Origin of the sequence: Aeromonas sp. s11 (assembly GCF_040907945.1) — a bacterium.
Classification (GTDB): Bacteria; Pseudomonadota; Gammaproteobacteria; order Enterobacterales; family Aeromonadaceae; genus Aeromonas; species Aeromonas veronii.
Genome location: NZ_JBFOCU010000024.1, coordinates 1 through 114256, shown reverse-complemented (window position 1 = coordinate 114256; position 114256 = coordinate 1). Strand labels below are relative to the sequence as shown.

The following is a 114256-nucleotide window of genomic DNA, read 5'->3' as shown; positions in this document are numbered from 1 at the left end:
TGCAGGATCTCGTCCACCGACTCCTTGAACTTGGCGGGATGGGCGGTGCAGAGGAACACCCCCACTTCATCCTCGGCCAGCTGTTCACCCAACAGATCCCAGGCAATGGCGCCGTGGGGTTCGCACAGGTAATCCAGCTGGTGCAGCCGTTTCAGCGCATCACGGGTCTGGGCGTCGTCACGCATGCCTGACCCTAAGGTCTCCAGCGCCCAGCCTTTGCGACGGCAGAGCTCTTCTACCCGTGGCCAGTTGTTGGGGCGGCTGACATCCATGGCGTTAGACAGGGTGGCCACTGTCTGGTGCGGCTCCCACTGACCGGTTTTCAGGTAGCGCGGCACGGTGTCGTTGGCGTTGGTGGCGGCGATAAAGCGCTTCACCGGTAGCCCCATCGCCTTGGCAATCAGCCCCGCAGTGAGGTTGCCAAAGTTGCCGGACGGCACGCTGATGACCGCCTTGGCGCGATCGGCTTTCGGCAACTGGGCCACCGCTTCGAAGTAGTAGCAAACCTGCGCCAGCAGACGGCTGATATTGATGGAGTTGGCGGAGTTGAGGCCAATGGCCTTTTTCAGCGCCTCGTCGTCAAAGGCCTGTTTTACCAGCGCCTGACAGGCATCGAAGTCGCCGTCGATGGCGATGGTGCGGATATTGCCGCCGAGGGTGCAGAAGAGCTTCTCCTGCAAGGGGCTGATCTTGCCCTTGGGATAGAGGATCACCACCTCGATCCCCTCCAGCCCGTAGAAGGCGTGGGCCACGGCGGCGCCGGTGTCGCCGGAGGTGGCGGTGAGGATAGTAATCTTGTCGTTGGTTCTAAAAGCCGCGAGGCACTGGGCCATAAAGCGGCCGCCGAAATCCTTGAATGCCAGGGTCGGGCCGTGGAACAGCTCAAGGGCATAGGTGCCGTCTTTCAATTTGACCAGCGGCGCCGGGAAGGTGAAGGCGGCGTTAATCAGCTCGCTCACCTTGGCGGCGGGCACTTCGTCCCCCAGCAGGTGGCTCAGGATGCGGGCAGAGCGTTCGGCCAGCGGCAGATCGAGCAGGGCATCGACATCGGCCAGCGGTTCGAGTTGTTCGGGGAAGAAGAGCCCCTGTTCGCGACCCAAGCCCTGACGCACCGCCTGCGCGAAGCTCACCTGTTCGCTGTTGTCCTTGATGTTGTAGAGATTCATAGCTCGCTTCCTGTTACCCGTGCCCCGGCCATGTCCAGTTTACAGACCCGGGCAAATCCATCTTCGTTCTGCACGAAATGTGCTTCCATCCAATCCTTCATCCGCTCGGCCTGCGCCAGCTCCTTCATCACCACAAACACGGTGGGGCCGGAGCCGGAGATGCCGGTGGCCAGCGCCCCGTTCTGGGCCGCCTGCGCCCGTACCTCGGCAAAGCCTTCGATCAGCGCCGCGCGGTAGGGCTCGGCAATCACGTCTTTCAATACGCTGGCAGCCAATCCCTCCTGCCCTGTGTAGCTGGCGTGGACAAAGGCAGCCAGGCGGCGGCCATAGGTGAGGCAATCCTGACGGCGATATTGGGCCGGCAAGATGGCGCGGGCGGCAGCGGTAGATACTACCGTGCCCGGGTAGCAGACCACCCAGTACCACTGATCGAACACCGGAATGCCCTGACTGATAACGCCGTGCTCTTCCAGCACCAGCTGCATGCCGCCGAGATAACAGGGGGCCACGTTGTCGTAGTGAACGGAGCCGGAGATCTTGCCTTCCATCTCCCCCATCAGCAGCAGCATGTCGTGCTCGTCGAGCGGCCCGCCGTGGAAGGCGTTGAGCCCCTCAAGGGCCGCCACCACGCTGCAGGCGCTGGAACCCAGACCCGAGCCCACCGGCAGGTTCTTCTCCAGCACCATTTCGAGGGGCTGGAGTTTAAGGCCGCGCTTCTCCAGCGCCTCGCCATAGGCGACCCAGCAGTCATGGAGGATATTCTTTTTCGGATCGTCCGGCAGCTTATGGGCGTAGCGGCCCACAGAGGACAGCGCAAAAGGCACGTCAGCCGCTTTTACCTGCACCCGATCGCCGAGCAGAGAGCCATCCACGGGGGCGAGCGCCGCCCCTAGTACATCGAATCCCACGCTCAGGTTGGCGCTGGAGGCGGGTGCATAGGCGACCACACTTCTGTCATTACCCATGGCGCCTTCCGTCATATAGGGGGGGGACATGTCTGAACTCATGCTTATAGCTCCTGCTTCCAGTTCTGGGTGCGCAGCACGTCGGCAAAGACGCCCGCCGCAGTCACTTCGGTACCGGCGCCATAGCCGCGCAGCACCAGCGGGATCGGCTGGTAGTAGGTGGAGAAGAAGGCGAGCGCGTTCTCCCCGTCTTTGACCTTGAACAGCGGCTCGTCGGCACCGACCGCCTTGATGGCGACCTTGCACTTGCCACCCTCGATGGAGCCTACATAGCGCAGCACCTTGCCTTCACGCTGGGCCGCGGCGAACTGGTCGCGGAACCAGCCGTCAGCTTCAGGCAGGCGGGCCATAAAGGCTTCCACGTCGCCGCTCACATCAAATCCGGGCGGCAGCGCCTGCTCTACCTCGACATCGGAGAGCTCCAGCGCCATACCGGCTTCGCGAGCCAGAATGAGCAGCTTGCGCGCCACATCCATGCCGTTGAGATCGTCGCGGGGATCCGGCTCGGTAAAGCCGTTGCTGCGGGCGATTTGGGTCGCCTCGGAGAAGGCCATCCCCTCGTCCAGCTTGCCGAAGATAAAGGAGAGCGAACCGGACAGGATGCCGTCGAAGGCGCGCAGCTTGTCACCGGCCTTGATAAGGTTCTGCAGGTTCTCGATAACCGGCAGACCGGCGCCGACGTTGGTCTCGTACAGGAACTTGCGGCGAGTCTGGCGGGCAGTGCGACGCAGCGCCTTGTAGTAATCGAGCGAACCGGTGTTGGCCTTCTTGTTCGGAGTCACCACGTGGAAACCCGCGGCGAGGAAGTCGGCATACTGGACGGCTACTGCCTCGGAGGAGGTGCAATCGACGATCACCGGGTTGATGATGTGACTATCTTCCACCAGCTTTTTCACCCCTTCCAGCGAGAAGCTTTCCCGCGCTTCCACCAGCTGTTCGCGCCAGTTGGCGAGGTTCAGGCCATCCTTGTTGACCGCCATCTGGCGGCTGTTGGCGATGCCGACCACCCGCAGGCCAGTGCCCTGCTCGGCCAGTACCGGTTGCTGGCGGGCAATCTGATCCACCAGCGCGGCACCGACGCCGCCGACCCCGACCACAAAGAGATCGATAAACTGCTGGCTGCCAAAGAAGTTCTGGTGACACGCCTTGATGGCTTCCGCCACCTTGCGATCCCGCACCACCGCCGAAATGGAGCGCTCGCTGGAGCCCTGCGCGATGGCGACGATGTTGATGGAGGCTTGCGCCAGCGAGGTGAAGAAGCGGGCCGCCATCCCCTTGCTGGTGCGCATGCCGTCACCGATCAGGGAGATGATCGCCAGATCGCTGATGATATCCAGCGGCTCCAACAGCTGGTTTTTGAACTCCAGCTCGAACTCGCGCTCCAGTACCTTACGGGTCTTCTCACTGTCGTAGCTGTGGATACAGAAGCTGACGCTGTACTCGGAAGATGACTGGGTGATCAGCACGATACTGACCCCGGCGCGGGAGACAGCTGAGAAGATGCGACCGGCCATGCCGACCATCCCCTTCATGCCGGGGCCGGAGACATTGAACATGCACATGCCGGAGAGATCCGATATGGCCTTCACTTTCAGGTCATCGTCGCCGCTCTCCGGGCCGATCAGGGTGCCCGGCCCTTGCGGGTTGAAGCTGTTCTTGATGAGGCAGGGAATATGGAACTGGGCCACCGGCGCGATGGTTTTCGGGTGCAGCACCTTGGCGCCGAAGTAGGAGAGCTCCATCGCCTCCTTGTAGGAGAGGGTTTTCAGCAGGTAGGCATCCGGCACCAGACGGGGGTCGCAGCTGTAGCAGCCCTCGACGTCAGTCCAGATCTCGCAGCACTCGGCATCGACGCATGCCGCCAAGACGGCTGCGGAGTAGTCGGAGCCATTGCGACCCAGCAGCACGGTCTCGCCCTTGTCGCTGCCACCGGTAAAGCCCGGCATCAGGTAGAGGCAATCGCTACGCAGCCCCTTGGCGGCAAAGCGCAGGCGGGAGGCTTCAATATCGACATGGGCTTCCAGATAACCGCCGTCGGTGACCAGCAGCTCTTCCGGTACGATCAGCTCCAGATCCAGACCGCGCACCCGCAGCAGTTCGTGCATAAAGGCGATGGAGAGGTTCTCGCCACGGCTCAAAATGCGCGCCTGCACGTTGTCCGGGCAGAGGCCCAGCAGACGGATGCCCTGCATCAGCCGCTCCACCTGATCCAGCTCGGCGGTGAGGCGGGCCAGCAGCGCCTTGTCATCCAGCGCCGGATAGGCCGCCTTCAACCCGGCCAGCAGGCGGGAGAAGATGCCGTTCACTTCAAACAGGGTGGAACTGGCATCCATGCCGCGGCTGGTCTGCTCCACCAGCGCCACCAGATGATTGGTCACCTTGGCAGGTGCAGAGAGCACCAGGGCTACCTGAGATTGGCCGTGGGTGTTGACCGCGATATCGGCCACCCGTAAAAAACGCTCTGCATCGGCCAGTGAAGACCCGCCAAATTTCAACACTCTCATCGCTTTCTCTCCCTGTAAATCTATGAAATTCAATCTAAAAACCAATCCAACAAAAAGGCCCGTACTGGGTGGGTACGGGCCTTTTCTGATTTCTGTGCTTGTTCGTCAGCGCATCAACCGGCCCCAGTGCCACCTGTGGTGGTACCGGTAATAATGGTGGTGGTGATGACGTTGGTGAATAACTGCATGACGAACACTCGTTGACGAAGCTGGCTTTTAGCAATACCGCGGCGGGCGATGGGCTGTCAACTTAAACCTCTTTGCCAAGTTTGCGCGCAAGGTCTTTGCAGAGCAGGTGGAGCATGTTCAAATCCCGCTGCGGCAGCATGGGCACCCGGTCCATCACCCATTGATGCAGTTTTTCATCCTGCGAAACTCCGAGTTCACCAAGCAATTCTGCTGTTTTGCTTTTCAGCACCCGAACCTGCCCGGCGTTATCAAAATTTTCTGCTACTGCAGCGGCGCCGTCGGCGTTCAGCTCATCCATCAGCTGACTCATCTCGTAGGCGTAGAGCATGATCGCCTGCCCCAGATTAAGGGAGGGGTAGCTCACCTTGAGGGGCAGATAGCTGATGAGATCGACCTCGGCCAGCTGCTCGTTGGAGAGCCCCGACTCCTCGCAGCCAAAGACGATGGCGACCTTGCCGAGCGATGGCTTGCTGCGGATCTGCTCGCGGATCTCCCCCGGCGTGAGGTAGTGCTGGTAGCGACCGCGCTCACGGGCGGTGGTGGCAATCACCAGATCCATGTCGGCCAGCGCCTCGGGCAGGGTATCGAACGCCTCGGCCTGAGTCAGGATCTCCTGCGCGCCGTGGGCCACCCAGCTCGCCTCCTCCTCTTCGTGTACCCGGCTCGCCACCAGTCGCATGGCATCGAATCCCATGGTTTTCATGGCGCGGGCAGCCGCCCCCACGTTCGCAGGACGGGCAGGTGCCACCAGGACAAAATAGAGCTTCATCGGGTTTCCTCACAGGCCGGACGGCCTCTCAAACAGACAGCAAACAGTCGCTAAACCATCACTAAAACAGGGGCGCAATCTACCGTTTATCCCCGAAAATTGCCACTTGAACAGACGTTTGAATGTTGCGATAGTGGCCTGACGTGTGAACAAATTACACCCAATCCTTCGCGCTATCGGCCCGACAGATCACAAGGAAGAGAGAGATGCAGCAGCCATTGGAACAGGCCGTCGCCGAGACTATCTTGCAACGCTTCGAGTCGTTTTACAGCCGGTTTCTCGAGATAACCCAGGGCAGCAAGAGCCGCTTCGAGAACAGTGACTGGCTGGGGGTGCAGCTCGCCGGGCGCGAGCGTATTCGCCTCTATGACCACCATGTGGGGGCCACCGCCAGCTCCATCCGCCAGATGATGGGGGAGCACCACGCCACTCAGGAGCTGCTCAAGCGGGTCAAAAGCGCCTTCAGCGATCTGCTGCCCCGTTGTGACAACTTCGAGGTGGCGGAGTCCTTCTTCAACTCCGTCTATCGCCGGATCTTTCGCCATCGCAATATCCGCGACGAGAACCTCTATATCCACCCCTTTGTCAGCCGTGGCGAAAAACCGGACCTGAGCGCCCTGCTGCGCATCTATCGCACCGATCTGGCCCACTTGCCACAGACCCTGAGCCAGCTACTCGGCGATTACAGCTTCACCCTCCCCTACGAGGACAAGCAGCGGGATATTGTCGACATCCACCGCCATCTTGCGGAGAACGGCCCGCAAATCCTCCATGATGAGCCGTTTGCCATCGAGCTGCTCAAAGAGGTGTTCTACCGCAACAAGGGGGCCTATCTGGTGGGGCTGATCCGGGCCCGGGATCAGGTGTTCCCCTTTATCCTGCCCCTGCTCAGCACAGGCCACAGCATCTATGTGGACACGGTGATCTTCGAGCCGGATCTCGCCTCCATCGTGTTTGGCTTCGCCCGCGCCTACTTTATGGTTTATGCCCGCGAACCGGCACTGTTTGTCGCCTTCCTACGCCAGATCATGCCCCACAAGCCCGATTACGAGATCTACAACGCCATCGGCTGCCAGAAGCACGGCAAGACCGAGCTCTATCGCCACTACCGCCACCATCTGGCCCAGAGTCGGGATCAGTTCATCATCGCGCCGGGCATCAAGGGGATGGTGATGAGCGTGTTCACCCTCCCCTCCTACGATGTGGTGTTCAAGGTGATAAAAGACGAGTTCACCCCGCCCAAGGATGTGAGCCACGAGCAGGTGAAGGCAAAATACCGACTGGTTAAACAGCACGACCGGGTTGGCCGGATGGCCGATACCCAGGAGTTCACCAACTTCGAGTTTCCCCTCGATCGCATCTCGCCCGAGCTCCTTGCCGAGCTCAAGACGGTGGCGCCGTCGGCGCTCACCATCAGCGACGACAAACTGGTGATCAAGCACCTCTATACCGAGCGCAAGATGATCCCCCTCAACCTCTATCTGGACAAGGCGGACGAGCAGCAGACCCGCCTCGCGCTGGAGGAGTACGGCAACGCCATCAAGCAGCTGGCGGCGGCCAACATCTTCCCGGGGGACATGCTGTTCAAGAATTTTGGCGTCACCCGTCACGGCCGGGTGGTCTTCTACGACTACGACGAGATCTGCTACATGACGGAGTGCAACTTCCGCCAGATCCCGCCGCCTCGCTACCCCGAGGATGAGTGGAGCGCCGAGCCCTGGTATTCGGTGGCCCCCAACGACATCTTCCCGGAGGAGTTCGCCACCTTCCTGCTGCAAAAGCCGCAGGTGCGGGAGATCATGTTGCAGCTGCACAAGGAGATGTTCGACGCCAACTACTGGAAGATGCTGCAGAGCAACATCAAGATGGGGGTGTTCGAGGATGTCTACCCCTACCGGCGCAAGAAACGCTTCAAGTACCAGCGCGGCGGCTGATCCCGCAGCGCCCGCGCACATCGCAGCAACGAAAACGGGGTGGCCCAAGCCACCCCGTTTTGCTATCCGCTTTGCGCCTTAACTGCCGCGACGGCGGATCACCCCCTCCTGCATGGTGCTCGCCACCAGCACCCCGTCGCGGGTGAAGAACTGACCGCGTACCAGACCGCGACCGCTGCTGGCGCTCGGGCTGTCTACCACGTAGAGCAGCCAGTCGTCGAAGCGGAAATCCCGGTGGAACCACATGGAGTGGTCGATGGTGGCCACCTGCATATCCGGCTCCCAGTAGGACACCCCGTGGGGCTGCAGCGAGGTGAGCAGGAAGTTGAAGTCGGAGGCGTAGGCCAGCAGGTATTTGTGCACCCGCAGATCGTCCGGCATCTGACCGTTGGCCTTGAACCAGACGTGGCGCACCGGATCCTGCACCGTCGGCCGAATAGGGTCGACCAGGGTTACAGGGCGCATCTCGATGGGCTGCTCACAGAGGATCTTGTCCCGCAGGGAGGCCGGGATCAGGTTCTCGTAGGGGCGCACCAGCTCCAGCTCGCTCTTGAGCTCCTCCGGCGGGGTGATGCCGGTGGGCATCTGCGCCTGATGCTCGAAGCCATCGGCCGGCACCTGAAACGAGGCGTTGAGATAGAAGATGGGCTTGCCGCCCTGAATCGCCTTGACCCGGCGGGTGGAGACGGTCTGGCCGTCGCGGATATTCTCCACGTCATAGACGATGGGACGGGTCACATCCCCCGGACGCAGGAAGTAGGAGTGAAAACTGTGAACCTGACGACCGGTCTCGACCGTCTGCTTGGCAGCTGACAAGGCCTGCCCCATTACCTGTCCGCCAAACACGGCCCGCAGACCGAGATCCTGGCTCTGGCCCCGAAACAGGCCCTCCTCGATTTTTTCCAGCGCCAGCAACGCCAGCAGCTCATCAAGTACCTTGCTCATCGTTCACTCCTCTATCAGAGCCGCACAGGCTAACAAGCTCACCGGAGCAGAGCAACCGCAGCGGCGAGTCTGCGGGCAAGTAGAAGACAGAAATGCCCCTCAATTTCTCACCAGCCACCCTTTTACCAGCCAAGGGGCGCTGATACAAAAAAGCCCGCACCAGTTGGTGCGGGCCTTTGCTTGGCCGACTGCGCACTTGAACGGCACGCAGTTCGCAACGGGCTATCGGCTTATTTGCTGCCGGTACCTGAGTTGCGGGTAGAGGCTTGCGGCTTGCGACGGGCGGTGGTGGCGCGGGCGCGCGGCTCTTTGCCCTGCATCTCTTTGTGACGCTGCACGGCGCGACGGATCTGGGCGGCCTGCTTGTGACGGCTGGTTTTGCCATCCTGCTGCAGATCGACCTTGGATTCGGTCTCCGGCGGCAGGTTGACCAGACCGCGCAGGTAGTTCACTTCCGGCAGTTTCAGCTCTTGCCAGCCACCGCGCGGGATGCCGCGGTCCAGCTTGACGTCGCCGTAGCGGATACGCATCAGACGGCTCACCTGCACTTCCTGGGATTCCCACAGGCGGCGCACTTCACGGTTGCGACCTTCAGTCAGGGTGACGTTGAACCACTGGTTCAGACCCTCACCGCCAGCCGGTTTGATCTTGTTGAACTTGGCGGTGCCATCTTCCAGCTGTACGCCCTTGCGCAGACGCTGCAGCATGGCTTCGGTGATTTCGCCAAAGACACGTACCGCGTATTCCCGCTCCACTTCGTGGCTCGGGTGCATCAAACGGTTGGCCAGCTCACCGTCGGTGGTGAACAGCAACAGACCGGAGGTGTTGACGTCGAGGCGGCCGACCGCGATCCAGCGGGCACCTTCCATCTTGGGCAGACGATCAAACACGGTGGGACGACCTTCCGGATCGTGACGGGTACACATCTCCCCTTCCGGCTTGTGGTAAGCCAGTACGCGGCAGATCACTTCCTCTGCGGCACGGGTCTTGACCTGGTGACCATCCACCCGGATCACGGCGTTCACTTCGACGCGATCCCCCAGTGTGGCGACCTTGCCATCCACACTGACCCGACCTGCGGTGATCAGGGCCTCCATCTCACGACGGGAGCCGTGACCCGCGCGGGCCAACACTTTTTGCAGTTTTTCACTCATCGGGGTTACCTGATTGTTGATCGCTGCCCACTGGTAAAAGGGGCAACGGGGTTAACTGTAACAAACGCCGGTTGGAGCACTCGCCACAGTTGAAAAATGTATATCTCGGTGACATTGGCACACTTGGGCGCCATTCACCGGGCATCGCTCTCCCCGTCCACCGCAGAGGGCAACAGGGGTTGCAGCTCCGGATCCAGCTCGGGGAGCTGCTCCAGACTCTGCAGATTAAAGTAATCCAGAAACTCTCTGGTGGTGGTGAGCAGCTCGGGGCGACCCGCCACCTCTTTGTGGCCGATGCTGCGCACCCAGCCACGCTCTTTCAGGGTATTCACTATCTGGCTCGACACCGCCACTCCGCGGATCGCTTCGATCTCGGCCCGGGTGATGGGTTGGCGATAGGCGATCAGGGTCAGCGTCTCCATCACGGCGCGGGAATAGCGCGGCGCCCGCTCGCTCCAGAGCCGCGAGAGCTCTTCGGCATACTCCTGACGCGCCTGAAAGCGCCAGCCGGAGGCGACCTCTTTGAGCTCGACGCCTCGCGAGCTGTAATCTTGCCTGATCTCGGCCAACAGCAGCTGAACATAGCGACTGGTCACCGGATAATCCGCCAGCACGCTGCTTTTCAGTTCGCTGACATTGAGCGGGCGACCGGCCACAAACAGCGCCGCTTCGATCAGGGTCTTGAGTCGTTCAGTGGGCAGCGCCACGGTTGCCCTCCTCGCTCTGCTCGGCCAATGCGAAATGGATTGGTCCCAGCGGTTCTGCCTGCAGGATCCAGATCAGTTGCTCCTTGCACAGCTCCAGCAGGGCCAGAAACGTCACCAGTACCCCCATGCGCCCCTCTTCGGCGCGCAGCACCTGCTCAAGGCGCAGGGTCTGCCCCAGCGTGAGCATGGCAAGGATCTCCGCCATGCGCACCCGGGTCGGGATCTGTTCGCGGCGGATCTGGTGATGCTCAAAATGAGTCGCGCGTTTTACCACACTTTGCATGTAAAGGGCGAGCTCAACCAGCGAAACATCGGGCGCCAGTGGCTTGAGGGCGCCAAAATAGGGGGGCAGGGCAGCGGCGATATAAATCTCCCGCTCCACCCGTGGCAGCTCATTGACCCTCTCTGCACCTACCTTGTAACGCTCGTACTCCTGCAGGCGGCGGATCAGGGTCACCCGCGGGTCTTCCCCCTCCTCTTCATCCTCCAGCTCCGGCGCCTTGGGCAGCAGCAGGCGGGATTTGATCTCCGCCAACCAGGCCGCCATCAGCAGATATTCGGCTGCCAGCTCAAGGTTGAGCCCCTGCATCAGCTCCACGTACTCCATGTACTGGGCGGTGATCTGCAGGATCGGCAGGTTGAGGATATCGAGCTGCTGGCGCCGGATAAGGTAGAGCAGCAGATCCAGCGGCCCCTCGAAGGTATCGAGGAACACCTCCAGCGCATCGGGCGGGATGAACAAGTCCTGAGGCAGCTCGTGATAGGGCTGCCCCAGGACTTTCGCGATGGGTAGTGCGGCGCCAGTCCCCGTCTCGACGGAAGGGACTGTCACCGGTTCAGCGACATCACTCAAACGGAGTCGGGTCCCCGGCACCGCGACGACGCAATACCGGCTCGTCGTCAGAGAAATCGACCACGGTCGTGGGCTGCTCGCCCAGATAACCGCCGTTGACCACCAGATCGATCTGCTTGCCCAGCTTGTCGAAGATCTCTTCCGGATCGAACTCGGCCATCTCGGAGTCCGGCAGGATCAGTGTGGTGGAGAGCAGCGGCTCGCCGAGGGCTTCCAAGAGCGCCTGGGCAATCTTGTTGTCCGGCACCCGGATGCCGATGCTCTTCTTCTTCTCGTTCATCAGGCGGCGCGGCACCTCTTTGGTCGCCTTGAAGATGAAGGTGTAGGCGCCCGGGGTGTTGTTCTTGATCAGGCGAAACGCGCTGTTGTCGACCTTGGCGTAGGTGGAGATCTCGGAGAGATCGCGGCACACCAGGGTGAAGTCGTGGTTGGCATCGAGGCGACGGATGCGGCAGATGCGCTCCAGCGCGCCCTTGTCACCCATCTGGCAGCCCAGCGCATAGCCGGAGTCGGTCGGATAGACGATGACGCCACCGTTCTGGATGATCTGTACCGCCTGACCGATCAGACGGGCCTGGGGGTTTTCCGGATGTACGTAAAAATGCTGACTCATAGCTTGTTCTCGCAATGGGGGCAGCAATACCTGCCCGCTCGTATGGTCACGGGTCAAAGACCCATGACACTACCTTAACCTGTTTGTGGCTGCTTCGCTGGCGCCGTTACCGGCTCGCCAGCAGCTCTGCGTGTTGCTCGGTGGTGAGCCCAAAGTGACCGGGATAGGCCAGCCAGACGGGCATCCCCTCTTTGGGCAACCAGAGGTGGCGGCCCAGCTCGGTCCAGTTGGAGGGGAAGTGAAAATCCGATCCCACCGAGATATAGAGGTCGTGCTCCTTGGCCCACTGGCCCAGATTGGCCCGTTCCTGCGGGCTCTGCTGGGGCAATGAGACCTCCATGGCATCGCCACCGGCCGCCTTGAAGGCCACCAGCAGCCGCTTGATCCACTTGGCGGTGAGATCGTAACGGCTGGGGTGGGCCAGCACCGCCAGCCCACCGGCGGCGTGAATGGCAGCGATGGCTTCGCTCATCTCGGGCCACTCGGCCGGGGCATACCCTTTATTGCCACGGCTCAGGTACTTTTTGAATACCTTCTGCATGTTGTCGGCTACCCCGCGAGCCACCAGCACCCGGGCAAAGTGGGCACGGGTCACGGCGGCGTCACCGGCGAGCGCCTTGGCCTCTTCATAGGTGCCGGGGATGAGGCACTTCTCCAGACGACGCCCGATTTCCAGCGCGCGCGCCTCGCGACGGGCCAGCTGACCAGCCAGAAAGTCGGTCAGTTGCGGATTTTTTTCATCCACCCCCAGAGCCACGATATGAATTTCGTGGTGCTCCCAGCCGGTGGAGATCTCGACCCCGCTCACCAGTCGCAGCGGCAGTTGCTCGGCGTCGATGGTGCGGCGCACCTCATCAAGCCCGGCGAGGGTATCGTGGTCAGTAACTGCTAACACCTCAACCTGTTTTTCGGCGGCGCGGCGCACCAGTTCGGCTGGGCTCAGCACCCCATCGGAGGCAGTGGTATGGCAGTGAAGATCGAATCTCATCAGGTTATTCCGCTCTCGTGGTCAGGTCACCATTCATGGCAAATCGGTGAAAGAAGGCTAAAAAGCGACTTGACTTGGCCGCGGCTTTATCGTTTTCTGTAGGCACTTCATTGCAAACATCTTTTTACAGGACTTTATCATGCAAACGACTTCCATCCTGACCATCTGGTGGTGGCACACTCCCTGACATGCGGGCGTGTGGTCGTTGCTGTACCTGTAATCTGACAGCAAATTAAGAACCCAAAGAAAAAGCCCGCTGACCCCAGCGGGCTTTTTTATTATCCGGCAAATGGACCTGTGATGAAACCGAGAATTCAGACAAGCAAGCTGACCTGGCGATGGCGCCCCTGAACCAGCCACCCCGGACCAATTAAATTTCTAAGGAATTCAATGTCATGAACATCGGTAACACGCATCACACGCAAGGGAACGCACTATGACAGCCACACATCGCCTTCCTCTGGGTGAATTCGATACCCTCAAGCTCAACGCCCCCTATGTGGCCGATCCGCTGGCGCTCTATACCCGCCTCTGTCAGGGTCGCCCCAACAACCTGCTGCTGGAATCGGTGGAGATCGACTCCAAGGCGGGCAAGCAGAGCCTGCTGCTGGTAGACGCCTGCCTGCGCATCGAGTGCCGTGGTCGCACCGTGCGGGTGCGCAGCCTCAATGACAACGGAGCCCAGTTGCAAAGCCTGCTGGCCGAGCGGCTGCCTGCGGTGGTTGCCCGCTCGCTGGTAGATGGCGAATTGCAACTCGACTTCCCGGCCTCCGATCGGGGGCTGGACGAAGATTCCCGCCTCAAGGGGAGCAGCGTGCTGGACGTGCTGCGCACCCTGCAGCGGGAGCTCGATTGCCAGTTGGGTAAAGAAGCCCTCTTTATGGCGGGCAGCTTCGCCTACGACCTCATCGCCTCTTTTGAAGATCTGCCCGAAGTACCGGAGGGGAGCAACAACTGCCCCGACTACTGCTTCTATGTGGCCGAAACCCTGATCACCATCGACCATATCGAGCGCACCACTCAACTGCTGGCCTGCATCTTTGGCGGCGACAGCGACGAAAGCCAGGTTGAAGACAGATACACCCGCCTGACCGAACGGCTCACCGACTTCAAACAGATTTGCCAGCAACCTCTAAGCGCCGAGCTGACCACCCAGCCCCTGACCGGTGGCATGAGCGTGGACAAGAGCGACAAACAGTTCTGCGCCGAGGTAGAGAAGCTCAAGGGCTTTATCCGCCGTGGCGACATCTTTCAGGTGGTGCCGTCCCGCTGCTTCTCCCTGCCCTGCCCGAGCCCCCTGGCCGCCTATCGCCGCCTCAAACAGACCAACCCCAGCCCCTACATGTTCTACGTGCAGGATGAGGGCTTCACCCTGTTTGGCGCCTCGCCGGAGAGCGCGGTGAAATTCTGCGCCGCCAGCCGCGATGTGGAGATGTACCCCATCGCCGGTACCCGCCGCCGCGGCTTCAACCCGGATGGCAGCATCAACCGGGATCTCGATGGCCGCATCGAGCTGGAACTGCGTCAGGACGAGAAAGAGGTGGCCGAGCACCTGATGCTGGTAGATCTGGGCCGCAACGACATCGCCCGTATCTCGGCGCCCGGCACCCGCTACGTCAAGGAGCTGCTGAAAGTGGATCGCTACAGCCACGTGATGCATCTGGTCTCCAAGGTGGTGGGCACCTTGCGTTCCGACCTTGACGCCCTGCACGCCTATCAGGCCTGCATGAACATGGGCACCCTCACCGGCGCCCCCAAGATCCGCGCCAGCGAGCTTATTCGCATGGTGGAAGGCAAGCGCCGCGGCAGCTACGGCGGTGCGGTTGGTTACATCAACGGTGCCGGCGAGATGGATACCTGCATCGTCATCCGCTCCGCCTTTGTGAAAGATGGCGTGGCCCATGTGCAGGCCGGTGCCGGGGTGGTCTATGACTCCAAACCCCAAGCCGAAGCGGACGAAACACGCGCCAAGGCGGCCGCCGTGCTGGCCGCCATCGCTGCCAGCCATGGCACCTCTCTGCAAGCCCTGAGCGCCCAGCAGGAGCAACATAAGGACGTGAGCCAATGAGTACCGGATCAACAGCCACTAATATCTTCCTGCTCGATAACTTCGATTCATTTACTTACAACCTCGTTGATCAGTTCCGCTCCCTCGGTTATCCGGTGCGGATCTACCGCAACAGCCTGCCGGCCAGCCGCATCATGAGCGAGATCGCCGCCTACGAAGGGGACGCCGTGCTGGTGCTCTCGCCGGGCCCGGGCGCCCCCCACGAGGCGGGTTGCCTCATCGACCTCATCAAGCTGGCTCGTGGTCAGGTGCCCATCCTCGGCATCTGTCTCGGCCATCAGGCCCTGTGCGAAGCCTACGGCGGCACCGTCGGCGCGGCGGGCGAGATCGTCCACGGCAAGCGCTCGCTGATTGAGCACAATGGCCACGGCGCCTTCGCCGGTCTGCCGAGCCCACTGCCGGTGGCCCGCTACCACTCGCTGGTTGCCACCTATGTACCGGAAGAGCTGACGGTGATTGCCCACTATCAGGGGATGCCCATGGCCATCGAGCAGCAGGATGAGCGGGTGCTGGGCTTCCAGTTCCACCCGGAATCCATCATGACCTCGGAAGGGGCCCGCCTGCTGACTCAGGCGCTCGCCCATATCACCCGTCCAGAAAGCAGCGTGCGTTAAGGTAAGGAGACCAACATGCATCATCATCTCAACACCCTCTATCAGGGTCAGTCTCTGAGCCGTGAAAGTACCCGCGACGCCTTCGGCCAGGTGGTACGTGGCGAAGTGGATCCCATCGTGCTCGCCAGTTTATTGACCGCCCTCAAGATCAAGGGGGAGACCCCGGAGGAGATCGCCGGCGCCGCCGAAGCCCTCTTGGCAGAAGCACGCGACTTCCCGCGTCCGGATTATGAATTTTGCGACATCGTCGGCACCGGTGGCGATGGCCTCAACACCATCAACGTCTCCACCACCTCGGCGCTGGTCGCCGCCGCCTGCGGCCTGAAAGTGGCCAAGCACGGCAACCGCTCGGTCTCGAGCAAGTCGGGTTCGAGCGATCTGCTCGACAAGATGGGCATCAAGCTCGACATGAGCCCGGCGCAGGCGCGCCGCTGTCTGGACGAGCTCGGCATCTGCTTCCTGTTCGCCCCCCAGTATCACGCCGGGGTGCGCCACGCCATGCCGGTGCGTCAGGCCCTCAAGACCCGCACCCTGTTCAACGTGCTGGGGCCGCTTATCAACCCCGCTCGCCCCACCTATCAGCTGATGGGGGTCTATGCCCCCGAGCTGGTGCGCCCCATCGCAGAAACCCTGCTGGCACTGGGGCTGAAAACCGGTATGGTGGTGCACGGTGCCGGGCTGGATGAGATTGCCATCCACGGCCCGACCCAGGTGGCCCAGATCCGTGACGGCGAGATCCGCGAATTTCTGCTCACCCCGGCTGACTTTGGCCTGGAGACCTATCCGGTCAGTGCCATTCAGGGCGGGGAACCGGAAGAGAACCGCGCCATCACCGCCGCCATTCTGGAAGGGCGTGGCACCCAGGCCCACAACACCGCCATCGCCGCCAATGTGGCGCCGCTGCTGCTGATGGCGGGCAAGGCGACAGACCTCAAGAGCGCAGCGGCCGAGGTGCTGGCAGTGCTGGCGAGTGGCAAGGCAGCGGATCTGGCTGCCCGGCTGGCCACTTTGAGCCATCAGGAAGCGGGCCATCAGGAGGCATGATGTCAGCCACCACATTGCACAGCAGTCATTCAGAACGCCCGCAGGGCAAGAGCCAGTTTCGCAAGGATAACGAGATGTCAGACCTTATCGCCCCCCATGCTTTTCTGAGCATGGCCTCCATCAGCCAGACCATTCTCGGCAAGATCGTGGCGGCCAAACAGGAGTGGGTTGCCGCCCGCAAACTGGCCCAACCGCTGGATAGCTTCCAGAGCGAGCTGACCCCAAGCGATCGGGATTTCGTAGGCGCCCTCAAGGCGGGCTCCACCCGCTTTATTCTGGAGTGCAAGAAGGCCTCCCCCTCCAAGGGGTTGATCCGCGACGATTTCAGCCCGGAGGCCATCGCCGACATCTATGGCAAATACGCCACCGCCATCTCGGTGCTGACCGACGAGAAGTTCTTTCAGGGGGATTTCGCCTTTTTGCCGCGGGTGCGCAGCCGCGTATCGCAGCCGGTGCTCTGCAAGGATTTCATGATTGACCCCTATCAGGTCTATCTGGCCCGCCACTATCAGGCGGACGCCATCCTCTTGATGCTCTCGGTGCTCACCGACGAGGGCTATCGCGCCCTGTTCGCGGTGGCCAAAGAGCTGGGCCTTGGCGTGCTCACCGAGGTGAGCAACGAGGAGGAGCTGACCCGCGCCATCGCGCTGGGGGCACCGGTGATTGGCATCAATAACCGGGATCTGCGCGACTTGAGCGTCGATCTCAACCGCACCAAACAGCTGGCTAAAGATATTCCGAGCGATCGGGTGGTGATCAGCGAATCCGGCATCAACCACCGCGCTCAGGTAGCGGATCTGCGCCACCACGCCAAGGGCTTTCTGGTGGGCTCGTCATTGATGGCCGAGCCGGATCTGGAGGCGGCTGTGCGCAAGCTGGTACTGGGCCAGAACAAGGTGTGCGGCCTCACCCGCGCCGAGGACGCCGCCGCCGCCCATCAGGCGGGCGCGGTGTTCGGGGGTCTTATCTTTGTAGCGAAAAGCCCGCGCTATGTGGACATCCCCGCCGCCCGCGCCGTGATGGCGGGCGCACCGCTCTCCTACGTCGGGGTATTTCGCAACGCCCAGCCCGCCACCATCGCCAAGACGGTGGATGCGCTGGGACTCGCCGCGGTGCAACTGCACGGCGATGAAGATGCCGCCTATATCGAGGAACTGCGGCCGCTGCTGCCCGCTGGCTGCCAGATCTGGAAGGCCGTAGGCGTCTCTCTTGGCAAGGAAAGCGACGAGCCGCTGCCCGACCTCGACTACCCGGCGGATCGCCTGCTGCTGGATACCAAAGTAGGCAGCCAGAGCGGTGGCACCGGTCAGGCGTTCGACTGGGCCATGCTGGCCACACTCGACAAGAGCAAACTGATGCTGGCGGGGGGCCTCAACCCCGACAATGCCCTGCAAGCGGCACAAGTGGGCTGCCTCGGCCTTGATTTCAACTCCGGGGTAGAGAGTGCCCCGGGCCAGAAGGATGCGCACAAGATTGCAGCCGTCTTCGGCGCACTGCGCAACCTGTAACGCAACCCTTTTTGATATTTCGATTTAGCTAATACAAGGAAGAAGCCATGACCCTGCTCAACCCGTTTTTCGGCGAATTCGGCGGCATGTATGTGCCCCAAATCCTTATCCCGGCCCTGCTCCAGCTGGAAAAAGCCTTTGTCGACGCCAAGGATGATCCGGCCTTTATCGCCGAGTTTCAGTCCCTGCTGACCGAGTATGCCGGCCGGCCGACCCCGCTCACCCTGACCCGCAATCTGACCAAGGGTACCAAGACCCGCCTCTATCTGAAGCGTGAAGACCTGCTGCACGGCGGCGCCCACAAGACCAACCAGGTGCTGGGTCAAGCCCTGCTGGCCAAGCGGATGGGCAAGAGCGAGATCATCGCCGAGACCGGCGCCGGTCAGCATGGCGTGGCCACTGCACTGGCCTGCGCCCTGCTCGGCCTCAAGTGCCGGGTCTATATGGGCGCCAAGGATTGCGAGCGCCAGAAACCGAACGTATTTCGCATGAAGCTGATGGGCGCCACCGTCATTCCGGTGCACTCCGGCTCCAGCACCCTGAAAGATGCCTGCAACGAGGCGCTGCGCGACTGGGCTGCCAACTACGAGTCGGCCCACTACCTGCTCGGTACCGCCGCCGGCCCGCACCCCTTCCCCACCATCGTGCGGGAGTTCCAGAAGATGATCGGCGAAGAGGCCAAGGCCCAGTGCTTCGAGAAGGAGGAGCGGCTGCCCGATGCGGTGATCGCCTGTGTCGGCGGTGGGTCGAACGCCATCGGCATGTTTGCCGACTTTATCGATGAGCCGTCGGTGCGCCTCATCGGCGTCGAGCCGGGTGGTCACGGCATCGAGAGCGGCGAGCACGGTGCGCCACTCGGCCACGGCAGCAAGGGGGTCTTCTTTGGCATGCACTCCTACCTGATGCAGGACCATCAGGGCCAGATCCAGGAGTCCTACTCCGTCTCGGCGGGGCTCGACTTCCCCTCCGTCGGCCCGCAGCACGCCCATCTGGCCGCCATCGGCCGCGCCGAGTACCCCTCGGTGACCGACAAGGAGGCGCTGGACGCCTTCCAGGAGCTGGCCAAATCCGAAGGAATCATACCCGCGCTGGAGTCCTCCCACGCGCTGGCCCACGCCCTCAAGATGGCCCGCAGTGAACCGGAAAAAGAGCAGGTGCTCATCGTCAACCTCTCCGGCCGTGGCGACAAAGATATCTTCACCGTCGCTGACATTTTCGAGAAAGAAGGAACCTTGTCATGAACCGTTACGCACAACTCTTCTCCCGCCTGGACGCGGCCAATCAGGGCGCCTTTGTGCCGTTCGTGATGCTGGGTGACCCCACTCCTGAACTCTCTCTGGCCATCGTCGATGCGCTGGTCGCTGGGGGCGCCGATGCCCTCGAGCTCGGCATTCCCTTCTCCGATCCGGTAGCGGATGGCCCCACCATTCAGGGCGCCGCCCTGCGTGCCTTTGCCAGCCACACCACCCCGGACGACTGCTTCGAGCTGCTCGGCCGCATCCGCGCCAAGTACCCGCAGCTGCCCATTGGCCTGCTGGTTTACGCCAATCTGGTCTATGTGCGCAAAATTGACGGCTTCTACGAGAAGTGCCAGCAGGCGGGCGTGGATTCGGTGCTGGTCGCCGACGTGCCGGTGCAGATGTGCGCCCCCTACAAGGCGGCTGCCGACAAGTTCGGTATCGACAGCATCTTTATCGCCCCGCCCAATGGCGACGCCGAGACCCTGAAACAGGTGGCGGAGCTCGGCAATGGCTACACCTATCTGGTGAGCCGCGCCGGCGTGACCGGAGCCGAGACCAAGGCCGGCATGCCGGTGGAGGGGCTGATCAATACCCTGCGCGAGTTTAATGCCCCCCCCGCCCTGCTCGGCTTTGGCATCAGCGAACCGGCTCAGGTGCGTGGAGCGATTGCCGCAGGCGCCGCCGGTGCCATCTCCGGCTCCGCCGTGGTGAAGATCATCGAAACCCACCACCAGAACCCGGAACATATGCTCACTCGTCTGAAAGAGTTTGTGGAAGGGATGAAGGCCGCGACCCTGCGCTAAGCGTTCAGTCAAACGCCCACCCCCATGACAAGCAAGGGAGCCCAAGCGGGCTCCCTTTTGTTATCCACCATCCCTAGTTGGTGCCCCCCTTTTAGGTCTGATTAGCGAAGCGTAATCAGACGTTCGCGGAATTGATGATGATGCTATGGCGCGGCTTCGCCACGCAGGACACGAGGGCGCCGCCCTTGACAGAGTTTCGCCCGCCCTTCGGGCTCGGGCGAGTGACTTTGGAAAGACCCGCTCTCTTTAACAAATCACACCAAAAGTCTTCTCCCCCGCTTATTCGCCCGACTGACGTCGGGGACCTTCGGCTCATCCTCTTGTCCAACTGCACATGCCGATGGACAAGAGGACTCGCCTCAACGAACAAGAGGGGGATCAAAACTGTGCCAACCCGCAGCCCCGTCTAACAGCAGATATGCTCCCTCTCCCTTTGGGAGAGGGCTGGGGTGAGGGGATTGTGTATACCCAGCCAAACAAGATGCTCACTCAGCCCATGCCTTAATAACTAATTTATTGATCCAACACAGATTCCCGCCAAAACCAGCTTCTCAACGCACCACCCTCCCCCTTAAGATACCCGAATGACAATCAACCTCTCGAAAGAACGCCATGACAGCGATTGTTGCTATCTCGCGGGTTAAAAGCAGCGCACTGGGGGCTGAAACTCAGGGGCGGTAGCGTGGTTTTTGTAGATTGGTGCGGAGCGAAGCCCAACAAGCGAGCATGATTGCACCAACCAGATCGGGATAAACAAGGATGTGGCAAAACCGTAGAACAGATTTTCATATATATTCGCGGGAAACGTTGGGCTTCACTTTGTTCAGCACCAACCTACGAATTTTAGTACATCATACGAAATTTTGCTCTTGCTCATGATGCTCGGAATATAAGCCATCCCGGCTGGGAATGTTATTTTTATAAGAGGATTGAAAGTTGTCTGACCTAGAAAAAATGAAATTTATGAAACATTTCCCTTTTGATGGAGATATTACACTTCAGATTTTGAAAGGACATTTGCTTGCCGAAGAGTTAGTACGTGAAATTGTAAATTTACAACTTTCCCACCCCAACTCCTTGAGAGGCCATAATGGTTGTAAATTTGAATGTCATCAGATGATTTGCTTGGCAGAGGCAATTACTCCTGAAAGTAATGATATGGTTTGGCTGTGGGTTGCCTTAAAGAAACTGAATTCACTAAGAAATCACCTAGCCCACATTCTCGATGAGCAGCCTAAAGTAGATATGCGAGTTACAGATTTGATTGAACATCTACGAAAGAATGACGATAGTTTTCAAAAATTTATTCACGAATATGAAAAAGACATTAAAGATACACGATTAGTTCTTTGTATAATGAGTATATGCACCAATTTGGTTACTTTGAAGAGTATCATTGAGCAGCGTTAACTAGGGTTCTTTTAAAAACTATGAATATCTTAAAGAAAGATTTTGTCAACGAAGATACTGAATCCTACTGTGGAACTGGCCGTATACTTTCATCGGGTACAGCCTACTATATGCAAGATGCAAATGGTGTTATTCATTATGGTGGGCGACATTGTGCTGAAATGCATGGAAAAAATAACATCAAAGACGTACCGGACTTAACAAAGTCTCTAGTGTCTCTTGCAGGTACAGGTACAGGTACAGGTACAGGTACAGGTACAGGTACAGGTACAGCAAATAATGATCAAAAAAAATCATTAGCTATTGCTTATTTATTGCTACGTGAAGAATTACTTCATGACTTTAACTTAAATAACCGCCCTCTTTCATACGTGACTTTAAATAACTATTACCGTACATATCTACAGAATGGCAATTTATCAGACAATGACATAAAACACATATTAAATATAGAGTCATACTCAACAAAAAAAATCGATGAAAAATTATCACTAAAAAATTTATCAACATGTCATGCATATAATTTCATATTAAATCGGACATGTGCCTACCTAATAAAAAACAACAAGGAAGATGGAATTTCATTCGTTACATCATTAAAAAAACATTTGCGAAAAAATTGCTGTTTGACTCAAAATCAAATAGACGGTTTAAATCGTTGGATTCAATATCTCCCACATGACTTAAAAAATGCAAAGCTTAAAGATTTCGATTGAATAATTAGCAAAAAATCAAACCTACATAATTACAGTTTTGGCACTTATCTACATGGAATAATCTCAACAATGAACCATTACGAAAAAATATCGTACGAGAAAAGCTATGTTGCATTTATTGATGTTCTTGGTTTCAAAAATATGGTTTTCAATTCAGATGAAACTACCATAAATAAATACTTTGAAGTGGTAAACAATTCTCTTTCAGAGCTAAAAAATATACAATTAAAAAAGCCTATAAAATCAATCATAATAAGTGACTCTATAATTTTATCTGTCCCATTGCTCGGGGATATTGAGAGTGACTTAGATCGATTACTTCATTTATGTATTGCCATAGCTAAACTTCAACAAAACTTGGCAATAAACAACATTTGGGTAAGAGGTGCAATAACTACAGGAGATACATATTTTAATGAAGAAAAACATCAAGTTGTTGGTCCAGCGTTCGTCAATGCTTATCTTCTAGAAGAAAACTCAGCTATTTACCCAAGAGTAATTCTAGATAGTAAAATCATAAAAAATTTTTCATTTCAAAGTGCAACTTCATTTATTGAAAAAATGAATAAGATTGACGTGGGTGGCCTAAATTACTCTAATTGGTGTGATAATATTCTATACAACTGGACGAACCCAAACGGTAAACCAATCACTAGAATTAAACAAGACACGCCTTTATTCATAGATTACCTATCAAATATATCTCAGCAAAACGACCATAGTTGTTTAATAGAAATCATTGGACACCTAGAAAAAAATTTATATCAAAGTGTCTCGACTTATAGTAAATATCGCTGGGTAACAGATTACTTAATTTCTCTTTCTGATAGAGAACAAGAAAATGGTAACCCTTTTAGTAGCGAAGTACTTTATCGACTGACTAATTTATAAAATTCGCCTAACATACCCATCAATATGATGACCTTAGGTGGCATATAGGAGAACAAGGAATTCAACATGAAATTTGAAACTCAAGTAACCGGCAATATTGGTATGTACTACGCCTGTTACAGGCTTTCTTGTATGGGCTGGAATGTGATGCCAACCGCTAGGAACGCAAGAGGCGTTGACATAATTGCTTACAATAAAGAAGGTACTAATTTTATAGGAGTTCAAGTAAAGGCACTTTCAAAGCGTAACCCAGTGCCACTGGGAAACACCCTTGATAAAGTAATGGGTGATTTCTGGCTTGTCGTAAACAATGTTTCAAAAGAGCCAAATGTATTCGTGCTACGTCCAGAGGAAGTAAAGGCATTGGCTCACCGTGGTGAAAAAGATGGCCGCATATCTTACTGGCTGCAACCTACATCATACGACCAGCCCCAATTTAGAGAAGCTTGGCAACGTATTGGATTTGGTCAGGAAATCCCCTAACAAATCACTCAAACTCGTTACTATTACGATCAGCGTGGCCACCAACGGGTTCGCTAACGCTCACAATTTAGAGGTGGGGACAGGCGAAAGAGAATGCCAAAAGCCCCCGAACAAATAAAAATCAGCCCCCATTCCAATCCCACCACTATCGCCCCCTTCTCCATACCCTCCATCCCATCAACATCAGCATCAATACAACCCCCGACAGCCAGACCCAGTAGAGCTCGGAGAGGATCACCGCTTCACCTCGGGCGGTGAGATAAGCCTCCAACTTGAAGGGGGCAACCCGGATCACCTGCCAGGGGGCGAAGAAGCGCTCGTCACGCCACGGCCAGAGCCAGCCAACCCCCTTGCCGCCGGTGGTGAGGGAATCGAGCAGGCTATGGGAGAGCAGAGAGACCAGCAGAAATGACCAGACGGTAGCGGCGCTCGCCCGAAATTGGCGGTGAAACAACACAGCCAGCGTGGGCAGGGCAAAGGCGAACAACAGGGAGTGGGTAAAGCCGCGGTGGCCAAAGACATGGCCGTAGGCGACCCCCAGTTTAAAGGCGAGCACATCGGCATCGGGCAGCATGGCGATGGCGACACCGGCCAGCAGCAGGCGTGGAGGGATAATCCGGCTGCCAAGCCCCAGTCCAAGGCAGAGAGGTACGGCGGCGTGGGTAACTATGGTGGGCATAGAGTGAAGCTCCAACTGAAAACGTGAGCCTACCCTACCCCCGCTCGGTGAAGTGAAGGTGAAGTGCACTTTCTTTTGTTGTTGGATATCCCCCTCGAATCCTTCTCCATCAGCCATAAGAGGTGTCACTCAGAAAGTGATAAAAACGGCTGTTGCGCGCGTCCCCAAAGCCGGGGCTGAGCTTCTTTCCTTTGTTTCCTCTGTATTGGCTCGCTGTTAGCTAAACGCAGCTCCAATCAGCGTTGGCGCGTTAACTTGAAATGTTCATTTAACAGCGGCTGACATGCAGAACGGGATCGTGATAAGTAGTCTCTTCGGTTCATATCACAGGGATAGTGGCAGCGATGAATGTATCAAAAAGCCTCGTGCGGATTGCGAGCGTTATCAGCCTTTGGTTAATGACAGGATGCATGGCTGAGGCCGCCTCTGCACAACCGAAACAAGAGCCGTACGCGCTGATCTATAACGGGCCGGTTTCTGATGGGGATAGCACCAAAGCGATTGCGGATGTGGTCAAGCAGGTGGGGTTGCCAGTGAGGTATCTCTCCAATCTCGAGGCGCTGCCTGCAGAGCTCGATAATGCCAGGGTGTTTATCGTTGGCGGTACTGAGGACGATGTTGAGCCGCTCCTCAAGGCGTTTACCCCGCAAGCGCGTTCGGCGTTAAAAACCTATTTGCAGAATGGTGGCCGCTACCTCGGGATCTGTGGGGGTGCCTTTGTGGCATCCACCGGCTGGTCTGAAGAAGAGGGCTTTGTGCCGGCGCTGAGCCTTGTTCCTGCGACATCCGATGATTATGACGGCGACTTTAGCGCCAGGATCTTCCCGATCAGCTGGCTTGGTGAAGAGCGCCAGATGTATTACCAGGCCGGCCCGCAATTTACGCCGGTGCCAAGCCCCGAGCAGGTCAAGGTCATCGCCCATTTTCAAAACCATCATATTGCCGCGCTGATCAGCTCATACGGCAAAGGCAAGGTGGCGGTTTCCGGGCCACATCCCGAAGCCCCTGAATCGTGGAAAGCGAACGCGGTGAACGGCGACAAGATGGAGTCGAATATTCATTTAGCAGTTGGACTCGTTAACGAGTTGCTCTCCGAAGAGCCCGTCACCCATTCGAAGTAGGCGCGTCCCTACGCCCTGGATGTGACCCAATTGCTCGGCCCGGAAGTCAGGCCACCCAATCAGCCGCAATCCATAAAAAAAACCACCGACCTGCAAAAGGTCGGTGGTTTTTTTATCGGTGGTAGATAACGGGTAGCCGATACGAAGGGTTCGCTACCTCAACTTTCGCCCGGGAGCGAACACTACTCTTCCTGCTCCTCCGGTTGTCTCTCCTCACCCCGTATCTGTAGCAGCTCCTCGACCCTGGCTTGCCACTTGTCGTGGGCCTGTTTGCGCTCCTGCTGCATAAATGCTTCTCGCATGGTGTCGATTTTCTGGTCAAGTGTTTCCATCAGAGTGTCTCCTTGTGTGACCGCGTAAAGACTGGCTGACGGCGCGTTGGCCAACCTGCTCCCCTAATCTGACACCGCTAATGCCGTTACTGCCCAATCAAATAATCGATTGGAAATAGTAAAACCAATCTAAAAATTCTTTTTCGTGTTTGTTCCACCACGCCAGCGCAAGAGAAACAGGCCGTTCAGAACGGGATAATCCGGCACGCGGCCAACACATGATTGAGTGCAGTCGTCCCCCTTTTCAGGAGAATGGGGCGCCGTTGCCCCATCCGTCCGTTGAGGAGTAGCGGCAGATTTCCGGGATGTTGCTGTGCCCATGATCACACAGTCACAACTCTCGCCCTCCTCTCACCGCGCCCCCGCTTTTTATCATCTAGAGTTAGCGGGCAGTGCAAAGCTGCTGATTTATATACATTCGCCGCCAAGAGGGATCTTTTTTCATGACCGAGCATATCGATCTGCTACCTATCAACACGGATGATGAGCAGGACGCAGGCAACCGTTACCTCTACTACACCGAAGGGGATCTGGCCCGCATTCTCGCCAATCTGGAACAGCTGCGCCACGCGGTGTTTCCCGCCGCCATCGGAGAGAGCGAAACGGGCGCCGCCGTGCCCCACAACTTTCCGTCCGTCTGTCTGGTGGGGCTGGGACGCTGCGGCTCCAACATCGCGCAGGATGTGGCCTCGCTGGTCTACAACGCCCGCAGCTTTTATCTCAATGAGTTCAACAGTGAAGAGCAACGCAAGCGGGAGAAGGAGTTTGGCCCGGTGAGCTGGATCCGGCGCAATCTGCGGCTGCCAAACAACGGGGCCCGGCCGGTCTTTCTGATCGAGCCCATGGTGATGCTGGGGGATCTGGACAAGGACATCGATGGCCGTATCCGCCACTCCAATCGCAGCGGCGAAGGTGGCTCCTTGCGTGATTACGCCAAGATGCGGGTGATGGACTTGTCGGAGATCCACGCGGGTGGCGCGGGTAACGCCCCCATCCTTGGCCAGTATCTGGCCAAGATCATCCTCAACAAGAGCCCCCACTACTTCGCCAACTCCGAGTGGCAGGCCATTCATACCTATCTGGTGGACTCCTGCGGCATCAAGGCCAACCAGTCCCGCCTCTATTTCTACATCTTCAGTGCCGGGGGCGGCACCGGCTCCGGCATGGCCTCCGAGTTCGGGCTGGCCCAGCAGTACTCCTACATGAGCAAGACCTTTTCGCCCCCGTCAGAAGAGGAGGAGCACCTCTCCCTCGGGGAGCACTTCATGTTCGATCCCATCTTCACCAGCGGCATCTGCATCCTGCCCAATATCTGTGATCGGGGTATCGAGATCTCGGAAGCGCTGCACATCAACGCCGGGCGTTTGCTGTGCAAGTATCTGGCCGAGGAGTGGGACTTCTCCTATCACTTCGACAACGAGCAGGCTTGCGATGCCAGCATGCTCAAGCGGATCAGGCCCTGGAATGCCATGATGCTGATCTCCAACGACATCATGCGCTACGCCGAAGAGAGCGACGATGGCGAGATCCAGCATGTTGACGTCAACACCATGGAGAAGTACGCCAACCAATACATCTCACAGCAGATCTTCAACATTCTTACCGCTCAGGCCGTCACCACCGACTACGACGAGAACTACTTTCGCCGGGCGGGTATCGATATCAGCGAGACCATTCGGCTCGATGCCAACGACCTCTTTATGAGTCTGGCGGGGCCGGTGGCGGTGGCGTATGCCGAGTCCATCTCGCCCCCCGGCGGCCTGTTTGACAAGGAGGACGGGCTCAATGTGGACGATCTCTTCACCCGTTCCATCGAGCTGCCCCACTTCAACAAGATGACCCAGGCCATCGAGGGGATCAGTCTGCTGCCCATCGAGGCGGGCAACTATCGGGAGTATCTGGACGACTATGTAAAAAGTGGCCATGACCCGGCCCACCTCAACGAGCTGCACTTCTTCAAGAACTGCTCCTCCGTGGTGTCGATCATCTCCCTGCCCAAGGAGTACAAGCTCTCCTATATGGATCTCAACCGGCTCAAGTCTCACCTCAACGGGCTCTTCCCCAATACCACCCTCAAGCGCTATGCGCTGGTCATCGGGGCGTCGGCCAACATCTCCCTCACCACCCTGATCGTCAAGAGCCCCTGCCTGAGCGATGACTTCCTGACCCTGATCGTGGCCTTTATCAAGCGCTGCTTTGCCAAGGATCACTATCGCTTCGATGAGCATCTGGACAAGGCGGTGATCGAGATGATCTGCAATGAGGAGTGGAACGATGCGCTGCTCGACAGCATGCTCAACGAGTTCGAGAACCCGGCCAAGATCCTCGATACCAACTGGTACGCCATCAAGCCCATGTATGAGAAGAAATATCGGGAGCTTATCCGCGAGAAGGAGAAGTTCGTCTCCATCAACGATATTCGCCTCAGCCGCGAATCGGTGAAAAAGGCGCTGCTCTATCTGCGGGAGATCTATCGCCACCGGGTCAGCAAGACCCGAATCCTCTCCCTCAACCCACGGCTGGGGGAAGCGAACGCTCGCTAGCCCCCTGCCCATAAAGCAAAGCGCCCGCCCCACATGGGGCGGGCGCTTTTTTACTGGCGCAACCTGACTTTATCTCATCAGAGGGAGACAAAGATCCCGGCCAGGGTGGCGCTCATCAGGTTGGCGAGGGTCGCCGCCAGCACCGCCTTGAAGCCCATATTGGCCACATCGTGACGGCGCTCCGGCGCCATGGTGCCGATGGAGCCGAGCTGCACCGCAATGGAGCCCAGATTGGCAAAACCGCACAGCGCAAAGGTGATGATGATCTGGGTGTGGGCACTCAGGTCAGCCTTGATATTGGCAAAGTCCAGATAGGCGACGAACTCGTTCATGATCACCTTCTGACCAATCAGGGAGCCTGCCGCCATCATCTCGCTGGCCGGCACGCCAATCAGCCAGGCCACCGGGGCAAACAGATAACCCAGCAGCTGCTGCAGGGAGAGATCGGCCCAACCGAACCACTCGCCGACGGTGGTGAGACCGGCGTTGATCATGGTGATGACGCTGACAAAGGCGAGCAGGATGGTGCCGATGGCCACAGCGATTTTCATACCACCCATGGCGCCGCCCGCCAGTGCGTCGATGGCGTTGCTGTAGTCACTCTTGTCGAGGGTGATCTCGGTCTGATCGCTTACCTGTTGCTGCTCCGGCACCAGCAGTTTGGCCATCAGCAGACCACCCGGCGCAGCCATAAAGGAGGCGGCAATGAGGTATTTAAGATCCACACCCAGACCGGCGTAACCGCCCAGCACCGAGCCCGCCACCGAAGCCATGCCACAGGTCATCACCGCAAAGAGTTCAGAGCGGGTCATACCGGCGAGGAAGGGACGGATCAGCAGCGGCGACTCCCCTTGCGACAGGAAGATGTTGCCGGTGGCCACCAGGGATTCGGCGCGGCTGGTGCCGAGCAGACGATGAATGGCGCCGCCCAGTACCCGGATCACCCACTGCATGATGCCGAAGTGGTAGAGCACGGCGATCAGCGCGCTGATAAAGATCACCAGCGGCAGCACCCGCACGGCGAAGATAAAACCGTTGCTGGCGAGATCGCCAAACACGAAACGGATACCGCTGTCGGCAAAGCCGAGCAGGGCGGAGACGCCATTGCTCATGGCACCGAGCATGATTTGTCCGGGGGGGAAATAGAGCACCAGCGCAGCAAAACCGGTTTGCAGGGCGAGCGCCCCCAGCACGGTTCGCCAGCGGATGGCTCGGCGGTTTTCACTCGCCAGCCAGGCGATAAACATCAGGGCCAGCATACCGACCAGACTCAATAACAGTGTCATCTTGCACCTATGAAGAGAGGAGTTTCATATGGCAAGTCTGCAGACAGGCGTCGCGGGCGATCCGGCGGGAGAAGTGCCGACCCACGCGACACGCAGACCACAAACCTACAGGTTAGTGGCGGGTCCCATCCTGGGGTCATTCACGTTCCGGGTGACAGCATGTATCGGGTGACGCCAGCGCCGTCGCAGGGGGAGATGCGGCCGGGTGGCAGGTCGGGCGGCGATGGTACAGTGATCATCGTCACAGAAAAAGCGGTAAAACGATTGGCCGGAGTAACTTTTTCAACTTGTTCACACAACGAAACAGGGCCAGCGTGAAGCTGGCCCTGTTTCAATCCGTACTTGAGCGTTCAGATGATTACTTGAGGCGCTTGCCGCTCGCATCCACCACCTGCTCGCCATCCTCCTTGGCGAAGGCCCCTTTTTGCTGATCGGGCAGAATATCGAGCACCACTTCCGACGGACGGCACAGCTTGGTGCCAAGCGGCGTGACCACGATAGGCCGGTTGATGAGGATGGGGTGGGCCAGCATGGCATCGATCAGTTCATCATCGCTGAAACGATCTTCCGCCAGCCCAAGCGCCTCGTAAGGCGGCACGTTCTTGCGCAGCAGATCGCGCACCGGCATGGCCATGGCGGCGATCAGCGCCACCAGCTGGTCACGGGAGGGGGGCGTCTCCAGATAGTGGATGACAGTGGGTTCCACGCCGCTGTTGCGGATCAGCTCCAGGGTGTTGCGGGAGGTACCACACTCCGGGTTGTGATAGATGGTGATTGCACTCATTTGCGTGTCTCTCATTAATCAAGTGAATAGAAAATGGATAGCATCAGTTCGCGGCCAGCTGTTAGCGGCCATCAGTTAACGGCTCAGCCCCGCTTCGTACCAGGGTTTGCTGGCGTTAACCACCCGCACCACCAGCAGCATGACCGGCACCTCGATCAGCACGCCAACCACGGTGGCGAGCGCCGCGCCGGAGTGAAAGCCGAACAGGCTGATGGCGGCGGCCACCGCCAGCTCGAAGAAGTTGGAGGCGCCGATCAGGGCGGAAGGACAGGCAACCGAGTGCTTCTCCCCCACCTTGCGGTTGAGCCAGTAAGCCAGCCCGGAGTTGAATAGCACCTGGATCAGAATGGGCACCGCCAACAGGGCGATAACCAGCGGCTGCTCAATGATGGCGTTGCCCTGAAAGGCAAACAGCAGCACCAGAGTGAGCAGCAGGGCCGCCACCGACCAGGGCTGGATGCGGGTCATGACGCCGTCAAAATGGGCCTCTCCCTTTTTCAGCAAAGCCTTGCGCAGCAGCTGGGCGATGATGACCGGAATGACGATATAGAGCACCACCGAAGTGAGCAGGGTATCCCACGGCACTATGATGCTGGAGACCCCGAGCAGCAGCGCCACCAGCGGTGCGAAGGCAAACACCATGATGAGGTCGTTCACCGCCACCTGCGACAGGGTGAAGTAGGGATCGCCGTTGGTGAGGCGACTCCAGACAAACACCATGGCGGTGCAGGGGGCCGCCGCCAGCAGGATCAGCCCCGCTACGTAACTGTCGAGTTGATCCGCCGGCAGCCAGTCGGCAAACAGCACACGGATAAAGAGCCAGCCGAGGAAGGCCATGGAGAAGGGCTTGACCAGCCAGTTGATAAAGAGGGTGACCCCAATGCCCTTCATGTGGCCCTTCACCTGATGCAGGGCGCCAAAGTCGATCTTGAGCAGCATGGGGATGATCATCACCCAGATCAGCAGCCCCACCGGCAGGTTGACCTTGGCCACCTCCATGGCGCCGATCGCCTTGAAGAGATCCGGCAACCCCTGCCCGAGCCCAATCCCCACCAGAATGCAGAGGGCGACCCAGGCGGTCAGATAACGTTCAAAAAAGCCGATGGCAGGCACGGCCTTGGCATCACATGTTGCAGACATCACAGCTCCCGATGCGGCGCAATTTCGCATCTTCTATTGGTTCAAAACACGGGTTTATAACAAGTAACGGCATATTCAAGCCGCCCCGGCAGCAGGCCGGGGCGGCGACTCAATGGTGCTGGCAGAGGCGGCGCAGGGCATCCGGCCCCACCGGCTCCTCGGCGAGCAGCGGCACCACGGCGAAGCGGCTGGCATGTTGCTGCTCGACCGCCTCGATATGGGGCAACTGGCGCTCGGCCCGCTGTTGCAGCAGCGGCGAGCTGACCGCGGCTTGCTGCAAGCTGTGGTTGATGAGCCAGCCCCAGGGCTCGATGCCGGCCCGGCGCAAATCGGATTGCAGATTGGCCGCCTCCTGCACTGGCGTCGGCTCGGGCAGCGTCACAATCAACACCTTGGTCTGTTTGGGGTCCTGCAACTGCATCATGGGGGTGGTGAAGTGCAGCCCCTTGTTTCCCATCTGGCGAGCGATCTCCCTGTGGTAGGCGCCGGTGGCGTCGAGCAGCAGCAGGGTGTGGCCGGTGGGGGCGGTATCCATCACTACGAAGCGCTTGCCCGCCTCGTGAATGATGCGCGAGAAAGCCTGAAACACGGCAATCTCCTCGGTACAGGGGGAGCGCAAGTCCTCCTCCAGCAGTGCCCTCCCCTGCTCGTCCAGGGCCGCTCCCTTGGTGGCCAGCACCTGGGCGCGGTAACGCTCGGTCTCGGCGTGGGGGTCGATGCGGCTCACCTCCAGATGGGGCAGACTAGCTGCCAGCGTCTCGCTCAGGTGCGCGGCGGGATCCGAGGTGGTGAGGTGCACCGGCAGGCCGCGGCTCGCCAGCTCCACTGCCACAGCGGCCGCCAAGGTGGTCTTGCCCACCCCGCCCTTGCCCATCAGCATGATAAGGCCGTGACAATCGGCGGCCAGCTCGTCCACCAGCGAACTCAACTCGGGCTGGGCTTGCTTGACAGTGGACTGTATTGTCGAGAATTGAGCGGCTGTTCCCTCTGATTGCAGCAACAACCGCAAACTGTCGACCCCCACCAGATTGGTGGCCAGCAGCGGGATATGATCCTGCGCCAGCCCTTTTATCCCTTGCGGCATCTGGGCGAGAGCCTGTTGTTCGCGCTGCCAGAGCGCCATTGCCAGCGGATCTGCGGCAATGGCGCCTTCGGGGAAGAGGCCATTGATCACCAGTTGCTGGTTCAACAAGCCGATGGCGGCCAGCTCTTCGTGGGTGCGGGCCACTTCCCGCAGAGTGGATTGTTGGGCCCGCGCCACCAGCACCAACCGGGTGCGAGTGGCATCAGCCAGTGCGGCGACCGCCTCGGCATACTGGCTGCGCTGTTTCTCCAACCCCGCCAGCGGGCCGAGGCAGGAGGCATCCCCCTTGCCCTGCTCCAGAAATTCGCTCCAGGCGCCCGGCAGTTGCAGCAGCCGGATGGTGTGGCCGGTTGGCGCCGTATCAAAGACGATATGGTCATACTCGGCCAGCAGCGTTTGGTCAGTCAGCAGGGCGGTGAATTCGTCAAAGGCGGCGATCTCGGTGGTGCAGGCGCCAGAGAGCTGCTCCTCGATGCTGCGCACCACGCTCTCGGGCAACTTGCCGCGCACCGGCCCGACGATCCGCTCCCGATAGGCTTTGGCCGCCGCAGGGGGATCTATCTCCAGCGCCGACAAACCGGGCACAGCGGCGATGGTGGTGACGCGATTGCCGATCTCGGTGGCAAACACCTGCCCCACGTTGGAGGCAGGATCTGTGCTCACCAGCAGCACCCGCTTGCCAATATCACAGAGAGCCACCGCACTGGCGCAGGCCAGCGAGGTCTTGCCCACCCCGCCCTTGCCGGTGAAAAAGAGAAACGGCGGTGGATTGGTCAGAAAATGGTACATAGCCTCTCCCGAATGGTGCGTCGCGACTCAGCAGCAACCACTGCCGGAGCAGCAGCCGCCCTTGACGATCCCCTTGATGGCCGCTTGCGGCGCAGGCAACCCGGCATAACGGGCCAGCTCGCTGCGGTTCGGGTAACGGCCGGTCAACACCACCTGTCCCTCCACCAGCACCAGCGGCAACCCCTCCTCCCCGGCGTGGGTCAGAAAAGCGCTGACGGCAGGAGTCTCGGCAAACTGCATTGGCTGCTGGGCCAGATTGAAACGCTCGATGGCCACCCCCTGCTCCTTGGCCCAGGCAAGGTCGGCAGCGAAGGTGACCAGTGCCTGATCAACCTCGGTACCGCAGACACCGCTGGAGCAGCAGAGGGCGGGATCAAAAATCTGAATGGAGGACATGGCATTACTCCTTGTTGCAGCAGGGCTGCGCAGGCAGAACATGGGGGGAGCAGGCTGACTCGGCACGCATCACGCCGCACGCCTCGGGATGACCGGCGCAGCACTCCTCGGTAAGGTAGGCGATCACATCCAGCATCAGGGGAATATTGGCGCGGTAGCGCAGAAAGCGCCCCTCCTGCTCCACCGACAGCAGACCGGTGTTGAGCATCGCCTTGAGGTGAAACGAGAGGGTATTGGGGGCAATATCGAGCTCGCAGGCCAGTTCACCGGCGACCCGCCCCTCCAGCCCGGCCTTCACCAGCAGCCGCCATACATCGAGCCGGATGCCGGATGCCAGTGATTCAAAGACCTTGGTGGCCATCTCTTTGTTCATCTTCATTCCCCTTGGTGCGACCTTTCATTTCAACTATACAAGAGTTATTGAAATGATCAAGATACATACCGAAGCAAAGATACGAGGTTCTGGTATCAAACCGGGCTGACTGGAGAATCGACGAGTGAACAACCGTTGCGGACGAGCACACAGGGCTCATCGCAGATAAACAGACGCCCTCCAGAGGGAGGGCGTATCAGAGCGTTTGACCGGCAGCGCAGTCAAAGCTGTCTGGGCAATCAGACGAACGGCGTGCCTTATTTGGCGGCAGGCACGGCGTTGAAGGTGAGCAGGGCCGCCTTGTTGGCATCGCTCAGAGTCAGCTGGTTGCCGTTGATGGAGTAGGTTGCCACCTTCTCCAGCTTTTGCAGGAACTCGGTCTCTTTGTTCATGGCGTCGCCGATGCACATCATGCGAGTGGAGCCCATGGCGCCCAGCGTCAAGACACCGTCACCCTGCTTGGTGATACCGCCAAAATAACGGTTGCAGCCGCCCTTGCCCGCCACCTTGCCGTCGACCACTTGCAGGGTGAAGGTATCGCCGGTGGCGCCTTGCAGCTGCCAGCTGGATGCTTGCAGTTGAGCCATGCTGGAACCTGTTGCCATTGCGCAGCCTCCCAGTGCCAGCGCGGCCAGCAGAGTCAGTTTCTTGTTCATGGATTCACCTCTTAATGATTAGAGCCATCAATACGGCAGCTTGTTTATCATGGCTGACGCCCATGCCAAAGGATTTTATTGTGATCTCGCTTCACTTTACTACCAGCTGGCATGTGCCATGCTTAGGCTCAGTTCCGGACCCAGGGAGGGGAAACGAATGGTCAAATCACTCATCATCACACTGCTTGCAACCTGCGCCAGCATGGCCGCACAGGCCGCCGACTGGGCAGTGGTTCAGCCGCAATCCAACCCGTCTCTCTATGTCAAAAGTTACTCGGGTGTGCTGCTCAATGGCCATAGCCATCACAGCGACAGTTTTGATCTCTGGCTGGTCAATAGCGGCTATCAGTATCCGGTGGTGGATGATGTAACCCTCTTTATGGAAGCGGGCCCGGCGGTAGCGGATCAGAATCGCACATCCGGTTTCAATATGAGTTCGGGGATACGCTACCAGCTCTCTCCGGCATTCAATATCGGCAGCCAGATCAAGCATCTCGATCTCAACAAGGCCAGCACCCTGCTGGAGCTCAACTCCAGCCTGCTGCTGACCCCCAGACTCTCCCTCACCGCCAACTACGGCGTCAGCGCCATCACTGCCGATCAGGCACTGAGCCTGGGGGTCGGTTTCAACTTCTGAATCAGATCAGCGGCGTGGCACTTACCACTACGCCGTTGCGATCCGCATAGACGTAATCCCCTTCGTGGATGGTCACACCGGCAAAACTGACCACGGCCCCCAGCTCTCCCAATCCCCGCTTCTCGGTCTTGACCGGACAGGCCGCCAGCGCCTTGACCCCGAGTGCCAGTGTCGCCAGGGTGCCCACATCCCGCGCCGCGCCGTGGATCAGGATCCCCTCCCACCCCTGCTCCACCGCCTTGACCGCCAGTTGATCGCCCAGCAGCGCACGGCGCAGCGAGCCACCGCCGTCGATCACCATCACCTTGCCGTGACCGGGGCGGGTCACCAGATCCCGCACCAGACTGTTGTCTTCATAACAGGAGAGCGTTACGGCGCGACCATAAAAGAGGGCCTTGCCACCAAAATCCTGAAACACCGGGTCGGCCACTTGCAGCAAGTCGCCATGTTGATCGCAGAGGTCGGGCAGGAGATCCAGCATGATTTGATTCCTTTCAGATGCATGAAGGTGTTCATTCTTTCATCAGGCAAGGTTTCTGGCAATCCAGAAGGATTCAATATTGCCCAAGCAAACTGCTGACTTATCCATCAATACCGGTATCAGCCAGAGCTGGCCATCCTCCACCCAGTAGATGGCGTTCTGGCCAAAACGGGCAGCCAGCTGACGGGCTTGTGGCAGGGATAGCGCCACCGCCAGCGATGACTCCTGCCAGCGTTCGTCCAGGTCAGATCCCCAAAACGGCCCCACCACGGGCACCTGCAAATCCACGGTCAGATGGCGCCACATCGCCCGTTCCCGCCGCATATTGCGTCGTTGTGTGACCCACTGGCTGGCCGGATTCCAGGCTGTGATGATGGCAAAGGCAGACCAGCCTGGTGGCTCAAATGGCGCGATAAAGCAGATTTTCTTGTAGTTTTCCCACAAATTCATGTCAATCACATGTTACATTCCATTACATTTTGTAGGGGCGAAAACCCGGTTCAGGCCAAGTATGATGCAGCTGTACCAGGGTTTGACCTATATCAAATCAGAGTTAAAAAGTTGCTATCTGACGGCAAAGAGTGTTGTTATGCTCCTGTTAACTGATAAAATGCGGCCACTTTCGTAATGGACGACCTTTCCAGGCTCTGCTCGACCAGACTTGTCGGGAACCTATAAGTGGCACAGGGATACTTGCCGGTACTGATGCCTAATTCGCGATATTCCGACCTGACTCTCATACCCAGGATGACGTAATAAATTTTCAGGATCAGTCAGGAAATCGGTTTGAAACGCCAAAGAGTGTTAAATTTAAGATAATTAACTGATAAGAATCTGGGAATACTCATGCAAACACCACACATTCTGATCGTCGAAGACGAGCTGGTCACACGCAATACCCTGAAAAGCATTTTTGAAGCCGAAGGCTACATCGTGCTCGAAGCCAACAACGGCGACGAGATGCACCAGGCCCTCACTTCCCACACCATCAATCTGGTGATCATGGACATCAACCTGCCGGGCAAGAACGGCCTGCTGCTGGCCCGTGAACTGCGTGAGAACGACAACATCGCTCTGATGTTCCTGACCGGTCGTGACAACGAAGTGGACAAGATTCTGGGTCTGGAGATCGGCGCCGATGATTACATCACCAAGCCGTTCAACCCCCGTGAGCTGACCATCCGTGCCCGCAACCTGCTGAGCCGCACCATGAACGTGGCTGCCGGTGGCGAAGAGAAGAAGCTGGTTGAGCGCTACCTGTTCAACGGCTGGGCGCTGGATATCAACAGCCGCGCACTGGTCAGCCCGACTGGCGACATGTTCAAGCTGCCGCGCTCCGAGTTCCGCGCCATGCTGCACTTCTGCGAAAACCCGGGCCAGATCCAGACCCGTGCCGAGCTGCTGAAGAAGATGACCGGCCGTGAGCTCAAGCCCCACGACCGTACCGTCGATGTGACCATCCGTCGCATTCGCAAGCACTTCGAAAGCGTTAACGATACTCCGGAGATCATCGCCACCATCCACGGCGAAGGCTACCGTTTCTGTGGTGAGCTGGAGCAGGAATAAGCTCCCGCGACGCTGTTGATCTGAAAAGGCGCCTTGGGCGCCTTTTCTGTCTCTGCGGTTTGCCTTAAAAGCTGAGAAACCGTGAGCGTGACGTCGAACGGCGCACAAGACAGATGAAAAACAAAAAGCCCACTCGCAGGAGTGGGCTTTTCGCTTTGAAGCTGGAGCGGGCAGCGGGAATCGAACCCGCATCATCAGCTTGGAAGGCTGAGGTAATAGCCATTATACGATGCCCGCCTGGCATCTGAAATTTGGAGCGGGTGATGGGAATCGAACCCACGTATGCAGCTTGGGAAGCTACCGTTCTACCATTGAACTACACCCGCGTCAGGGCTCTTACTATATGCATTTTGCCGCCGAGCGCAATGGCGCCTTTGCCACTTTTTTCAATAAATCAATCTGTTCGGACAAGGATTGAACAGACGGTTGCTTTTTCAATCAAACATTTTCAACACAGATAATTTACAAGGTTGCCAAGGCCAAACGGCAAGGATAGTCTTGCGCCACTCGACGCGAGGATGGTGGTAATGGATAAAAAAACGCAAAAACGTCTTTATGGCTGGTTGCGCAAGCAATCGAGTCACGGTCGCAGCTGGATCACGATATCCATCGCTTTTGGCCTTGGCCAGGGCATTCTGATGGTGGCGCAAGCCTGGCTGCTGGCGACCCTGTTGCACGGCTTTATCATCGAAGGCTCAACGCCTGAACAATCCATCACGCTCTTTATTACCCTGCTGCTGGTGACGCTTGGCAAAGCGGCGCTGGCCTACGGCCGCGAAGTGGCCAGTTTCAAGGCGGGCAGCGCGGTGCGCCAGACCATCCGCCAACTGGTGCTCACGCGCTTGAGTCGTCTCGGCCCAGCCTATATACAGCGCCGTCCGGCCGGTAGCTGGGCCAGCCTGCTGCTGGAACAGATTGAAAACATGCAGGATTTCTTCTCCCGCTATCTGCCGCAGATGGCCATCGCCGTCTTTATTCCGGTGGTCATTCTGGTGGCTGTATTCCCGGTCAACTGGGCGGCAGGTCTGATCCTGCTCGGCACTGCGCCCCTCATCCCCATCTTTATGATCCTGGTGGGTGTGGGCGCCGCCGATGCCAACCGCCGCAATTTTCAGGCGCTGGCTCGTCTTTCCGGCCACTTCCTCGATCGCCTGAAGGGGCTGCGCACGCTGCAACTCTTTATGCGTACCCAGGCAGAAGGTGACGCCATTCGCGACGCCTCGGAAGATTTTCGCGAGCGCACCATGGAGGTGCTGCGCCTGGCATTTTTGAGCACCGCCGTGCTGGAGTTCTTCGCCGCCATTTCAGTCGCGCTGGTCGCCGTCTACTTCGGCTTCTCTTATATCGACCATCTGAACTTTGGTAGCTATGGGGTCAAGGTCACCCTCTTTACCGGTCTGTTCGTGCTGTTTCTCGCCCCCGAGTTCTACGCCCCGCTGCGAGAACTCGGCTCCCACTACCACGCCAAGGCGCAGGCTATCGGCGCTGCCGAGCAGCTGCTTGAATTCCTCGAAGCCGAGGTGAGCGAACCGGCTGCAGGCACGGCGCCGTTCCATGCCGACAGCCCGGTCAAGGTCGAAGCCAAAGGGCTTGAAGTGCTGAGCGCCGAAGGCAAGGTGCTGGTCGGCCCCATCGACTTCACCCTGGAAGCCGGTTCACGTACCGCCCTCATCGGCGTCAGCGGCGCAGGCAAGAGCTCGCTGGTCAACGCCCTGCTCGGCTTTGCCCCCTATCGCGGTGAGCTCAAGGTCAACGGGCAGGAGCTCGCCACCCTCGACATGAGCCAGTGGCGCCTGCAACTGGGCTGGCTCTCGCAAAACCCGCAGCTGTTCCACGCCTCATTGCGTGACAACCTGCTGCTGGCCAAACCAACGGCCAGCGATGCCGAGCTGGAAGATGCCCTGAAACGGGCACAGGCGTGGGAATTTGCCATGGAGAAGGGGCTCGACTATCCGGTCGGCGATCAGGCAGGCGGCCTCTCGGTCGGTCAGGCTCAGCGCCTCGCCCTGGCGCGAACCCTGCTCAAATCAACCCAGCTGATGGTGCTCGATGAACCGACCGCCAGTCTGGATCGCCACTCCGAACGCGCCATCATGACCACCCTCGAGCAGGCGATGGCTGGCCAGACCCTGCTGATGATCACCCACCGCCTCGACCAGCTTACCAAGATGGACAAGATAATGGTGCTGGCCCGCGGCCAGCTGGTGGAGCAAGGCAGCTTCCAGCAACTTAGTTCTGGGCAGGGGCCTTTTGCCCGCCTGCTCTCCCAACGTTCCGGAGGTTCTCTCGATGAGTGATCTGTTGCCGTTTCTGCGCCTCTATCGCCAACACTGGCTCAGCCTCACCATTGGTTTGCTGCTGGCGCTGGTGACCCTGGCCGCCGGTATGGGGCTGCTCTCCCTCTCCGGCTGGTTCCTCTCCGCCGCCGCCGTGGCGGGGATGACAGTTGCGACGACCCATGCCTTTAACTACATGACCCCTGCAGGCGGGGTGCGCTTCTTCTCCATCGTCCGCACAGCCGGTCGCTGGGGTGAGCGGGTGGTGAGCCACGATGCCACCTTCCGGGTGCTGACCCGGTTGCGGGTCTGGTTCTGGCAGAAACTCTCGCCGCTCTCCACCGGTACCCTGGCCGGTTTCCGTCAGGCGGATCTGCTCAACCGACTGGTGGCAGACATCGATGCGATGGATCACGTCTATCTGCGGCTAATCACCCCCATAGGCGCGGCCCTGCTCAGCACCGCCGGACTGGTCTTCTTCCTGTCGTTTTTCGACAGCCGTCTCGCCCTCACCCTGGGGGCCATTCTGCTGTTTGGCATGATCGCCCTGCCGCTGGTGTTCTACTTCCTCGGCCGTCGCCCCGGTCAGGCGCTGATTGCCGAAAAATCGACCCTGCGCACCCGGATGGTGGACTATCTGGATGGTCAGGCCGAACTGCAGATGTTTGCCGCCGCCCCCAAAGCGCTGGTTGAGCTGCAACAGGCCGAACAGGCGCTGCTAACCGCACAGGCCCGGATGGCCAAGGTGAGCGGGCTGGCCAACTTCTCGGTACAACTGCTGAGCGGCTGGACCCTGACCCTGATGCTCTGGCTGGCCGGTCATGGGGTAGCGGGCGCTGCGCCCGACCCCATTACCGCACTGATGGTCTTTGCCACCCTGGCAAGCTTCGAGGCACTGATGCCGCTGGCGGGGGCTTTCCAGCACCTCTCCACCAGCCTCACCTCGGCACGCCGCCTGAACGAGATCCTGCAAGAGGCAAAAGCCCCCGTGTGGGGCGACGAGCAGACCCACGCTACCGCTGGCGCGCTTCAGATCAATGACCTCTATTTTGGCTACCCCGGCAACCCTCAACCGGTGCTGCGTGGCTGCACCCTGCAGCTGCACGCCGGTGAGAAGCTGGCGCTGCTGGGCCAGACCGGCTGCGGCAAATCGACCCTGATGGGGCTTCTGACCCGGGAGTGGAGCCCGCAGGCTGGCAAGATCCTGCTCGATGGCAAGCCGCTCACCGACTACAGCGAAGGGGCGCTGCGCGCCTCCATCTCGGTGGTGAGCCAGCGGGTGCATCTGTTTGCCGATACCCTGAGGGGCAACCTCAAGCTGGCCGCCCCGACCGCCACTGACGAGCAGCTGATTGCGGTGCTGACCCAGGTCGGACTGGCCAATCTGCTGGAAGATGAGGCAGGCCTCGATGCCTGGCTCGGTGACGGCGGACGCCCCCTCTCCGGTGGTGAGCGTCGCCGTATCGGTATCGCCCGCGCCCTGCTGCACGATGCGCCGCTCTGGCTGCTGGACGAACCGACCGAAGGGCTCGACAGTCAGACCGAGCGGGAGATCATGGATCTGCTGTTCCGGCTCGGGGCTGATCGCACCTTGCTGCTCATCTCCCACCGCCTGCTGGGGATGGAGCAAATGGACCGGATTGCCCTGATGGAAGAGGGACAGATCCGCCTCTGCGCCCCTCACAACGAGCTGCTGGGGGATGATTACTACCGCAGCCTCTATCAGCGGCTGGCTCCTGTTTGATATCAGGCTGATGGGGGTCACACCCCGACAACCGGGCGCAAAACGGGGCTGGTCGCCGCAGGCGGCTGGCCCCTATAATGTTCCCCTCATTATTCAACAAGATGCCGACATGGAGCGCCTGCGCATTTCTACTGTCCTCATCACCGACACAAGATACGAGACGATGAAACGCCTGATCCTGATGATGCCCCTGATTGCCTCCGGCTGTGCCAACTACGCCTTCAACAGCAATCTGGATAAAGAGAACTTCGACGAATACTTCAAACCCGGTAGCGTGCGCATCTATGAACAGGATGAGCTGGCGGACCTCAACTACCTCTACCTCGGCACCATCGAGGGTGAATCCTGCCAGGCCGATGCCAACCAGCCGGTGCCCAACGCCGGTGAAGCGCGCACCCTGGCCCGCCGCCGCGCAGCCGACATGGGCGGCAACGGCGTCACCATCGACAAATGCGCCGAGTTCAGCGACACCCCGGGCTGCCTGAAACAGGTGATCTGCTACGGGCAGGCGCTGAAAGTGGCCGAAGAGAAGTAACCCGCTGTCATGGCCCTCGCTATCGTTCGCCTTGGCAGCCCGCGCCTGCCCGATGAGGGGCTGCGGATCGGCACGGTGCGCCGTCCACCCCGCGGCGTACCCAAGAGCGAATTTGCCAGCCAGCATTGGTACGATGTCTGGTTCCCCAATCTTGCCCCCAGCAGCGAGACCATGAAGCTGGGGCAGGCAGCCGAGACACCAGCCCAGTGGGCAGCGTTTGGCAAACAGTACAAGGCCGAGATGGCGCAACCTGCCGCCAGGCACGATCTGGCGCTGCTGGCCGCCCTCTCTCATACCACCAACCTCTCGGTCGGTGGGTTGCTACTGCGAGCAGGAGTCCCGCTGCCATCGCGCCATCTTGAAAGAGCTGCTGGTAGCCGCGGGGGCCGCCATCCGCTAACTCAGCGAGCGACAGCGATGGGATGGGAAATCGCGTCAGCCTGTATTCGGCAACCATCAGACATTGGATAGACAGAGAGGGCATCCCGCGGGATGCCCTCTCTCGTTGTATTCACACCTGCCGCGCCACGCTCGGTAGCAGCGGCTCGATGCACCTCTCCTATTGCAGACTTGGCTCCAGCAGCTGCTGCCGCAGCGAAGTCTCCTCGGCCAGAGTCATGGCATGTTCCGCCCCCCCGGCGGCAGGCTCGATGGCCAGCCAGTGGGCAAGGTCGGCGGCAGTCTCCTCCAGCGGCCGGAAGTTCAACCCGTGGACGATGGCCGCCTCGGCGCTTATAGAGCCGTAACCGGCAAACTCCGCCTGCGCGCAGGGCAGCAAGGTGGGATAGCTCTGCCAGGGCTCGATACCGGCTGCCATCAGGGTGGACCAGGGCTGCCACTCGGGCTGGATGGGGCTAGCGGGCTGCAACCGGGCGCTCAGCCGCTCCAGCCAGTCACTCAGGGTAATACCGGGTTTGAGCAGGTTGAATATGCCCCCCAACTGCTGCTCGGCCGCACGCAGCACAAACTCGGCACAGTCGCGCACATCGAGATACTGCAAGCGATCCTCGCCACTGCCCGGCAGCAACCAGGGCCCGCCCTGCTGCACCCGCTTAATCCACCAGGCCATGCGACCGGTGGGATCATGGGGGCCGCACAGCACGCCCGGGCGCAGGATGCAAAGCCGCTCGCCCCAGCGGGCGCGATACTCCTGCTCGCACAACACCTTGAGGGGGCCATAGTCAGTGGGCATTTCCCCTTCGGGGATAGGGTGCAACGGCGCAGACTCATCCATCCCGGGCATTGAGAAATCGCGATAGACGCTGATGGTGGAGATAAAGATGAGCCGTGCGCAGCACCCTAGCAAGGCCGCCGAGAGGCTCGCCGCCTGCTCGGGGCGATAGCAGCAGGTGTCGATGACGAGATCCCACTGCAACCCGGCCCCTTGCAGGGCGCTCAGGCTCTTGTCCCTGTCGCCGATGAGCTGCACCAGATCGCGCCAGTCCGGATGCTGGTGCAGGCCACGGTTGAACAGAGTCACTTCATGGCCCCAATCCAGCGCCAGCGCGGTGAGGTGGCGCCCCAAAAAGCCGGTGCCACCGATAATCAGCAGTTTCATCCCTCTCCCTCCCCCTTCGGCGCGAGTGCGCACATTTCATCCTGACACGCCAGTTGCCTCCACCCTACGCAACTTGGCGCGCGGGCACAGCCCCCGACTGGCCGGGATGGGACAGGGATCACGGCAGCGCCGTAGAAATTGGCGTAACGAGGCCAAGCCTGCGTTTTGGGGCCACCTGTGCTAAATTGCCGGGGTTTTCAGTCAGGATCCGCCATGAAGTTCGAAATCGACACCCTCGGGATCATCCGCTCTCCCTACAAGGAGAAGTTCGCCATCCCCCGCCAGCCCGGTCTGGTCAAATCAGCCCGCGCCCGCCTCGAGCTGCTCCCCCCTTACGATCAGCCGGATGTGCTGCGCGGCATCGAGCAGTTCTCCCATCTGTGGCTCAGCTTCGTGTTTCACCAGACCATGGCGCAGGGCTGGCACCCGACGGTGCGCCCGCCGCGCCTTGGCGGCAACGAACGGGTCGGCGTCTTTGCAACTCGCTCCACCTTCCGCCCCAATCCGCTTGGCCTCTCTGTGGTCGAACTGCACGGGGTCGGTCGCGAGCGGGGCAAGCTGTGGCTGGAGCTGGGAGCGGTGGATCTGCTCGATGGCACCCCCATCGTCGATATCAAACCCTACATTCCCTATGCCGACAGCCTGCCGGATGCCCGTGGTGGTTTTGCCCCCGACGCCCCCACCCCGCCGCTGGCGGTGAGCTTCAGTGCCGAGGCCGAGCAGCAGTTGCAACCCTGGCTCAAGGCCCATCCCGAGCTGCGCCAGCTGGTGAGCGAAGTGCTGGCACAAGATCCGCGCCCCGCCTACAAGAAGGGCAAGCCCGATGAGAAGGAGTACGGGGTGCGACTGTTTGACTGCAACGTCCGTTTTCGCATCAGCGAGCCGGATTGCGTGGTGCTGGCCATCGAGCCCGCCTGAACCTGGGCGGGCCGACATCACTGATGCTATTTCACGCCTTCTTCACGTCACAAGGGGCTTAATGAGCCTGTAAATTGTGTGGCATTGATCAGACTATCCACCCGGTTGCCAGTGATACCATGCAGACAGCAGAGGGCATCTCCTCTCTGACTGAGGCCAGCAGCAGGCTATCGATGTATGGCAAGCATGGTAGCTCTGCTATTGCCGCCAAAGGATCTGGCCTCGCCCCGACACGTTTGAGTGCGGGGATGCCACACGGATGTGACAGCACTTCGAAGGAACAAACCTATGCTGATGAACAGTGAACAACGTTATGGCACCCTGAATATCGGGCTGCACTGGCTGACCCTGTGGGCCATGATCGCCGTCTACGCCCTGATCGAATTTCGCGATATCTTCCCCAAGGGCGACCCGGGTCGGGATCTGATGAAGGAGTGGCACTTTATGCTGGGGCTGCTTATCTTCGCCCTGGTGTTTGTCAGACTGGCCCTGCGCTGGATGAGCCCGACGCCGCGTATCGTGCCCGAGCTCTCCCCGATCATGCACAAGCTGGCAAAACTGGCCCATCTCGCCCTCTACGGTTTTCTTATTCTGACCCCGCTGTTTGGCTGGCTGCTGCTAAGCGCCGCGGGCAAGCCCATCCCCTTCTTCGGGCTTGAGCTGCCTGCCCTGCTCTCCCCCAGTCCGGACCTCAAGGGGCTGATCAAGGAGGTACACGAGACCTTGGGCAATATCGGTTACGCCCTGATCGGCCTGCACACGGTGGCGGCCCTCTATCACCACCATATTCTCAAAGACAACACCCTCACCAATATGCTGCCACCGCGCCGCAGCTAACGGGGAACGTGGAAACGCAGAGGGGGCCATTGTGGCCCCCTCTCTGTTTTCCTGAACCATCGTCATCTGCACCGCTGGCAAACGGCATCACGCCTGCTTGGCCAGCTCCTCGGTCGGCTTGCCTTTCGGCTCGTGCGGCAGCTTTTTCACATTGCTCTTGTTCTCCGGCTGCTTGCTCCCGGACGAACTGTTTTCAGACAAGGCTTGCAACACGGGATCGGCCTTGCCGGCCACGGTGGGCTGGGACTGGCCAACAAAGTTGCCGCCCTTGCAGATGGAGAGACTGCCCCCCTTGAAGATCCCCTGCATCTTGCCGCTCTCCAGGATCTCCACCTCGGCGGAGGTACAGGTGCCTTCCAGCAGACCATTGATGATCACGTGGGGCGCACTCACCTCACCCTCAACGCTACCGCCCTGCATGATGCGCAGCACACCACCGATGAGCTGGATGGTGCCATTGATCTGACCGCGCACCTCCAGATCCCCCTCCACCTGCAACTCGCCCTTGAAGCGGGCACCGGCTGCAATCACAGTAGCGCCGGCCGACGCAGCAGCCGCACCACCTTTGTTTCTTCCAAACATCCGTACTCTCTCCACCAACCACACAAGCAGAACCAGCGGCATCGGCGCTACTGGCCACAAAAAACAGGGCGACCCCAGCACGTAGAGCAGCAAGGCTGCCCCCCAGCAGAGCCAGACAATATAGAGGAGGTCGCTGCGCTCACGCTGTTGCAGTCGCGCCAGCAGCCTCCCGGCCATCTCTCTCATCACATCAAACCTTTCGCAGCATGGCTGCCGACCAGCATGCCATCGACAACCCGGACCATGGTTAAACGACCAGTTGGCGCGAACTCTGAAGTCCCGCTGATTCAGTCCCGATACAGCCGGGATGCATTAGGATTCGAATTGACTCGAAGCGACATACACTTTCTAATTGACAGCCTGGATCCCTATGACCGCTCACATCATGAAAATTCTGTTGGTCGAAGACGACAAGCTGCTCAATCACCACCTCTCCTCTCTGCTGACCGAAGCCGACAATCAGGTCTACAGCACCGACCAGGCCGGGATTGCACTGCACTACGCCGCCGACTATCCCATTGATGTGGCCATCATCGACCTCGGTCTGCCCGATATGGACGGCCTGCAACTGATCCGGCAACTGCGTGAACGGCAGATCCCCTTCCCCATCATTGTGCTGACCGCCCGTGGCAACTGGCAGGACAAGGTCGAAGGACTGGAAGCGGGTGCTGATGACTATCTGGTCAAACCGTTCCAGAAAGATGAGCTGCTGGCCCGACTCAATGCGCTGGTGCGCCGCAGCGCCGGTTTTATCTCGCCCAAGGTGAAGGCCGGTGATTACGAGCTGGATCTCTCCCGCAAGGAGCTGACCATCGCCGGTGAAGTGGCGGTGCTCACCAGCTTTGAATACCTCATTCTGGAGTACCTGATGCGCAACGCTCGTCAGGTGGTCTCCAAGCAGCAACTGCTCGACCAGCTCTACGGCGACGGCGAGGGGGACCCCAACACCATCGAGGTGATGGTGAGCCGCCTGCGCAAGAAGCTGGATCCGGAGGGAACGATTCAACCCATCTCCACCATCCGGCGTCAGGGTTACATCTTCAACCTCTCCTGTAACTGATGCAGTTTCATCTGCCGCGCCCTATCAAGATGATCCGCAGCTCACTGCACATCAAACTGCTGCTCAGCTCGCTGCTGGTCATCGCGCTGATCATGGGGTTTGCCGTCTACGCCCTCTATCTTGGCCACGTCGAGGAGCAGACCCAGAAGGCCAGCGCCCGGATGCAGGAGAACCTGGCCAAGCTGTTTTCCTCCACCGAGCCGGATGACAAGGGGTCGAACGTCGAGCTGGGGCGGATATCCCGTGGGGCGGGGGATCGCAACCTCGATACCCTGATCTGCCGCGCCGATGGCGATCTGGTCTGGTCGAGCCTCCATATGCCGGAGGTGATCAAGGCCAAACAGACCATCTGCGGCGATCTGATGAAGTATCTGGGGGGGATGGATCTCGACTACTTCTTCAAGAAGCACACCATCAAGAACGGCGAGAGCTACTTCGTCTACAGCCTGCGGTTTATCCGCAATCCCGGCAGCGGCACCACCGCCTACTATGTGGTGATGATCGACTCGGCCAAACGTTATCACGAAGAGTCCCGCACCTACCTCTACCAGACCGCCAAACAGGCGCTGCTCGCCTATATGCTGCTGGCCGGGCTACTGCTGCTCACCACCTTCTGGAGCCTCAGCTCACTGCGCACCATCGCCCGTCAGATCGACGATATTCGGGCCGGAAAGCGCGATGACCTCTCGAGCGATTTTGAGCGGGAGCTGGCCCCGCTGACCGACTCCATCAACCAGCTGCTGGAGAACGAACGCCAGCAGACCCAGCGCTACCAGCACGCCCTCAACGATCTCGCCCACAGCCTGAAAACCCGGCTGGCGCTGATCCAGATCACCACCCGCGAAGTGAAGCTGGGGCGGGAGATCCACGACAACATCAACGAGCAGATCCTCACCATGGATCAGATGATCCAGTATCAGCTCAGACGGGCCGTGACTGGCCGCCAGCGCCTTGCCAGCAAGGGCACCGAGCCGGTGCCGCTGATTGAAAAACTGCTGGCCAGCCTGACCAAGGTCTATCGCCACAAGAAGCTGCAAACCCACTTCAAGTTCGACGATGACGCCCTCTTCCACGGCGAACAGGGCGACCTGATGGAGCTGATGGGCAACCTGCTCGACAACGCCTGCAAGTTTGCCATCAGCGAAGTGAAGGTGACGGTGCGCCGCCATCTCGAGCGGCTGCGTATCGAAGTGGAAGATGATGGCCCGGGAATCGATCCGGCCAAATCGGAACAGATCTTCCAGCGCGGCGTGCGGGCCGACAGCTCGCCGGGTCAGGGCATAGGTCTGGCGGTGGTGACCGAAATCGTCCACAGCTACGGCGGCCAGATCCGGGTCGATGAATCCCCCCTCGGCGGCGCCCGCTTTACTCTGGACTTGCCCTGACCGACATTGCCCTGCTCAGCCTCACCAGTGATGGCGCTATCACAAGGCCCCCGACATCGGGGGCCTTGTCGTTTCAGCACTTTGAGCGCCTTAATTTATTGATCCGGCACAGATTATCGCCCCTCAGCCCTTCCACAAACGGCCTCAATCGGTATCATGGTCGCGCGGTAGCGTTGGCTTGATTAACTTGGCGATACACCTTATTTACTTGTCGGTGCTGATACCCATGAAGCCCAACAGACAATAATTTATAAAAGACTTAGTTTAAGGATGGTAAACTCAATGGGTGAAAAAGAGATAAGTATTACAACTGATGGTCTTGTACTTAAAGGCGATATTGTTGATGCTGTTTCAGCACCTATTTCAACCATGTGCAAAACTGCAGACACGATATTGAAGGTTGTTGACAACCTTGTTGGTTTACCTGCAGATTTTTTAAATTTTCATTTAAAAATATTTCGAGATACTTATGCTGAAGGGTACGAAAAAATACCTCTTAAACAGCGTATAGAGCCAACACTTCGCCTTGGCTGCAACATATTAAAAAATGTAGCCTACTCTGCCGAAGAACCTGAAATTCAAAAACTATTCGCACAGCTTTTATTGTCCGCATCGGATACGCAATATGAATCTGATGTTCACCCAAGCTATGCTTCAGTGATTAGTGAAATGACGGCACTGGATGCAAAGGTGCTTTACACTGAGTTTGGTGATTTCTGTAAGCAAGAAATGCTTGATAGTTCCACAAAGGAAAAAGCATATTCTAGCCTTATTCGCCTGGGGTTAATAACATGGCAAGATCGAGATTACACTAATGAAGATCTAGTAAAGTTTGTGGGGAAAAAACATTACTCTGTCCCTCGTAGAGTTGAAGACTATCCAAGAGTAATGGTGGATTTAATAAATGACATTCAAACGCTGAAAAATACAATTATAAAAGACAAGCAAACATCAACAAGACTAGAGAGAAAAGAACTTACTTTAACAAAGTTTGGCGCAGACTTTATCAGGACAGTTTGCCGAAATGAATGCTAATAAAATATTCAACATGAAATAATGGCGCCTCTCAACCTTCAAGGTGAATAATGAGCAGAGTAATATTAAAAGGATTTATTATCGTCCCCCCCAACGATTTGGCTGCGGTCAAGGATGAGCTTGATAACCATATCCAGCTCACCCGAGCTGAAACAGGCTGCCTGATCTTTAAGGTGACTCAAGACCCTCTCAATCCCTGTCGATTCGATGTATACGAAGAGTTTTTTGATGAGGCTGCTTTTCAAGCCCATCAGGCCAGAGTCAAATCCTCCCGCTGGGGGAAAATAACCGTCAATGTCGAGCGACACTATATGGTAACAGGGATTGCATAAATCACAGCCTTGTCATTTTGGCCAAGGTGGCGAACCAGGAGTGGCGCAGAACTCTCCCCCCTCTCGCTACCGCGAATGCCCGATTACGCTGCGCTTATCGAGCCTACGTAATTGCGTTATTTCCACACTTTGAGGCCACGATGATCCGCCCATTATCTGCCACCGATCTGGATGCCGCCGTCGAGCTCTGGTATCAGGCATCGGTACAAGCCCACGACTTTATTCCCGCCGCCTTTTGGCATGAGCAACGGGCAGCGATGCGGGATATCTATCTGCCCGCCAGCAAGAGCTGGGTCTATGAGGAGGATGGACAGCTACTGGGCTTTATCTCCTGGTATCAGGGTACTGTGGCGGCGTTGTTTATCTCCCCTGACCAGCAGTCACACGAGCTGGGTCGCCGACTGCTCGATCACCTCAAGGCACACTATGACCGGCTCGAGTTGACGGTCTACGCCGAAAATGAGCAGGCGCGGCGCTTCTATTCCCGCAACGGTTTCAAAGAGGGTGAGCAGCAGTTGTGCGAGCATAGCGGCCACCCCGAGTTGGTGATGCATTGGCAACGGGGATAAGCGGAGCGCCAACATAGATGGCCGCCCGCCTTGGCCGGTATTGGGCCTCCTTGAATGCCATGGCGGCATTCTCTACAATGACCCACTTTTTATTCATTTCGGGTTATATCGATGAGCGATACCAGCATCAAACCGGCTCTGCCGGATCACCTATCCTGCAATCCCCGCAGCCCTCACTATGTGGCCGCCTGCTTCGAGCACCCGATCGGTATTCGCCTGAACGGCAAAGAGCGCACCGATGTCGAGGAGTACTGCATCAGCGAAGGTTGGGTGAAGATCCCCTCCCCCAAGGCGCTGGATCGCCGTGGTCAACCCATCCTGATCAAACTCAAAGGCACCGTTGAAGCCTTCTACAGCTAAACAGCGCGCTGCTGCTTGATAAACAACAAGGCCACCCTCTCGGTGGCCTTGTTGTTTCCGGTATTGGTGCTGGCGTCAGCGCTAGCTAAGCGGCAACCACCAGCCCACATTTCTCGCTGGGCAGCTCTTATACCCCCAAGCGGTCGCGCAGGGTGTACCAGGCGGCGCCCGCGGCGGTGAAGGGGATGCGGAACAGGCGGCCACCCGGGAAGGGGTAGTGCGGCAGTTTGGCAAAGGCATCGAAGCGCTCGGCCTGACCGCTCAGCACCTCCGAAAGCAGCTTGCCCGCCAGATGGGTACAGGTGACGCCGTGGCCGCTGTAGCCCTGCATGTAGTAGATGTTGGGGCCGATGCGACCAAACTGCGGCAGCCGCGACAGGGTGAGCAGGAAGTTGCCAGTCCAGGTGTACTCCACCTTGACGTCGGCCAGCTGCGGGAAGGTCTTGAGCATTTTGGGGATGATCAGCCGCTCGATATCCGCCGGATCCCGCGCCCCATAGACCACGCCGCCGCCATAGAGCAGCCGGTGATCGCCGGAGGTGCGGTAGTAGTCGAGCAGATAGTTGCAATCCTCCAGACAGTAGTTTTGCGGCAAGAGTGACCGGGCCCGCTCCTCTCCCAGCACCTCGGTGGCGATCACCTGGGTGCCGCAAGGCATGCTCTTGCTGGCCAGTTCCGGCACCAGATTGCCGAGGTAAGCGTTGCCCGCCACCACCACAAAGCACGCCTTCACCGCCCCCTTGGCGGTCTTGACCAGCGCCGGCTGGCCCGGTGTGATGCTGGTGACGGCGGATTGTTCGAAGATCTGCCCCCCCTGGATGCGGATGGCTTCAGCCTCCCCCAACGCCAGATTGAGGGGGTGGATATGGCCGCCGCTCTTGTCGAGCAGGGCGCCGACGTAGCGATCGCTCGCCACCACCTCGCGCACCCCCTTGGCATCGAGCAGCTCCAGCTGGTCGTTACCCCACTTCTGCCAGCGGGCGTATTGGGATTTGAGCTCGTGCAGCTGCTTCTCGGTCTCGGCGGCAAAGACGCCCCCCTCCTGCAGATCGCACTGGATGTTGTAGCGCTTGATCCGCTCGCGGATGATCTGTCCCCCCTCAAACAACATGGAACCGAGCAGTCTGGCCTGATCCGGCGGGCAGTTCGCTTCTATGGTGTCGATGTCACGGCTGTAGGAGTTGACGATCTGGCCGCCGTTGCGGCCGCTGGCGCCAAAGCCGACCCGGGCAGCCTCCAGCACCACCACCTTGTAGCCCTTCTCTACCAGATGCAAGGCGCTGGATAGGCCGGTATAGCCCGCCCCGATGACGCAGACATCGCACTCCAGCTGCTCGGTCAATGTCGGGTAGGGCGCGTGTTTATTAGCACTGGCTGCGTAGTAACTGTTTACATGTTCGGTCATGATCCCTGTTTCCTTACCGGTTCTGTTGCCAAACTACTGTCAGGATTAAAAGCTCGCCGGGGTGTGGGCGCTGACGATGCGACAGGTCTCCCCCGACGGATTGCTGAAACTGTGGGGCTCGCCGGTGTCGATCACATAGCTGTCGCCCGCCTCCAGCTGATAACTCTGGCCCGCCACCGTCAGGATCACCGACCCCTCCAGCACGGTGCCGACCTCCTCCCCCTGATGGGTCACCTGACCGCCGGTGTCGGTGCCGGGGGGATAGGTCTCCAGCATAAAGCCGAGCTGGCGGCGGTTGTTGCCGTTGTGCACCAGCTTGAGGGAGACCCCCTGACTGCCCAGCTCGATCAGCTGCTCAGCCTTGATCACCACTTCCGGAGTGCGGCTCTCCTCCTCGGCGAAGAAGCGCGACAGCGGCAGGCCGTAGATGGTGAGCAGCTTTTGCAGGGAGGCGACCGAGGGGCTCACCTTGTCCTGCTCGATCATGCAGATGGCGCCGTGGGTCAGGCCGCTCAGCTCGGCCGCTCGCCGCTGGGAGAGCCCCAGCTGATGGCGTACCGCCGCCAGCCGTTCCCCCATGGTGCGCGCCCCGGCGTCAGCCACACTCAACGGTCGAGCCACGCCCTCCCGGCTCTGTGGCCCGCTCATGACAGGCCCTCTGCTGCGCCATGTCTGCATCCTTGCATCATCAGCCTCTCCTGCTTGCGCGTGATCGCATCGGATCAGGCGCTGCCTGTTTACCCTGCTGGTTAAAATAGCCAACCAGCTTTCCCTTGCCGCTCACTATGTTACACAGCACAGCCGTTCATTATTTTGCACACCTGATTTACCATCCCCCAGTCGTCTGCCCACTTACAGCCTGCAAGCGAACGGAGGAAAGCGCGCTACACAGCACATTTTCTAGCATGGCGCGCCCCAGCAATTCAAATATATTTAACACTTGAAAAACATTTCAGCTCAAATTATGGTCTTCCTGTGCTTATTATTTTATACGGTAGCGGCGCAGGAAGGGTCGGCTCACTCCGGCAACCAGCTGCTCTGACCCACACTCGAGGCTTCTCATGTCAGGAACAACATCCCACTCCAGCTTGATCACATCCCGCGCCTATATAGATGGACAGTGGTGCGAGGCCGCCAGCGGCCGCACCTTCGAGGTCACCAACCCCGCCAGCGGGGCCGTCATTACCCAGGTGCCCGACATGGATGCCGAGGATACCCGCCGCGCCATCGCGGCCGCCCACGCGGCGCAACCCGCCTGGGCTGCGCTGACTGCCAAGGAGCGCAGCAACAAGCTCTACGCCTGGTTTGCCGCCATCACCGCCCACAGCGACGAGCTGGCCCGCATCATGACCTGCGAGCAGGGCAAGCCGCTGGCGGAAGCAAAGGGCGAGGTGGCCTATGGCGCCAGCTTTATCCAGTGGTTCGCCGAGGAGGGCAAGCGCGCCTATGGCCGCACCATCCCGGGCTTTAGCGGCGATCGCCGGTTGGCAACCATCAAGCAGCCGGTCGGGGTCGTCGCCGCCATCACCCCGTGGAATTTCCCCATTGCCATGATCACCCGCAAGGCGGGCCCGGCGCTGGCAGCCGGTTGCACTATCGTCATCAAGCCTGCCGCCGAGACCCCGCTCTGCGCGCTGGCACTGGCGCTGCTTGCCGAGCAGGCGGGCATCCCCGCCGGTGTCATCAATATCGTCACCAGCCATCAGGCGAGCGCGGTGGGCAACGAGCTGTGCAGCAATCCGGTGGTGCGCAAGCTCTCCTTCACCGGCTCCACCCGCATCGGCAAGCTGCTGATGCGCCAGTGCGCCGACACCATGAAGAAGCTGTCGCTGGAGCTGGGTGGCAACGCCCCCTTTATCGTCTTTGACGACGCCGACCTCGATGCCGCAGTGGCCGGGGCACTCGCCTCCAAATACCGCAACGCCGGGCAGACCTGCGTCTGCGCCAACCGCATTCTGGTGCAGGCCAGCGTCTATGACGCCTTCGCCGAGAAGCTGACTGCCGCCGTCGCCGCCTTCAAGGTGGGAGATGGCATGGCGGAGGGCACCCAGATCGGCCCGCTCATCAACCCCACCGCCGCCAGCAAGGTGGCCGAGCTGGTGCAGCAATCGGTCGCCGCCGGTGCCGAAGTGCTGCTGGGGGGCGAAGCCCACCCCGCCGGTCCCCTCTTCTACCAACCCACCATTTTGGGCAAGGTGGATAAAACCAACCCCATTCTGCAGGAGGAGATCTTCGGCCCGGTCGCCCCGCTAGTGCGCTTCGAGACGGAAGCCGAAGCCATCGCCATTGCCAACGACACCCCTTATGGCCTGGCCGCCTACTTCTATGGACGCGATATCGCACGGGTATGGCGCGTCGCCGAGCAGCTGGAGTACGGCATGGTCGGCATCAACGAGGGGATCATCTCGACCGAGCTGGCCCCCTTTGGCGGCATCAAGGAGTCGGGGTTGGGCCGGGAAGGGGCCGCCGAGGGGCTGGAGGAGTATCTGGAGACCAAATACCTCTGCTTTGGCGCCATTCGCTAGGGCAGCAACAGAGAGACAAGGCGCCGCCGATCTGGCCCGATGGGCTGGTCGGCGGTGATGGGCGCCAAAACGCCTGCCACATTTTCAGGGAATATCGGGGGCTGCGGCCCCTCAGGGAGGAAAGATGAGTCAGTCAGAATCAAACAAGGCGTGGCAAGCGCGCCGCGAAGCGGCCGTGGTCAACGGCGTCGGTACCCTGCTGCCGGTCTTTATCGACCGGGCGCAAAATGCCGAGCTGTGGGATGTGGAGGGCAACCGCTACATCGACTTTGCCTCCGGCATCGCCGTGCTCAATACCGGCCACAACCACCCGAAAGTGGTGGCGGCAGTGCGCGAGCAGCTGGAAAAATTCAGCCACACCTGCTTTCAGGTCACCCCCTACCCGGGCTATATCGAGCTTGCCGAAAAGCTCAACGCCCTGGTGCCCGGCCCGACGCCGAAGCGCACCCTGTTTCTCTCCACCGGCGCCGAAGCGGTCGAGAACGCCATCAAGATTGCCCGTGCCCACACCGGCCGCAGCGGCACCATCGCCTTCAAGGGGGGCTTTCATGGCCGCACCATGATGGGGATGGCGCTCACCGGCAAGGTGGTGCCCTACAAGACCGGCTTTGGCCCCTTCCCGGGCGAGGTCTACCACATCCCCTTCCCCGCCGATTATCTGGGGGTGAGTGAAGAGGATGCTCTGCACGCCCTCGAGCTCTGCTTCAGCGCCGATATCGAGCCGAGCCGGGTGGCAGCCATCATCATCGAGCCGGTGCAGGGCGAAGGGGGCTTCTATCCCGCCTCCCCGAGCTTTATGCAGAAGCTGCGCAGCGTCTGCGACCAGCACGGTATTTTGCTCATCTGCGACGAGATCCAGAGCGGTTTTTGCCGCACCGGCAAAACCTTCGCCACCGAATATGCCGGCATCGAGCCGGACATCATGACCCTGGCCAAGAGTCTGGCGGGGGGCTTCCCTCTCTCGGCGGTGGTGGGCAAGGCGGAGATCATGAACGCGGCCAAGCCGGGGGGCCTGGGTGGCACCTATGCCGGTTCCCCCATCGCCTGCGCCGCCGCGCTGGCGGTCTTGCAGGTGATCGACGAGGAGAAACTCAACCAGAAAGCGCTGGATCAGGGGGAGCAGATCAAGGCGGGGCTGGAACGCATAGCCGAGCGTTTTGACTGCATAGGTCAAATTCGCGGCCCCGGTGCCATGGTGGCCATGGAGCTGGTGAAACGCCGTGATGCCAGCCAGCCCGATCCCGACCTCACCAAACGACTGGTGGCCGAGGCGGGAAAACGCGGTCTGGTCCTGCTCTCATGCGGGGTGCGCGCAAATGTCATCCGTTTTCTCGCCCCCCTGACAGCCCCTGCGGCAGTGATTGACGAGGGGCTGCAACTCCTTGAAAAATCACTGGAGGCCGTGCAGGCCTGACCAGCAGGAAAGTGACCACTTACCTGTGCAAATAAATGCAATTTTGCCCCCTTTTTTTCTTGTCAAGGGGGCCCTGCAAATGCACAATGCGCCGCCACTGAAAGAACCGATGTAAAACAATGGCATCGGTTCTTTTTTAGACAGTGAACAAACCCATAAACGAGGCCGGATCACCCCCGGAAAAGATAGCGAGATTGGCAGCAGTCTCCCGACACCAAGTCTAGTGAGGAACAACATGGGGCATCTCAATGCTTTCCAACCGGCCACGGCCGGTGTGCGCCGCCCTGGCGCCCTTGATTCCCGGGCCTCTCTCCCGGTTTCGTTGATGGACCGTGCCACTCTGGCACTGCATGAGGAACATGCATAATGGCGGCCCAGCAGGTTGGTCTGAAAAAGACCCTCAAACTGTGGCAGGTCGTGGTTATGGGACTGGCGTACCTCACCCCCATGGCGGTGTTCGACACCTTCGGCATCGTTACCGAGATCACCGAAGGTCATGTGCCGACCGCCTACCTGTTTGCCCTCATCGGCATGCTGTTCACTGCCCTGAGCTACGGCCATCTGGTGCGCAAGTTCCCGTCAGCCGGCTCCGCCTATACCTATGCCCAGAAGGTGTTTCACCCCTATGTCGGCTTTATGGTGGGCTGGACCTCCCTGCTCGACTACATGTTTATGCCGATGATCAACATGCTGCTGGCCAAGATCTATCTGGAAGCCCTCTTCCCGAACGTAGAGCCCTGGACCTATATCTTCGGTCTGGCGGCGGTGATGACCGCCCTCAACCTGCGCGGCATCAAGCTGGTAGCCAACTTCAACAGCCTGATCGTGGTGATGCAGTTCAGCATCATCGCCATCTTCATCGGCCTGATCGCCTGGGGCGTGCACAACGGTGAAGGGCTGGGCACCGTGGCGAGCAGCCGTCCCTTCTTCTCGGAGCAGATCCAGGTGTCGCCGCTGCTGATGGGGGCCTCCATCCTCTGTCTGTCGTTCCTCGGCTTTGACGCCATCAGTACCCTGTCGGAAGAGACCCCGGACGCGGATCGGGTGATCCCCCGCGCCATCGTGCTGACGGCGCTGATTGGCGGCGTGCTGTTTGTCACCACCTCCTACTTCCTGCAACTCTACTTCCCGGACATCTCCCGCTTCCAGCATCCGGATGCGGTATTGCCGGAGATCGCCCTCTATGTCGGCGGCAAGCTGTTCCAGGCGGTGGTGCTGGTCTGCACCACAGTAGCGGTGCTGGCCTCGGGGCTCGCCTCCCACGCCGGTGTATCGCGCCTGCTCTACGTGATGGGTCGTGATCGCGCCCTGCCCGCCCGCTTCTTCGGCTACATCCATCCGAAGTGGCAGACCCCGGCGTTCAACGTGCTGCTGGTCGGCCTGCTGGCCCTCTCTGCGGTGTCGCTGGATCTGGAGATGGCGCTGGCGCTGATCAACTTCGGCGCCCTGGTGGCCTTCACCTTCGTCAACCTGGCGGTGATTGCCCACTTCTATGTGAAGCTGGGCCGCAACAAGTGTCTCAAGGATCACCTGATGTACCTGCTGTTGCCACTCTGTGGCGCCGCCTGCATCGGGGTGCTGTGGCTCAACCTCGAGCCCTCTTCCTTCGAGCTGGGGCTGATCTGGGCGGCGCTGGGGGCCATCTACCTGTTCCTGCGCCTCACCGTGTTCCGCATCCCGCTGCATACCGCCGACAAGGTGGAGATCGCCCAGTAACTACTGGCGCCCCTCCCCCCGATAGAGAACAAGGAGCCTGCGGGCTCCTTGTTGTTTTTGCGGCGCGCTGGTGGCCAGCTGCACGGGTTGCCAGAAACGCGGTTTGTGCAGGAAGTGTGACTGATTTCAAATAACTACCCAGCCGGACTGCTCGCCGGGCCATGGCCCGAGCCGCGTCGCCTCTTATCCTCAGTCATTAATATGAATGGATATGCAACCACTCTTTTTCCACTTCACCCCCTCCCATCCCCCGCCAGCCGATAAGCTCGCAGGACTCGAGCCCGGGGGAACACCGCCAAATATGATCAGGATCAATGTTGAGGCGCTATGCACCCTGCAGCCCCGATTTGCCGATTTTTCATACGCCATGACAGGGTTCTCTTCCCCCCCGAAAAAGGGGGAGCGGCTCGGGGACGGCTGCAGGGGGAGAGTGACCACTTACCTGCCCCATGCGTATGCAAAAAAATGCGTTAATCCGCCCTTTTTTGCTTGTCAAGGGGGCTGACCGAATGCACAATACGCCGCCAATAAAGGACCGATGTTCACTGCGACATCGGTTTTTGTATTTTTGAAGTGCAGTACAAACCCACCACAAGAGGCCGGAACGTTTCCGGAAGTGATATTCGAGATTGCCAAACAATCTCCCGACGTTGAGAGGATAACAATGGGGCGTTTTAATGCTTTCCTGCCGGTACAGCCCGGTATGCGCCTCCCCGGCGCCCTTGATGTACAGGCTTGCGAATCCATCGTATCCCTGCGCTCGTTGCAAGCACGTGCTGCGGCACTGATTGAGGAGAAAGCGTAATGGCATCGCAAAACGCCAAGCTGCTCAAGACCCTTACCCTGACACAAGTGATTGTGATGGGTCTGGCCTATCTGACCCCCATGGCTGTCTTCGACACCTTCGCCATCGTCGGTGACATCACCGATGGCCGGGTCGCCACCGCCTATCTGCTGGCTCTGGGTGGCATCCTGCTCACCGCTTTCAGCTACGGACATCTGGTACGCAAGTTCCCCTCTGCGGGCTCTGCCTATACCTATGCCCAGAAGGTGTTCAACCCCTACGTCGGTTTCATGGTCGGCTGGTCATCCCTGCTCGATTACATGTTCATGCCGATGATCAACATCCTGCTGGCCAAGATCTACCTGACCGCCATGTTCCCGGGCGTCGAGCCTTGGGTGTTCATCTTCGGTCTGGTGACCGTGATGACCTTCCTGAACCTGCGCGGCATCAATCTGGTGGCTAACTTCAACGGTCTGATCGTGGTGATCCAGCTGGCCATCATCACCCTCTTTATCGGCCTGATGGCGTGGGGCATCTACCACGGTGAAGGGGCTGGCACCCTGATGAGCAGCCGTCCGTTCCACTTCGAGTCAGCACAGCTGGTACCGCTCTTTACCGGTGCAACCATCCTCTGCTTCTCGTTCTTGGGCTTTGACGGTCTGAGTTCCCTCTCCGAAGAGACTCCGAATGCCGGCAAGGTGATCCCCAAGGCGATCGTGCTGACTGCCCTTATCGGCGGCATCATCTTCGTGGTGGTCTCTTACTGCCTGCAGCTCTACTTCCCGAGCCTTGCCCGCTTTCAGCATCCGGATGCAGTACTGCCGGAGATCGCCCTCTACGTTGGCGGCACCTTCTTCCAGTCCGTGGTGCTGGTCTGCACCACGGTCGCGGTACTGGCCTCCGGCATGGCGGCTCACGCCGGTGTGTCGCGCATCCTCTACGTGATGGGGCGTGATCGCATGATCCCGGAGCGGGTGTTTGGCTACATCCACCCGAAATACCGCACCCCAGCCATCAACGTGCTGATGGTGGGTGGTCTGGCCCTCTCCGCCGTCTCGTTTGATCTGGATACCGCGCTGGCGCTGGTCAACTTCGGCGCACTGGTGGCGTTCAGCTTCGTCAACCTGTCGGTGATCGGTCAGTTCTGGGTGCGCGAGAAGCGCAACAAGACCCTCAAGGATCACGTCATCTACCTGTTGATGCCGCTGCTCGGCGCCGCCACCATCGGTGCGCTGTGGATCAACCTGGAGCAGAGCTCGCTGGAGCTGGGCCTGATCTGGGCGGGCCTCGGCGCAACCTATCTGTTCCTGCGTCTGGCGGTGTTCCGCATCCCGTTCCGTCAGTACGAAGAGGCGGCTGACGCCTGATCCTTTGCGGATAACGGATAGACAGAAGGGGAGCCATGGCTCCCCTTTTTGCTGCCGGTCTCTTGCCGGTCACACGGGCTTGGGCCCGGTCTGCTTACTGCTTATCCAGTACGGCGGTCGCCGCAGCCTTGAGCGGATCGCGAGCGATGGTCTTGGCATCCTGCTCCGCCTTGTGCAGCTGCTGGTTTGCCTTGTCCATCTTCTGCTGCATACCGTTGCCGCTCTCCTTGAGGTCGGCACGCTTCTCGCCCAGCAGGTCGGTGCGGCCTTTTTGCACCTCAGCTTTCACCTTCTCTTTCTCCTGCTTCACCAGCTTGCTGGTATCACAGTTGCCCTTGACCCCCAGAGTGGCATTCACCGCTTCGTTTTTTAGGGCCTTGTCGAGGTTGCAGTCGGTTTTAAACAGGCTGGCCTGTGCCCCTGCCGAGAGCAGCCCCAGCGACAGAGAGAGGATCCATGCACGCATCATCTTGTTTACTCCTGCTTGCCAATAAAGGGGCGCAGTGTAGCGATCACGTCCCGGCTGGCAAGGCGGCAGTGCCTTCGTCCCCCCTTTTGCCACCCCTGAGCCAACCGGCTCGGTCAGCGCCTGTCGCCGCAGTTCGTCGTCATAAAAACATCATCGAAATGTCACGTTGTCATATTTCTGTCATTAACCATTGATTAAATGCGCGGGTCATCAACAACCCAAGACGGAACGACCGTCTCAAGAGGCTTTATGCAACACCATCACTCCTTGTCACAGCCGCCCGCGACCCGCGCCCTGTTCAACTGGATGAGTGTCATCGTACTGGTCTACCTGATCCTGGTTGCCGTGGGCGCCATTTCCCACGGTTTCAAAGATTTCTCCGGCGGCGCCGAGGGTGCAGCCCAGATCTTCGCCTTTGCCAACAACCCCTTTGTCGCCCTGCTGCTGGGTATTCTCGCTACCGCGCTGGTGCAATCCTCCAGCACCGTCACCTCGGTGATCGTCGGTCTGGTGGCTGGCGGCCTGCCCATCGGCATGGCCATCCCCATGGTCATGGGTGCCAACCTCGGCACCACCATCACCAACACCATCGTCTCCATGGGCCATGTGCGGGATCGCGCCGAGTTCCGCCGCGCTTTCGCCGCCGCCACCGTGCACGACTTCTTCAACCTGCTGGCGGTGTTCATCTTCCTGCCGCTGGAGCTGATGTTCGGCCTGCTGCAACACAGCGCCGAGTGGCTGGCCAACCTGCTGGTAGGCTCCGCCAACATGTCGATGAAGGGCATGGATTTCATGAAGCCGCTGACCGCACCGGCCCAGCAGCTGATTGACAGCGCCGTTGCCTTCCTGCCTGGCAAGGGTGCCGCCATCGCGACCATCATCATCGGTATCCTGCTGATCCTCGCCTGCGTCACGTATCTCGGCAAAGTGCTGCAACAGGTACTGGTTGGCCGTGCCAAAGAGGTGCTGCACAAGGCGCTGGGCCGTGGCCCGCTGACCGGCATCACCTCCGGTGCGCTGGTGACCATCATGGTGCAGTCCTCCTCCACCACCACCAGCCTGATGATCCCGCTGGCCGGCGGCGGTGTGTTCAGCACCCGTCAGCTCTACCCCTTCACACTGGGGGCCAATATCGGGACCACCATCACCGCCCTGCTGGCTGCCACTGCCATCAGTGGAGCCGGTGCCCAGCTGGCCCTGACCATCGCGCTGGTCCACGTGCTGTTCAACCTCTTTGCCGTGGTCATCATCTATGGCATCCCCTTCCTGCGTGACCTGCCGGTACGCGCCGCCGAGGGGCTGGCCCGGGTAGGCAGCGAGAACAAACTGCTGGCTCTGGGTTATGTGACGGGTCTCTTCTTCGCCCTGCCCGCCCTGATGATGGTGGCCGCCAAGTAAGCGCCGCCGTCATGGCAAGGGGCGAGTCACCGACTCGCCCCTTTTTGCGTCCAGCTCGCCGGGCTTTGCCTGCCCGCTCACATCCTCCCGCCCTGTGGCTCGCCATCAGGGGCGGTGCGCGATAAGATGACGCCCTCATTGCACTTTTTACATTTCATGGAACAGGAAAAACCGATGAAATTCATACTGATCGCGCTGCTCATCGCCGGTGTGGCCTACTACTTCTACTCCAGCAGCAACAACAAGAAGCTGGCGGCCGACAACGTGCGGATTGGCGCCGAGTTCCTCGCCAGCAACAAGGAGAAGCCGCTGGTGACCACCACCGCCTCCGGCCTGCAGTACGAAGTGCTGACCCCGGGCACCGGCACCGTTCACCCCACCGCCACCAGCAAGGTGAAGGTGCACTACGAGGGCAAACTGCTGGATGGCACCGTCTTTGACAGCTCGGTCGCCCGTGGCGAGCCCATCGAGTTTGGCCTCAATCAGGTGATCGCTGGCTGGACCGAAGGGGTGCAGCTGATGGTGGAAGGTGAGAAGACCCGTTTCTACATCCCTGCCAACCTCGCCTACGGCGACCGCGCCGCTGGCAAAATCCCGCCGGGATCAGTCCTGATCTTCGACGTGGAGCTGCTGGGTATCCAGTAAGCGCTCCGTCACGCTCCATCAACAACAAGGCCAGCATCATGCTGGCCTTGTTGCTATGGGAACCTCACTCCCCCTTGGCGATCCCTTCCCGGCGCGGATCCGCTGCGCCAAACCAGCCACCGCCATTGCGCTCAACCCCTTGCAGGCCGGAGGTTTGCTCGTTCAGTACCACCTCATGTCCCCTCGCCTTCAATCCCTCGACCACCGACATGGGGGTGCGTCCCGCTTCCAGCTCGGTGGGGCCGTTGCGGCTGCCAAAGTTGGGCAGGTTGATGGCCTGTTGCAGGTTCAGGCCCCAATCCTGAGTACCGAGCAGGGTCTTGCCCACGTAGTTGATGATGGCGGAGCCCCCCGGCGAGCCCAGCGTCATGGTCAGCTCGCCGCTTGGCTTGTCAAACACCAGCAGGGGTGACATGGAGGAGCGGGGCCGCTTGCCCGGCTCTACCCGGTTTGCCACCGGCAGACCGGCAGCATCCACCGAGGTGAAGGAGAAATCGGTGAGCTGGTTGTTGAGCAGGTAGCCGTTGACCATCTGACGCGATCCGAAACCATCCTCGATGGAGCTGGTCATGGAGATGGCCATCCCTGCCTTGTCGACGATCGAGACATGGCTGGTGGAGGGGAGTTCCGGGGTCGCATCCTTGCCCCGCGCCAGCGCCAGTGGCGGCGTACCGGGCTTGGCAATCCCCATGGAGAGCTGACCGACAAGCTTGCCGCGTTCGGCCAGATAGCCCTTGTCCAGCAGCCCCTGCACCGGCACGCTGACAAAATCGCTGTCGGCGACGTACTGGTTGCGATCGGCGAAGGCGAGACGCGCCGCTTCGCTGTAGAGGTGGATAGCCTCGCTGGAAGCAGCCAGTCCCCCCTCCTTCGTGGTGATCGGCTTGAGGGCCGCCATATCGCGGTTCTCCAGCATGCCGAAGATCTGGCCGAGCGCCAGGGTGCCGGACGAGGGAGTGGGAAAGCCGCAGATCTTGCTCTGGCGATAGTCAAAGCAGAGGCCATCCCGCACTTTGGCCTGATAGCTGGCCAGATCGGTGGCCGCCAGTACCCCGGGATTGGTGGGATGTTGGCGTACCTTGGCCACCATGGCATCCGCCAGCGGCCCCTGATAGAAGGCATCCGCCCCCTCTGTGGCCAGAGTGCGCAGCACCTTGGCCAGCGCCGGGTTGGTCAGCCGGGTGCCTGCCATTTTGGGGCTGCCATCCGCCTGATAGAAGTAGGCTCGCGCCTGCGGATCCCGTGCCAGATAGGGATCCTTGGCCAGCAATGTGGCCAGCCGTGGACTTATCACAAATCCTTGCTCTGCCAGCGTGATGGCGGGCTCGAACAACGCAGCCCAGGGCAGCTTGCCATAACGTTGATGGGCCAGTGCCAGAGCGCGCAGGGTGCCGGGAACGCCGACCGAGCGGCCTCCCACCACCCCGTCATAAAACGCCAGCGGCTTGCCATCTTGCATAAACAGCTGGTCGGTGGCGGCAGCCGGCGCCGTCTCGCGGCCATCCACCGCACTCACCTTGCGGCCATCCCACACCAGCAGCAGCGTCCCGCCACCGATCCCGGAGGATTGCGGCTCAACCAGCGTCAACACCAGCTGTACCGCAATGGCAGCATCGACGGCACTGCCACCGGCCTTGATGATCTGGTAGCCCGCATCCACCGCCAGCGGGTTGGCGGCCGCCACCATGAAGTCATGGCCCTGCCAGCCCTGCTTGTCGGTCCAGCCACTGGCGGCTTCCGGCGCGCTCAGGGTCTGGGCTGGCGGGGTGTAGTGAAAGCCGTTGTCACTGGCACAACCGGCCAGCAGGGCAAGGGCGATAGCGAGCCCCAGAGGTTTGCGCAACATGACACTCTCCTTGTCTGTTTTATGACCATAAAGAGGGACTATGTCACGATTGGCGCTGGTAGCTCAAGTTATTGAACAAGATCAATATCTTACTCATCTATCAATAATGGCTATCCGTAACAGACATAAAAAAACCGCCCGAAGGCGGCTTTTACGATGGGATGGCAGAGGCCAAACAGGCGCAAGTCCGGTTAGATGGACTGCTCTTCACCACCCAGGGCGGCAAACAGCGCCGGGATAAACTGGGACAGCTCGGCGGTGACCAGCGCGAAGTCCGCATCCAGACGGGCAGCCGGATCTTCGCTGGTGACGTCGTCGTTCTGCTCGCGCAGCTCTTCGCTGAATTTCAGACGCTTGATGGAGAGATCATCCCCCAGCACGAAGCTGACGGTCTCGCCCCAGTTAAGGGCCAGCTTGGTCACCAGCTTGTCGTTGGCCAGATGGTTCTTGATTTCATCCGTCATCAGATCCTGCTGCTTGCAGCGGATGATGCCGCCGTGCTCCATGGCACTGCGCAGCTCGGCTTCATCTTCCAGCGTGAAGGAGGCGGGCAGGTTGCCCTCGTTCAACCACTCGGTCATGGTGATCTCGGGTGGGTTCTTGAGGGCCACCGGCACCACCGGCAGGGAACCGATAGATTTGCGCAGCAGCGCCAGCAGATCGTCCGCCTTCTTGGCAGAACCTGCATCCACCACCATCAAATTGTCGGCCGGATTGATCCAGGCGAAGGTCTGGCTGGTACGACTAAAGGCACGGGGCAGCAGGGTATGGAGGATCTCCTCTTTCAACGCCTCCTTCTCTTTCTTCTTGAGGGCGCGTCCCTGTTCGAACTCGATCGCCTCTACCTTCTCGGCCAGCATCTCCTTGACCACGGTACCGGGCAGCATCTTCTCCTCTTTGCGGGCGCAGATGAGGATGTGGCCGGAAGCAGAGTGGGTCAGGGTTGAGCCGAATTTGCCAAGGGGCTTGACCCACCCGAAACGGGAGATGTCCTGACTGCCGCAAGGGGTGAAGGCACAGGCTTCCAGCTGGGTTTCCAGCTGATCCACGGTCAGGTCAAAGGGGCGGGTAAAGCGATAAATCTGCAGGTTTTTAAACCACATGGCGTCCTCGGTCTCTAGATTGTCCGGCGGGCATTGTACTAGAGAGGCGCTTTGTGATCAGCCAATCATTCTCGATAAATAAAGGGCGATCGACCTCACAGGGTCTCATTTATGTCACCAGTTTGTTCATCAAGTTCTCCTAGACTGCGAAAGTAAATTGTTAATAAGGATGAAGGTATGTTGCGGCCCAGTCGCCCGGAAGACATGGAAGAGATCGTCGAAATCTGGTTGCTGGCCTCCCTGCAGGCCCACGATTTCGTCGATGCCTCCTGCTGGTGGCAGGCCCAGGAGGATCTGCGTACCCGCTATCTCGATCGCGCCGCCATCTGGGTGTTCGAGGATCGCGGCGATCTGCTCGGTTTCATGGCGCTGGTGGACAACTATCTCGCCGCCCTGTTCGTGCGCCCCGATCGTCAGGGCCGCGGCGTCGGCCACGCCCTGCTGCAGGAGGCCAAGCGTCAGGGGGCGTCGCTCCACGCCCGGGTCTTCGTCGAGAACGATCAGGCGGTGCGTTTCTATCGCCGCCACGGCTTCGTTATCGAGGCCGAGGAGTCCGATCCCCTTACCGGCCACCCCCAATACCGGATGTGCTGCGAACCTGCCTGAATCGATGCCAGCCCCCTGTTTTACTTGAAAAAAGCACGGGGCATCCTCATCTTGTCTTCATCGGGTGCCACAGGCACCGTCCCTGCAACCGGGCTGCTTTCCAATGAAAATCCTCCATACCGCCGACTGGCACCTTGGCCATCAACTCCATGGTCACGACCGCCGTTTTGAACACGATGCCTTTCTCGACTGGCTGAGCGACACCCTCAAGGCGCGCGAGATCGACGCCCTGTTGGTAGCGGGCGATCTGTTTGATACCGCCAATCCCCCCGCCAGCGCCTGGCAACAGCTCTACCGTTTTCTGGCGCGGCTGCGCGCCGAGATGCCCCAACTCAACATGGTGCTGATCGGCGGCAACCACGACTCCCCCTCCAAGCTCGATGCCCCCCACGAGCTGCTGCGCGCCTTTGATCTGCATCTGGTGGGCAGCATCAGCCGCGACAGTGAGGGCAAGCTCGAGACCGACCGTCTGCTGGTACCGCTGCAAGACCGGGAGGGCAGCATTGCCGCCTGGTGCGCCGCCGTGCCGTTCCTGCGCAGCAGCGATCTGCGGGTGGAGCAGTTGGCAGAAGGACAAGACAGGCTGATCGAAGGGGTGCGTCAGGTCTACGCCGAGGTACTGGCCGAAGGGCGCGCTCGCTGCGGGGAGGATCTGCCGCTCATCGCCATGGGCCACGCCTATCTGGCGGCGGGCCAGCTCTCGGAGCTGTCAGAGCGGCGGGTGCTTGGCGGCAACCAGCACGCCCTGCCCGCCGAACTCTTTGCCGGTGCAGACTACACGGCGCTCGGCCACCTTCATCTGGCCCAGAGCCCGGCCGAGGGGGTGCACTACAGCGGCTCGCCGCTGCCGCTTTCGCTCGCCGAAGCCAACTACAACCATCAGGTGCTGGAAGTGACCTTTGCGGAGGGGAAACTGGCCGGGCTGGAGCGGATCCCGGTGCCCCGCGCGGTGGAGATGATCCGCCTGCCCCAGAACACCCTCGACGACGCGCTGAACGCCATCGCATCGCTCGAGCTGCCTGATTGTCCACAAGAGGCACAACCTTTCCTCGAAGTGCGGCTGCTGCTGCCCAAGCCCGAGGCCCGCATCCGCGAGCGCATTCTCGCCGCCATCGCAGATAAACCGGTGCGTCTGGCCCGCATCAGCACCCAATATCAGGGCACGGGGGAAGGGCTGGCCGATGGTCGCGAGCGGCGCAGGCTCGATGAGCTCTCCCCCACCGAGGTGTTTCGCCTCTGCTATCAGCGCCAGTTTGAAGGGGAGCCCGAGGCCGGGCTGGTCGCCTCGTTTGAAGAGATCCTGGAGCAGGTGAAGGAGTCAAACCAATGAAAATCTTGTCTCTGTCAGGTGAGAATCTGGCCAGTCTGACCGGCCCCTTCACCATCGACTTTACCAAGGGGGCCCTCGGCGCCGCCGGTCTGTTTGCCATCACCGGCAACACCGGCGCAGGCAAAAGCACCCTGCTCGACGCCATTTGTCTGGCCTTATACGACGAGATGCCGCGCTTTATCGCCAATCGCAAGAACGTGGCCGAAGTGGGCCGCATGGATGATGAAGAGAAGCTCAAGGCCAACGACGTGCGCGGTATCCTCAGTCGCGGCCACGCCAGCGGCTTTGCCGAGGTGCAGTTTCGTGGCTGCGATGGTCGCATCTGGCTGGCCCGCTGGGCAGTGCGCCGGGCGCGCAACCGCTCGGAGGGGCGTTTTCAGGCGCAGGAGCGAACCCTGACCGATGTGGAGTCAGGGCAAGTTTTCTCCGGCAGCAAGCGGGAGCTGCAGGATCGCATCGACGAGCTGGTGGGTCTCTCCTGGGAGCAGTTCCGCCGCGCGGTGATCCTGCCGCAGGGGGAGTTTGCCGCCTTCCTCAAATCGGACGCCAACGAGCGCTCCGCCCTGCTCGAACGGATGACAGGCACCGAGCTCTACTCCGCCATCTCCATCCAGACCTATGAACGGGCGCGGGAAGAGCAGCAGAAGCTGGCCACCATCGCCCAGCGCCTCGGCGACGTGGCGCTGATGGACGAAGTGACCCGCGAGCATTTGGTAAGCCAGCAGGTGAACCTCTCCACCACCCTCAAGCACGAGCAGCAACAGCAGCAGCTGATGCAGGACTTGCGCGACCTCAATAGCCGTATCGCCACCCAGCAGCAAGGTTGCAGCGAGGGGGAAGCCGCGCTGGAGGCCGCCATGCAGGCCCACGGCGCCGCGGCCCCCGAGCGCGAGGAGTTCGCTCGTGCCGAACAGGCCCAGGTGGCCCGAGCCGATCACGACGAGCTGGCCCGCCTCACCCTTGAGGTACAGCAGCAGGAGAAGGTGATCGCCGAGCTGGGGCCGGAGCTTGCCAAACTCGAGGAGCAGACCCAGCAGAGCGCGCTGACCGAACAGCAGTTGCTGGCGGAGAAGATCGCCGCCGAGCGGGAATGGGGTGCCCTGCAACCCGAACTCAAGCGGGCGCAGGAGCTCGATACCCGCATCAGGGAGAAAGTGCAGCAGTTGCAGAAGATCCAGCAGGAGGGGGCGCAGGAACGGGAAGTGCAACTCACGCTGGAGCAGGGCTGGCGCGAGCAGAGCCGACAGGTAGAACTGCTCAAGCAGCAGCACCAGCAGTGGGGCCTTTGGCTCGAAGAGCACAAGGAGCTGGCACCGGTGGCCCGTCAGTGGCAACCCCTGCTCACCGCCATGCAAGATTGGGCCGAGGATGCCGACAAGCTGCAACAGCTGCTCACCCTGCGGGATCACAAGCTGCGCGCCCTGCAACAATTGCAGCGCCAGCTGGAGCAAGGCCAGCAAGAGCGCGACTACTGGCAACATGAACAAGCTCGGCTGCAACAGCAACAGAACGAGCTGCAGGAGCAGCAGTGGGAGAGCCGCCTCGCCAAGGCGCAGGAGCAGTGGCAGCAGCAAACCGAACAGCTGGGTCAGCTGCGCCAGCTGCTGGAGCTGGCCGATTATGGCCGCAACCACGGCGAACAGCATGGCCGCTTGCAGCAGGAGATTGCCCAGCTGGAGCTAGCGCTGGGCAAGCTCGCCACCCTTGGCGAAGAGCTGGCCCCCGCCCGCGAGCGGCTCGCCCTGCAGCGGGATGAAGCGCGCCACGCGCTGGAGCAGTCCCGCGCCATCGCCAGCTTCGAGCAGTATCGCCATATCCTGAGCGATGGCGAACCTTGCCCGCTGTGCGGTTCCGGGGAGCACCCCTACAGCCAGAGCCAGCCACAGGTGGCCGGCATTCTCGGTCAACTGGCTGAGCGGGCCCGCAGTCTGGAGCTGGAGTGGGAACGGCTCAACCATCAATACATCCAGTGCGATAGCGAGCGTCAGGAGTTGGCCCGCCAGCTGGCGGTGCGTCAGCAGCACCTGCCGGAGCTGGAAACCCGCGCCGAGCAGCTGACCCAGCGCTGGCAACAGCTGGGGGGCGATACCCTGCTCGGCCATCCGCTGCCGCTGCGCCAAAGCCCCATTGAGTGGAACGAGCTGATGAGCACACTGCTTGGCCGTGGCCAGGCGCTGGAGCAGGGGTTGGCCCAGAGCCAGCAGCAGCTGCGTCAGGCCCAGCTTGGCCAACAACAGCTGCAAGGGGTGCGTCAACAACTGAGCCAACTGGCTGCCCAGCACCAGCAGTTTGACCAGCAGTGGCAAGAGGCCGATCGCCAGCGCATCGCGCTGGAAGGGGAAGTGAAGGGGATGGGCGAGCAGGAAGCGACCCTGCGCCAGCGCCTTGAGCAAGGCGCCCACCGCCTCGACGAGCAGATGGGCGGCCAACCGTGGCGCCAATGGCTCGGCAGCCAGCAGTGGCACGAGTGGCAGCGAGCCTGCGAAGCCTGGCTGCACGGCCAGAGCGAGTGGGAGCGGCTGGCCAGCGAGATCGCCAGCCTCACCCCCGCCCTGAGTGCGCAGGAGGCGCGCCTGCAGACCCAGCGCGAGCTGCTGCACAAACTCGAGCGGGACTACAAGGAGCACGAGCAGCAGCGGCAGGGGCTGCTCACCAGCCGCGCCACCTGTCTGAATGGCGAGGAGATCCCGCTGGTCGAGAGCCGCTGGCAACAGCGGCTGCAACAGCTCGCCAGCGAACTGGAGCTGATGCAAAGCAGCGCCCGCGTTCTGCGGGAGCGGCAGACCGAACTCAAGACCCGTCTCACCCATGTGGAGCAGGAAAAGCAGACCAGCAGCCGCCGCAAGCGGGAGGTGCTGGGGCGCTGGGCTGCCCACGCCAGTACCCTCGGCATCGCCGAATACGACCTGCGCCGTCTGCTCGCCATCAGCCCCGATGAACTCAAGGCTCGCCGCACTGCCCTGCAAGGGCTGGAGGATGCGGTTGGCGAGGCGCGCACCCGCCTTGCCGAGCGGCAACGGGCACTGGCACTGGAGGAGAGCAAGCGGGATCGCTATCGCGAGCATCACCCCGAGCTGGCTGCCCTGCCGGATGCAAAGCTGAGCGATCAACTGGCGGCACTCGATGCCCGTTGTCGCGCCCTTGAAGAGCAGCTGTTCGAGTGCAAGAGCAAGCTGGCACAGGCCGAAGCCGCCGCTCTCAAGGCCGGTAGCCTGCAACAGGAGCTGGCCGCCCAGCAGGCAGTGGCCGACCACTGGCAGCAGCTGTGCGATCTGATCGGGCAAGCCAACGGCGCCAAGTTCCGCACCTTCGCCCAGAGCCTTACCCTCGAGCGTCTGCTGCTGGAGGCCAACGCCCAGCTCGCCGAACTATCACCGCGCTACCGGCTGGAGCGAGTACCCGGCACCGATCTGGCGCTGCAAGTGGTGGATCTCGACATGGGGGATGAGGTGCGCTCGGTGGACTCTCTCTCCGGCGGCGAGAGTTTTCTGGTGTCGCTGGCGCTGGCGCTGGCCCTCTCCAGCCTCTCGTCACGCCAGACCCAGGTCGAGTCGCTCTTTATCGACGAAGGGTTTGGCACCCTGGATCCGGACAGTCTGGATCTGGCGCTCGCCAGCCTAGACTCCCTGCAGGCCGCCGGTCGCCAGATCGGGGTCATCTCCCACGTCCAGACGCTGGTGGAGCGGATCGGCGTGCAGATCAGGGTCGAAGCCCTCGGCGGCGGCGAGAGCCGGGTGGTGGTCCCCTGAGTAGCATCAGTTCCATCACCAATACCATCGGCTCCCCCCCACGCCGTAAACAACAAGACCCCGCCAATTGGCGGGGTCTTGTTGAGAGGTTATCAGCCGAAGCGGTAGGCGCCCATATAGAGGCTGCCGCCATCCCAGCTCTCGTGCAGCCGGGTGGGAGCTACACCATCGGCCGACCCCAACGCCACAAAGAGCGGGCGCAGATGATCATCGTGGGGATGAGACTCCACCGCTCCGGGGGCCTGCTGGCGATAGTCGAGCAGCGCCAGCCGATCCTCATCGGCCATCTTCTGCTCCAGCCAGTCGACAAACTGGCTGGCCCACTCAGGCACCGGCGAGCCTTCCGGTGCCAGCGCCCGCAGGTTGTGGGTAATGGCGCCAGAGGCGAGGATGCCAATCCCCTGACTGCGCAGCGCCCCCAATACCTCTCCCAACTGCCACAATTGGGCCGGGGTGAAGCTCGCGGGAATGGAGATCTGCACCAGCGGGATCTCGCTGTTTGGGTCGATCAGAGATAGGGGCGACCAGACTCCGTGATCCAGCTCGCGCCGCACCGGGGTGGCGGTCAGTCCGGCCAGTGCCAGCTGGTCGCTCACCCCTTGTTGCAGCCACTCGGGGCTGCTGGCAGGCCAGCGCATCCGGTAGAGGGGCTCGGGAAAACCGTAAAAGTCGTACATCAGCGCCGGTTTGGGCTCGACGTTAATCTGCAGCTCGCGGCTGAACCAGTGGGCGGAGATGACCACCAGCCCCTTGAGCTCACCCAGACGCAGGGTTCGCAGAAAGCGGGTGGCGGGTTGCTCACGCAGCACCAGATCCGGTGCGCCGTGAGAGATAAACCAGACGGGGGCGAGAGACATAAAGCGGACTCCAACAAAGTATCAGGGGGCGATACCGGAGGGGATATCGCTGTTGGAATCGATTATCCTCCCGCCATGAAAGGTGGACAATCCAGCAAGATAGATAAGAACTATCAACTAATGGTTGATAATTTCACGCCTTCACGACCGGTAAGCAGCAATAAATATCAAGGCTGCGGCGCATCCGGCTGCGGTCGGGCTGCACGAAGCGCCATCCGGGTCGCTGCACTGTGATCCTGCCACTCTCGCCACGCCAATCCCTCGGCGGCCGCCTCCCCTTTCACCGGATGGGAGAAGATCGCCAGCAGACCGGCATTATCAGGCCAGTAGCGGGCTGGCAGCGTCTGAACCAGCAGCAAGGCGGCGCCCAGCAAGAGCAGAGCCCATCCGGTTTCATGGCTGTTTTTCATCCCGGCCTCCTTCACCCGTGCGCCAATGAACTAACATTTTTGCGCAAGCCGGTGACAAGACGGTGACAGCGGACGGGTGGTCATTTTACAACATCTGAACCTCAACCCGGCCAAACAACCACAGATGGCAACATTTGTATCCCTTCAGCCCGAACCTGTGGCCGTATGCTCTAAAATGTGACTCACAGGAAAACGTTATCCCTGAAAAGAAAACGTTATCTGGTCAAAACGTTGTTTCTGGATCATAAAAAGATTCCAAAAACTGGTGTATATTGCTCGGCGGAAATTCCTTAACCATGAAGATTGACATGAAAAAGACCAAAATTGTCTGCACCATCGGTCCGAAGACCGAATCCAAAGAAATGCTGGCCAAAATGCTGGACGCCGGCATGAACGTCATGCGCCTGAACTTCTCCCACGGTGACTACGCCGAGCACGGCAGCCGCATCAGCAACCTGCGCGCTGTAATGGCCGAGACCGGCAAGCACGCAGCTATCCTGCTGGACACCAAGGGTCCGGAAATCCGTACCATGAAGCTGGAAGGCGGCAACGACGTCGCGCTGGTCGCTGGCCAGACTTTCACCTTCACTACCGACCAGACCGTGGTTGGCAACAAAGACAAAGTGGCCGTGACCTATGCAGGTTTCGCCAACGATCTGCGCGTCGGCAACCGCATCCTGGTTGATGACGGCCTGATCGGTCTGGACGTTATCGAAATCACCGAGCGCGAAGTTATCTGTAAAGTGCTGAACAACGGTGACCTGGGCGAGAACAAAGGCGTTAACCTGCCGGGCGTCTCCATCAAGCTGCCGGCCCTGGCCGAGAAAGACAAGCGCGACCTGATCTTTGGTTGCGAGCAAGGCGTTGATTTCGTTGCTGCTTCTTTCATCCGCAAGAAAGAAGACGTTCTGGAAATCCGTGAGCACCTGAAAGCCCACGGTGGCGAGAACATCCAGATCATCTCCAAGATCGAAAACCAGGAAGGTCTGGACAACTTCGACGAGATCCTGGCTGTTTCCGACGGCATCATGGTTGCTCGTGGCGACATGGGTGTAGAGATCCCGGTTGAAGAAGTTATCTTCGCCCAGAAGATGATCATCGCCAAGTGCAACAAAGCCCGCAAAGTGGTTATCACTGCCACCCAGATGCTGGACTCCATGATCAAGAACCCGCGTCCGACCCGCGCCGAAGCTGGTGACGTGGCCAACGCCATCCTGGACGGTACCGACGCAGTGATGCTGTCCGGTGAATCCGCCAAGGGTAAGTACCCGCTGGAAGCCGTGACCATCATGGCCACCATCTGCGAGCGTACCGATGCCGTGATGCCGTCCAACCTGTCTGCTGCCAACGACAGCAACAAGCTGCGCATCACCGAAGCCGTATGTAAAGGCGCCGTAGAGACCTCCGAGAAGCTGGACGCCCCGCTGATCGTGGTCGCTACCGAAGGCGGCAAGTCTGCCAAGGCCATTCGCAAGTACTTCCCGAAAGCCTGGATCCTGGCTATCACCACCAACAAGAAAACTGCTGCCCAGCTGGTTCTGACCAAGGGTGTGGTTGCCCACGTGGTTGACAGCATCGCCTCTACCGACGATTTCTATCGCATCGGTAAAGAAGCTGCACTGGAAATCGGCATGGGTCTGAAAGGTGACGTGGTTGTGATGGTCTCCGGTGCTCTGGTACCGAGCGGCACCACCAACACCGCATCTGTTCACGTTCTTTAATCAGAGCTGAACGAGTTGAAAACGGCGCCTGCGGGCGCCGTTTTTTTTGTCCCTCCCCCCTGCTTACCTGACAAGCCCGGTGTTAGAATCCACGCGAATTTAATCTATGCGGGAAATCTCCCGAATATCGCGTAATAACCCGGAAGTTATATGCCCTCAATACGTTTTAAAAGAGTCTCGGCTACCTTGTTGCCGCTGCTCTGTCTCCTCGCCAGCCTCTGCGTCCCGCAAGCCATGGCGCAAGATGTCCCCTCTCGCAACACAGTTCAGCGAGCGCTGGATGGTCTGGGTAAATCAGAAACCCTGACCGTCAGTCAGCAAGCGGATCAGAAGTTGCTGACCGAAACCCTCGCCCTGCTCGACAGCATCGACAAGGAAGAGGCAAAGGCCAAGACCCAGGCCCAGCGGATCCGCAACCTGCCCACCGAGCTCAGAGAGATCAGCGCCAAGCTCGATGCCCTGACCAAGGGCAAGAGTGCCGAGCAGATCAAGAGCGAATACGCCAGCATGAGTCTGGCAGAGCTCGACAGCCGTCAGCCGGAAGTGCTGGCCAACATGCAGGCGGCCCAGGAGGCCCTCGGCGCCATCGGCAGCCAGCTCACCAGCTTGCAGACCCTGCCGGAGCGCGCCCAGGCCAGCATGAGTCGCGCCTACCAGCGCAGTCAGGAGATCCGTACCCGCCTCAACGCCGGTGAAAGCGTCTCCAGCGCCGAGAAGATGAAGCTCGGTGCCGAACTGGCCCTGCTCGACCTGCAACTGGCCCACCTGCAAAAGGAGCTGGATAACCGTACCAGCATGCAGGATCTGGCGATCAAGCAGCGCGACTACCAGAGTGCCCGTCTCGCCAGCGAAGAGCAGAAACTGCAGCTGTTGCAGGATCAGAGCAGCGCCAAGCGCCTCGGCGACACCGAAAAAACCGCCGAGCAGACCGGTGAACTGGTGGCGACCGAAGACAGCCCGCTGGTGCAAAAAGAGCAGGAGCTCAACCACCAGCTCAGCCAGCAGCTGATCGGTGCCACCACCAGCCTCAACTCGCTGGTACAGAAAAACCTGCAAGCCAAGAGCTGGCTGGAGCGCGGCATCCAGACCGAGCGCAACCTCAATGAACAGGTGCAGATGCTCAAGGGCAATCTGCTGCTGTCGCGCATCCTCTATCAGCTCTATCAGCAGCTGGAGGCGGCCCCCACCATCGCCGTCAAAAATCTGGAAGAGCAGATTGCCGATCTGCATCTGGCCCAGTTTGAACTGAGCCAGCAGCGTGACCAGCTGTTCCAGAAGAACCTCTATCTGGACAATCTGATCGCCGGCAGCAAGGATCCGGTGAGCGAGGAGGACAAGGAGAGCCTTGCCAAGCTGCTCGACACCCGCATCAATCTGCTCGATCAGCTCAACCGCCAACTCGACAGCCAGCTCACCAACGCCATCAGCCTGCAGCTGACCCAGCAGCAGCTGGCTCGGGTCTATGCCTCTATCGAGTTTACCCTGCAGCAACACATCTTCTGGGTAAGCAGCAACAAGCCCATCGACAGCAAGTGGTTTATCAGCTGGCCCGCCCAGGCCTACAAACAGGCCTCCGACTGGGTATTGAAACCGGACTGGAAACGCTGGCGCGAAGAGCTGCTGGGGATCTCCCTGCTCGCCTTCCCGCTGCTGCTGATCGGCGGCCTGCTGGTCTGGAAACGTCCGGCGCTGGTTGAGCGCGAGAAGAAGATCACCAAGGACCTTGGCCGTTTCCGTCAGGACAGCCAGTGGCACACCCCGCGCGCCCTGCTCTATACCGTGCTGCAACGCCTGCCGGGCAGCATGTTCATTCTGGCTGGCGGTCTGCTGCTCACCTACTGCGGTCTGCTCAGTCCCAAGCTGATGTTCCAGATCACCCTGAACCTCGCCCTCGGTTATCTGGTGTTCAGCGTCTATCTGGCGGTGATGCGCCCGGGCGGTATCGCCGAGACCCACTTCCGGATCCCGAAAGCGGAGCTGCAGGCCAAGCGCAACAGCATGCGCTACATCTGGTTGCCACTGCTGCCGCTCATCATGCTCGCGACCAAGGCGGTGGTTGAACCCTCCACCCTGGGCAACGACGTGATCGGCCAGGCCATGACCCTGACCCTGCTGGGGCTGGCCGCCTATCTGGTGTTCCCCATCTCCCGCGCCCGCATCAAGGGCGAGGCGAGCATGCAGAAGTCGCTGATCGCCATCGCTCTGGCGCTGGCGCCGGTGGCGCTGATCGTGCTGGCCGTGCTCGGTTACTACTACACCGCGCTGAAGCTGACCGGTCGCCTGATCGAATCCTTCTACCTCATCATCATCTGGAGCCTGGTCTACCGCACCGCCCTGCGTGGTCTGGAGCTGGCTGCCCGTCGTCTGGCCTACCGTCGTGCGGTGGCCAAGCGTGAGCACAAATCTTCGGAAGATGCGGAAGGTGGCGAATCCATCGAAGAGCAGCCCATGGATCTGGAGGATGTCAGCCAGCAGTCCCTGCGTCTGACCCGTACCGTGCTGATGCTGATCTTCGGCGTCGCCTTCTACTGGCTCTGGTCCGATCTGGTGGCGGTCTTCTCCTACCTCGACAGCATGGTGCTGTGGCACCGCAGTGAAGGCACCGGCGCCAACGCCGTGCTGTTCCCCATCAGCCTGAGTGACGTGCTGATCGGCTTCCTGCTGCTCGGCGGTGCCTGGTCACTGGCGCGCAACCTGCCGGGCTTGCTGGAGGTGCTGGTGCTCTCCAAGCTCAACCTGGCTCAGGGGACCGCCTACGCCATCACCACCATGCTCAACTACGTGCTGATCGGCTTTGGCTCCCTCACCGCTCTCTCCATGATGGGCGTGCAGTGGGACAAGCTGCAGTGGGTAGCGGGTGGTCTGTCAGTCGGTATCGGTTTCGGCATGAAGGAAATTCTTTCCAACTTCGTCTCCGGCATCATCATCCTGTTCGAGCGTCCAGTGCGGATCGGTGACACCGTCACCATCGGCTCCTTCTCCGGTACCGTCTCGCGGATCCGTATTCGCGCCACCACCCTGACCGACTTCGACCGCAAAGAGGTGATCATCCCCAACCAGCAGCTGATGACCGAACGGCTCATCAACTGGTCGCTGAGTGACACCGTCACCCGGGTGATCGTACGGGTGGGCGTGGCGTATGGTTCGGATCTGGAACTGACCCGCACCCTGCTCAAACAGGCGGCCGACGAAAACAGCCGGGTGCTGAAAGACCCAGCCCCCATCGTCTACTTCCTCACCTTTGGCGCCAGTACTCTGGATCACGAGCTGCGCTTCTTCGTGAGCGAACTGGGAGACCGCAACCCGGCGGTGGACGAGTTGAACCGAAAGATCGACCAGCTGTTCCGCGAGAACGGCATCGAGATCGCCTTCAACCAGATGGATGTCTACATCAAGAACATGCAGGGCGAAGAGCAGAAGGTGGAGTCCAACTCCGCCGCTCTGCCGCCGCCCGCGGAAGATGGCAAGCAGCCAGCCTGATAGCGAACTGCACTGATCTGATGACAACAGCCGCTCACCCAGGTGAGCGGCTTTTTTATGCCAGTTTATGGCGATAGAGACAGTTATCCATTGCCAACATGGCTGGCCGCCGCACAACAGGCAGCCATCACCCTTGATAAAATATAAAGAGAAATAAAAGTCTAAAAACAAACACTTGCCCTACACCACTACTTACCGCATGGATGAAACCTGCGCCCTTCTCCCCTCACCGCGCCCCCCATACAGCGCTCGCTCCGGCTCCCGGATTTTTATAACTTTTTTTAATTTTATTTGAGTGTCCTCTTCATCCTGACCATTGCAAAGTGGCGCCATTCCAGCGCCGGGCCCTGTGACCACCGCCCGGCTGACACCGACTTGCTCATTTGATAATTGAAAGGATCCGAGAGATGAAACACCCCTTGATGGTAATGGGAATAGCCGTCTGTCTGGCATTGAGCGGCTGCCAGAATATGGATACCAAGAAAGTCCTGATAGGTGCAGCTGCGCTGGGTGCCATCGGCGCCGCTGGCTATTACGCCGGGAAAAAGCACAGCGATAACAAACACGAGCATGATGGTCAGCATAACGATAGCGATGACCAGCATATGGCCACCAGCAAGATGCCCCGTTACTGCTCGGGGGAAGCAGCCAGCAAATTCCATGTCTCCCCGCGCGATATCACCACCGAGTCGGCAGAAGAGAGTGGCCACAGATACAAGGTCTATGGCCAGTACGAGACCGATGATGATCTGGTCGACTTTACCTGCACCTTCAATCACGACGGTCGCTTCCTCTCGGTCGTTCGCAGCTGATTGGCCAGTGGTTACAGCCAATCACCACAGGCTCCCCATACAGGACACTCACGATGAAACAGCAACGCAGCATGATCGCCAGCCTCATTGCGCTGGCCCTGCTTGGCCTAGCCCCATGCGCCGGTGCCGCCAGCGGCCACTCCGGGGTGGATCTGGCCAGCATGGATAACAGCGTGCGCGCGGCGGACGATCTGTTTCGCCACGTCAACGGCAACTGGCTGGCCCAGACCCAAATACCGGATGACATGCCGGGGCAGACCATCGGCAATCTGTTGGCGGACAAGTCGCTGGAGGATCGCAAGGTGTTGCTGGAGGAGCTGCTCAAGCGCCCGCAACAAGCCGGAACCCCTCGCCAGCAGATCGCCGATCTCTACGCCAGCTATCTGGATCAGGCCGGACGGGATGCCAAAGGGCTGACCCCTATTCAGCCACTGCGCGACGAGATCATGGCCATCCATGATGGCGCCTCGCTGGCCACCTACTTTGCCCGGGTCAGCAAGCTGGGCGGCGGCGCTCCCTTTGGTATCGGGTTCATGGCCGACAAGAAGCAGCCTGACAGCTACGGGATCTACCTGCAGCAATCCGGTCTCGGTCTGCCTGATCGGGACTACTACCTGAAAGCAGATGCCGCCAGCAAGGCTCTGCGGGCCAGCTACGAGCAGTTCATTACCGCCCTGCTCAACCATGCCGGCGTCGAGGGGGCGAGCGAACAGGCCCATCGCATTCTGGCGCTGGAGACCCGGCTCGCCAGCCTGCAGTGGGACAGAGTCAAGCGGCGGGATGACAACCTCACCTACAACAAACTGCCCATCGCCCGCCTCAGTCAGTTGCTGCCCACGCTGGATTGGCAACGCTACCTGATAGAGGCCGGTATCGCCGGGGAAACGGAGATCATCGTCAGTGAGCCGGACTATCTGGAGAGGCTGGCCGCCGTGATGCAGGAGACAAGCATCGCGCAGTGGCAATCCTACTGCCTGTTCCATCTGCTACGTACTTATGCGCCCTATCTCGACAGCCAGAGCAATGCCCTGCACTTCGCTTTCTACGGCACGACCCTGAGCGGCATCCCCCGGCAGCGGGAGCCCTGGAAGCAGGCCATGGAGGTGCTGGACGACTATCTGGGTCAGGCGGTGGGCAAACTCTACGTGGAGCGCTACTTTCCGGCCGAGGCTAAGGAACAGATGGCGACCATGGTGCGCAATCTGATCGCCGCCTATCGCCAGGAGATCGGTGGGCTCGACTGGATGTCTGCCCCGACCAAACAGCAGGCGCTGGCGAAACTGGCCAAGGTACGGGTCAAGATCGGCTATCCCGACCAGTGGCAGGATTACAGCACAATCGAGATCCATCCCGATGATCTGGTCGGCAATGCCCAGCGCGCGGCCAGGGTGCGTTACAACGAGCACCTTGCCCGCCTCCATCAACCGGTGGATCGGGAGGAGTGGTTCGACAATCCGCAGACGGTGAACGCCTACTACAACCCGAACAACAACGAGATCGTCTTCCCGGCAGCCATACTGCAACCACCCTACTTCGATCTGAAGGCGGATGATGCGGTCAACTATGGCGCCATCGGCGCGGTCATCGGTCACGAGTTGAGCCATGGTTTCGATGATCAGGGGGCCAAATTCGATGGCAACGGTGCCTTGCACAACTGGTGGGCTCCGGCCGATCTCAAGGAGTTCACCGCCAGAGCGCAAAAACTGGCCAAACAGTACGACCGTTTCGAGCCCATCAAGGGGGAGCATGTCAACGGCCAGCTGACACTTGGCGAGAACATCGGCGATCTCGGCGGCTTGACCATCGCCCACAAGGCGTACCAGCTCGCCCTGGGCAACCGCCTGCCAGCGGTGCTTGATGGCTTTACCGGCGAGCAGCGATTCTTTATCGGCTGGGCACAGGTGTGGAAAGGGAAGTACCGGCCCGAGCTCGCAGCCGTCCTGCTCAAGACAGATCCCCACTCGCCGCTGGAGTACCGGGTCAACGGCGTCGTCGCTAATATGCCGGCCTTCTACAGCGCCTTTGCTATCAAGCCGGGAGACAAGCTCTATCTGCCACCTTCCGAGCGTGTGAAGATTTGGTGACCACCAGCAGGGGCCCTGGCCCGAAAAGCTCCAGCAGATGGACCACCTCCACCTGAGCTGAAGATGACCGACACAGGGAGTGTCTGTTTTACCCTGTCTGGTTTTTCCCGACCCACATGTGCCTGACCATGTGGGTTTTTTTGACCCTTTTGCCCCGCCGCTTCTCCTCAGCCTGCCCAGCTTTCACCCGATACGGCCACGGCAAACAACCCCGCCATTTTCTCGCCTTTGCCTTTGTCTGAAAAACCGGCGGCGAAACCGCTATAAATCGGTTTACCACCACACTGGTCTGACCTATGGTAAAGCATGTAAAAGATGCATCGTGGAGCCGCTTTTCCTATGAATGACCGAGAACTGCAACAGATCCTGTTTCGCTCCTTCGATGTGATCCCGCTGCCTATTCTGGTGTCAGAATCCATTGCCCGTCACGATGGCTGCTCACCCGACATGATCCCGCAGCGGCGCCACCGCTTCCTGAATAAAGCCTTCATTGAGCAGCTGGGCTACAACCTTGACGATCTGCCGGACATGGCTTCCTGGTTTCAGGTCGCCTACCCGGATGAAGGGTATCGCCGCACCATCATCGACTCCTGGCACTCCCAGGTGGAACAGAGCTTGTCGCAAGGGCTGGAGGTTGCCGAGATGCCTGCGCTGATCCGCTGCAAGAGCGGTCAGTCGCGCTGGTTTATCGTCACTGCCCAGCTGGGAGCCGATGCCATCCCGGATGGCCATATCGTCACCTTTCGCGATATTCACGACCTGCAGTGCATGGTGGAAGAGGTGAGCCGCCTCTCCTGCACCGATCCGCTCACCGAACTGACCAACCGGCGTGGCGCCCAGCAACAGCTGCAGGCCCTTTGGTTGCAAGGTGAGCCCCTCTCGGTGGTGTTGGGAGATATCGACCATTTCAAACAGGTCAATGACCGCTACGGCCACCCTGCGGGTGATGCCGCGCTCTGCGCCGTCGCCCACGCCATGGCGAGCCAGCTGTTGCCGGGGGAGAGTCTGGCCCGTTGGGGCGGAGAGGAGTTTCTGCTGATCCTGCCTGGTTGCGATATTGAACAGGCAGCACGGCGCGCCGAACAGCTGCGCCAGCATGTCAGTACCACCCGCTTGCCATGGCAGGGGAAGCAGCTCTCCCTCACCATCAGTCTGGGGTGTGCCAGCATGAAGGGGCAGGAGGGCATCGACTATCTGCTGATGATGGCAGACCGGGCCCTTTATCAGGCCAAGGATCAGGGCCGTAACCGGGTTGTCATCTCGACGGAATAGAGTGATCACCAGAAAGGAAAGCCGACTCGCGGCCATAAAAAAACCGAAGCACAAGGCTTCGGTTTTTTACTGCGCAACTGGCGTGAGCCAGCCGGGCATTACTTCTTGATACGGATAACCGGGGTCTCGCCCACAGTCACAGCACCAGTCATTTTGATCAGCTCTTTGATCTCGTCCATGTTGGAGATGACAACCGGAGTCAGGGTAGACTTGGCTTTCGCTTCCAGAACGGCCAGATCGAACTCGATGATGGTGTCGCCGCGCTTGACCTGCTGGCCTTCCTGAGCGATACGCTTGAAGCCTTCGCCTTTCAGTTCAACGGTGTCGATACCGAAGTGAACGAACAGCTCGATACCGGAGTCGGATTCCAGAGAGAACGCGTGGTTGGTCTCGAAAATCTTGCCGATGGTACCATCGCACGGCGCAACCATCTTGTTGCCAGCCGGCTTGATGGCGATACCGTCACCAACGATCTTCTCGGCGAAGACAACGTCAGGCACATCTTCGATCGGCACGATTTCGCCAGACAGCGGAGCAAAGATTTCGATGCCGCCGGTGTCAGAGCTATCGTCGGAAACCAGTTTCTTCAGTTTATCAAACAGACCCATATAAAGCTCCTAGAGATGATTTGTCGCTGTTTGCAGCCGATCTTAGCAGACTGCTTTCTGCTTAATAAAGTTATCTACGCATGCTTCGATTTCAGCGGCGGTGGCAAAGCTCAGTGCTTGATCAGCCATTGCCTTCACATCTTCGAAGTTGGTGTTGCGGATAAGCTTCTTGATACGCGGTACAGAGATGGCGCTCATGGAGAACTCATCCAGACCCATACCCAGCAGCAGCAGGGTAGCGCGCTCGTCACCAGCCAGTTCACCACACATACCGGTCCACTTGCCTTCGGCGTGGGACGCATCGATAACCATCTTGATCAGGGTCAGGACGGAGGGTGACAGCGGGTTGTACATGGCGGAGATCATCTCGTTACCACGATCGACAGCCAGGGTGTACTGGGTCAGGTCGTTGGTACCGATACTGAAGAAATCCACTTCCTTGGCCAGATGATGAGCCATCACGGCAGCGGCCGGGGTCTCGATCATGATACCCACTTCGATGGATTCATCAAAGGCTTTGCCTTCGGCACGCAGTTCGGCTTTCAGCGTCTCTACGGTGGCTTTCAGGCTACGGAACTCTTCGACAGAGATGATCATCGGGAACATGATGCGCAGTTTGCCGAAGGCAGAGGCGCGCAGAATGGCCCGCAGCTGAGCGTGCATGATGTCTTCGCGGTCGAAGAAAATACGCACGGCACGCCAGCCCAGGAAGGGGTTCATCTCTTTCGGGAAATTCATGTAGGGCAGCTCTTTGTCGCCGCCAATGTCCATGGTACGCACGATGATCGGCTGATCCGGCATCGCTTCGGCCACTTCTTTGTAGGCTTTGAACTGCTCTTCTTCGGTCGGCAGCGCGTCACGGTCCATGAACAGGAACTCGGTACGGTACAGACCCACGCCTTCGGCGCCATTGCGGATGGCACCTTCGGTATCCTTGACGGTACCGATGTTGGCGCACACTTCGACCTGGTGACCATCCAGCGTGATGGCAGGCAGATCTTTCAGCTTGGCCAGCTCATCTTTCTCGGCCTGGAACTGAGCCTGGAACTTCTTGGCTTCGGTCAGCTGTTCAGCGGTCGGATTGATGATGATCTGGTTGTTGATCGCATCCAGCACCAGCATGTCACCGTTCTTGACGCGCTCGGTGATGTCGTTGGTGCCTACCACGGCCGGCAGCTCCAGGGAGCGGGCCATGATGGAGGTGTGAGAGGTACGGCCACCGATGTCGGTAACGAAACCCAGCACATATTTCAGGTTGATCTGAGCGGTTTCAGACGGGGTCAGGTCTTTGGCAACCAGAATCACCTCTTCGTCGATGGTGCTCAGGTTGACAACGGCGATGCCCAGTACGTTCTTGACCAGACGGGTACCGATGTCACGGAAGTCGGTAGCGCGTTCGCGCAGATAAGGGTCATCCAGCTCGGCCATCATCTTGGCGTACTGTTCGATCACCTCATAGATGGCTTTGTCAGCGGAAGCCTTGTTCTCTTTGATGAAGGATTTGATATCCCCTTCCAGCTCCTCATCTTCGAGCAGCATGATGTGGCCTTCGAAGATGGCCTCTTTTTCCTCACCGAAGGTGCGACCGGCCATCTCTTTGATGGCTTCCAGCTGGGTAGCTGACTTGGTACGAGCTTCGAGGAAACGGTTGATCTCGGCATCAATCTGGTCAGCAGAGATTTTGCCCTGATTGATAACGATTTCATCTTCTTTCAGAAGAAGCGCCTTACCGAATGCGATACCGGGGGACGCAAGAATGCCAGATATCATAATCCTTCCTATTAAAACGACTGTGGGGGAGGAATCTAAAGCTGGATTACTCCAGCTCGTCCATCAGGGCAACCAGCTTCTCAACAGCTTGCTGAGCATCCGGGCCGTCAGCCTGGATAGTTACGTTGGTACCCTTGGTCAGGCCCAGGGTCTGCAGCTTGAACAGGCTCTTGGCGCTGGCGGACTTGCCACCGGAGACCACAGTGATCTCGCTTTGGAATTCTTTGGCTTCTTTCACGAACTGAGCTGCCGGACGGGTGTGCAGGCCGTTTTCAGCAGTAATAACAACAGACTTCTCGTACATGGTTTCACCCCATATTATTGATATTTTTTGGTGGATTGGTCGTTTTTGAAGCAACCTGACCCACCGTGTCAGTATGGATATGTTGTAAAGTAACGAAAGCAGACCCGCAATGGTTTAATCCAGGTCAAGTTTCTGTGCAGTAATCGGCGCGCTGGTTGGCAATTTTCAGTTATTGGGCTACAAGCCGCATCAGGACTGGCCTGAAATTATTTTATAACGAAAAATAACACTTTGTTACTTTGTGATACCCAGCCAGCAAACACCGCGTGACGCCGCACAGGATATGAGATTTAGAGCGGAATGTCTGCTTTTTTTCTCACTCCGGAACTTGTTATTTTACCCCAAAAAATAAGGATCAAGTGACACTAACAGGGGTTGAGTCTAGCCCATAAAGAAGCGGCGCTCCTGGGAGCGCCGCTGTTTTGAAAGATTCCGATCAGTTACTGCTGCAGCTCCTGCTCGCTGAACACCCCTGCAAACAGGGCGCTGGAGAGGTAACGCTCCGCCGCACTCGGCAGGATGACCACTATGGTTTTGCCCGCAAATTCCGGCAGTTCGGCAAGACGGCTGGCAGCCACCACCGCAGCACCGGAGCTGATACCGGCCAGGATCCCCTCCTCCTCCATCAGGCGACGGGCCATCTCGATGGCTTCATCGCTGGTCACCTTCTCCACCCGATCGATGAGGGAGAGGTCCAGGTTGCCAGGGATAAAGCCGGCGCCGATCCCCTGGATCTTGTGGGGGCCGGGTTTAATCTCTTCCCCGGCCAGCTTCTGGCTGATGACCGGCGACTCGGCCGGTTCGACCGCAACAGAGACCACCGCCTTGCCTTTCGTCTGCTTCAGATAGCGGGAGACACCGGTAATGGTACCGCCGGTACCGACCCCGGCCACGAACACATCCACCTCGCCGTCAGTGGCATCCCAAATCTCTGGGCCGGTGGTCTTTTCGTGGATCTCTGGGTTGGCCGGGTTTTCAAACTGTTGCAACAACACATACTTGCCCGGCTCGGATTCGAGGATCTCGTTGGCCTTGGCAATGGCACCCTTCATGCCGAGCGGCCCTTCGGTCAGCACCAGATTGGCACCGAGCGCCTTGAGCAGCTTGCGGCGCTCCAGGCTCATGGTGGCCGGCATGGTCAGGGTGATGGGATAGCCGCGAGCCGCCGCGACAAAGGCCAGAGCAATACCCGTGTTGCCGCTGGTGGGCTCGATGATCTCCTTACCCTTGGTCAGGATGCCGCGCTTCTCGGCATCCCAGATCAGGTTGGCGCCGATCCGGCACTTGACGCTGAAGCTGGGGTTGCGGCTCTCGATCTTGGCCAGCACGCGGCCTTTGGTAACACGGTTGAGACGAACCAGCGGGGTGTGACCGATAGTCTGGCTGTTGTCCTCAAAAATTTTGCTCATGGCGCTATCCCTGTGTTTGTTACGACGATGAAACAAGATTACCCTGTGGTTTCTGAATGAGAAGTGACTATTCGTTATAACCATATGGTATTACAACATATAGAGCTTATTCTCTCTGGCCCCTGACTCCGGGCGCCAATCGTCAAAGGAACCGACGTTATGGGATTTTCAGGAAGCAGCCAGTATCTCGCCTCCGATGCATTGAAGATGGCGGTCAATGCCGCCATCACCCTCGAAAAACCGCTGCTAATCAAAGGGGAGCCGGGCACCGGCAAGACGGTGCTGGCAGAAGCGGTCGCCGACCATCTCGGCACCGACCTCATTGCCTGGCATATCAAGTCCACCACCAAGGCCCAACAGGGACTCTACGAATATGATGCGGTGGCCCGGCTGCGCGACTCCCAGCTCGGCGACCCCAGAGTGGCCGATATCAGCCACTACATTCGTAAAGGCAAACTGTGGCAGGCCTTCAGCGCCGAGCAGCGACCTGTGCTGCTGATCGACGAGATCGACAAAGCCGACATCGAATTCCCCAACGATCTGCTGCTGGAGCTGGACCGGATGGAGTTCGACGTCTACGAGACCGGCGAGCGAGTCAAGGCGCGCCAGCGTCCGGTGGTCATCATCACCTCCAACAACGAAAAAGAGCTGCCGGATGCCTTCCTGCGCCGCTGTTTCTTCCACTACATCCGCTTCCCCGACAAGGCCGAGATGCAGGCCATCGTCAAGCTCCACTACCCCGACCTCAAGGAGAGCCTGCTTGCCGAGGCAATGGATCTCTTCTTCGAGCTGCGCGAGGTAGAGGGACTGCGTAAGAAACCCTCCACCTCAGAGCTGCTGGACTGGATCCGCCTGCTCTTGGCCGATGATATCGCCCCCGAGGCGATGCGTGCCCGCGAGCCCGGCAAGCTAGTGCCCGCGCTATATGGCGCCCTGCTCAAGACCGAGCAGGATCTGCATCTCTTCGAGAAGCTCGCCTTTTTGGCCCGGCGCGGCAGCTGACCCATGCTGATCGACTTTTTTACCCACCTGCGCCGCCACAAGCTCCCCTGCAGCCTGCGCGAGCTGCTGGACTTGCACGCCGCACTGGCAGCCCGGTTGGTCGCTGTCGATATGGACGAGTTCTACCAGCTCTCCCGCTGCCTGCTGGTAAAAGACGAGGCCCACTACGATCGCTTCGATCGCGCCTTCGCCGAATATTACGAAGGGCTGGAAGCCACTCCCCTGCTGCCAGAGAGCCTGCCCGAGGAGTGGCTGCGCAAGGAGTTCGAACGGCTGTTGAGCCCAGAGGAGAAGGCGTTGCTCAAATCCCTCGGCGGACTCGACAAGCTGCTTGAAACCCTCAGCCAGCGCTTAAGCGAGCAGAAAGAACGCCACGCCGGTGGCAACAAGTGGGTGGGGACTGGTGGCAGCAGCCCGTTTGGCCACGGCGGTTTTCACCCCGAGGGGGTGCGCATGGGTGGAGAGGGGCAGCACGGTAAGGCGGTCAAGGTGTGGGAGGCCCGACATTATCGCAACTTCAGCGATGACTCGCCGCTCGGCCAGCGCGCCATCCAGCTGGCACTGCGCAAACTCAGGCGCTGGGTGCGCAAGGGCAACCCGGACGAGCTGGATCTCGACGACACCATAAAAAGCTCTGCCCGCCAAGGGTGGCTCGATGTGAAGCTGCGACCCGAGCGCCACAACGGGGTGAAGTTGTTGGTCTTTTTCGATGTCGGAGGCTCCATGGATGCCCACGTGGCCGAGGTGCAGCGCCTCTTCTCCGCCTTGCGCCACGAGTTCAAGCATCTGGAGTACTTCTATTTTCACAACTGCCTCTACGACTTCGTCTGGAAGGATAACGAGCGCCGCGTTGAGGAGCGGTTCGATACCCTGCGGCTGCTGCGCACCTATGGCAGCGACTACCGGGTGATCCTGGTGGGGGATGCCACCATGGGCCCCTACGAGATCACCTGGCCGGGCGGCAGTGTCGAGCAGTGGAACGAGGAGTCGGGTCAGGTGTGGCTTACCCGATTGCAGCAGCACTTTCCCAAACTGGTGTGGATCAACCCGACCCCGCGGCGGGAGTGGCTCTGGCATCCCTCCATCAAGCTGATGAATGACGTGGTTGACGGACGGATGCATCCGCTGACCCTGGCGGGTCTCGCTGCGGCGATCGACCAGTTGTAACCCTCTCTACCCTATAAACCGACAAGCCGGGAACGCACCCGGCGAGGAGCAAAGATGACCTCTATCGTGATCAGTGGCTCAGGCCTCTATACCCCACCCTTTGCCGTCAGCAATGAAGAGCTGGTGGCCGCCTTCAACCAGTATGTGGATCTCTACAACGAGGAGAACGCCTCCGCCATCGACGCCGGCCAACTTCCCGCCAAACAGCACTCCAGCTGCGAGTTCATCGAGAAGGCCTCCGGCATCAAGAGTCGTTATCTGGTGAGCCGCGAGGGGGTGCTCAACCCCGACATCATGCAGCCGCTGCTGGCGGAGCGGCCCGATGAGATGCCCTCCATCATGGTGGAGATGGCAGTGGCCGCCGCCGAGCAGGCGCTGATCGCCGCCGGTCGCGAGCCCGGCGAGATCGATCTGGTGATCGTCGCCGCCTCCAACATGCCGCGCCCCTATCCGGCGCTGGCCATCGAGCTGCAGCACTATCTGGGGGCGAGCGGCATGGCCTTTGACATGAACGTGGCCTGCTCGTCCGCCACCTTCGGCATCAAGACAGCCGCCGACATGCTGGCGGCAGGCACCGCCAACGTGGCGCTGGTAGTCAATCCGGAGATCTGCTCGGGGCACCTCAATTTTCGCGATCGTGATAGCCACTTTATCTTCGGTGATGCCTGCACCGCGGTGCTGCTGGAGCGGGAGACCGATTGCAAGGTGGCCAATCCGTGGCAACTGGTGGCCAGCAAGCTGGTGACCCAGTACTCCAACAACATCCGCAACAACTTCGGCTTTCTGAACCGGCTGAGCCCGCGCACCCGCTACGGCGACGACAAGCTGTTTCGCCAGCAGGGGCGCAAGGTGTTCAAGGAGGTGTTGCCGCTGGTGTGCGACCAGATAGCCAACCAGCTCGATGAGCAGGGCTGGCCTGCCGAGAGCCTGAACCGGCTCTGGCTCCATCAGGCCAACCTCACCATGAACCAGTTCATCGGTCGCAAGCTGCTCGGTCACGATGCAAGCCAGCAGGAGGCGCCGGTCATTCTTGATAGCTATGGTAATACCAGCTCGGCGGGTTCCATCATCGCGTTTCATCTGTACAATCGCGACCTTCCTGCGGGAGCTCGCGGCGTACTGTGCTCCTTTGGCGCTGGCTACTCCATAGGTAGCCTGCTGCTGCGGCGCCTGTAATGGCGGGCCTCCCGCCGACATAACAATAACCAGCAACATGGGTGGGAATATGCAGAGGATCACGGGGCGCTGCGCCCTGCACTACGGGGTAACCCTGTCACTATTTTGTCTCTATGGCTGGCAGGTTTGCCCGTTTCTCGAGAGTCTCACCCTGCCCCAGTTGCTGGGGCCGACCCTGGTGACGTTCGCCATCATGTTCGCCGTACGCAATTGGCTGCTCTCAAGGCGGCCCCTGCCGCGCAACGGGCTGGACGGGTTCGGACTGGAGGTCGGTTTCTACCTGCTGGGAGCACTGCTGCTGTCGGGCTACAACGCACTGGCTCACGACTTTCCGCTGGAGAGTCACCTCAAGGTGCTGCTGGGGATGACTACCCTCGGCTTTCTGGTGGCGGCCGACCTGACCCTGGAGCGGGATTGGAATCGGGCCAGAACACGGCAAGCCGAGCAGAGCCTGGCACTGAGCCACCCGCTGGCCATGCCGCTGCCACGCAAGTTCACCCTCTTTACCCTGGCGACCCTCACCCTGCTGGGGGGCGTCTTCTTCTTGCTGTTCAACAAGGATCTGGAGTGGCTGGTGACGGTGGAGCGCAGCCTGCCGAGGGTCGATGCCCAGCACTACATCCTGTGGGAGATCGCCTTCGTGATGACGGTGACCTTCTGCTATCTCGCCCTCATTATTCACGGTTATGGTCGCAATCTCGGCCTATCCCTGCGCCAGCAGACCCGCACCATGGCCAGAGTGCAGTGTGGTGACTTCGACGCCCGGGTGCCGGTCACCCGGGATGACGAGTTCGGCCTTATCGCCGCCAGCACCAATCAGATGATCGGCGAGCTGAAATCCCGCAGCGACGAGCTCAACCTGACCCGCGACGTGGCCATCCTCGGCCTCGCCTCGCTGGCGGAGACCCGGGACAACGAGACCGGCGCCCATATCATTCGCACCCAGCACTACGTCAAGGCGCTGGCGCAATACCTCAGTCGCAGCGATTGGGATCGCTATCCGCTCGATGATGCCACCATCGACCTGCTGTTCAAGTCGGCCCCTCTGCACGATGTGGGCAAGGTGGGCATTCCCGATGCCATCCTGCTCAAACCGGGCAAGCTGACCGACGAGGAGTTCGCCATCATGAAGCGCCACCCGCAGATCGGCGCCGATGCGCTGGCGAGTGCCGAGGCGCAGCTGGGCTCCAACTCCTTCTTGCGACTGGCCCGGGAGATCTCCCTCACCCACCACGAAAAGTGGGATGGCAGCGGCTATCCGGCTGGGCTGGCGGGTGAGGCGATTCCCCTCTCCGGGCGCTTGATGGCGGTAGCGGATGTCTACGATGCTCTCATCTCGAAACGGGTCTACAAACCTGCTTTCAGCCATGAGGAAGCGAAGGAGATCATCGTGAAGGGGAGCGGCAGCCATTTTGATCCCGGCATTGTCGCGGCGTTTCTCGCCTGCGAAGCGCAGTTCAGGGAGATTGCCGCGCAGTTTCAGGATCACCACTGAGCAATTACATGCTGACCAGCTTGCCCTGATGGCTGACAGGGCAACCGGTGTCATAAAGTGTACACAAACAAGTCTGACCATCGCCGATTCAGCACCATGCTGACGGCCTTTGCCACGCCGCGCCCATATTGATATTTCCCTTTATTTACAGCTGTTTTTTGTCATTTTGTGATCCGGATTCGTGCCAATGACGCAACCGGGATCACAAGATGGCAGGAAAAGGCCGCAATTTGCCCTCCGGCACCAATGATGGCTTCCAATGAAAGCGAGGTTTGCTATCATCCGGAGACATTTTTCATCTGTCGTCGGCTACAAAAGAATACCCTCATGTACACACAGTTCTTCGGCCTTTCGGAACACCCGTTTTCCATCTCGCCCAATCCCAAGTACCTCTATATGAGCGAGCGCCACGGCGAAGCCCTTGCTCATCTCAACTATGGATTGCAGGATGGCGGCGGCTTTGTGCTGCTGACCGGCGAAGTGGGCACCGGCAAAACCACCGTCTCCCGCTGCCTGCTGCAACAGCTCCCCGCCGAGACCGAGATCGCCTATATCCTCAACCCCTCTCTGACCGAACGGGATCTGCTGGCCGCCATCTGTGACGAGTTTCAACTCACCTATCTCGAAGATGCCGGGATCAAGCGGCTATTCGACCTTATTCGCGATCACCTGCTGGCCAACCTGGCGGCAGGCAAGCGCAGCGTGGTACTGGTGGATGAGGCGCAGCACCTGCAGCCCGGCGTGCTGGAGCAGCTGCGTCTGCTCACCAACCTCGAAACCGACGAACGAAAACTGCTGCAGGTGGTGCTGATCGGTCAGCCAGAGCTGCAAGAGATGCTGCGCCAACCCCTGCTGCGCCAGCTGGCCCAGCGCATTACCGCCCGCTATCACCTGCTGCCGCTCTCCCACAGCGATGTGGATGCTTACATCCGCTTCCGGCTGCAAGTGGCGGGGTGTGTGCAACCCATCTTCACCCCGCGCGCCATCAAGACGCTCCATCGCCTGAGTGGCGGCATCCCCCGTTTCATCAATCTCATCTGCGACCGCGCCCTGATCGCCGCCTTCGCCCGTGGCAGCTACAAGATTGTCCACCGCGATATCAGCCAGGCCGCCTTCGAGGTCAATGGCGTGCGGGACGAAGGAAGCTGGGTCTCCGGTCTGATGGTGATGCTGGCAGGCGCCCTGCTGGTGGCCACAGGCTGGTGGGGCTGGCAATTTTTCGGCGTGTTCCCCACCCGTCCGGTAGTCAAGGTCGAGGTGCCGGTCACCATCGACGAGACCGCCGAGCAGCAGGAGCAGCTGACCGAGGCAATCAATCAGGCCATCGACTCCGACAGCGCCATGCAGAATCTCTATCGGGTCTGGGGTTATGAACCAGAACCGTTCGAGGCAACCTGCGATAACGCGCCCCGTGCCGGTCTGCGCTGTCAGGAGGGAGAGGCAAGCCTCGACGAGCTGCGCGCCCTGCAGTATCCCGCCATGATCACGCTCACTGACCAGACTGGCGGCCTCTACTATGCGACCCTGGTCAATCTGGGGCCGAACAAGGCCAGCCTGATGATAGGTGACCAGAGCTGGCAGGTGGATCGCCAGTGGCTCAGCGACAACTGGGGCGGCAGCTACACCCTGCTCTGGCGCATGCCGAAAGGGGGCGTCAGCCTGATCGCCAGCAATGCCGGTCAGACCCAGATCCAGTGGCTCGACAATGCCCTCAGCCGTGCGTTGCAACAACCCGAGCGCAAGGTGCGCCGTTTCGATGGCGAGCTCAAAAGCAAGCTGCAGCAGTTCCAGCGGGATCAGGGGCTGACCCCTGATGGCATCGCGGGCAGCAACACCCTGCTGCGTCTCAACGCCCTCTCCGGTGAACCCATGCCCAGACTGGAGGAGGCCTCCTGATGTCTACCCTGCTCAAGGCGCTGCGCCGTGCGCAGCAACCGCAACTCTCCGCCCATATTCCGGCCATGGGCTTGCCCATGCCCCGGGAAGAGGAGCGCAGCCCACACCGCATCGGCTGGCTGCTGGCCCCCCTGGCCCTGTTGCTGGGGGCGGGCGCCAACTATGGCTGGCATCTGCTCCACCTGCGCCCCATCGAGGAGAAGGTGGAGGTGAAAGAGGTGATCACTCCACCCTTCGTGCGGGTCGAACCCAAGGCGATGGTGACCCGTCCGCTACCCCCGCCCCTGCCGGAGCCGGTGGTCCAACCCAGAGCAGTGGCCAAAAACGAAGGAACCAGTCAGGGGAATACCCCCGCGCTGAGTCTGGCCGAGCAGCTGATGAAAGCCCTCAATGAAACCCCATTGCAGGAGACGCCACACCCCACCGGCCAGAACAACGTGCAACCGGCCCAGTTGATGGCGCTGGGCTCGGCACCCCAATCGGTGCGCCAGCAGGTACCGCAACTGAGCTATGGCTCTCATGTATTCTCCTCCAACCCCGCCAAGCGGGCCGTGGTGCTCAATGGCCGGGAATACCGGGAGGGGAGCGAAATCGCCCCGGGAGTCGTGCTCGCTACCATCGACCAGCAATACATAGTGCTGCAGGTCGCCGGACAGAGCGTGACCCTCAAGGCGCTGCAGGATTGGCGAGGGTGAGTACGTACCGTACCCTGATGTTCGCTGGCAAGCAGGATGCACCTCACCTGAGTGCCACTTTTGTGAGCATTCAAAGGTTTACGGTGTGATGAAATATCCATTTTTAGGGTTTGGCGCGCTCCGACCCGTTGTGTCACAGCAACTGGCCGTACACAATACGCAGCCGCCCCAGAGCCTGGAATTTGTTGATTAATATGACGCTACGATTCAGGGATGACATCTTGACCATGCTGCTGGCCCAGTGCCGGCGGCTTCCCATGACCAGAGTCACCCAGGTGGCCTTTCTGGCGCTGCTGATCATGCTGGCCCAGCAGAGCGCAGCCCTCACCTGGCGTCTGCTCACCCTGGCAAGCCCGCAAACCAGCCAACCGTGGCAACCCTCCGCAGTGGCGGTCAGCGGCCAGAGCAACCCGCGCCTTGAACTGGGCGAGGTAAGCCGACTGGCGCTGTTTGGCAAGGCGATCCCCAAGGCGCAAGCCAAAGCCGCCGTGGCCGCCAATGCGCCGCGTACCCAGCTCAATGCCCAGCTCAACGGGGTGCTGGCCAGCTCGGATCCCGCCAAATCGATCGCCATCATCGCCATGTCCGGCATCCAGAACTCCTACGGGGTCGGTGACATGATTGACGGCACCCAGGCGCGGATCCGGCAGGTCTATCCGGATCGGGTGATCATCGAGCGGGATGGCCGCGACGAGACCCTGATGCTGGATGGCGAGGAGTATGGCAAGCCGCTGCCGCAGACCAACGCCGCCCCCCTTGACTCCCTGCGCAGCGAGCTGATGGCCGATCCGGGCAAGATCACCGATTACCTCAATATTTCACCGGTTCAGGTGGATGGCCGCATGACCGGCTATCGCCTCAACCCGGGCAGCAATCCTGAGTTTTTCAACCAGAGCGGGCTGCAGGCCAATGACCTGGCCATCAGCATCAACGGGCTGGATTTACGGGACAACATGCAAGCCATGCAGGCGATGCAGCAGATGGCTGGCGCAACGGAAATGACAGTGACCGTCGAGCGACAGGGCGAACAGTTCGACATCTATGTGCGCTTGTCAGAATAATGATTTGGAGTCGTACCAATAATGACCACTAAAGGGAAAAGCTGGCGTCTGGCCACTATCGCAGCGGCACTGATGATGGCGGGCTCAGCCTGGGCCACCGAATACTCTGCCAGTTTCAAGAACGCCGACATTGAAGAGTTCATCAATACGGTGGGCAAGAACCTCAATAAAACCATCATCATAGAGCCATCGGTGCGCGGCAAGATCAACGTGCGCAGCTACGACCTGCTCAATGAGGAGCAGTACTACCAGTTCTTCCTGAGCGTGCTCGACGTCTACGGCTTTGCCGTGGTGCCGATGGACAACGGGGTGCTCAAGGTGCTGCGCTCGCGGGATGCCAAGACCTCCGCCATTCCGGTGGTGGATGGCAGCAACCCGGGCATGGGCGACGAGATGGTGACCAGAGTCGTGCCGGTACGCAACGTCTCGGTCCGCGAACTGGCGCCGTTGCTGCGCCAGCTCAACGACAACGCCGGTGGTGGCAACGTGGTGCACTACGAGCCCTCCAACGTGCTGCTGATCACCGGCCGAGCCGCCGTGGTCAACCGCCTGGTGGAAGTGGTGAACCGGGTCGACCGCGCAGGCGATCAGGATGTGGACATCATCAAGCTCAAGTTCGCCTCGGCGGGGGAAATGGTGCGGCTGGTGACCAACCTCAACAAGGATGGCAACCCCCAGGGCGGCACCGCCTCCCTGCTGCTCTCCCCCAAGGTGGTGGCCGACGAGCGCACCAACTCTGTGGTAGTGAGTGGTGAGCCCAAAGCGCGTGCCCGCATCATCCAGATGGTGCGCCAGCTCGACCGCGACCTGCAAAGCCAGGGCAACACCCGGGTCTTTTACCTCAAATATGGCAAGGCCAAGGACATGGTCGAGGTGCTCAAGGGGGTCAGCTCCAGCATCGAGGCCGACAAGAAGGGCGGCGGCGCAACCACAGGTGGCGCCAGCATCGGCGGTGGCAAGCTGGCCATCTCCGCTGACGAGACCACCAATGCGCTGGTCATCACCGCCCAGCCGGACGTGATGTCCGAACTGGAGCAAGTGGTGGCCAAGCTCGATATCCGCCGCGCCCAGGTGCTGGTGGAGGCGATCATCGTTGAGATGCAGGATGGCGACGGCCTCACCCTCGGCGTCCAGTGGGGCAATGCCAACGGCGGCGGCACCCAGTTCACCAACTCCGGTCTGCCCCTCGGCAGCGCCATTGCGGCGGGCAAGGATTACCAGAATGGCAAGACCGACACCGCTGCCGGTCTGCTGAAAGAGTTCAACGGCATGGCCGCCGGTTTCTATCACGGCGACTGGGCCATGCTGGCCACGGCGCTGGCCTCCAATACCAAGAACGATATTCTCTCTACCCCGAGTATCGTCACCATGGACAATAAGGAGGCCTCCTTCAACGTCGGTCAGGAGGTCCCGGTCCAGAGCGGTTCGCAAAGCTCCACCACCAGCGATCAAGTGTTCAACACCATCGAGCGCAAGACGGTGGGCACCAAGCTGGTGGTAACCCCGCAGATCAACGAAGGGGATTCGGTGCTGCTCAATATCGAGCAGGAGGTCTCCAGCGTCGCCCAGACCCAGGCGACCGGTACTGCCAACCTTGGCCCCACTTTCGATACCCGTACCGTCAAGAATGCGGTGCTGGTCAAAAGCGGCGAAACCGTGGTGCTGGGCGGTTTGATGGACGAACAGACCAAGGAGCAGGTCTCCAAGGTGCCGCTGCTTGGCGATATCCCGGTGCTGGGCTATCTGTTCCGCTCCACCTCCAACACCACCTCCAAGCGCAACCTGATGGTCTTTATCCGGCCGACCATCTTGCGTGATGCGGACGTCTATACCGGTGTCTCCAGCAACAAATACAGCCTGTTCCGCGCCGAGCAGCTCAATGCCGCCTCGCAGGAGGGGTATCTCACCTCCCCCGCCCGTCAGGTATTGCCTGCCTATGGCCAGGATGTGATGGTGTCGCCCGAGCTGCAAAAAGAGATCCAGAAGCAGATCAACGAAATGCGGAGCAGACAGCAGAACACTGTCGAGACCACCACCCCGTTTGTGCAGAGTAAGCCCTGATGAGTGCCTACCATCTGGATGGAAGCGCCGGGCCTGCGCCACTGCCCGAGCTCCCCTTTGTCTTTGCCCGCAATTTCGGGGTGATCCTGATTGAGCGGGAGGGCGCCCCCGTGCTGCAGTGCCGCCCCGGTGTCACCCCGCAGGCCCTGCTCGAGGTGCGGCGGGTCGCGGGTTGCAGCTTCGCGGTGGAGCAGCTCGACAACGAGGCCTTCGAAGAGCTGCTGATGGCCCACTACCAGCGCGACTCCTCCGAGGCGCGCCAGCTGATGGAAGATCTCGGCAACGAGATGGACTTCTTCGCCTTGGCCGAAGAGCTGCCGCAAAGTGAAGATCTGCTGGATGCCGATGACGACGCCCCCATCATTCGCCTCATCAACGCCATGTTGAGCGAGGCGATCAAGGAGGAGGCCTCCGATATCCATATCGAGACCTTCGAGCGGGCACTGGTCATTCGTTTTCGCATCGACGGGGTACTGCGGGAGATCCTGCGCCCCCATCGCAAGCTGGCATCACTGCTGGTCTCGCGGATCAAGGTCATGTCACGAATGGATATCGCCGAGAAGCGGGTACCGCAGGATGGCCGTATCTCGTTGCGTATCGGCGGCCGCGCCGTCGACGTGCGGGTGTCCACCATGCCGTCCAGCTACGGCGAGCGGGTGGTATTGCGTCTGCTCGACAAAAACAACGTGCGCCTCGAGCTCAAGCAGCTGGGGATGACCGCGGCCAACCGCACCATCATCAGCGAGCTTATTCGCAAGCCCCACGGCATTATTCTGGTCACCGGCCCGACCGGTTCCGGTAAATCCACCACCCTCTATGCGGCGCTGTCTGAAATCAACTCGCGGGATCGCAACATCCTGACGGTGGAAGATCCCATCGAATATGACCTCGAAGGGGTGGGCCAGACCCAGGTCAACACCAAGGTGGACATGACCTTCGCCCGCGGCCTGCGCGCCATCCTGCGTCAGGATCCGGATGTGGTGATGGTGGGGGAAATTCGAGATCTGGAAACCGCCCAGATCGCGGTACAGGCGTCGCTGACCGGTCACCTGGTGATGTCGACCCTGCACACCAACACCGCCATCGGCGCTATCACCCGGATGCGGGACATGGGGATCGAGCCCTTCCTGCTCTCCTCGTCCTTGCTGGCGGTACTGGCCCAGCGGCTGGTGCGCACCCTCTGCCCCGATTGCCGCGCCCCGCGTCCCATCACCGAGCAGGAGCGCCTCGCCATGGGCATCGAGCTGGCTCCCGATCAGCAGGTGTGGCGTCCGGTCGGGTGCGAGCTGTGCAACCACACCGGCTACCGTGGCCGGACCGGTATCCACGAGCTGGTGGTGATCGACGAAGCTGTGCGTGAAGCCATTCACAGTGCCAGCGGCGAGCTCGCCATCGAGCGGCTGATCCGCGGCCACACCCCCAGCATCCGCCGTGACGGCATCGACAAGGTGCTCAAGGGGCAAACCAGCCTCGAAGAGGTGCTGCGCGTGACCCGGGAAGATTGAGATGGCGGCATTCGAATACAAGGCCCTCGACAACAAGGGGCGCAGCAAGAGCGGCGTGATGGAGGGGGATTCCGCCCGTCAGGTACGCCAGTTGCTGCGCGAGCAGGGGCTCACTCCCCTCGAGGTGAACGAGACCACCGAGAAGGCGAAACGGGAAGCGACCCGCTTCGCCCTGTTTCGGCGCGGTGCCAGCACTGCCGAGCTGGCCCTGATCACTCGCCAGCTGGCGACCCTGGTGGGGGCCGGTCTCACCATCGAAGAGGCGCTCAAAGCTGTAGCCGAGCAGTGCGAAAAGGCCCACTTGCGCTCTCTGGTGGCGACCGTGCGCAGCAAGGTGGTGGAAGGCTATTCGCTGGCCGACTCGCTGGGGGCTTTTCCCCATGTGTTCGACCAGCTGTTTCGCTCCATGGTGGCGGCCGGTGAAAAGTCGGGTCATCTGGAGAAAGTGCTCAACCGCCTCGCCGACTACACCGAGCAGCGCCAGCATATGCGTACCAAGCTGCTGCAGGCGATGATCTACCCCATAGTGCTCACCTGCGTCGCCATTGGGGTTATCTCGATCCTGCTTACCGCGGTGGTACCCAAGGTGGTGGCCCAGTTTGAACACATGGGCCAGCAGTTGCCGGGCACCACCCGCTTTCTCATCGGTACCAGCGAACTGATGCAGGCCTACGGCCTCTGGTTCCTGCTGCTGATATTCCTTGGCAGCTTTGTCTGGCGCTGGTGGCTCACCGATGAAAAGCGTCGCCGACGCTGGCATCAGGTGCTGCTCGGCCTGCCGGTGATTGGCCGTGTCAGCCGTGGTCTCAACACCGCCCGCTTCGCTCGCACGTTAAGCATCCTCAATGCCAGTGCGGTGCCGCTGCTGGAGGGGATGAAGATCTCCGGCGAAGTGCTCTCCAACGACTTTGCCAGAATGCGCATTCTCGAGGCCGCCGAACGGGTGCGCGAGGGGACCAGTCTGCGCAAGTCGCTGACCGAGACCAAGATTTTCCCGCCCATGATGCTGCACATGATCGCCTCCGGCGAGCAGAGCGGCGAACTCGACAGCATGCTGGAGCGGGCGGCAGACAACCAGGATCGGGAGTTTGAATCCCAGGTCAATATCGCCCTCGGGGTGTTCGAACCCATGCTGGTGGTCTCCATGGCCGGGGTGGTGCTGTTTATCGTGATGTCGATCCTGCAGCCGATCCTCGAACTGAACAACATGGTGAATTTATGATGCTGGCGTGCAGATGACTTCGGTCGATCCTGCAGTCAATTCGCTCGAGCTCAACAATATGGTGAATATGTAAGTTTCCGGCGTTCGATAGCCCCGCTGGCGGCCCGTCGAACCCACCCAGTGATCACTCTCTGATGGGCCATCCCATCTCATTCGTTACGGAGCAACTCATGAACAAACGTCGTCAATCCGGTTTTACCCTGCTGGAAGTCATGGTGGTCATCGTGATCCTCGGCATTCTGGCCAGTCTGGTGGTGCCCAACCTGATGGGCAACAAGGAGAAGGCTGACCAGCAGAAAGCGGTCTCCGATATCGTGGCGCTGGAAAACGCCCTCGACATGTACAAGCTGGACAACAACCGCTACCCGACCACAGAACAGGGTCTGGACGCGCTGGTGACCAAGCCTTCTATCGATCCGGCGCCGCGCAGCTACCGCGATGGCGGCTACATTAAACGCCTGCCGCAAGATCCCTGGGGCAACCCGTACCAGCTGCTGAGCCCGGGCCAGTTCGGCAAGATCGACATCTTCTCCATGGGTCTGGATGGTGAAGCCGGTACCGATGATGACATCGGCAACTGGAACCTGAAGGATTTCCAATAAGTGATATGTCGCCACCGCACTCCTTGTGAGCTGACTGCATGAAGCGCTCTCTCTCCTTTCATCGTCAATCCGGCTTTACCCTGCTGGAGGTGCTGCTCGTTGCCATGCTGATGGGGCTGGTGGCCACCGCCGTCACCCTCAGCATGGGAGGAGCCAAAGGAGATCGGGAGCTGGACAAGCAGGCGCGCCGCCTGATGGCGACGCTGCAGCTGGCGCAGGAGTATGCGGTGATGGATGGTCGGCTGGTGGGCATTCGTATCGAGGATAACGGCTGGCAGTTTATGCAGCGTCAGGCCAAGGATCGCAAGTGGCTGGCCCTGACTGGCGACAAGCAACTTGGGCCGGTGCAACTGGCCGAGAACATGACGCTGACACTGGAGCTGGAAGGCTTTGGCTGGCAGCCGGACTCCGACGAGAAAACCGAACAGAAGCGCGACGAGAAGGAGCGCACACCACAGCTGCTGATCTTCCCGGGCGGCGAGCTGAGCCCGTTCGTGCTCACCTTCACCCAGCAGGATGAGGATGCCCGCTACACCCGCATCGTCAAGGGGGACGAGTTCGGCCGCCTCACCCTGCTCACCGGCGATGAAGATGAAGAGGTGAGCGAATGAAAGCCCGCGGTATGACCTTACTCGAAGTGATGGTGGCGCTGGCGGTCTTTGCCATCGCGGGTCTCGCGGTAATGAAAACCGCCAGCGAACACCTCTCGGCCCTCAACTATCTGGAGCAGAAGACACTCGCCACCTGGGTGGTGGAGAACCAGTTGGTGCAACAGAAGCTCGAGAACAAGTGGCCCGGCGACAGCTGGGTGGAAGGGGATGAGCAGATGGCGGGCAGCACCTGGTACTGGCGCTATCGCGGCGTTGCCACCGCCGACAACAACTTCCGGGCACTCGATATGGAAGTGCGTACCGAGGCCAAGGCCGAGAACCCGGTCGCCATGATGCGGACCTATATCAGCCGATGACCCAGCTATCCGCCCGCACGCCTCGCCCCGTCCGTCACGCAGGTTTCACCCTGCTCGAAATGCTGGTGGCCATCGCCATCTTCGCCACTCTCAGCATGGGCGCTTATCAGGTGCTGCAGGGGGTGCTCACCAGCGACGAGGTGGCCAAGCGCAAGGAGGCTCGCCTCAACGAATTGCAGCTCGCCTTCACCCTGCTGGAGCGAGACGTCACCCAGATGGTGCCGCGCAGCGGCCGCATCGAGGGAGAGAACAACAAGGTGCTGCTGGCGGCCTCCCGTTTCGGCCAGCAGAGCGATGACTGGGGTATGGCTTTTATGCGCAGCGGCTGGCTCAACCCAGACGGCATGCTGCCTCGCTCCCATCTGCAACGGGTCGGCTGGCGCCTTAAGGATCAGAAGCTGGAGCGCCTGAGCTACCTCTATCCGGATCCGGTGATCGGCACCGAGCCGCGCATCCAGCCGGTGCTGGCGGGAGTCACGGCGTTTCGCCTCTACTTCTTCGACAAGGGCAACTGGAAAGAGGAGTGGACCCAGCGCAGCGTACTGCCCCACGGGCTGGCAGTGGAGCTGGATCTGGAAGATTACGGCACCATTCGCCGTCAATTCCTGATTGGTGCCGGTGGCCAGCGCGCCGAAGAGAACAGCCAGAGCAGCAATCCCGACCAAGGGGGTGGCAGCAACAGCAATAACGGGAGCAACGGCGGCAACGGCAATACCAATGGCGGTAATGGTGACAGCCAGAACGGAGGGGGCGCCAATGCGGGCTAATCTCGCCGCTCCCGGTCGCCAGCGCGGCATGGCGCTGCTGGTGGTGCTGCTGATCCTCTCGGTGATGGTGATCATCGCCAGCAATATGAGCGGCCGCCTGCAGCTTGAGCTGCGCCGCACCGCCAACATCACCACCGGCAAACAGGCATGGTGGTATGCCCTCTCGGCAGAAGCGCTGGTAAGCAAGGTGCTGACGCAGGATTTCAAGGACAACCCCGAGGTGGTCAACCTCAGCCAGAACTGGGCCCGCAAGAACACTGTGTTTCCGGTGGACGATGGCCAGCTCAAGGGCGAGGTGACCGACCTGCAATCCTGCTTCAACCTCAACAGCCTGAGCGTGGCCTCCAAGGCGGGGAGCGGCGAGGAGCTGGCGCAGCAGCCCTATCCGGTGCAGGTGTTTCGCGAACTGCTCAAGCAGCTGGCGATGGATGATTACGAGGCGGCCCAGCTCACCGACGCCATCCGTGACTGGACTGACAAGGATACGGTGCTGGTCTCCAGCCTTGGCGCAGAGGACGCCTATTACGAGGGGCTCAAGCCACCCTATCTGACCGCCAACCAGTGGATGCTGGGCAAGGATGAGCTGAGGGCGGTGCGCGGGGTGACTGCCCGGGTCTATGCCAAACTGGCCCCCTATGTCTGCACCCTGCCCAACGACAAGTTGAAGATCAATATCAATACCCTTGCCCCCCAGCGCCCCGAGCTGCTGGTCGCCCTCTATCTGGGCACTATCGGGCTGGATGACGCCAAGCGGGTGCTGAACGAGCGGCCACAGAAGGGGTGGAAAGAGAGCAAGCTGATGACAGACATGCTTGCTCCGGTCGATTCGGTGAAAGGACTGAAAGAGGCGCTGGTGGTCAAGAGCGACTTCTTCGAAGCCCGAGTCGTGGCCGAGGTCGGCGATAACCGGGCCTGGCTCGAAACCCTGTTCCAGCGGGGCAAGGACAATAAACTGGTGATGCTGCGCCGCCTCAGTAGCGGCGCCGAATAAACAGCGCACCTGCAGGCCATCGCCCGCGGGTACGAGAGATGTTGGATGCAGCCTGCGGGCTGCGCACCGGTTGCCTGGGCGCACAAAGCCCTTTGCAAACCGGTATCGCAGGAGAGAGATGCGTGAGCGAAAGTCTGGTCATCCGACTGGGGACCAATAAACAACAACCCGTAGCCTGGCTGGTCTGGTCCGGTCAGGAGCAGGAGATCATCGCCTCCGGCACCCTGCCTTCGGCCGATGCCCTGGGCGAGCTGCAGGAGCGGGCCGGTGGCCGCCCCGTGGTCACCCTGGTGCCGGGCAGCGATCTGATCTTCCGGCGCGTCACCCTGCCGGGTCGCTACAACCGCCAGTCGGCGGCGGCCCTCCCCTACCTGCTGGAGGAGCAGATCGCCTCCGATGTGGACGAGCTCCATCTGGTGGTGCTGGCCCATGAGGGCCAGCAGGTGGATCTGATGGCGGTGGATCGGCAGAAGATGGGCGAGTGGCTCGGCTGGCTCGATGCCGCTGGCCTCAAGAGCTTGCAACTGCTGCCCGATGTGCTGGCGCTGCCACAGGCCGCTGATGGCTGGTCTGCCCTGCAACTCGGCAGCGAGTGGCTGGTACGCCAGGGCCCCTGTCAGGGGATCGTCGCCGACGAACCGCTGCTAGCCATCTTGCTGGCAACCGAAGTCGAGCCGATTACCATTCACAGCCACACCCCGGTACCCGCCATTGCCACCGCCAACTGGCAGGCGGCGGAGCCCGAACTCCCCATGCTGCTGCTGGCCAAAGGGGCCCTCATCTGCCGGGCCAACCTGCTGACCGGTCCCTACCGACCGCAGACCGAATATGCCCGCTACTGGTTGCAGTGGCGCAAGGTAGCCATCACCGCGGGTCTGTTGCTGCTGGTGGCCCTCGGCCAGCGCGGGGTGCAGCTTTATCAGCTCACCGAGCAGGACAAGGCGCTGAAAGCGGAGATCCGTGCCGTCTATACCCGCATCTTCCCGGGTGAAAACCGCATCGTGAACGTGCGCAGCCAGATGAACCAGCATCTGCAACAGATGGGACAAGCCCCGCAAAACGGCGTGCTGCTGATGCTCACCGAGCTGGCCCCCACCTTTGCCGAAGTCCCCGGCCTGAAACCACAGGTGATGCGCTTTGATGCCAGTCGCCGCGAGCTGCGGCTGCAGGTGACCGCCCCCGGCTTTGCCGAGATCGAGCGGTTCCGCGAGCTGGCCGGCAAGCAATTCGAGGTACAGCAAGGCGAGGTGCGCAGCACCGAGGGCAAGGTAGAGGGCGCACTGGTGCTCAAGGGTAAATCATCATGATGGAAAAATTGCAGAGCTGGTGGCACGGCATCACAGCACGGGAACAGCGGCTGGTGGTCGCAGGCGGCGTTCTGCTGCTGGTCGGTCTCTTCTACTGGATCGTCTGGCAGCCCATCGCCAACCGCATCGCAGAGCGGGAGCGGCAGGTGCAAAACCAGCAGCAGACCCTCGCCTGGCTCAAGGAGAAGGGTGAAGAGGTGCTGGCCATGCAGGGGGGCTCGGGTCGCCAGATCGACACCAGCGGCACCCTGGAAGGGGTGGTCAATCGCACCGCCTTCAACCACAAGATCAAGATTGCCCGGCTGCAACCCCAGGCGCAGGAGCTGCAAGTGTGGATCGATACGGTCCAGTTCGATGACTTGCTGCTCTGGCTCTCCACGCTGGTGGAGCAGCACGGCATTCAGGTTCAAATCATCGAGATCGCCCGCGAGGATCTGGCCCCGGGTCTGGTCAAGGTCAGACGTTTGCAGTTGAGTCGTCCACAATGAAAAAACGCATCCTGATTGCCAGCCTGTTTCTGGCCACCTATCTGCTCTTCCTGCTGGCCACCCTGCCCGCGGCACTGGTGGCGCGCCATCTGCCGCTGCCTGCCAATGTTGCCAACCTGCTGAAACTGGAAGGGGTGAGCGGCACCCTCTGGAATGGCCAGATTGCCCGACTGCAATATGCCAGCGAATCGGTGAACCAGCTGCGCTGGGATCTCAACGGCTGGTCACTGCTGCGCTTCGCCCCCGAAGTGGCCATTCGCTTTGGCGATCGCAACGGGCTCAATGGTCAGGGCGTTGTCGGCTGGAATGGCGCCGCCTTCGGCCGGGATCTGACCCTTAACGCCCCGGCCCCCTGGTTGCTGAGCCGGGTGCCGATGCGCCTGCCGATCCCGCTCACCGTCAGCGGCCAGCTGCAGCTCAAAGTGGAACAGTTTGCTCAGGGCAACCCCTGGTGTGACAACCTCTACGGCAACCTCGACTGGTACAGCGCCAGTGCCGATACCCCGGCGGGCAAGCTGGATCTGGCCGATCCTGAGCTGAAACTCACCTGCCTCGACTCCAAACTGGTGGCCGAACTCAAACAGGGCTCCGATGCGGTGCAGACCATGGGTCGCCTCGAGCTGCAACCCAATGGCCAATACCTGTTCCAGGGCACCTTGAAGCCGGGCCCAGAATTGCCGCCACAGATGCAACAGGGGCTCCCCTTCCTCGGCCAGCCCGACAGTCAGGGCCGCTTCCCCCTGCGCTATCAGGGGCGGATCTAGCCATCATTCAAGGTGAAAATGGCTCAGGGACAACCCGAGCCATTTTTATCGTCCATGTGACGTGTCCGTTGAAATGCCAAATACGGCAGATACAAAAAAGCCCAAGCGATTGGATCGCTTGGGCTTTCTCTTTGAATATGGCGGAGGAGGTGGGATTTGAACCCACGGATGGTCGCCCATCGCCGGTTTTCAAGACCGGTGCATTCAGCCGCTCTGCCACCCCTCCGAACGGCGTGCATACTACGCTAAGCCCTTGTTCATATGCAATACATATTTCCTGTGGGATAGTGTGCGGGAGCAAAATGGCAGGTGGCTTGAAATTGTTCCTCGTCATCCCTATTTGTTCTACATACAATGCGTAAACATGCAGTAACAAACAGCGATCACGAGGCGGCTGCTCGCCGTCTCACCCGGACATCAAGAGGACACCCAAGATGGATACCCGTTCTATCTACACTGGCACCCAAAGTGCCGTACGCGATACCAACAAGGTGCTGCGTAACACCTATATGCTGCTCTCCCTCACTCTGGGCTTCTCTGCCGTGGTGGCGGGGGTCGCTACCGTGATGAACATGCCGCCGCTGCACTGGGCCGTGTTCCTGATCGGTGTCTACGGTCTGATGTTCCTGACCGAGAAGAATCGTAACAACGGCATGGGGCTGGTCTTCACCTTCGCCCTGACCGGTCTGCTGGGCTATAGCCTGGGCCCCATCATCAACATGTACATGAACAATGGTGGTGGCGAGATCGTGATGACGGCCCTCGGTGGCACCGCGCTCACCTTCTTTGGTCTGTCGGCCTACGCCCTGACCACCAAGCGTGACCTCTCTTTCATCGGCGGCATGCTGTTCGTCGGTTTCTGGGTCCTGCTGGTGGCCATGATTGCCAACATCTTCCTGCAGATGAGCGCCCTGAGCCTGGCCCTGTCCGCCATGTTCATGCTCTTCTCCTCCGGTGCCATCCTGCTGACTACCCAGCAGATCGTGCGCGGCGGCGAGACCAACTACATCTCCGCCACCGTCACCCTGTATGTCTCCATCTACAACATCTTCCTGAGCTTGCTGAGCCTGCTTGGCGGCAACCGCAACTAATCAGAAACCCCGCTTCGGCGGGGTTTTTATTGGCTCCTCTTTCTGTCAGGATAAGTTGTAAATCAAGGATATGAAGCGAAGTGGCCCTGATTTGGNGGATCAGGGCCACTTCGCGCTTGGCGAGTTACTATCTCGCTCTCGTTTCGATCAAGGGTTTCACCTGTCTCATGCCGATGGATCTCTCTGGCCTGCTGCGCCGACTGCTGACCGATAGTCACATCTACTTCGCTCTCAAAGTGCTGCTGGCCATTCTCGGTCTGCTCGCCTTTACCCTGGCCACCGGTAATATCCAGCTCACCGTACTGCTCTCCCTCGGGGTAGTGGCAGGTGCCATCGCCGAAACCGACGACAGCCTGTGGGGACGCCTCAAAAATCTCGCCATGACGCTTATCTGCTTCATGTTCGCGTCCCTGTGTGTACAGTATCTCTACCCCACCCCCTGGCTGTTTGCCATCGGGCTCGCCAGCTCCACCTTTATCTTCGTGATGGTGGGGGCGCTCGGTGCCCGCTACGCCACCATCAGCTTCGGCTCGCTGCTGATCGCCATCTACACCATGCTGGGGGCAGCCAAGGCGCCGGATCTCTTCTACCAGCCGCTGGCCCTCGGCGCTGGCGCCCTCTGGTACGGGCTGGTCTCGTTTATCTGGCTCTGGCTGCTGCCCTACAAGACCCTGCACGAGCAGCTGGCCCAGAGCTACTTCGCCCTTGGCCGCTACCTGCTGGAAAAATCCCGCTTCTTCCCGGCGGACGAGCACGGCGCCCAGGCCATTCGCCACAATCTGGCCCAGCTCAACATCAATCTGGTGAGCGCGCTGACCCTCACCAAATCGGCCCTCAACGCCCGCCTGAGCCGCCGCCATCCGGCGAGCCCCGAGCTTGCCAGCCTGCTGCGCCTATATCTGCTGGCGCTGGAGATTCACGAGCGCGCCACCTCCAGCCACTACCCCTACAGCCGGCTGGAGGCGGAGCTCAAGCAGGGCATAGTACTGGAAGGATTTCAGGAGGTGTTCCTGCAACTCTCCGAGGCGTGCCAGCGGCTCGGTTACGCCATTCTGGTGCACAAGCCCTACGCCCATAACAAGCGCATCCACTGGACACTGGAGGCCCTCGGCGATCAGCTGGAGTTCACCAATCTCAAGCAGCACTACCCGAAAACCCTGCTGACGCCGATGAAGTTCCTGCGCCGCAATCTGGCCAGCATCAATCAGCTGCTGGGCAGCGCCGAAGTGTTGCAAAACCCCGAGCAGCCGGAGCAGGAGCTGCCCGCGCTGGCGCGCCCGCCCCGCCTGCCACTGCTGACCCAACTCAAGCAGCACCTCACCTTGCACTCCATGGTGTTTCGCCATGCGCTGCGTTTGTCACTCGGGCTGGTGATCGGCTACGGCATACTGCAAGCCTTTGATCTGGAAAAGGGCTACTGGATTTTGCTGACCGTGCTGTTTGTCTGCCAGCCCAGCTACAGCGCCACCCGCCGCCGACTGGTGCAGCGGATGCTCGGCACCTTCGCTGGTATTCTGGTGGGTATTCCGGTGCTCTGGCTGTTCCCCGAGCTGCACGTCCAGCTGGTGGTGATGGGGCTGGCCGCCTTCCTCTTCTTTACTCAGGTACGCAACAACTACAGCGCCGCGGTCTGCTTTATCACCCTCTACGTGCTGATGGCGTTCAACCTGCTCGATGGCATCGGCTTTGCCATTCTGGGGCCGCGGCTGCTCGATACCCTGCTCGGCTGCCTGATCTCCTACGGGCTGGTGGCCTGGCTCTGGCCGGACTGGCAGTACAAGCGGCTGCCGACGCTGATCGCCAATTCGCTCTCGGCCAACGCCCGCTACCTATCGGCGGTGCTGGCAAGCCTCAAGCAGCAGCGGGACGAGTCCATCGACTATCGGGTGGCGCGCAAGAGCGCCCATCTGGCGGACAGCGAGCTGGCTACCGCCTGGCAGAGCATGCTGGTGGAGCCGCAAAAGCGCCGCCGCTTCCTCGATCTCTGCTTTACCCTCACCTGGCGCAACCACGCCCTGCTCTCCTACATCTCGGCGCTGGGGGCCCATCGCGACAAGCTGGAGGCCATCAGCGGGCTGGATGAGGTGCGCCACCACATCTGCCACACCCTGGAGCAGGCCGCCGGTCATCTGGCGGGCAACCCCTCCAGCTCCATCGGCGGTCAGTGTCCGGTGATAAGTCCGGACAGCAGCGAGGAGCAGCTGATGCTGACCCAGCAGCTCAACCTGATCAGCGAGCTGGCGGATCAGCTGCTGCATCTGGCCAACGAGAGTCGGTTGCTCACCGGGGATCAAGGCGCTACCATGCCCGCCCAATCCTGATAGCCCCATTAGCGAGGAGCCCTCATGTCTGCGTCCGAAAAACATCAGCTGGAATTCAACGGCCAACTCATCGAGACCGATGCCAAGGGCTATCTGCTCAACAGCAACGACTGGAGCGAGGAGCTGGCGCTGGTGCTGGCAGCGCAGGAGGGGATCACGCTTGAGGAGCCGCACTGGGAAGTGGTGCGCTTTGTGCGCGCCTTCTATCTGGAGTTCAACACCTCCCCCGCCATCCGCGCGCTGGTCAAGGCGATGGAAAAGCAGTACGGTCCCGAGAAGGGCAACAGCCGCTACCTCTACAAGCTGTTCCCGGAAGGGCCCGCCAAGCAGGCGACCAAGATTGGCGGCCTGCCCAAGCCGGTGAAGTGCATCTGATCCCATGCATCTCATCCCATAACAACGGGGGGCCGCAACTGCGGCCCCCCGTTGTGTTTGGTGCGCTATCTTCGTGCACCTCGAATTCATATCCCTCAGGCTGCCAGCCAGCCTTATCCCCGCTTGTCAGCCAGCGCCACCAGCTGCTCCGCCAGCCGATGACCGTGCAGGTAGGAGGCGATCAGCTCGCTATCTGCCTTGCCCGATTCAATCTGCTGATACCAGTGCTCCAGCATGGCGGCAAAGCCGCGCTGGGCCAGCACCGGCTGCCAGTCGCTGGGGCTAAGCATCTGCGCCTGCTTGTCGCGGGCGATGCTGCCGCGGGTGCAGTTCTCAAGGTGCAGGGAGAGATTGTCGCCGTAGGCATCGATGCGCTCCTCGGTGATCCCGGCGCTGCGGTTCATGCTGCCGCTGATGGCGCGATCCCCACTCTGCCAGCTGACGCTGACCCCGGCCAACAGGCTGCGGTCCTTCGTATCCGGTCGCAATACCGCATGAAAGTCGCCGTCCGGCACTCCGCCATAGAAGCAGAGGCTGTCGAGCACATGGATAAAGTCATCGAACATAAAATCCCGCGCCTTGCCGGGCAGGGCGAAGCGGTGTTTCTGCCAGTTCAGCTCGGTAAGCGGCTGGGCCCGCGCCTCGACCATGGCGGGCAGATAGCGGCGGTTAAAGCCGGTAAAGAGGGCGCAATCTTGCGCGATGGCTAAGTTGGCCAACGCCTCGGCTTCGGCCAGATTGTCGCACAGGGGCTTGTCGACAAAGGTGGGGATCCCTGCGCGCAGGCACAGCTCGGCCAGCTCGCGATGGACGGCGGTGGCGGCGTGGATCATCACGGCGTCGGGGCGGCTGGCCAGCATGGCCGCCACATCGGTAAAGCACTCGGCGACCCGATACTGGAGGGCGAGCGTCTCCAGCACCGCTGGATTACGGGTGCAGAGCAGCGGGGTGACCCGCTCATCGCTCGCCAGCAGCGGCAGATAGGCTTTTTGGGCGATATCCCCCAGACCAATCATGGCAATGCGCATCTAAACTCCTTTTCACTCGATAACGGGACAAGCGGATAACTGCCCGCACCATCGCAGGATTTGTCCCGCAGATCCAGCCTGCCGTTAGCGCACTGGCTGGTGAGTGCCTGTCTCTTCAATCAAACAGGCAGATCTCCCGTAAAAGGCGTTTCCCCAAAAGCGCCAGATCTCGGGGCTTTTGCATGGCGGGGGCCAAAGCTGCAACAGAATGGGTTTCGTATTGAGCCTATTTTGGCTAACATGCCGCACTTCACGAAGCGACAAGGGCAAGGACGCGATGAGTAACAAGACACTGCAATCCCTCTTTCACTACAAACGCTGGGCCGATGGCGAACTGCTGGATGCGATCGCCACACTCGATGCGCAGCAATATGGCGAGGCACACCACACCAGCCTCAGGATCTTCAACCATATCCATGTGGTCGATACCATCTTCCAGGCCAATCTGCTGGGGGAACGCCACAGCTTTACCGCCACCAATACCCCGGAGACGCCGACCCTCACCGCACTGCGTGGCGCAGTCACCAAGCTGGATAACTGGCTGGTGGATTACGTCACGTCGCTGAGCCCGCAAGAGGGGGCAACCCCGCTCTCGTTTCGCTTTGTCGATGGTGACAAGGGGCAGATGAGCCGCGATGAAATGTTGCTCCATCTGGTGACTCATGGCGGTTATCACAGAGGAGCCATCGGGCGGATTCTGGTGCAGTGTGGCATCACGCCGCCGCGCGATACCCTGACCACCTTTTTGCATCGCAGCGAGCCGGAGCGACGTGGCCAAGATAGCGCGTCACTGGCGCAATAACGGAGTCTTGTCCTTATGAATCGTCTTGTATGTATTTCTCATCCGCTGCTGCTCGCGCTGCCATTGCTGCTAGGTGGCTGCGCCGCCGCCATCGATCACTATTCGGGGCGCTTTCGCGAAACCCTGACACAGGGACAACCCCGAGAACATATCCGTGCCGAGTTGGGCGAACCGCAGCCTTGTACACAAGGCCAATATATGGATACGCCGCAGGTCAAGGGGTGCGATCGCTTTACCGTGCTCGGCAAGATCCACAAGCGCGCTGACGGCAATGGCCAGGCCACGGCGAGCGCCGTGACCATGGGGCTGGGGGAGCTGATCCTGGTGCCGATGACAGTAGCCGGGGTCGCGGCGGACTACACCCAGCGCCACACCATTACCGTCTATTACGATCGGGACGATCACTACCTGTTTCACACCCTGCAGAACGCCAAGGGGCAGCAGGTAAGACAATAAGCCCCATCCTAAACGAGCTCACTGACCACTCAGCCGTGATAGGCGCAGTGGTTGGTTGAGCCTCTATTGCCCTCCCTATAGCCATCCTCTCTCCCCTCCCCTTGCTTACTGCTTTATCAGAAGTCATCAGCCTGTCATCTGGCTGACATCCCGCGGTCATTTTCAAGCCATAGAGTTTTTCACTTATTTTTCATATGGATAGATAAGGAACATCATGACTTTCCCGCGCTCTTCTTATGTGGCTTTGGCCGTCTCGCTGGTCTTGCTTGGCGGCTGCCAGTCAGAGAACGAATCGTCTGCCGACAGCCAGGGCAAAACCGCCTACCAATACAGCACCAAAGCGGTCTACAGCCCGCAGCAGCAGGCGGAGAGCTACGAGCCAGCGCCCCAGGGGTTCAGCCCGGTTTTTACCGAGATGGTGGCGCGCCACGGCTCGCGCTCCCTCTCCAGCCCGAAATATGACGTGCTGACCAAGCTGGTATGGGAAGAGGCGCAGCGTCAGGGGGCGCTCACTACCCTCGGGGAGGGGCTGGGAGGCAAGGTCGATCTGGTGACGGCCGCCAACCAGAAACTGGGCTATGGCCTGCTCTCGGCGCTGGGCAAGGAGGAGCACGCCAACCTCGCTACCCGGCTGGCGGCGCGGCTGCCGACCCTGCTCAACAGCAGCGAGCCCCACTGCATCAAGGTGGTCACCTCGGGCAAGGACAGGGCCAACGAAAGCGCCTTCTACTTTATGGAGAGCCTCAAGCGCGACGTGAACTATGTCAGCGACTCGGCGCAGTGCTACCTCACGCAGGATGACCCCTCGAAGATCGACAAAAAGCTGATCAACAAGTTCGAGCTCTACTTCCACAAGACCACGCCCGAGGGGGATTACGCCCGCTACCTGCCCGCCTATGAGAGCTACCAGCGCTTTATCGGTGACGAAGATGCCGCAATCGCCCCGGCCCCCGAGCTGGCCAAGGCGCTGGATCAGCTTAAAAACCTGAGCAAGACCAAAGAGATGGCTCGCAGCATGCTGGAGCGTATCTACAGCAAGGGCTTTGTCGACTATCTGGCGGGCGGCGTCGAGTTTGTCGCCGTCAACCCGAAAGATGGCGGCATGACCTATGTGCGCGACGAAGTGGATGCCGCCCTGATGCTCTACAACCTCTTTATCATCGGCCCCGGCATGATCCGCGAAGCGCAGGCACAGGGCAGCGAACCCTGGGCGCTGGAGCAATTCCTGACCCCGGAAGAGTCTGCCTGGTTCTCCTACCTCTCCGATGCGGAAGATTTCTACGAGAAGGGGCCGAGCTTTGCCAACCAGAGCGCCCCCTACGCCATTGCCCAGCCGCTGCTCGACGGCCTGTTTGGCGAGGTGCAGCGTCAGGTGGTGGAGGGCGAGCAGAGCCGACGGGCCACCCTGCGCTTTGCCCACGCCGAAGCCATTATCCCCCTCGCCGCCCTGATGAAGCTGGAAGGGAGCCGTCAGGGGGCCAGCCCGGATCAGCTGTTCAGCCAGCAGAACAACGAGTGGCGCGGCGGCTGGGTCTCCCCCTATACCGCTAATATTCAGTGGGATATCTATCAGAACGGGCAGCGGCAGCTGCTGGTCAAGATGCTCTACAACGAAAAGGAGATCGCCTTTAAAACCGGCTGTCAGCCCTACCAGAGCGGCAGCCACTACTACGACTTCGAAGAGCTCAAGCGCTGCTACGGCTATAACGGCTAACCCTAAACACGCCGGATATGGCAAGCACAAGGGGCGACCAGCAGGTTGCCCCAATCCACACCCCTTCTCGCCAGTAACCAACATGGCCACAAATGCAGCCTTTGGCGTCATTTGCTGATCAAACTCAAAAAATGATTAATTTCTGATAGTTAAGTCACTTTAAGGCTCGCTTCGGCGGTTTCGTTTGGCTTACCATAGCCATCCAGAACCTGTTGAACTGCGATGGGTTGCTGCCAGCGCGGGTCAAGGGAGCATATTGGAAGCTGTAATCCACGGGCGGTAGCGTGGGACTTGGTGGTGATACACCTCAAACAAAAAAGTGTATGTCCCAAATTTTTTAATATACGAACTAAAAACGATCATTTAAAACAAATATACGGATGTAATTATGACTTTCAAGATTGATTATTGGCATGCGAAACTAATGTCCAACCTAAATAACTGATCCCAATAGTGCTACACCTTCGCTGTGCCATAGCCATTCCCCGGGAAAGGAGACACGGTATCCATGAAGTGTTTCACTCGGGCCAGCAGGTTTGCCATCCCTCTGCATTGATGATTGCGCGTGATGGTTTCATGTAACTTGTGCCATAGCCGTTCTATGTGATTAACCCAAGGGCTGTAAACTGGCTGGAACACCAGGCAGAACTTGGGATTCTTCTTCAACCATCGCTCGGTCTGTTTGCTTTTGTGAATGATGTAGTTATCGAGGATCAACGTGATGGTTTTGGCTCGTCGGTAGTGGTGGCGCAGCTTTTCCAGCATGGCAATAAACAGCGATGAGTTTTTCTTGATCCCGCTGACGTAAAGTACCCTTCCGTTGCCTGCGTGGAGAACGCCTGCCAGATAATGCTTGGCATTCTGCCCCGGTGTGACAACCCGCTTTTGCTGCGCTCTGAACATCCAGTCGGCTCCTAATTTGGGATTGAGGTCTATATCGACTTCATCCTCATAAAACACCGGATTATCGGCATCACAGCGGGCCAGCGCGGCGTCGATATTCGCCATTTTTTCCTGATAGGCTGGGTCTTTTATCCGCAAGGTCGGCACGGGCCTGCGCCAGACAATGCCCATACGAGGTAACCATCGGCGGAGCGTGGAGGCTGCCACATTGAGCCCTGTTAACCGATTGATTTTTATAGCCAATAGTTCAGTACACCAACGGCTGCGCTGATAACCAAAATCTTGCGGAGAAAACTGCATGAGCAGCACCAGTAAGGTGACAATCTTGGCGATAGGTAAGACTGGGGCACGGCCAGCCGGTAAGGCTTCTAGCGCATCTATGCCTTCATCTCGATACCACCGAAGCCAACGACCGATGGTCGAGCGCGCAGCGCCGGTAAGGTGATGAACATCGGTGATCGTGCGTCCTTCATGTAACAGCAAGATGGCCATCAAGCGACGAGCATGTCCTTTATCACGGGTGGCATGGATGATTTTGTGAATGCGGCGCCGTTGTGGTCGTGGCAGAGGTGGTAGGATAGGCATCAACTCAGTCCTTTGGGTGTGGCTTGTTTTGTTTAGCGACTAATCAGATCGCACAAACTGGACTGAGTTCCCTTCCTCCGGTGATCTACTATTCGGAACAGCTATTTA

100 protein-coding genes, 3 tRNA genes and 2 pseudogenes (1 of these 105 cut by a window edge) are annotated in these 114256 nt (G+C 59.9%); 66 read left to right on the top strand and 39 right to left on the bottom strand.

Annotation, left to right across the window (positions count from 1 at the left end; translation table 11 throughout):
* From thrC to AB5Y84_RS06940, 4 genes are all read right to left on the bottom strand, one after another.
* Nucleotides 1–1166, bottom strand: the 5' portion of a protein-coding gene (gene thrC, locus AB5Y84_RS06955; protein ID WP_368176647.1) for a threonine synthase. The gene continues 109 nt to the left of window position 1, outside the view; 1166 of the gene's 1275 nt are visible here — the first part of the coding sequence; the start codon lies at nucleotides 1164–1166; the stop codon falls past the left edge of the window.
* A complete protein-coding gene (gene thrB, locus AB5Y84_RS06950; RefSeq protein ID WP_335833342.1) occupies nucleotides 1163–2173 on the bottom strand; it encodes a homoserine kinase in 1011 nt (336 codons plus the stop codon). The genes thrC and thrB overlap by 4 nt, the downstream gene beginning before the upstream one ends.
* Nucleotides 2174–2175: 2 nt before the next feature.
* Complete coding sequence (gene thrA / locus AB5Y84_RS06945; RefSeq protein ID WP_335833341.1) at nucleotides 2176–4635, bottom strand: bifunctional aspartate kinase/homoserine dehydrogenase I; 2460 nt, start codon at nucleotides 4633–4635, stop codon at nucleotides 2176–2178.
* A gap of 250 nt (nucleotides 4636–4885) precedes the next feature.
* Nucleotides 4886–5593, bottom strand: coding sequence for a tRNA/rRNA methyltransferase (locus AB5Y84_RS06940; protein ID WP_159143383.1), 708 nt, complete (start codon nucleotides 5591–5593; stop codon nucleotides 4886–4888).
* A gap of 206 nt (nucleotides 5594–5799) precedes the next feature.
* Here AB5Y84_RS06940 and aceK point away from each other — a divergent pair, with 206 nt between their 5' ends.
* Nucleotides 5800–7527, top strand: a complete 1728-nt coding sequence (gene aceK, locus AB5Y84_RS06935; RefSeq protein WP_368176646.1) for a bifunctional isocitrate dehydrogenase kinase/phosphatase — start codon at nucleotides 5800–5802, stop codon at nucleotides 7525–7527.
* 78 nt (nucleotides 7528–7605) lie between these two features.
* On the opposite strand, the gene tesB is transcribed toward aceK, so the two are convergent.
* The 6 genes from tesB to AB5Y84_RS06905 all read right to left on the bottom strand — a co-directional run bounded on the left by tesB (nucleotide 7606) and on the right by AB5Y84_RS06905 (nucleotide 12787).
* On the bottom strand, nucleotides 7606–8472 hold the full coding sequence (gene tesB / locus AB5Y84_RS06930) for an acyl-CoA thioesterase II (RefSeq protein WP_005338122.1): 867 nt from the start codon (nucleotides 8470–8472) through the stop codon (nucleotides 7606–7608).
* 230 nt (nucleotides 8473–8702) lie between these two features.
* Complete coding sequence (gene rluB / locus AB5Y84_RS06925; RefSeq protein ID WP_005347347.1) at nucleotides 8703–9626, bottom strand: 23S rRNA pseudouridine(2605) synthase RluB; 924 nt, start codon at nucleotides 9624–9626, stop codon at nucleotides 8703–8705.
* A 134-nt stretch (nucleotides 9627–9760) separates the two neighbouring features.
* Nucleotides 9761–10333, bottom strand: coding sequence for an SMC-Scp complex subunit ScpB (gene scpB, locus AB5Y84_RS06920; protein ID WP_368176645.1), 573 nt, complete (start codon nucleotides 10331–10333; stop codon nucleotides 9761–9763).
* The gene (locus AB5Y84_RS06915) at nucleotides 10317–11186 is read right to left on the bottom strand and encodes a ScpA family protein (protein ID WP_368176644.1); all 870 of its coding nucleotides are present in this window, start codon (nucleotides 11184–11186) and stop codon (nucleotides 10317–10319) included. Before AB5Y84_RS06915 ends, scpB begins: the two co-directional genes overlap by 17 nt.
* Nucleotides 11179–11799 carry an L-threonylcarbamoyladenylate synthase gene (locus AB5Y84_RS06910; RefSeq protein WP_005338129.1) on the bottom strand — a complete coding sequence of 207 codons (621 nt, stop codon included), beginning with the start codon at nucleotides 11797–11799 and terminating at the stop codon, nucleotides 11179–11181. Before AB5Y84_RS06910 ends, AB5Y84_RS06915 begins: the two co-directional genes overlap by 8 nt.
* Nucleotides 11800–11905: 106 nt before the next feature.
* Nucleotides 11906–12787, bottom strand: coding sequence for a PHP domain-containing protein (locus AB5Y84_RS06905; protein ID WP_335833053.1), 882 nt, complete (start codon nucleotides 12785–12787; stop codon nucleotides 11906–11908).
* Nucleotides 12788–13223: 436 nt separating this feature from the next.
* On the opposite strand from AB5Y84_RS06905, the gene AB5Y84_RS06900 reads away from it, so the two are divergent.
* The 10 genes from AB5Y84_RS06900 to AB5Y84_RS06855 all read left to right on the top strand — a co-directional run bounded on the left by AB5Y84_RS06900 (nucleotide 13224) and on the right by AB5Y84_RS06855 (nucleotide 23565).
* Nucleotides 13224–14855 (top strand): anthranilate synthase component 1, encoded by a 1632-nt coding sequence (locus tag AB5Y84_RS06900; protein ID WP_368176643.1) that lies wholly within the window; start codon nucleotides 13224–13226, stop codon nucleotides 14853–14855.
* Entirely contained in the window at nucleotides 14852–15469 is a 618-nt protein-coding gene (locus AB5Y84_RS06895; RefSeq protein WP_252657389.1) for an aminodeoxychorismate/anthranilate synthase component II, read from the top strand. Before AB5Y84_RS06900 ends, AB5Y84_RS06895 begins: the two co-directional genes overlap by 4 nt.
* Nucleotides 15470–15484: 15 nt before the next feature.
* Nucleotides 15485–16513: an anthranilate phosphoribosyltransferase gene (gene trpD, locus AB5Y84_RS06890; protein ID WP_368176642.1), complete on the top strand. Its 1029-nt coding sequence runs from the start codon at nucleotides 15485–15487 to the stop codon at nucleotides 16511–16513.
* Nucleotides 16513–18021, top strand: a complete 1509-nt coding sequence (trpCF, locus tag AB5Y84_RS06885; protein ID WP_368176641.1) for a bifunctional indole-3-glycerol-phosphate synthase TrpC/phosphoribosylanthranilate isomerase TrpF — start codon at nucleotides 16513–16515, stop codon at nucleotides 18019–18021. The genes trpD and trpCF overlap by 1 nt, the downstream gene beginning before the upstream one ends.
* A 47-nt stretch (nucleotides 18022–18068) precedes the next feature.
* Nucleotides 18069–19262: a tryptophan synthase subunit beta gene (trpB, locus tag AB5Y84_RS06880; protein WP_368176640.1), complete on the top strand. Its 1194-nt coding sequence runs from the start codon at nucleotides 18069–18071 to the stop codon at nucleotides 19260–19262.
* Nucleotides 19259–20065 (top strand): tryptophan synthase subunit alpha, encoded by an 807-nt coding sequence (gene trpA / locus AB5Y84_RS06875; protein ID WP_368176639.1) that lies wholly within the window; start codon nucleotides 19259–19261, stop codon nucleotides 20063–20065. The genes trpB and trpA overlap by 4 nt, the downstream gene beginning before the upstream one ends.
* 936 nt (nucleotides 20066–21001) lie before the next feature.
* On the top strand, nucleotides 21002–21475 hold the full coding sequence (locus AB5Y84_RS06870; RefSeq protein ID WP_368176638.1) for a hypothetical protein: 474 nt from the start codon (nucleotides 21002–21004) through the stop codon (nucleotides 21473–21475).
* Nucleotides 21476–21495: 20 nt separating this feature from the next.
* Nucleotides 21496–22191, top strand: a complete 696-nt coding sequence (locus tag AB5Y84_RS06865; protein WP_368176637.1) for a hypothetical protein — start codon at nucleotides 21496–21498, stop codon at nucleotides 22189–22191.
* A gap of 69 nt (nucleotides 22192–22260) precedes the next feature.
* Nucleotides 22261–23082, top strand: a complete 822-nt coding sequence (locus tag AB5Y84_RS06860; protein ID WP_368176636.1) for a hypothetical protein — start codon at nucleotides 22261–22263, stop codon at nucleotides 23080–23082.
* A 66-nt stretch (nucleotides 23083–23148) separates the two neighbouring features.
* Nucleotides 23149–23565, top strand: a complete 417-nt coding sequence (locus AB5Y84_RS06855) for a hypothetical protein (protein WP_368176635.1) — start codon at nucleotides 23149–23151, stop codon at nucleotides 23563–23565.
* Between the two features lie 145 nt (nucleotides 23566–23710).
* On the opposite strand, the gene AB5Y84_RS06850 is transcribed toward AB5Y84_RS06855, so the two are convergent.
* On the bottom strand, nucleotides 23711–24244 hold the full coding sequence (locus tag AB5Y84_RS06850) for a metal-dependent hydrolase (protein WP_368176634.1): 534 nt from the start codon (nucleotides 24242–24244) through the stop codon (nucleotides 23711–23713).
* Between the two features lie 344 nt (nucleotides 24245–24588).
* Here AB5Y84_RS06850 and AB5Y84_RS06845 point away from each other — a divergent pair, with 344 nt between their 5' ends.
* Nucleotides 24589–25365 (top strand): BPL-N domain-containing protein, encoded by a 777-nt coding sequence (locus AB5Y84_RS06845; RefSeq protein ID WP_368176633.1) that lies wholly within the window; start codon nucleotides 24589–24591, stop codon nucleotides 25363–25365.
* 182 nt (nucleotides 25366–25547) lie between these two features.
* On the opposite strand, the gene AB5Y84_RS06840 is transcribed toward AB5Y84_RS06845, so the two are convergent.
* The gene (locus tag AB5Y84_RS06840) at nucleotides 25548–25697 is read right to left on the bottom strand and encodes a hypothetical protein (protein WP_005338159.1); all 150 of its coding nucleotides are present in this window, start codon (nucleotides 25695–25697) and stop codon (nucleotides 25548–25550) included.
* Nucleotides 25698–26140: 443 nt separating this feature from the next.
* Between AB5Y84_RS06840 and AB5Y84_RS06835 the strand changes: the two genes are divergently transcribed.
* Nucleotides 26141–28240, top strand: a complete 2100-nt coding sequence (locus AB5Y84_RS06835; RefSeq protein WP_042080991.1) for a hypothetical protein — start codon at nucleotides 26141–26143, stop codon at nucleotides 28238–28240.
* A gap of 77 nt (nucleotides 28241–28317) precedes the next feature.
* On the opposite strand, the gene AB5Y84_RS06830 is transcribed toward AB5Y84_RS06835, so the two are convergent.
* The 7 genes from AB5Y84_RS06830 to AB5Y84_RS06800 form a co-directional block, all read right to left on the bottom strand.
* Entirely contained in the window at nucleotides 28318–29526 is a 1209-nt protein-coding gene (locus AB5Y84_RS06830; RefSeq protein WP_021230483.1) for a NupC/NupG family nucleoside CNT transporter, read from the bottom strand.
* Nucleotides 29527–29884: 358 nt separating this feature from the next.
* Complete coding sequence (gene arsC / locus AB5Y84_RS06825) at nucleotides 29885–30310, bottom strand: glutaredoxin-dependent arsenate reductase (RefSeq protein ID WP_005338171.1); 426 nt, start codon at nucleotides 30308–30310, stop codon at nucleotides 29885–29887.
* 75 nt (nucleotides 30311–30385) lie between these two features.
* A complete protein-coding gene (gene arsB / locus AB5Y84_RS06820) occupies nucleotides 30386–31450 on the bottom strand; it encodes an ACR3 family arsenite efflux transporter (RefSeq protein ID WP_005338173.1) in 1065 nt (354 codons plus the stop codon).
* A 109-nt stretch (nucleotides 31451–31559) separates the two neighbouring features.
* A complete protein-coding gene (gene arsA, locus AB5Y84_RS06815; protein WP_368176632.1) occupies nucleotides 31560–33323 on the bottom strand; it encodes an arsenical pump-driving ATPase in 1764 nt (587 codons plus the stop codon).
* 27 nt (nucleotides 33324–33350) lie between these two features.
* Nucleotides 33351–33719, bottom strand: coding sequence for an arsenite efflux transporter metallochaperone ArsD (gene arsD, locus AB5Y84_RS06810; RefSeq protein ID WP_106842498.1), 369 nt, complete (start codon nucleotides 33717–33719; stop codon nucleotides 33351–33353).
* Between the two features lie 4 nt (nucleotides 33720–33723).
* Complete coding sequence (locus tag AB5Y84_RS06805) at nucleotides 33724–34092, bottom strand: helix-turn-helix domain-containing protein (RefSeq protein ID WP_335847965.1); 369 nt, start codon at nucleotides 34090–34092, stop codon at nucleotides 33724–33726.
* Nucleotides 34093–34349: 257 nt separating this feature from the next.
* Nucleotides 34350–34748: an META domain-containing protein gene (locus tag AB5Y84_RS06800; protein ID WP_005359119.1), complete on the bottom strand. Its 399-nt coding sequence runs from the start codon at nucleotides 34746–34748 to the stop codon at nucleotides 34350–34352.
* A gap of 157 nt (nucleotides 34749–34905) precedes the next feature.
* Between AB5Y84_RS06800 and AB5Y84_RS06795 the strand changes: the two genes are divergently transcribed.
* Nucleotides 34906–35385, top strand: a complete 480-nt coding sequence (locus AB5Y84_RS06795) for a hypothetical protein (RefSeq protein ID WP_042054960.1) — start codon at nucleotides 34906–34908, stop codon at nucleotides 35383–35385.
* A 1-nt stretch (nucleotide 35386) separates the two neighbouring features.
* Here the strand turns inward: AB5Y84_RS06795 and AB5Y84_RS06790 are convergent, their stop codons facing one another.
* Both AB5Y84_RS06790 and AB5Y84_RS06785 read right to left on the bottom strand, forming a co-directional pair.
* Entirely contained in the window at nucleotides 35387–35866 is a 480-nt protein-coding gene (locus tag AB5Y84_RS06790) for a putative 4-hydroxy-4-methyl-2-oxoglutarate aldolase (RefSeq protein WP_005338188.1), read from the bottom strand.
* Between the two features lie 42 nt (nucleotides 35867–35908).
* The gene (locus AB5Y84_RS06785; RefSeq protein ID WP_368176631.1) at nucleotides 35909–36316 is read right to left on the bottom strand and encodes a DUF3293 domain-containing protein; all 408 of its coding nucleotides are present in this window, start codon (nucleotides 36314–36316) and stop codon (nucleotides 35909–35911) included.
* A 396-nt stretch (nucleotides 36317–36712) separates the two neighbouring features.
* Between AB5Y84_RS06785 and arcA the strand changes: the two genes are divergently transcribed.
* Nucleotides 36713–37432, top strand: coding sequence for a two-component system response regulator ArcA (gene arcA / locus AB5Y84_RS06780; protein ID WP_005338193.1), 720 nt, complete (start codon nucleotides 36713–36715; stop codon nucleotides 37430–37432).
* A gap of 162 nt (nucleotides 37433–37594) precedes the next feature.
* Here arcA and AB5Y84_RS06775 read toward each other — a convergent pair.
* Together AB5Y84_RS06775 and AB5Y84_RS06770 are read right to left on the bottom strand one after the other, a co-directional pair.
* Nucleotides 37595–37669: transfer RNA gene (locus AB5Y84_RS06775), tRNA-Gly, on the bottom strand.
* A 15-nt stretch (nucleotides 37670–37684) separates the two neighbouring features.
* Nucleotides 37685–37758, bottom strand: a tRNA-Gly gene (locus AB5Y84_RS06770).
* A 201-nt stretch (nucleotides 37759–37959) separates the two neighbouring features.
* Here AB5Y84_RS06770 and cydD point away from each other — a divergent pair.
* The 4 genes and pseudogenes from cydD (at nucleotide 37960) to AB5Y84_RS06750 (ending at nucleotide 42387) form a co-directional block, all read left to right on the top strand.
* The gene (cydD, locus tag AB5Y84_RS06765; protein WP_368176630.1) at nucleotides 37960–39729 is read left to right on the top strand and encodes a cysteine/glutathione ABC transporter permease/ATP-binding protein CydD; all 1770 of its coding nucleotides are present in this window, start codon (nucleotides 37960–37962) and stop codon (nucleotides 39727–39729) included.
* The gene (gene cydC / locus AB5Y84_RS06760; protein ID WP_368176629.1) at nucleotides 39722–41452 is read left to right on the top strand and encodes a cysteine/glutathione ABC transporter ATP-binding protein/permease CydC; all 1731 of its coding nucleotides are present in this window, start codon (nucleotides 39722–39724) and stop codon (nucleotides 41450–41452) included. The genes cydD and cydC overlap by 8 nt, the downstream gene beginning before the upstream one ends.
* A gap of 163 nt (nucleotides 41453–41615) precedes the next feature.
* Nucleotides 41616–41987 carry an Rcs stress response system protein RcsF gene (gene rcsF, locus AB5Y84_RS06755; protein ID WP_013723982.1) on the top strand — a complete coding sequence of 124 codons (372 nt, stop codon included), beginning with the start codon at nucleotides 41616–41618 and terminating at the stop codon, nucleotides 41985–41987.
* Between the two features lie 9 nt (nucleotides 41988–41996).
* A pseudogene (locus AB5Y84_RS06750) lies at nucleotides 41997–42387 on the top strand (DUF488 domain-containing protein).
* A gap of 159 nt (nucleotides 42388–42546) precedes the next feature.
* Here AB5Y84_RS06750 and AB5Y84_RS06745 read toward each other — a convergent pair.
* Nucleotides 42547–43545: an NAD-dependent epimerase/dehydratase family protein gene (locus tag AB5Y84_RS06745; RefSeq protein ID WP_368176628.1), complete on the bottom strand. Its 999-nt coding sequence runs from the start codon at nucleotides 43543–43545 to the stop codon at nucleotides 42547–42549.
* Between the two features lie 213 nt (nucleotides 43546–43758).
* Between AB5Y84_RS06745 and tsaA the strand changes: the two genes are divergently transcribed.
* Both tsaA and AB5Y84_RS06735 read left to right on the top strand, forming a co-directional pair.
* The gene (tsaA, locus tag AB5Y84_RS06740; protein ID WP_042081000.1) at nucleotides 43759–44463 is read left to right on the top strand and encodes a tRNA (N6-threonylcarbamoyladenosine(37)-N6)-methyltransferase TrmO; all 705 of its coding nucleotides are present in this window, start codon (nucleotides 43759–43761) and stop codon (nucleotides 44461–44463) included.
* Between the two features lie 288 nt (nucleotides 44464–44751).
* Nucleotides 44752–45300, top strand: a complete 549-nt coding sequence (locus AB5Y84_RS06735) for a cytochrome b (protein ID WP_005350133.1) — start codon at nucleotides 44752–44754, stop codon at nucleotides 45298–45300.
* Nucleotides 45301–45387: 87 nt separating this feature from the next.
* Here AB5Y84_RS06735 and AB5Y84_RS06730 read toward each other — a convergent pair whose 3' ends face one another.
* Nucleotides 45388–46068: a polymer-forming cytoskeletal protein gene (locus AB5Y84_RS06730; protein ID WP_368176627.1), complete on the bottom strand. Its 681-nt coding sequence runs from the start codon at nucleotides 46066–46068 to the stop codon at nucleotides 45388–45390.
* Nucleotides 46069–46267: 199 nt separating this feature from the next.
* On the opposite strand from AB5Y84_RS06730, the gene AB5Y84_RS06725 reads away from it, so the two are divergent.
* The 6 genes from AB5Y84_RS06725 to AB5Y84_RS06700 all read left to right on the top strand — a co-directional run bounded on the left by AB5Y84_RS06725 (nucleotide 46268) and on the right by AB5Y84_RS06700 (nucleotide 50623).
* The gene (locus AB5Y84_RS06725) at nucleotides 46268–46942 is read left to right on the top strand and encodes a response regulator transcription factor (RefSeq protein ID WP_040066247.1); all 675 of its coding nucleotides are present in this window, start codon (nucleotides 46268–46270) and stop codon (nucleotides 46940–46942) included.
* Nucleotides 46942–48327 (top strand): ATP-binding protein, encoded by a 1386-nt coding sequence (locus AB5Y84_RS06720; RefSeq protein WP_005338217.1) that lies wholly within the window; start codon nucleotides 46942–46944, stop codon nucleotides 48325–48327. The genes AB5Y84_RS06725 and AB5Y84_RS06720 overlap by 1 nt, the downstream gene beginning before the upstream one ends.
* Before the next feature lie 282 nt (nucleotides 48328–48609).
* Nucleotides 48610–49362 (top strand): Abi-alpha family protein, encoded by a 753-nt coding sequence (locus AB5Y84_RS06715; protein ID WP_368176626.1) that lies wholly within the window; start codon nucleotides 48610–48612, stop codon nucleotides 49360–49362.
* 50 nt (nucleotides 49363–49412) lie between these two features.
* Nucleotides 49413–49694, top strand: coding sequence for a putative quinol monooxygenase (locus AB5Y84_RS06710; RefSeq protein ID WP_335878087.1), 282 nt, complete (start codon nucleotides 49413–49415; stop codon nucleotides 49692–49694).
* 140 nt (nucleotides 49695–49834) lie between these two features.
* Nucleotides 49835–50263 (top strand): N-acetyltransferase, encoded by a 429-nt coding sequence (locus AB5Y84_RS06705; protein ID WP_368176625.1) that lies wholly within the window; start codon nucleotides 49835–49837, stop codon nucleotides 50261–50263.
* Nucleotides 50264–50374: 111 nt separating this feature from the next.
* A complete protein-coding gene (locus AB5Y84_RS06700; protein WP_368176624.1) occupies nucleotides 50375–50623 on the top strand; it encodes a DUF3297 family protein in 249 nt (82 codons plus the stop codon).
* Nucleotides 50624–50750: 127 nt separating this feature from the next.
* Here AB5Y84_RS06700 and AB5Y84_RS06695 read toward each other — a convergent pair whose 3' ends face one another.
* Entirely contained in the window at nucleotides 50751–52028 is a 1278-nt protein-coding gene (locus tag AB5Y84_RS06695; protein ID WP_368176623.1) for an NAD(P)/FAD-dependent oxidoreductase, read from the bottom strand.
* Between the two features lie 45 nt (nucleotides 52029–52073).
* A complete protein-coding gene (gene puuR, locus AB5Y84_RS06690) occupies nucleotides 52074–52676 on the bottom strand; it encodes an HTH-type transcriptional regulator PuuR (RefSeq protein ID WP_201938341.1) in 603 nt (200 codons plus the stop codon).
* Nucleotides 52677–53089: 413 nt separating this feature from the next.
* On the opposite strand from puuR, the gene AB5Y84_RS06685 reads away from it, so the two are divergent.
* From AB5Y84_RS06685 to AB5Y84_RS06665, 5 genes are all read left to right on the top strand, one after another.
* Nucleotides 53090–54553 carry an NAD-dependent succinate-semialdehyde dehydrogenase gene (locus tag AB5Y84_RS06685; protein WP_368176622.1) on the top strand — a complete coding sequence of 488 codons (1464 nt, stop codon included), beginning with the start codon at nucleotides 53090–53092 and terminating at the stop codon, nucleotides 54551–54553.
* Nucleotides 54554–54677: 124 nt separating this feature from the next.
* Complete coding sequence (gene gabT, locus AB5Y84_RS06680) at nucleotides 54678–55967, top strand: 4-aminobutyrate--2-oxoglutarate transaminase (RefSeq protein ID WP_368176621.1); 1290 nt, start codon at nucleotides 54678–54680, stop codon at nucleotides 55965–55967.
* 366 nt (nucleotides 55968–56333) lie between these two features.
* Nucleotides 56334–57683 (top strand): APC family permease, encoded by a 1350-nt coding sequence (locus AB5Y84_RS06675; RefSeq protein ID WP_005359067.1) that lies wholly within the window; start codon nucleotides 56334–56336, stop codon nucleotides 57681–57683.
* Between the two features lie 538 nt (nucleotides 57684–58221).
* Nucleotides 58222–58488, top strand: a complete 267-nt coding sequence (locus AB5Y84_RS06670) for a hypothetical protein (protein ID WP_021230505.1) — start codon at nucleotides 58222–58224, stop codon at nucleotides 58486–58488.
* Nucleotides 58488–59834, top strand: coding sequence for an APC family permease (locus AB5Y84_RS06665; RefSeq protein WP_021230506.1), 1347 nt, complete (start codon nucleotides 58488–58490; stop codon nucleotides 59832–59834). Before AB5Y84_RS06670 ends, AB5Y84_RS06665 begins: the two co-directional genes overlap by 1 nt.
* Nucleotides 59835–59928: 94 nt before the next feature.
* Here the strand turns inward: AB5Y84_RS06665 and AB5Y84_RS06660 are convergent, their stop codons facing one another.
* The gene (locus AB5Y84_RS06660) at nucleotides 59929–60303 is read right to left on the bottom strand and encodes a hypothetical protein (protein WP_368176620.1); all 375 of its coding nucleotides are present in this window, start codon (nucleotides 60301–60303) and stop codon (nucleotides 59929–59931) included.
* Nucleotides 60304–60552: 249 nt separating this feature from the next.
* On the opposite strand from AB5Y84_RS06660, the gene AB5Y84_RS06655 reads away from it, so the two are divergent.
* On the top strand, nucleotides 60553–61701 hold the full coding sequence (locus AB5Y84_RS06655; RefSeq protein WP_139732559.1) for a Na/Pi cotransporter family protein: 1149 nt from the start codon (nucleotides 60553–60555) through the stop codon (nucleotides 61699–61701).
* 174 nt (nucleotides 61702–61875) lie between these two features.
* Nucleotides 61876–62346 (top strand): FKBP-type peptidyl-prolyl cis-trans isomerase, encoded by a 471-nt coding sequence (locus AB5Y84_RS06650; RefSeq protein ID WP_005347462.1) that lies wholly within the window; start codon nucleotides 61876–61878, stop codon nucleotides 62344–62346.
* A gap of 64 nt (nucleotides 62347–62410) precedes the next feature.
* Here the strand turns inward: AB5Y84_RS06650 and ggt are convergent, their stop codons facing one another.
* Together ggt and rdgC are read right to left on the bottom strand one after the other, a co-directional pair.
* Nucleotides 62411–64192, bottom strand: a complete 1782-nt coding sequence (gene ggt / locus AB5Y84_RS06645) for a gamma-glutamyltransferase (protein WP_368176619.1) — start codon at nucleotides 64190–64192, stop codon at nucleotides 62411–62413.
* Nucleotides 64193–64383: 191 nt separating this feature from the next.
* On the bottom strand, nucleotides 64384–65295 hold the full coding sequence (gene rdgC / locus AB5Y84_RS06640) for a recombination-associated protein RdgC (RefSeq protein ID WP_005347467.1): 912 nt from the start codon (nucleotides 65293–65295) through the stop codon (nucleotides 64384–64386).
* Between the two features lie 177 nt (nucleotides 65296–65472).
* Here rdgC and AB5Y84_RS06635 point away from each other — a divergent pair, with 177 nt between their 5' ends.
* The 3 genes from AB5Y84_RS06635 (at nucleotide 65473) to AB5Y84_RS06625 (ending at nucleotide 70980) form a co-directional block, all read left to right on the top strand.
* Entirely contained in the window at nucleotides 65473–65901 is a 429-nt protein-coding gene (locus AB5Y84_RS06635) for a GNAT family N-acetyltransferase (protein ID WP_368176618.1), read from the top strand.
* 103 nt (nucleotides 65902–66004) lie between these two features.
* A complete protein-coding gene (locus AB5Y84_RS06630; protein WP_368176617.1) occupies nucleotides 66005–67231 on the top strand; it encodes an exonuclease SbcCD subunit D C-terminal domain-containing protein in 1227 nt (408 codons plus the stop codon).
* Nucleotides 67228–70980, top strand: coding sequence for an AAA family ATPase (locus tag AB5Y84_RS06625; RefSeq protein WP_368176616.1), 3753 nt, complete (start codon nucleotides 67228–67230; stop codon nucleotides 70978–70980). The genes AB5Y84_RS06630 and AB5Y84_RS06625 overlap by 4 nt, the downstream gene beginning before the upstream one ends.
* A 92-nt stretch (nucleotides 70981–71072) precedes the next feature.
* Here AB5Y84_RS06625 and AB5Y84_RS06620 read toward each other — a convergent pair whose 3' ends face one another.
* Both AB5Y84_RS06620 and AB5Y84_RS06615 read right to left on the bottom strand, forming a co-directional pair.
* Nucleotides 71073–71837 (bottom strand): class III extradiol ring-cleavage dioxygenase, encoded by a 765-nt coding sequence (locus AB5Y84_RS06620; protein ID WP_368176615.1) that lies wholly within the window; start codon nucleotides 71835–71837, stop codon nucleotides 71073–71075.
* A gap of 167 nt (nucleotides 71838–72004) precedes the next feature.
* Complete coding sequence (locus AB5Y84_RS06615; RefSeq protein ID WP_368176614.1) at nucleotides 72005–72247, bottom strand: hypothetical protein; 243 nt, start codon at nucleotides 72245–72247, stop codon at nucleotides 72005–72007.
* A gap of 308 nt (nucleotides 72248–72555) precedes the next feature.
* Here AB5Y84_RS06615 and pykF point away from each other — a divergent pair, with 308 nt between their 5' ends.
* The 5 genes from pykF to AB5Y84_RS06590 all read left to right on the top strand — a co-directional run bounded on the left by pykF (nucleotide 72556) and on the right by AB5Y84_RS06590 (nucleotide 81616).
* Nucleotides 72556–73968, top strand: a complete 1413-nt coding sequence (gene pykF / locus AB5Y84_RS06610) for a pyruvate kinase PykF (RefSeq protein WP_031227651.1) — start codon at nucleotides 72556–72558, stop codon at nucleotides 73966–73968.
* A gap of 150 nt (nucleotides 73969–74118) precedes the next feature.
* A complete protein-coding gene (mscK, locus tag AB5Y84_RS06605; RefSeq protein ID WP_368173886.1) occupies nucleotides 74119–77448 on the top strand; it encodes a mechanosensitive channel MscK in 3330 nt (1109 codons plus the stop codon).
* 407 nt (nucleotides 77449–77855) lie between these two features.
* The gene (locus AB5Y84_RS06600; RefSeq protein WP_368176613.1) at nucleotides 77856–78260 is read left to right on the top strand and encodes a hypothetical protein; all 405 of its coding nucleotides are present in this window, start codon (nucleotides 77856–77858) and stop codon (nucleotides 78258–78260) included.
* Nucleotides 78261–78313: 53 nt separating this feature from the next.
* Nucleotides 78314–80344, top strand: a complete 2031-nt coding sequence (locus AB5Y84_RS06595; RefSeq protein ID WP_368176612.1) for a M13 family metallopeptidase — start codon at nucleotides 78314–78316, stop codon at nucleotides 80342–80344.
* A 339-nt stretch (nucleotides 80345–80683) separates the two neighbouring features.
* Nucleotides 80684–81616, top strand: a complete 933-nt coding sequence (locus AB5Y84_RS06590) for a GGDEF domain-containing protein (RefSeq protein ID WP_047440291.1) — start codon at nucleotides 80684–80686, stop codon at nucleotides 81614–81616.
* A gap of 98 nt (nucleotides 81617–81714) precedes the next feature.
* Here the strand turns inward: AB5Y84_RS06590 and crr are convergent, their stop codons facing one another.
* The 4 genes from crr to cysK all read right to left on the bottom strand — a co-directional run bounded on the left by crr (nucleotide 81715) and on the right by cysK (nucleotide 85707).
* Nucleotides 81715–82224 (bottom strand): PTS glucose transporter subunit IIA, encoded by a 510-nt coding sequence (gene crr / locus AB5Y84_RS06585; RefSeq protein WP_005338264.1) that lies wholly within the window; start codon nucleotides 82222–82224, stop codon nucleotides 81715–81717.
* Between the two features lie 42 nt (nucleotides 82225–82266).
* Nucleotides 82267–83994 (bottom strand): phosphoenolpyruvate-protein phosphotransferase PtsI, encoded by a 1728-nt coding sequence (gene ptsI / locus AB5Y84_RS06580; RefSeq protein WP_019446785.1) that lies wholly within the window; start codon nucleotides 83992–83994, stop codon nucleotides 82267–82269.
* 46 nt (nucleotides 83995–84040) lie between these two features.
* Complete coding sequence (locus AB5Y84_RS06575; RefSeq protein ID WP_005338266.1) at nucleotides 84041–84298, bottom strand: HPr family phosphocarrier protein; 258 nt, start codon at nucleotides 84296–84298, stop codon at nucleotides 84041–84043.
* A 440-nt stretch (nucleotides 84299–84738) separates the two neighbouring features.
* A complete protein-coding gene (gene cysK, locus AB5Y84_RS06570) occupies nucleotides 84739–85707 on the bottom strand; it encodes a cysteine synthase A (protein ID WP_005338267.1) in 969 nt (322 codons plus the stop codon).
* 159 nt (nucleotides 85708–85866) lie between these two features.
* Between cysK and AB5Y84_RS06565 the strand changes: the two genes are divergently transcribed.
* The 18 genes and pseudogenes from AB5Y84_RS06565 (at nucleotide 85867) to exeN (ending at nucleotide 104873) form a co-directional block, all read left to right on the top strand.
* Complete coding sequence (locus AB5Y84_RS06565) at nucleotides 85867–86709, top strand: MoxR family ATPase (RefSeq protein ID WP_101529808.1); 843 nt, start codon at nucleotides 85867–85869, stop codon at nucleotides 86707–86709.
* Between the two features lie 3 nt (nucleotides 86710–86712).
* The gene (locus tag AB5Y84_RS06560) at nucleotides 86713–87876 is read left to right on the top strand and encodes a VWA domain-containing protein (protein ID WP_368176611.1); all 1164 of its coding nucleotides are present in this window, start codon (nucleotides 86713–86715) and stop codon (nucleotides 87874–87876) included.
* A 54-nt stretch (nucleotides 87877–87930) separates the two neighbouring features.
* Nucleotides 87931–89052, top strand: a complete 1122-nt coding sequence (locus AB5Y84_RS06555) for a beta-ketoacyl-ACP synthase III (protein ID WP_144715958.1) — start codon at nucleotides 87931–87933, stop codon at nucleotides 89050–89052.
* Between the two features lie 49 nt (nucleotides 89053–89101).
* Complete coding sequence (locus AB5Y84_RS06550) at nucleotides 89102–90547, top strand: HD domain-containing phosphohydrolase (protein ID WP_069526330.1); 1446 nt, start codon at nucleotides 89102–89104, stop codon at nucleotides 90545–90547.
* A 327-nt stretch (nucleotides 90548–90874) separates the two neighbouring features.
* On the top strand, nucleotides 90875–92443 hold the full coding sequence (locus AB5Y84_RS06545; protein WP_368176610.1) for an ExeA family protein: 1569 nt from the start codon (nucleotides 90875–90877) through the stop codon (nucleotides 92441–92443).
* Nucleotides 92443–93138, top strand: coding sequence for a GspB family T2SS assembly factor variant ExeB (gene exeB, locus AB5Y84_RS06540; RefSeq protein WP_368176609.1), 696 nt, complete (start codon nucleotides 92443–92445; stop codon nucleotides 93136–93138). The genes AB5Y84_RS06545 and exeB overlap by 1 nt, the downstream gene beginning before the upstream one ends.
* Nucleotides 93139–93365: 227 nt before the next feature.
* Nucleotides 93366–94199 carry a GspC family type II secretion system variant ExeC gene (gene exeC, locus AB5Y84_RS06535; protein WP_368176705.1) on the top strand — a complete coding sequence of 278 codons (834 nt, stop codon included), beginning with the start codon at nucleotides 93366–93368 and terminating at the stop codon, nucleotides 94197–94199.
* Between the two features lie 21 nt (nucleotides 94200–94220).
* A complete protein-coding gene (gene exeD / locus AB5Y84_RS06530; protein WP_005338294.1) occupies nucleotides 94221–96260 on the top strand; it encodes a GspD family T2SS secretin variant ExeD in 2040 nt (679 codons plus the stop codon).
* Entirely contained in the window at nucleotides 96260–97765 is a 1506-nt protein-coding gene (exeE, locus tag AB5Y84_RS06525) for a GspE family T2SS ATPase variant ExeE (RefSeq protein WP_075115638.1), read from the top strand. The genes exeD and exeE overlap by 1 nt, the downstream gene beginning before the upstream one ends.
* Nucleotide 97766: 1 nt before the next feature.
* Complete coding sequence (gene exeF, locus AB5Y84_RS06520) at nucleotides 97767–98987, top strand: GspF family T2SS innner membrane protein variant ExeF (RefSeq protein ID WP_021229086.1); 1221 nt, start codon at nucleotides 97767–97769, stop codon at nucleotides 98985–98987.
* Between the two features lie 170 nt (nucleotides 98988–99157).
* Nucleotides 99158–99589 carry a GspG family T2SS major pseudopilin variant ExeG gene (gene exeG / locus AB5Y84_RS06515; protein WP_005338297.1) on the top strand — a complete coding sequence of 144 codons (432 nt, stop codon included), beginning with the start codon at nucleotides 99158–99160 and terminating at the stop codon, nucleotides 99587–99589.
* A gap of 38 nt (nucleotides 99590–99627) precedes the next feature.
* Nucleotides 99628–100200: a GspH family T2SS minor pseudopilin variant ExeH gene (exeH, locus tag AB5Y84_RS06510; RefSeq protein WP_021229088.1), complete on the top strand. Its 573-nt coding sequence runs from the start codon at nucleotides 99628–99630 to the stop codon at nucleotides 100198–100200.
* Entirely contained in the window at nucleotides 100197–100556 is a 360-nt protein-coding gene (gene exeI / locus AB5Y84_RS06505; protein WP_021229089.1) for a GspI family T2SS minor pseudopilin variant ExeI, read from the top strand. Before exeH ends, exeI begins: the two co-directional genes overlap by 4 nt.
* Nucleotides 100553–101200, top strand: a pseudogene (gspJ, locus tag AB5Y84_RS06500) (type II secretion system minor pseudopilin GspJ); the annotation flags it as partial. The gene exeI and the pseudogene gspJ, both read left to right, overlap by 4 nt.
* Nucleotides 101201–101312: 112 nt before the next feature.
* On the top strand, nucleotides 101313–102314 hold the full coding sequence (gene exeK, locus AB5Y84_RS06495) for a GspK family T2SS minor pseudopilin variant ExeK (protein WP_083243736.1): 1002 nt from the start codon (nucleotides 101313–101315) through the stop codon (nucleotides 102312–102314).
* Nucleotides 102315–102436: 122 nt separating this feature from the next.
* On the top strand, nucleotides 102437–103621 hold the full coding sequence (gene exeL, locus AB5Y84_RS06490; protein ID WP_064338469.1) for a GspL family type II secretion system protein ExeL: 1185 nt from the start codon (nucleotides 102437–102439) through the stop codon (nucleotides 103619–103621).
* Nucleotides 103618–104109 carry a GspM family type II secretion system protein ExeM gene (exeM, locus tag AB5Y84_RS06485; RefSeq protein WP_216977266.1) on the top strand — a complete coding sequence of 164 codons (492 nt, stop codon included), beginning with the start codon at nucleotides 103618–103620 and terminating at the stop codon, nucleotides 104107–104109. Before exeL ends, exeM begins: the two co-directional genes overlap by 4 nt.
* Nucleotides 104106–104873, top strand: a complete 768-nt coding sequence (exeN, locus tag AB5Y84_RS06480; RefSeq protein WP_368176608.1) for a GspN family type II secretion system protein ExeN — start codon at nucleotides 104106–104108, stop codon at nucleotides 104871–104873. The genes exeM and exeN overlap by 4 nt, the downstream gene beginning before the upstream one ends.
* 138 nt (nucleotides 104874–105011) lie before the next feature.
* Here the strand turns inward: exeN and AB5Y84_RS06475 are convergent.
* A tRNA-Ser gene (locus AB5Y84_RS06475) sits at nucleotides 105012–105099 on the bottom strand.
* Between the two features lie 208 nt (nucleotides 105100–105307).
* On the opposite strand from AB5Y84_RS06475, the gene AB5Y84_RS06470 reads away from it, so the two are divergent.
* From AB5Y84_RS06470 to AB5Y84_RS06460, 3 genes are all read left to right on the top strand, one after another.
* Nucleotides 105308–105964 (top strand): Bax inhibitor-1/YccA family protein, encoded by a 657-nt coding sequence (locus tag AB5Y84_RS06470; RefSeq protein ID WP_005338308.1) that lies wholly within the window; start codon nucleotides 105308–105310, stop codon nucleotides 105962–105964.
* Nucleotides 105965–106131: 167 nt separating this feature from the next.
* Nucleotides 106132–108285, top strand: coding sequence for a YccS family putative transporter (gene yccS / locus AB5Y84_RS06465; RefSeq protein ID WP_108571638.1), 2154 nt, complete (start codon nucleotides 106132–106134; stop codon nucleotides 108283–108285).
* A gap of 24 nt (nucleotides 108286–108309) precedes the next feature.
* On the top strand, nucleotides 108310–108660 hold the full coding sequence (locus AB5Y84_RS06460) for a TusE/DsrC/DsvC family sulfur relay protein (protein WP_019446869.1): 351 nt from the start codon (nucleotides 108310–108312) through the stop codon (nucleotides 108658–108660).
* A 113-nt stretch (nucleotides 108661–108773) separates the two neighbouring features.
* Here AB5Y84_RS06460 and AB5Y84_RS06455 read toward each other — a convergent pair whose 3' ends face one another.
* Nucleotides 108774–109688 carry a Gfo/Idh/MocA family protein gene (locus tag AB5Y84_RS06455; RefSeq protein WP_368176607.1) on the bottom strand — a complete coding sequence of 305 codons (915 nt, stop codon included), beginning with the start codon at nucleotides 109686–109688 and terminating at the stop codon, nucleotides 108774–108776.
* A 277-nt stretch (nucleotides 109689–109965) separates the two neighbouring features.
* Here AB5Y84_RS06455 and AB5Y84_RS06450 point away from each other — a divergent pair, with 277 nt between their 5' ends.
* The 3 genes from AB5Y84_RS06450 to AB5Y84_RS06440 all read left to right on the top strand — a co-directional run bounded on the left by AB5Y84_RS06450 (nucleotide 109966) and on the right by AB5Y84_RS06440 (nucleotide 112660).
* On the top strand, nucleotides 109966–110490 hold the full coding sequence (locus AB5Y84_RS06450) for a DinB family protein (protein ID WP_184232527.1): 525 nt from the start codon (nucleotides 109966–109968) through the stop codon (nucleotides 110488–110490).
* Nucleotides 110491–110505: 15 nt separating this feature from the next.
* Nucleotides 110506–110946 carry a hypothetical protein gene (locus AB5Y84_RS06445; RefSeq protein WP_368176606.1) on the top strand — a complete coding sequence of 147 codons (441 nt, stop codon included), beginning with the start codon at nucleotides 110506–110508 and terminating at the stop codon, nucleotides 110944–110946.
* Between the two features lie 214 nt (nucleotides 110947–111160).
* Nucleotides 111161–112660, top strand: coding sequence for a histidine-type phosphatase (locus AB5Y84_RS06440; protein ID WP_368176605.1), 1500 nt, complete (start codon nucleotides 111161–111163; stop codon nucleotides 112658–112660).
* A gap of 456 nt (nucleotides 112661–113116) precedes the next feature.
* Here the strand turns inward: AB5Y84_RS06440 and AB5Y84_RS06435 are convergent, their stop codons facing one another.
* Entirely contained in the window at nucleotides 113117–114148 is a 1032-nt protein-coding gene (locus tag AB5Y84_RS06435; protein WP_001809438.1) for an IS630-like element ISAhy2 family transposase, read from the bottom strand.
* Nucleotides 114149–114256 lie beyond the last annotated feature (108 nt).

Excerpts from the sequence above, each read along its gene's own strand:
- AB5Y84_RS06940 (WP_159143383.1), bottom strand. The coding sequence starts at position 5,593 with ATGAAGCTCTATTTTGTCCTGGTGGCACCTGCCCGTCCTGCGAACGTG.
- exeI (WP_021229089.1), top strand. The coding sequence starts at position 100,197 with ATGAAAGCCCGCGGTATGACCTTACTCGAAGTGATGGTGGCGCTGGCG.
- AB5Y84_RS06460 (WP_019446869.1), top strand. The coding sequence starts at position 108,310 with ATGTCTGCGTCCGAAAAACATCAGCTGGAATTCAACGGCCAACTCATC.
- AB5Y84_RS06655 (WP_139732559.1), top strand. The coding sequence starts at position 60,553 with ATGCAACACCATCACTCCTTGTCACAGCCGCCCGCGACCCGCGCCCTG.
- AB5Y84_RS06620 (WP_368176615.1), bottom strand. The coding sequence starts at position 71,837 with ATGTCTCTCGCCCCCGTCTGGTTTATCTCTCACGGCGCACCGGATCTG.
- exeN (WP_368176608.1), top strand. The coding sequence starts at position 104,106 with ATGAAAAAACGCATCCTGATTGCCAGCCTGTTTCTGGCCACCTATCTG.
- AB5Y84_RS06705 (WP_368176625.1), top strand. The coding sequence starts at position 49,835 with ATGATCCGCCCATTATCTGCCACCGATCTGGATGCCGCCGTCGAGCTC.
- ggt (WP_368176619.1), bottom strand. The coding sequence starts at position 64,192 with ATGTTGCGCAAACCTCTGGGGCTCGCTATCGCCCTTGCCCTGCTGGCC.
- AB5Y84_RS06910 (WP_005338129.1), bottom strand. The coding sequence starts at position 11,799 with ATGAGTCAGCATTTTTACGTACATCCGGAAAACCCCCAGGCCCGTCTG.
- trpA (WP_368176639.1), top strand. The coding sequence starts at position 19,259 with ATGAACCGTTACGCACAACTCTTCTCCCGCCTGGACGCGGCCAATCAG.
- arsD (WP_106842498.1), bottom strand. The coding sequence starts at position 33,719 with ATGTCCTCCATTCAGATTTTTGATCCCGCCCTCTGCTGCTCCAGCGGT.
- AB5Y84_RS06630 (WP_368176617.1), top strand. The coding sequence starts at position 66,005 with ATGAAAATCCTCCATACCGCCGACTGGCACCTTGGCCATCAACTCCAT.
- AB5Y84_RS06435 (WP_001809438.1), bottom strand. The coding sequence starts at position 114,148 with ATGCCTATCCTACCACCTCTGCCACGACCACAACGGCGCCGCATTCAC.
- arsB (WP_005338173.1), bottom strand. The coding sequence starts at position 31,450 with ATGTCTGCAACATGTGATGCCAAGGCCGTGCCTGCCATCGGCTTTTTT.
- AB5Y84_RS06625 (WP_368176616.1), top strand. The coding sequence starts at position 67,228 with ATGAAAATCTTGTCTCTGTCAGGTGAGAATCTGGCCAGTCTGACCGGC.
- AB5Y84_RS06840 (WP_005338159.1), bottom strand. The coding sequence starts at position 25,697 with ATGGAAACACTTGACCAGAAAATCGACACCATGCGAGAAGCATTTATG.
- AB5Y84_RS06800 (WP_005359119.1), bottom strand. The coding sequence starts at position 34,748 with ATGAACAAGAAACTGACTCTGCTGGCCGCGCTGGCACTGGGAGGCTGC.
- AB5Y84_RS06560 (WP_368176611.1), top strand. The coding sequence starts at position 86,713 with ATGCTGATCGACTTTTTTACCCACCTGCGCCGCCACAAGCTCCCCTGC.
- AB5Y84_RS06745 (WP_368176628.1), bottom strand. The coding sequence starts at position 43,545 with ATGAAACTGCTGATTATCGGTGGCACCGGCTTTTTGGGGCGCCACCTC.
- thrB (WP_335833342.1), bottom strand. The coding sequence starts at position 2,173 with ATGAGTTCAGACATGTCCCCCCCCTATATGACGGAAGGCGCCATGGGT.
- AB5Y84_RS06550 (WP_069526330.1), top strand. The coding sequence starts at position 89,102 with ATGCAGAGGATCACGGGGCGCTGCGCCCTGCACTACGGGGTAACCCTG.
- AB5Y84_RS06700 (WP_368176624.1), top strand. The coding sequence starts at position 50,375 with ATGAGCGATACCAGCATCAAACCGGCTCTGCCGGATCACCTATCCTGC.
- AB5Y84_RS06565 (WP_101529808.1), top strand. The coding sequence starts at position 85,867 with ATGGGATTTTCAGGAAGCAGCCAGTATCTCGCCTCCGATGCATTGAAG.
- AB5Y84_RS06600 (WP_368176613.1), top strand. The coding sequence starts at position 77,856 with ATGAAACACCCCTTGATGGTAATGGGAATAGCCGTCTGTCTGGCATTG.
- exeH (WP_021229088.1), top strand. The coding sequence starts at position 99,628 with ATGAAGCGCTCTCTCTCCTTTCATCGTCAATCCGGCTTTACCCTGCTG.
- exeE (WP_075115638.1), top strand. The coding sequence starts at position 96,260 with ATGAGTGCCTACCATCTGGATGGAAGCGCCGGGCCTGCGCCACTGCCC.
- AB5Y84_RS06545 (WP_368176610.1), top strand. The coding sequence starts at position 90,875 with ATGTACACACAGTTCTTCGGCCTTTCGGAACACCCGTTTTCCATCTCG.
- rcsF (WP_013723982.1), top strand. The coding sequence starts at position 41,616 with ATGAAACGCCTGATCCTGATGATGCCCCTGATTGCCTCCGGCTGTGCC.
- crr (WP_005338264.1), bottom strand. The coding sequence starts at position 82,224 with ATGGGTCTGTTTGATAAACTGAAGAAACTGGTTTCCGACGATAGCTCT.
- AB5Y84_RS06790 (WP_005338188.1), bottom strand. The coding sequence starts at position 35,866 with ATGCTGGATCTCCTGCCCGACCTCTGCGATCAACATGGCGACTTGCTG.
- AB5Y84_RS06715 (WP_368176626.1), top strand. The coding sequence starts at position 48,610 with ATGGGTGAAAAAGAGATAAGTATTACAACTGATGGTCTTGTACTTAAA.
- AB5Y84_RS06695 (WP_368176623.1), bottom strand. The coding sequence starts at position 52,028 with ATGACCGAACATGTAAACAGTTACTACGCAGCCAGTGCTAATAAACAC.
- AB5Y84_RS06795 (WP_042054960.1), top strand. The coding sequence starts at position 34,906 with ATGGTCAAATCACTCATCATCACACTGCTTGCAACCTGCGCCAGCATG.
- AB5Y84_RS06900 (WP_368176643.1), top strand. The coding sequence starts at position 13,224 with ATGACAGCCACACATCGCCTTCCTCTGGGTGAATTCGATACCCTCAAG.
- tesB (WP_005338122.1), bottom strand. The coding sequence starts at position 8,472 with ATGAGCAAGGTACTTGATGAGCTGCTGGCGTTGCTGGCGCTGGAAAAA.
- AB5Y84_RS06730 (WP_368176627.1), bottom strand. The coding sequence starts at position 46,068 with ATGAGAGAGATGGCCGGGAGGCTGCTGGCGCGACTGCAACAGCGTGAG.
- AB5Y84_RS06450 (WP_184232527.1), top strand. The coding sequence starts at position 109,966 with ATGAGTAACAAGACACTGCAATCCCTCTTTCACTACAAACGCTGGGCC.
- AB5Y84_RS06590 (WP_047440291.1), top strand. The coding sequence starts at position 80,684 with ATGAATGACCGAGAACTGCAACAGATCCTGTTTCGCTCCTTCGATGTG.
- trpB (WP_368176640.1), top strand. The coding sequence starts at position 18,069 with ATGACCCTGCTCAACCCGTTTTTCGGCGAATTCGGCGGCATGTATGTG.
- pykF (WP_031227651.1), top strand. The coding sequence starts at position 72,556 with ATGAAAAAGACCAAAATTGTCTGCACCATCGGTCCGAAGACCGAATCC.
- cysK (WP_005338267.1), bottom strand. The coding sequence starts at position 85,707 with ATGAGCAAAATTTTTGAGGACAACAGCCAGACTATCGGTCACACCCCG.
- AB5Y84_RS06555 (WP_144715958.1), top strand. The coding sequence starts at position 87,931 with ATGACCTCTATCGTGATCAGTGGCTCAGGCCTCTATACCCCACCCTTT.
- AB5Y84_RS06725 (WP_040066247.1), top strand. The coding sequence starts at position 46,268 with ATGAAAATTCTGTTGGTCGAAGACGACAAGCTGCTCAATCACCACCTC.
- trpCF (WP_368176641.1), top strand. The coding sequence starts at position 16,513 with ATGTCAGCCACCACATTGCACAGCAGTCATTCAGAACGCCCGCAGGGC.
- tsaA (WP_042081000.1), top strand. The coding sequence starts at position 43,759 with ATGAAGTTCGAAATCGACACCCTCGGGATCATCCGCTCTCCCTACAAG.
- exeB (WP_368176609.1), top strand. The coding sequence starts at position 92,443 with ATGTCTACCCTGCTCAAGGCGCTGCGCCGTGCGCAGCAACCGCAACTC.
- arsC (WP_005338171.1), bottom strand. The coding sequence starts at position 30,310 with ATGAGTGCAATCACCATCTATCACAACCCGGAGTGTGGTACCTCCCGC.
- AB5Y84_RS06710 (WP_335878087.1), top strand. The coding sequence starts at position 49,413 with ATGAGCAGAGTAATATTAAAAGGATTTATTATCGTCCCCCCCAACGAT.
- exeG (WP_005338297.1), top strand. The coding sequence starts at position 99,158 with ATGAACAAACGTCGTCAATCCGGTTTTACCCTGCTGGAAGTCATGGTG.
- thrA (WP_335833341.1), bottom strand. The coding sequence starts at position 4,635 with ATGAGAGTGTTGAAATTTGGCGGGTCTTCACTGGCCGATGCAGAGCGT.
- cydC (WP_368176629.1), top strand. The coding sequence starts at position 39,722 with ATGAGTGATCTGTTGCCGTTTCTGCGCCTCTATCGCCAACACTGGCTC.
- AB5Y84_RS06785 (WP_368176631.1), bottom strand. The coding sequence starts at position 36,316 with ATGAATTTGTGGGAAAACTACAAGAAAATCTGCTTTATCGCGCCATTT.
- AB5Y84_RS06735 (WP_005350133.1), top strand. The coding sequence starts at position 44,752 with ATGCTGATGAACAGTGAACAACGTTATGGCACCCTGAATATCGGGCTG.
- AB5Y84_RS06895 (WP_252657389.1), top strand. The coding sequence starts at position 14,852 with ATGAGTACCGGATCAACAGCCACTAATATCTTCCTGCTCGATAACTTC.
- aceK (WP_368176646.1), top strand. The coding sequence starts at position 5,800 with ATGCAGCAGCCATTGGAACAGGCCGTCGCCGAGACTATCTTGCAACGC.
- exeF (WP_021229086.1), top strand. The coding sequence starts at position 97,767 with ATGGCGGCATTCGAATACAAGGCCCTCGACAACAAGGGGCGCAGCAAG.
- AB5Y84_RS06905 (WP_335833053.1), bottom strand. The coding sequence starts at position 12,787 with ATGAGATTCGATCTTCACTGCCATACCACTGCCTCCGATGGGGTGCTG.
- gabT (WP_368176621.1), top strand. The coding sequence starts at position 54,678 with ATGAGTCAGTCAGAATCAAACAAGGCGTGGCAAGCGCGCCGCGAAGCG.
- AB5Y84_RS06805 (WP_335847965.1), bottom strand. The coding sequence starts at position 34,092 with ATGAACAAAGAGATGGCCACCAAGGTCTTTGAATCACTGGCATCCGGC.
- puuR (WP_201938341.1), bottom strand. The coding sequence starts at position 52,676 with ATGAGCGGGCCACAGAGCCGGGAGGGCGTGGCTCGACCGTTGAGTGTG.
- rluB (WP_005347347.1), bottom strand. The coding sequence starts at position 9,626 with ATGAGTGAAAAACTGCAAAAAGTGTTGGCCCGCGCGGGTCACGGCTCC.
- AB5Y84_RS06855 (WP_368176635.1), top strand. The coding sequence starts at position 23,149 with ATGAAATTTGAAACTCAAGTAACCGGCAATATTGGTATGTACTACGCC.
- AB5Y84_RS06575 (WP_005338266.1), bottom strand. The coding sequence starts at position 84,298 with ATGTACGAGAAGTCTGTTGTTATTACTGCTGAAAACGGCCTGCACACC.
- trpD (WP_368176642.1), top strand. The coding sequence starts at position 15,485 with ATGCATCATCATCTCAACACCCTCTATCAGGGTCAGTCTCTGAGCCGT.
- AB5Y84_RS06685 (WP_368176622.1), top strand. The coding sequence starts at position 53,090 with ATGTCAGGAACAACATCCCACTCCAGCTTGATCACATCCCGCGCCTAT.
- exeD (WP_005338294.1), top strand. The coding sequence starts at position 94,221 with ATGACCACTAAAGGGAAAAGCTGGCGTCTGGCCACTATCGCAGCGGCA.
- AB5Y84_RS06675 (WP_005359067.1), top strand. The coding sequence starts at position 56,334 with ATGGCGGCCCAGCAGGTTGGTCTGAAAAAGACCCTCAAACTGTGGCAG.
- exeM (WP_216977266.1), top strand. The coding sequence starts at position 103,618 with ATGATGGAAAAATTGCAGAGCTGGTGGCACGGCATCACAGCACGGGAA.
- AB5Y84_RS06835 (WP_042080991.1), top strand. The coding sequence starts at position 26,141 with ATGACCGAGCATATCGATCTGCTACCTATCAACACGGATGATGAGCAG.
- AB5Y84_RS06440 (WP_368176605.1), top strand. The coding sequence starts at position 111,161 with ATGACTTTCCCGCGCTCTTCTTATGTGGCTTTGGCCGTCTCGCTGGTC.
- cydD (WP_368176630.1), top strand. The coding sequence starts at position 37,960 with ATGGATAAAAAAACGCAAAAACGTCTTTATGGCTGGTTGCGCAAGCAA.
- AB5Y84_RS06850 (WP_368176634.1), bottom strand. The coding sequence starts at position 24,244 with ATGCCCACCATAGTTACCCACGCCGCCGTACCTCTCTGCCTTGGACTG.
- AB5Y84_RS06665 (WP_021230506.1), top strand. The coding sequence starts at position 58,488 with ATGGCATCGCAAAACGCCAAGCTGCTCAAGACCCTTACCCTGACACAA.
- arcA (WP_005338193.1), top strand. The coding sequence starts at position 36,713 with ATGCAAACACCACACATTCTGATCGTCGAAGACGAGCTGGTCACACGC.
- AB5Y84_RS06865 (WP_368176637.1), top strand. The coding sequence starts at position 21,496 with ATGAATATCTTAAAGAAAGATTTTGTCAACGAAGATACTGAATCCTAC.
- AB5Y84_RS06860 (WP_368176636.1), top strand. The coding sequence starts at position 22,261 with ATGAACCATTACGAAAAAATATCGTACGAGAAAAGCTATGTTGCATTT.
- AB5Y84_RS06635 (WP_368176618.1), top strand. The coding sequence starts at position 65,473 with ATGTTGCGGCCCAGTCGCCCGGAAGACATGGAAGAGATCGTCGAAATC.
- AB5Y84_RS06455 (WP_368176607.1), bottom strand. The coding sequence starts at position 109,688 with ATGCGCATTGCCATGATTGGTCTGGGGGATATCGCCCAAAAAGCCTAT.
- AB5Y84_RS06445 (WP_368176606.1), top strand. The coding sequence starts at position 110,506 with ATGAATCGTCTTGTATGTATTTCTCATCCGCTGCTGCTCGCGCTGCCA.
- AB5Y84_RS06670 (WP_021230505.1), top strand. The coding sequence starts at position 58,222 with ATGTTCACTGCGACATCGGTTTTTGTATTTTTGAAGTGCAGTACAAAC.
- mscK (WP_368173886.1), top strand. The coding sequence starts at position 74,119 with ATGCCCTCAATACGTTTTAAAAGAGTCTCGGCTACCTTGTTGCCGCTG.
- AB5Y84_RS06615 (WP_368176614.1), bottom strand. The coding sequence starts at position 72,247 with ATGAAAAACAGCCATGAAACCGGATGGGCTCTGCTCTTGCTGGGCGCC.
- AB5Y84_RS06720 (WP_005338217.1), top strand. The coding sequence starts at position 46,942 with ATGCAGTTTCATCTGCCGCGCCCTATCAAGATGATCCGCAGCTCACTG.
- rdgC (WP_005347467.1), bottom strand. The coding sequence starts at position 65,295 with ATGTGGTTTAAAAACCTGCAGATTTATCGCTTTACCCGCCCCTTTGAC.
- AB5Y84_RS06660 (WP_368176620.1), bottom strand. The coding sequence starts at position 60,303 with ATGATGCGTGCATGGATCCTCTCTCTGTCGCTGGGGCTGCTCTCGGCA.
- exeK (WP_083243736.1), top strand. The coding sequence starts at position 101,313 with ATGCGGGCTAATCTCGCCGCTCCCGGTCGCCAGCGCGGCATGGCGCTG.
- exeC (WP_368176705.1), top strand. The coding sequence starts at position 93,366 with ATGCTGCTGGCCCAGTGCCGGCGGCTTCCCATGACCAGAGTCACCCAG.
- AB5Y84_RS06830 (WP_021230483.1), bottom strand. The coding sequence starts at position 29,526 with ATGACACTGTTATTGAGTCTGGTCGGTATGCTGGCCCTGATGTTTATC.
- AB5Y84_RS06470 (WP_005338308.1), top strand. The coding sequence starts at position 105,308 with ATGGATACCCGTTCTATCTACACTGGCACCCAAAGTGCCGTACGCGAT.
- ptsI (WP_019446785.1), bottom strand. The coding sequence starts at position 83,994 with ATGATATCTGGCATTCTTGCGTCCCCCGGTATCGCATTCGGTAAGGCG.
- AB5Y84_RS06595 (WP_368176612.1), top strand. The coding sequence starts at position 78,314 with ATGAAACAGCAACGCAGCATGATCGCCAGCCTCATTGCGCTGGCCCTG.
- yccS (WP_108571638.1), top strand. The coding sequence starts at position 106,132 with ATGCCGATGGATCTCTCTGGCCTGCTGCGCCGACTGCTGACCGATAGT.
- AB5Y84_RS06650 (WP_005347462.1), top strand. The coding sequence starts at position 61,876 with ATGAAATTCATACTGATCGCGCTGCTCATCGCCGGTGTGGCCTACTAC.
- AB5Y84_RS06845 (WP_368176633.1), top strand. The coding sequence starts at position 24,589 with ATGAATGTATCAAAAAGCCTCGTGCGGATTGCGAGCGTTATCAGCCTT.
- arsA (WP_368176632.1), bottom strand. The coding sequence starts at position 33,323 with ATGTACCATTTTCTGACCAATCCACCGCCGTTTCTCTTTTTCACCGGC.